The organism is Pseudoxanthomonas beigongshangi, from assembly GCF_016820515.1.
In the GTDB taxonomy this organism is placed as follows: Bacteria; Pseudomonadota; Gammaproteobacteria; order Xanthomonadales; family Xanthomonadaceae; genus Pseudoxanthomonas_A; species Pseudoxanthomonas_A beigongshangi.
The window spans coordinates 1-111,844 of sequence record NZ_JADHDV010000009.1 but is presented as its reverse complement, the minus strand read 5'-3'; the positions used below and the strand labels follow the sequence as shown (position 1 = coordinate 111,844).

The window sequence follows — 111,844 nt, the reverse complement described above, 5'->3', positions numbered from 1 at the left end:
GCATCGCGCAGGCCAGCACGTCCAGATCGGCGGCATGCCCGTCCACGTACTGGCGCGCCTGCAGGCTGCGGATGGAGCCGATGAGATCGCGCAGGCGCGCGGCCTCCTCGAATTCCAGCCGCTCGCTGGCCGCTTCCATGGCCGCGCTCAATTCACCGCTCAGTTCGTCGCTGCGGCCATCCAGGAACAGCCCTGCCTGGCGCACGGATTCGGCATAGCCGGCGGATTCCACCAGCCCCACGCAGGGCGCGCTGCACCGGCCGATCTGGTACTGCAGGCAGGGCCGCGAGCGATTGCGGAACACGCTGTCCTCGCAGTTGCGGATCTTGAACAGCTTCTGCATCAGGTTCAGTGTTTCGCGCACCGCACCGGCGCTGGGATAGGGGCCGAAGTAGCGGCCCGGCACCGCGCGAGGCCCGCGATGGAATGCGATCCGCGGCCATGTCTCCTGGGTCAGCAGGACATAGGGATAGCTCTTGTCGTCGCGCAGCAGCACGTTGTAACGCGGCGCCAGCGACTTGATCAGCTGGTTTTCCAGCAGCAGCGCCTCGGCCTCGGTGCGGGTGACGGTGACATCCATCCGCGCCACCTGCGACAGCATCGACAGGATGCGCGGGGTCTTAGGCGTGTTGCTGAAATAACTCGACACCCGCCTGCGCAGCGCGCCGGCCTTGCCGACGTAGAGCAGGCTGTCGTCGGCCGCGTACATGCGGTAGACGCCCGGTGCCAGGCTCAGGCCGGCGGCGAACGCCTTGCCATCGAAATCGGAGGACTTGCGACCGCTCATTCGTCGATCGGCACGTGGCTCAGTTCGCCGCTGGCGATGTCGTAGCGCAGCACCGCGTGGGCGTCCGTCTCGGCGATCCAGACGGTGCCCGGGGACAAGGCCAGTCCGGTGGGGCCGTGCAGCGTTCGCGGCAGCGGCACGCTGCTCAGTTCGCCGCCTCCCAGCCGCAGGCTGCGCAGGCTGCCGTTGCCGGTGTCGGCAATCCACATCTGCGGTGCGTCGGTGCTGACGGCGATGCCCTGCGGGTGCTGCAGGCGCGCGGTTTCGCGCGGCCCGTCCTCGCCGCCGAACGTCCACGGTCCCTGCCCCACCAGGGTCTGCACGACGCCGGTGCGCAGTTGCACGGAACGGATGGCGGATCCCAGCGCGTCGCAGACATACAGGGTCTGGTGGATGGCGGCGAGCGCGGCGGGCTGCGCGAACGCCGCCATCGGCCCGCTGCCGTCGCGTACTTCCAGTTGCCCGGAACCGGCGCGCGCGCCCAGTTCGCGGGTGGCCAGGTCATAGCTCCAGATGCGGTTGTCGCCGCCCATCGCGATATGGATCTGGTTGTTGCTGGCCGCCAGCGCGAGCGGCTGGTTGAGCGAGACCGCGCGCGCCTGGCCAACGACGCCTTCCACCGGCTCTCCCGCGCGTCCGTTGCCGCACAGGGTATCGACCGCGCCGGTCGCCAGATGGATGCGCCGCAGGGCGTGGTTGCCGGTATCGGCCACGTACAGGCATTCGCGCAGCGCCAGCAGGCCGTGCGGATTGCGGAACGCGGTATGGGTATGGTCGCCGTCGATCAGGTCCGCCGCCGCCAGCCCGAACTGGCGCAGCACGCGTCCACCGTGGGTGCATTCGAGAATGCGGTGATGCCCGCTGTCGGCCACGAACAGGCGATCCGGGGTGGCGGCCAGGCCGGTCGGGAACCGCAGCGGCAGGCGCGGCTCGGGATGGCTCTCGCGCGCTGCCCGCAGATCGTCGTCCGCCGGCCGTCCCAGCACTTCGCACAGCGCGGACACGGAACGATCCAGCTCGGCACCGTTGTCGGTGCCGACCAGACGGTGGCGGATCATGCCCTCGCCATCAATCAGCAGCACGGTCGGCCAGGCCTCGATGCCGAACGCCTGCCATGCCGCCCAGTTGGCGTCATGCGCGATGGGGAACCCGATGCCGTGGCGACGCAGCCGCTTGAGCGCCGTCTGCGGGTCCCGTTCGCTGTCGAAGCGCGGCACGTTGACCACCAGGGTCTGCAGGCGACCGGCATGGCGCGCCTGCAGCGCGGCCAGTTCGTTCAGGCGCTGCCCGCACCAGGCCGAGGCGGCGTTGACGAAGGCCAGCGCCACGATCCGGCCGCGCTGTTCGAGCAGCGAGCCGGAGGGCGCGTTGAGCCAGGGCAATCCCTGGGGAAGTTCGGGAGCGGGCGCGGCATTCATGATCCGCACCGATTATGCCGTAGTCCTATCCGCAGGACAGGCGCCGGACCGCCGCCCGTGCCGCCGAATCGACCAGTCGCCAGACATGATCGAAGTCGGCCGGACCGCCCGTGTACGGGTCCGGGATGCTGCCGCCGGCCTCGACCCCGGTCCATTCCAGCAGCAGCGACGCCTTGCCGGCCAGCCCCGGCGGCGCCAGCCCGCGCACGTCGCGCAGGTTCTGCCCGTCGGCGCACAGCAGCCAGTCGAAGCGCTCGAAGTCCTCCCGCCGCAACTGGCGCGCGCGCAGGCCGGCGATATCCACGCCATGCTGGCGGGCACAGGCGATGGCGCGGCGATCCGGCGGTTCGCCCGCGTGCCAGTCGCCGGTGCCGGCCGAATCCACTTCCACGCTTCCGGCCAGCGGCGAGGCGGCCAGATGATGGCGAAGTGCGCCTTCGGCCATCGGCGAACGGCAGATGTTGCCCAGGCAGACCACCAGCAGCCTCATGCGCCGCGCGCCCACTGCTGCTCGGCGCGGGCCAGATCCTCGGGCGTGTCCACGCCGGGCGGGAACGGTTCCGGGGTCAGCGCGACCGCGATGCGATGGCCGGCTTCCAGCACCCGCAACTGTTCCAGCGACTCGATCTGTTCCAGCCGTCCCGGCGGCAGCCGCGTGTAGCGGCGCAGGAAGCCGGCGCGGTAGGCGTAGATGCCGATGTGGCGCAGCCAGTGATCGCCCGCCGGCAGGGTTTCGCGATCGCGGGCGAAGGCGTCGCGGGGCCAGGGAATCGGCGCACGGCTGAAATACAGCGCGTCGCCGCCGGTAGCGCGCACCAGCTTGACGGTATTGGGATCGAACAGCGTTTCGGCCGTCTCGACAGCCGTTGCCAGCGTGGCCATCTCCGCCCCGCTGTCGACCAGCGCCTGCGCCACCGCGCGGATACCGGCGGCGGGGGCGAATGGCTCGTCGCCCTGCAGGTTGACCACCACCGCGTCGTCGGGCCAGCCGGCGATGTCGGCGCACTCGGCCAGGCGATCGCTGCCCGAGGCATGCGTGTCGCGGGTCATCGCCACCCGCACGCCGGTGCCCTGCAAGGCCGCGCGGATACGCTCGTCGTCGGTGGCAACCCAGACCTCGCCCGCACCGGCGGCCAGCGCGCGGCGGGCAACGTGCAGCACCAGCGGGTCGCCGCCGATCAGGCGCAGCGGCTTGCCCGGCAGGCGGGAGGCGGCGTAGCGGGCCGGAATGGCCACGATGAATCCGGTCGTCATGATGTCGAGGGGGTTTCCGTCCTGGCCAGGCGATCCAGCAGCGCCACCCAGAATGCTTCCGGCAGGCGCGCCGACACCGGCACACTGAAATACCAGTCCTTGGCGAAGGCCGCGCATTTCACCGCGTCCTTTTCGGTCATCAGCACCGGCAGTTCGCTTCCGAAAGCGAAATCCTCGGCGCGATAGGCGTGATGATCGTCGAATGCATGCGGGACCACACCGATACCCAGGCCGCGCAGGTTGTCGAAGAAGCGCTGCGGATGCCCGATGCCGGCCACGGCATGGACGCGCTGGCCGGCGAACGAGGCCAGCGGCCGCGGCCGGCCGCCACGCAGCGGCTGCGCCGCCTCGGTATGCAGCCGCATCGGCCATTCGCCGAACGCCGGCTCGCCGCCGTTGAGGACATGGAAGTCGCATTGCGTCGCGCGTTCGGCCGGTTCGCGCAACGGACCGGCGGGAAGCAGCCGGCCATTGCCGTAGCGGCGCTGTCCGTCGATGACTTCGATCTCGACGTCGCGTCGCAGGCGATAGTGCTGCAGGCCGTCATCGCACACCACGATGTCGCAACCGGCGGCGATCAGCGCGCGCCCCGCGGCGACGCGATCCCGATCCACCCGCACCGGCACGCCGGTGCGGCGCGCAATGAGGACCGGCTCGTCGCCGCCCTGCTCCGGCGCCGTTGCCGCCTCCACCCAGAGCGGCTGGCGATCATCGGCACGGCCATAACCCCGGCTGGCCACGCCGGGCTTGAATCCGGCCTCGCGCAGGCGCTGCACGAGGGCGATGGTGAGCGGGGTCTTGCCGGTACCGCCGACGGTGACGTTGCCGACCACGATCACCGGCACGGACAATCGGTGCCGGCGCAGCAGGCCCCAGCGGAAGAACCGCGCGCGCAATCCGATCAGCGCCGCATAGATCGACGCCAGCCCGCGGGCGTGGAGCGGGACGGGCTTGTCGTTGTACCAGTACGCGGGCGGAACGTGCCGGGACTTGTTCACTTCACTCACTCGCCGTCGCCTTCCCGGAATTGCATGCGATGCAGGTGCGCGTAGAGCCCGTCGCGGGCCAGGAGTTCGGCATGCGTGCCCTGCTCGACCAGCCGGCCCTGGTCCAGCACCAGCACCTGATCGGCGTGTTCGATGGTGGACAGGCGGTGCGCGATCACCAGCGTCGTGCGATCCGGCATCAGCTTCTGCAGGGCGTTCTGCACCAGCCGCTCGGATTCGTTGTCCAGCGCGGCCGTCGCTTCGTCCAGAATGAGGATCGGCGCATCCTTCAACATCGCCCGCGCAATCGCCAGGCGCTGGCGCTGGCCGCCGGACAGGCGTCCGCCCTTGGCGCCCACCTGGGCCTGCAGGCCTTCCGGCAACTCGCGGACGAACTCCATCGCGTTGGCGCCTTCGACGGCCCGCACCAGCGCCGGTTCCGGCACATCCTGCATTTCGCCGAAGGCGACGTTGGCGGCGACCGTGCCATCGAACAGCATCACCTGTTGGCCCACCAGCGCGATCTGGCGACGCAGATCGGCCAACGGGTAGTCCTGAACCGGATGCCCGTCGACCAGGATCTGACCGGCCTCGGGTTCGTAGAAGCGCGGAATCAGCTTGATCAGGCTGGACTTGCCGCTGCCGGATCGGCCGACGATCGCGGTGACGGTGCCGGGGCGGGCGACGAAACTGATATCGCTCAGCGCGGGTCTGACCTGGCCCGGGTAGCGCGCGGTCACCTCCCGGAACTCGATGAGGCCCTGCGCGCGATCCAGTGGGCGGGTGCCGGCATCGACCTCATCGGGCGCATCCAGCACCGAGAACAGGCGCTCGGCCGAAGCCACGCCGCGCTGGGTCATGTTCTGCACGTTGGTGAGCTGCTTGAGCGCGGGAATGATGGCGATCATCGACACCATCAGCGACACGAAGCCGCCGGCGGTCAGGCGCCCCTGCATGGCCTGGTAGCCGGCCACGACCAGCAGCAGCGACAGGCCTACCGCCCCCATCATCTGGACCAGCGCCGAGGAAACGCCACGCGTGGCCTCGACTTTCATCGCCAGGCGCAGGTTGTTGTCGGCCAGCGTGCGATAGCGCGCCATCTCGCTGGCCTGGGCGCCATAGACCTTCACTTCCTGCTGGCTGCTCAGGGTCTGATCCGCGGCCTGCAGCAGCTGCGCGCCGCTTTCCTGGATGCGATGGCTGATCTTCCGGTAACGCCGCGCGACCTTGTCCATGACCCAGGCCAGCGGGGGTCCCAGCAGCAGGATTGCCAGCGTCACCTGCCAGCTGTTGTGGAACATCACCGCCAGCATCGCCAGGATCTGGAAGGACTGCTGCAGCACCACCTTGGTGGCATCCACGGCCGCCTGCGCAATCTGGTCGCAGTCCGAGCCGAGCCGGACCAGCATCGAGGGGACCGGTTCGCTGTCAAAACGCATGCCCGGCAGGCGCAGATACTTGCCCAGCACCGCCACTCGCATGTCGCGGGCGATGCTGCGCGCGGACTTGCCCATGCTCATGTCGGTCAGGAAGCCCGCCAGGCCACGGAGCAGGAACAGACCGACGATGGCGAACGGCAACGTCAGATCCATCCGGGTATTGCGGGCGACGAATGTACCGTCCACCACCGGCTTCATCAGATAACTGAAGGCACCGCTGGCGGCCGCCTCGATCAGCATGCCCAGCAGCGCCAGCAGCAGCAGTGCCCGGTAGGGCTTGGCCAGACGAACCAGCCGACGATAGGTTTGCCAGGCGGAAGCAGGTTGCGCACTCACCGCTTCACCTCCGGCGCGGTGGCGATCTGGATCGTGCGGAAGCCGGATTGCGCCAATGCATCGTAGGCCGTCACCACGGCCTGGTGCGGAGTGCGTGCATCGGCGCGCAACAACACCGGCCGCTGGCGATCCTCGCCGGCGACCTGGGCGATGGTCTGCTTGAGGGCATCCACGTCGGTGCGCAGGACCTCGTGCTCGTCCACGAAATAGTGGCCGTCGGCGTTGACCAGCACGCTCAGGGTCTTGGCCTGGGCCGCCACCGGCTCGCCCTTCGCGCTGGGCAACTGCAATTGCAGCATCGAGCGCGAATCGAAGGTCGTGGTGATGACGAAGAAGATGATCAGCACCAGGATGACGTCGATCAACGGGACCAGGTTGATCTCCGGCTCCTCGTGGGCGCGGTCGTCACGAATCCTCATGCGCGGCTCAGGCGCCGACCGCCGCGGTGGCGGACGCTGGAACCGGCCGTGCGGCCGGCCGGGGCTGTCGCGCGTCGAGCGCGTCGAGCAGCTTCATCGCTTCCTTCTCCATTTCCACCACGTAGCCGTTGATGCGGCCACGGAAATAGCGGTGCGCCATCAGCGCCGGAATCGCCACGATCATGCCGGTGGCCGCGCACACCAGCGCCTTGCCGATGCCGCCGGCCAACTGGTTGACGTCACCGACGCCGCTGTCCTGGATGCCCAGGAACATCTGGATCATGCCGACCACCGTGCCGAGCAGGCCCAGCAGCGGCCCGGCCGAGGCGATGCTGCCCAGCGCGTTGAGGAATTTCTCCATCCGGTGCACCACATGGCGGCCGGTGTCCTCGATGCGCTCGCGGATCTGATCGCGCGGGCGATTGCGGACCTCCAGCGCGGCGGCCAGCAGTTCGCCCAGCGGCGAAGTCCGGCGCAGCGATTCGATGTGGGCCGGCTCCAGTTGCCCGCGCACCGCCCAGTTGCGGACTTCCTCGCCCAGGCCGGGAGGCATGATTTCCTTGCGCCGCAGGGTCCAGAAACGCTCCACCACGATCGCCAGCGCCAGCACCGCCAGCAGCAGCAGGGGGATCATCGGCCAACCGCCGGCCTTGACCAGTTCAAGCACGTTAAGTCCTCGGGGCTCCGGGGAGCCGTTGCATCGATGGGCGATAGGATAGCCCAGCCGCCCCTCAGCGCCGCGCCGCATCCCACAGCCTGGGCCGGGCGTGACGACGTTCACGCACCGCCAGCCCCTCTGGCGACAGCCAGACCTGTACGGCCCCGCCCTCGGCGGTGCCGACCACTTCCGCCCCGCCCTCCTGCCAGCGCGCCACCACCTGCGGTTTGGGATGGCCGAACCGGTTGCGGTGGCCGCTGGAGACCAGCAGCAAGCGCGCGCCGGTCGCGGCGACGAAAGCGGGATCCGACGAGCCCGCGCTGCCATGGTGTGGCGCGAACACCACCTCGGCGCGTACCTGCGCCGGGAATCGCCGCACCAGTTCACGTTCGATCACGTCGCCGATGTCGCCGGTCAGCAGCGCCGCGCCATGCGCGGTCTCGACACGCAACACGCAACTGGATTCGTTGCCCAGATTGGGAAAATGACGGTGCGGGTGCAGGAAGAGGAAGCGCACGCCATCCCACTCCCAGGCCTCGCCGGCCACGCAGGTACGGATGGGCGGCCCCGGGGCGGACTCCGACCGCACGGGCAGCGCCGCTTCCACCGCGGCGGTCTGGCCCGGCGGCGCCTGGGCAACGCCGGCCGGCAAGGCGCGCAGCACGCTGGCCAGGCCGCCGATGTGGTCGTTGTCGTCGTGGCTGACCACCACCCGGTCCAGCCGCGACACGCCCCAGGCGCGCAACGCCGGTACCACCGCGCGCTCGCCGGCGTCGAATCCATCGCGCATCGCCGGTCCCATGTCGTACAGCAATGCATGCTCCGAGGTCCGGACCAGCACCGACAGTCCCTGGCCGACATCGATCATCGCCAATTGGACCTCGCCGGACCGCGGCAACCCTCGGTCCGGCCACAGCAGCGGCAACCACAGCAAGGCGGCCAGCGGCTTGCCCGGTACGCCGCGCGGCAGCAGCATCCAGAACGCACCGGCCAGCGCCGCAGCCACCGCCCAGGGTGCCGCCTCCGGCAGCCACCAGAGGGAAAAACGACTGCCCGACAGCCAGTGGAAACCCGGCCAGGTCAGATCGAAACAGGCCGCCGCCCATCGCCATGGCCATGCGCCGGCACCGGGAAGCAGTGCCTCGGCCGCGGTGCCCAGCAGCGACAACGGCACCACCACCAGGCTCCACCAGGGGATGGCGATCAGGTTCGCGAAGGGGCCGGCCAGCGAGGCCTGGTCGAACAGCACCACCGTCAATGGCAGCAATCCCACCGTCGCCACCGCCTGCGCGGACAGGAATCCGCGCAGCCAATGTTGGGCGCCGGCCGCCGGCAGGCACCAGGCCAGCCAGGCGACCCCGCCGAAACTCAACCAGAACCCGGCGGCCAACGGCGACAGCGGATCGAACAGCAGCACCGCAATCAGCGCGAGCGCCAATGCGTCGGCCACCCCGGCGGGCCGGCGCCCCAGCCGGGCCGCTGCCCATACCGCCATCATCAGCACGGTACGCAGGGTCGGTAACGCGAAACCCGCCAGGACGGCATAGCCGAGCGCGGCCAGCACCGCCGCCACGCCCATCGCCTGCGGACGCGGCAGTGATCGCGCCCACGCGGGAAACAGGCGCCACAGTCCGCCGATAAGCAGTGCGATGGCGCTGGCCACCATGCCCACGTGGAAGCCCGAGATCGCGATCAGATGGGTCAGGCCGGTCGCGCGCAGGACATGCCAGTCATCCCGGGTCAACCCGCGGGTATCGCCAAGCGCCAGCGCGCGCACGAAACGCGAAGACGGCGAAGCCACCGACTGGCCGATGCGCGCGGCCATCACCTCGCGCCAGGCGTCGACGCCGGCAGCGCCGGAAAGCCGCTGCGCGCGCTCGGGTCGATGCAGGTGACCGGTTGCGCCAACCCGTTGCAGCAGCGCGTGTTTTTCGCTGTCGAATCCACCCGGGTTGCGCAGGCCGCGCGGCGCGCGCAGCTTGACGGCGAGCCGCCAGCGTTCGCCGGCGCGCAGTTTCAAGCGAGGGCCGGCCAGCCGGGTTCCGTAGTCGTCGTGCCAGGACAGCATGATCCGCCGCCCCCGCAATGCCGCCGCGGGTCCCTCGCCTTCTTCCACGGTGAACAGGAACCGGGTCCGCCTTGCCTCATGCTGGGGCAGATCGGCGACGGTCCCGGTCACGACCAACGGGCGCCGCTCCAGATCCGGCGGAATCCGCTGCGCCAGCGCCCAGCCCGCCTGCAATCCGGCCCACGCGAATCCGAGCAGCAATGCGCCCAGCCAGCGTCCCCGCCAGCGCCACAGCCATGCCATGGCGCCGGCGATGCCCGGCAGCCACAACAGCAATGCCGCCGGGAGCCTGGGCATCGCCAGGCACAGGCCGGCGCCGGCCAGCAACGCCACGGCGGTTCCCACGCCGAACAAGGCAGGCACCCCGGCGTTGAGGCGCCCACCTTGGCGTGGCAGGCACTCGCGATCCGGCGTGCGGCTTCCGCCAGGCTCGCGTGGCGGACGACCGGGTTCCGGCCGCTCCGGCGGACTTCCATTTCCTTCGACATGCACGACGGCTGGTTTCCATTCCAGGCACCCCGCAACGCTACGCGCCGTCCGTGCATGACGGAATCGGCGGAAGCCGCGCATGCATGTCAGGCAAGCCCGACACGGGTCGGCGATCCAGCGCATCGTTCGCATGCCGCGATACCGACCGCAAGGACGAAACGGCGAATCCTTTCGATTGTTTCATCGCAGGGACCGTGGCACGCCCCAAGCTATTGACGCCGTTTCCACCCCGCCGCAAGACTGCATGCTTCCGCCGGACGCGACGCGTCGAGGCATCACCGGCGATGCGAACACACGATTCCCGTTCGCGTTGCCCCGCCAGGATTTCCCACCAGGCCCACGCCATGACCTCCCACAGTCGACGCGATTTCCTCCGCCGCGCGGGCGCAGGCGCCGCCGCTTCGATGGCGCTGGCGGCCTTCCTGCCCGCCATTCGCCGCGCTCTGGCGATTCCGGCACACCACGCCAGCGGCACCATCAACGACGTCAAGCATGTGGTGATCCTGATGCAGGAAAACCGCTCGTTCGATCACTACTTCGGCACCTTGCGCGGCGCGCGCGGATTCGGCGATCGCTTCCCGATACCGCTGGCCGGAGGCCGCACGGTCTGGCAGCAGCGCTACACCCATGAGGACGCTTCGCGCATCGTGCTGCCTTATCACCTGGATGGGCGCAGCGGCAACGCGCAGCGCGTCGCCGGCACCCCGCACAGCTATCCCGACGCCCAGGCCGCGTGGGATCTGGGGCGCATGCGGGACTGGCCCACGCACAAGCAGCCGCAATCAATGGGCTACTACACCGAGGCCGAGCTTGCATTCCAGTTCGCCCTCGCCAACGCATTCACCCTGTGCGATGCCTACCACTGCGCATTCCATGGCGGCACCAACACCAACCGGCTGTTCCATTGGAGCGGCACCAACGACCCGGCCGGCGCGGCGGGCGGACCGGTGATCGACAACAGCGGCGATTCGTTCGACGCCGAAGGCGGCGACTATCGCTGGACCACCTATCCCGAACGCTTGCAGGCCGCGGGCGTCAGCTGGAAGGTGTACCAGAACCTGCCGGACAACTTCACCGACAATCCACTGGCCGGCTTCCGGGCCTATCGCGAGGCGAACCGCGCGCGCGGCAATCCGCCCAAGGCGACGGCCTTCCCGCCCTACCGGAGCGACGACGAAGCGATCAGCCCGTTGCTGAAAGGCGTTGGCAACACCCTGCCCGATGGCGGTTTCCTGCAGGCGCTGAAGGACGACATCGCCGCGGGCACGCTGCCGCAGGTGTCGTGGATCGTCGCGCCCGCGATCTATTCCGAACATCCGGATCCCTCCAGCCCCGTGCAGGGCGGCTGGTACACGCAGCAGGTCCTGGAAGCGTTGACGGCGGATCCGGACATATGGAGCCGGACGGTGCTGCTGGTGAACTTCGACGAGAACGACGGCTTCTTCGATCACGTGCCTCCGCCCGCCGCGCCGGCGTTCGAGGCCGACGGTCGCCTCGCTGGCGCGTCCTCGGTGTCCACGGCGGGCGAGTACCACACCGATGGCCGCCCCTACGGACCGGGACCACGCGTGCCGATGTACGTGGTGTCGCCGTGGAGCCGCGGCGGCTGGATCAACTCGCAGGTGTTCGATCACACCTCCGTGCTGCGCTTCCTGGAAGCGCGTTTCGGCGTGGCCGAGCCGAACATCAGCGCCTATCGTCGCGCGGTGGCCGGCGATCTCACCAGCGCCTTCAACTTCGCCAACCCGAACGCCGAAGTACCGCCGCGCCTGCCACGGCAGCGCCGGTCGGTGGCGGATGCGCTGCGCGCCGCCCAGGAAGCTTTGCCTGCACTGTTGCCACCCGCGGAAGGCCAACAGCAGCCTCCCCGGCAGGCCACCGGCAGCCGCCCATCCCGCGCCCTGCCCTACGAACTGCATGTGCACGGCGGCGTGCAGAGCGATGGCACGGTGACCCTGGAATTCATCAACAGCGGACGCGCCGGCGCGGTCTTCCACGTCTACGATCGCCTGCACCTGGAGCGCGTTCCGCGACGCTACGCGATCGAGGCCGGTCGGCAGCTCGCCGGCACCTGGGACACGCGGGCCACCGACGAGGGCCATTACGACCTGTGGGTGCTCGGACCAAACGGATTCCATCGCCAGTTCCGCGGCGACACCCACGCACGCGCGGCCCTCGAGGTGAAAGCGGCATACGAGGTGGCCACCGCGTCCCTGCTGCTGGAGGTTACCAACCACGGCGGGCATCGCGGTCCGATATCGCTCGTCGCCAACGCCTACCGCAACGAAGCTCCCCAAGCCGCCGAACTTGCGCCCGGGGAGCGCAGGCCATGGCGCTGGGCGCTCTCCCCATACGGCGGCTGGTACGATTTCAGCGTGGCGGGCACGGATGGTTTCCTGCGCCGCTTCGCCGGACGCCTGGAAACCGGGGCCGACGGGATCTCGGATCCGGCGATGGGAACTTGAGCATTCCCCCTCTTCCATTTCCAAACTCCGCAACAAGCGCCATGCAAGCCATCGTCGATTTCATCCTCGAAGTGGACAGACTCAAGGCGGTCACCCGCAAGATTCGCCTGCGCGACAGCGACCGCTACGAGAATTCCGCCGAACACAGCTGGCAGCTGGCGTTGTTGGCCAGTTCGCTGGCGCCGCATGCCCCGGCGGGCATCGACATGGACCGGGTGATCCGCATGCTGCTGGTGCATGACATCGGCGAAATCGACACCGGCGACACGATGGCCTTCGTGGAGGGAGGCTGGGAGGAACGCAAGGCCGCCGAGCTGGTGGCGGTACGGCGTATCTTCGGCTTGCTGCCGGCGTCCGAGGGTGGATCACTGCTCGCCTTGTGGCAGGAATTCGACGATGCGCAAACGCCGGAGGCGATCTTCGCCAATGCCGTCGACCGCGCCATGCCGGTTTTGCTGAACCTGGCCAACCAGGGTCAGAGCTGGCGCGAGAACGGCATCAGCCACGAGCGCGTGGTGCGGCGGGTCGGACCGCCGATCGAGGCCGGATGCCCGGCGCTGTGGCGCTATCTCGAAGTCCGGCTGGCGGAAGCGCGGGAGCGGGAGTTTTTCGGCGCCTGAGGCGGGAGCTGCGAACAGCGGAGCAAGCTCCGCTCTACGGTCAGACGTCGGCGTGGGCGAGCTGGCGCAGCTTGCCTTCGTGCAGTTCCAGCACGCGGTCGAGGCGACGGGCCAGGCGACGATCGTGAGTGACCAGGACCAGGCTGGTCTTCTGCGCGCGGTTGAGGCCGAGCATCAGATCGAACACGGTCGCGGCGGTCTTTTCGTCCAGGTTGCCGGTGGGTTCGTCACCCAGCACGCAGGCCGGCTGGTTGACCAGCGCGCGCGCCACCGCGGCGCGCTGGCGCTCGCCGCCGGACAGTTCACCGGGCTTGTGCTCGATGCGGTGGCCCAAACCGACCGCTTCCAGCAGGTCGCGCGCACGCTGGCGCGCGGCATTCGCATCGGTGCCGCCCAGCATCACCGGCATCATCACGTTCTCCAGCGCGGTGAATTCCGGCAGCAGGTGATGGAACTGGTAGACGAAACCGAGCGCGCGGTTGCGCAGCTGGCCGCGCGCCGCGTCCGACAGCGCCGACATCTTCTGTCCGGCGACGTACACCTCGCCCGCGGTCGGCGTGTCCAGCCCCCCCAGCAGGTGCAGCAACGTGCTCTTGCCGGCGCCGGACGCGCCGACGATCGCGACCGTCTCGCCGGGATGCACGGCCAGTTCCAGGCCATCGAACACCGGCGTGCGCATCTTGCCCTCGGCATAGGTCTTGCCGAGGTGGTCGGCGCGGATGACGGTGCCGTCGGCCGTCGCGGTCTTCTCACTCATAGCGCAGGGCCTCCGCCGGCTGGGTCCGGGCCGCGCGCCAGGCCGGGTACAGCGTGGCCAGGAAGCTCATTGCCAGCGCCACGCAGGCAATGGTCGTCACATCGTCGGGCCTCAGGTCGTACGGCAGGCCGGTGATGTAGTAGACGTCCGGCGGCAACAGGGTCACGTTGAACACTTTCTCGATGACGTCGAGGATGCTTTCCAGGTTCATGGTCAGGGCGATGCCGCCGATGACGCCGGCCACGGTGCCGATGATGCCGATCAGCGACCCCTGCACCATGAACACCTGCATCACCCCGCGCGGGGTCAGCCCCAGCGTGCGCAGGATGGCGATGTCGGCCTGCTTGTCGGTCACCAGCATCACCTGCGAGTTCACCAGCGAGAACGCGCCCATCAGGATGATCAGCGACAGCAGGATGCCCATCACCGTCTTTTCCATCTTCAGCGAGTGGTACAGGTTGGCGTTCTGGCTCATCCAGTCGCTGACCCGGTAGACGTGCCCCAGCCGGTAGACCAGATCGCGCGCCACGGTCATCGCCTGGTCCATGTCGTGCAGCTTCAGGCGCACGCCGGTCACGCCGTCGCCCATCCGCAGCACGCGTTGCAGATCCGCGATGTGCGCCACCGCCAGGTTGCGGTCGATGTCGTTGTGGCCCACCGCGAAGATGCCCGACACGGTGAAACGCTTGATCTTGGGCATCGCCCCCATCGGCGTGCCCTGGAAGTTGCCGGCGGTCACGACCACGCTGTCGCCCACGCCCACCCGCAACCAGGCGGCCAGTTCCTGCCCCAGCAGGATGTTGAATTCGCCGGGCTGCAGCGAGTCGAGCCGTCCCGCCTTCATCTTGTCGCCCAGTACCGACACCTTGCGCTCCTCCGAGGGCACGATGCCCTGGACCAGCGCGCCCTGCGGATCCGCGTTGCCGGACAGCATCGCCTGTACGTCCACATAGGGCGCCGCGCCGGCCACGCGTGGATCCTGCATCGCCACACGCACCGCGTGCGGCCAGTCCTGCATGTCCTCGCCGGCGCCGGCCACGGTCGCATGGGCGGTCATCTGCAGCAGGCGATCGCGGATTTCCCGCTGGAAGCCATTCATCACCGACAGCGTGGTGATGAGCACCGCCACGCCGAGCGCGATGCCGATGATGGAAGCCAGCGAGATGAAGGAGATGAAGCCGTTGCGGCGCTTGGCGCGGAGATAGCGCAGGCCGATGGCGACGGGGACGGGTTTGAACATCGGCCTATGGTGCCATCGGCCGGGGGGCGCGCGAAGCACCATCGATGCCAGCGGCCAGCCGCAGTTCACGCCGGGCCGGGGCCGGCAGGGTGTCGGGCCACCAGCCCAGGCGGTGGCGGCGTCCCCGCCGGTCCCGCCAGTGCAGGATGGCCAGCGGCCCGCGCCAGACCAGTTCGGCCTCCCGCACCGGTATCCCCTCCATGGTCACCGGGCCGCTGGCCGGGAAGACCCAGGACAGGACCGGCCTGCGCGCTTCGCGACGGGCCAGGCGGACACCCTGCAACGCGGCGCCCATCGCCAGCGGCCAGGCCGCGGCACGCGGCATTTCGCTGGCCAGCACCGCCAGGCCGGCGCCGATGCCCAGCAGGATCAGGATCGCGCACAACAGGCGCGAGGGGCGCCATTCAAGCCGGCAAGGCGCGGATGCGCTGGATGAGTGCGGCGAGTTCGCCATCGGGACATTGCTCGTAGCCCATGAACCAGCGCCAGAGCTTATCGTCCTCGCAATCGAGCAGCCGTAGGAAAACACCGCGCTCGGCCTCGGAAGATCCCGCCCAGGCGCGATCGAGGTGGCGTTCGAACAATTGATCCAGTTCGCGCATGCCGCGCCGGCAGCGCCAGCGGATGCGCTTGAGTTCCACGTCTTGGGGATTCATGCCAACCAGAGCAGCCAGGCCATGCGCGCCCAGAAAACCATCAGGACCAGCGTCGCCAGGGCGTATGCGACGAAGCGGGTCATCACGTGATTGATCGTGCATTGCACGCCGCTGTGCACCGCACGCAGGCCGACGAACGCCCACGCCATCACCAGCATGACGAGGTCGCCGATGCCGGCCTGGGCGGCGAGCAGCACGCCCGCGTAGAACAACACCGGCACCTCGAACAGGTTGCGGAAGTTGTCCGACGCGCGGGTGTCGGACAACAGACGCGCCGCGTCGGCCGATCCGGCCAGCGCCTGCGCGTCGATGCGCTTGCGCATCATCTCGCCCAGCCGCAGGTGATACAGACGGATCCAGACCAGGAACGTCAGTCCCGCCATCGCCACCGCGGGCCAGAGGATCGCAGTGGCGGACGGCGTATCCATGGCGTCAGGCGCGCCGCTCCATCATCAGCTTCTTGATTTCCGCGATGGCCAGCGCCGGATTCAGCCCCTTCGGGCAGGTCCGCGCGCAGTTCATGATGGTGTGGCAGCGGTACAGCTTGAACGGATCTTCCAGGTCGTCCAGGCGCGCACCGGTGTCCTCGTCGCGCGAATCGATGATCCAGCGGTAAGCCTGCAGCAGGATCGCCGGACCGAGGTAGCGCTCGCCGTTCCACCAGTAGCTCGGGCAGCTGGTCGAGCAGCAGGCGCACAGAATGCATTCGTAGAGGCCGTCCAGCTTCTTGCGGTCCTCCGGCGACTGCAGGCGCTCGTGATCCGGCGGCGCGGGCGTCTGGGTGCGGATCCACGGCTTGATCGAGGCGTACTGCGCGTAGAAGTGGGTCAGGTCCGGGACCAGATCCTTGACCACGTTCATGTGCGGCAGCGGGTAGATCGGCACCTCGGCCTTCTTGCAGTCGCCGATGGCGCGCGTGCAGGCCAGGGTGTTGGTGCCGTCGATGTTCATCGCGCACGAACCGCAGATGCCCTCGCGGCAGGAGCGGCGGAAGGTCAGGGTCGGATCGATCTCGTTCTTGATCTTGATCAGCGCGTCCAGGACCATCGGACCGCAGGCCGCCAGATCCACCTCGTAGGTGTCCAGGCGCGGGTTCTGCCCGTCTTCCGGATTCCAGCGATAGACCTTGAAGGTACGCGGGTTCTTCGCGCCGGGGGCGGGGAAATGCCTGCCCTTCTGGACGCGCGAGTTCTTCGGGAGTGCGAATTCGGCCATTGCTCTAGTCTCTCCCGATCAGTAAACGCGCGGCTTCGGCGGCACCACGTCGACGTCGTCGGTCAACGTGTACATGTGCACCGGGCGGAAATCGAAATTGCACTGGCCCTGCTCGTCGACGCTGACCAGGGTGTGCTTCTGCCAGTTGACGTCGTCGCGCTCGGGGAAGTCCTCGTGCGCGTGCGCGCCGCGGCTCTCGTGGCGCTGCTCGGCGGAGTTGATGGTGGCCACCGCGTTGAGCAACAGGTTGTGCAGTTCGTAGGTTTCGATCAGGTCCGAGTTCCAGACCAGCGAGCGATCGCTGACCTTCACGTCCTCGAAGGACTTGAAGATGTCGGCCATCTTCTCGCAGCCTTCCTTCAGCGTTTTGCTGGTTCGGAACACCGCCGCGTCGGCCTGCATGGTGCGCTGCATGCGGTCGCGGATGACCGCGGTCGGGGTGTCGCCGCTGGCGTTGCGCAGCTTGTCCAGGTGCGAGAGCGCCTTGTCGCAGGCGTCGCCGGCCAGCGGCTTGTGTGCTCCGCCCGGCTTGATCGTCTCGGCGCAGCGGTTCGCCACCGCGCGGCCGAACACCACCAGATCCAGCAGCGAGTTCGAACCCAGGCGGTTGGCGCCGTGCACCGACACGCAGGCCGCCTCGCCGATGGCGTACAGGCCCGGAACCACCGCATCGGGGTTGTCGCCGACCTTGCGCACCACTTCGCCGTGGTAGTTGGTCGGGATGCCGCCCATGTTGTAGTGCACCGTCGGGATGACCGGGATCGGCTGTTTGGTCACGTCCACGCCGGCGAAGATGTGCGCGCTCTCGGCGATGCCCGGCAGCTTCTCGTTGATGACTTCCGGCCCCAGGTGGGTCAGGTCGAGCAGGATGTGATCCTTGTGCTCGCCGACGCCGCGGCCTTCGCGGATTTCGATGGTCATCGAACGCGACACCACGTCGCGCGAGGCCAGATCCTTGTAGTGTGGCGCATAGCGCTCCATGAACCGCTCGCCGTTGCTGTTGCGCAGGATGCCGCCCTCGCCACGCACGCCTTCGGTGATCAGGCAGCCGGCGCCGTAGATGCCGGTCGGGTGGAACTGCACGAATTCCATGTCCTGCATCGGCAGGCCGGCGCGCATCACCAACCCGCCGCCGTCGCCGGTGCAGGTATGGGCGGAGGTGGCGCTGAAGTAGGCACGGCCGTAGCCGCCGGTGGCCAGCACCACGCCGTGGGCGCGGAACAGGTGCAGCGAACCTTCAGCCATGTCCAGGGCGAGCACGCCGCGGCAGACGCCCTCCTCATCGAAGATCAGGTCGAGCGCGAAGTACTCGATCATGAAGCGCGCGTCGTGCTTCAGCGACTGCTGGTACAGCGTGTGCAGCATCGCGTGGCCGGTGCGGTCGGCGGCGGCGCAGGTGCGCTGTGCCGGCGGACCTTCGCCGTAGCGGGTGGTCATGCCGCCGAACGGGCGCTGGTAGATCTTGCCCTCCTCGGTGCGGCTGAACGGCACGCCGTAGTGTTCCAGCTCGATGATGGCCGGAATCGCCTCGCGGCACATGTATTCGATCGCGTCCTGGTCGCCCAGCCAGTCCGACCCCTTGATGGTGTCGTAGAAGTGGTAGCGCCAGTCGTCTTCGCCCATGTTGCCGAGCGCGGCGGAAATGCCGCCCTGCGCGGCCACGGTATGCGAACGGGTCGGAAAGACCTTGGTCAGGCAGACCGTCTGCAGGCCCTTGGCGGCCAGGCCGAAGGTCGCGCGAAGGCCGGCGCCGCCGGCGCCCACCACGACCATGTCGTACTTGTGTTCGGTGATCTTGTAAGCGGACATTTCGTCAATTCCCCAGCGCGATGCGGGCCACCGCGAAAACACTGATGATGGCGCCGAGCACGGCGATGAAGCGCACCGCGGTCTGGACCACCAGGGCCAGCAGCGAGTGGTGGACGTAGTCTTCCAGCACGACCTGCAGGCCGAGCTGCGCGTGCCAGAACATGGTGATCAGGAAGCCCACCAGCAGCACCGCGTTCCACGGACGCGACACCGCCTCGGTGGCGGCCACGTAGTCCGCGCCGATCAGGTTGACCACGAACACCAGGAACCAGATGCCCAGCAGGACCAGCGCGGTGGCGGTCAGGCGCTGGTTGACGAAATGCGCGGTGCCGGTCTTGGCCGAACCCAGGCCGCGCACGCCCTTCAGCGGGGTGCGGAAGCGGCTCATGCGGCACCTCCCGACAGGACGAAGCCCCAGACCGCGGCGGTGATGACCAGGCTGCCGATCACCGACAACCAGCTGCTGCGGATGAAGGCGGGAATGCTGAAGCCAATCGCGAAATCCTGGACCACGTGGCGGATGCCGTTGCACAGGTGGTAGGCGAACGCCCAGGTCCACGCGAACAGGAACACCTGGCCATACCAGGCGCCGGCGATCGCGGTGAAGCAATTCCAGGACTCCGGTCCCAGCATCAACGCCATCAACCCGCCGGCAATCACCAGCGCGCCCAGGGCCAGGAAGATGCCGGTACCTCGATGCAGGATGGAGGTCGCCATCTGGATCTGCCATCGGTAGACCTGCAGATGGGGGGAAAGCGGACGTTGGTGTGTCGCCATTCGCTGACTCTTTCTCGGCTGGGCGGTCGCCTTGACCGCGTTGGCTCAATGCTGCGGATCAGAAATCGATGCAGCGCCCGTTTTTTTCCCAATCCCCGTAACGCGTCGGCTCGGGACCGTCGCGCCCCCCTATTTCCTTCTGCGCTGGCGCCGGTTCCGCGTGGGTGCCGGATGGAGCGGCAGGCGCGTTTTCGGACGGCAGTGTTCCGGCGTCGGCGTCAGGGATGGGAGCTGTTTCGCCTATCATAGGGGTCTCGCAGTGCACAAAATTTTAATCCCCACCCCCTTGGCTGACAACCTGCCCCCTCCGGAAACACCCGCGACAGCGCTGTCCGACCACGCGGTCCTGAGCCTGGAAGGCCCGGATGCCGTGGCTTTCGCCCATGCGCAGTTCAGCAGCGAAGTGGCCTCGCTGGCGGTGGGACAGTGGCAATGGAGCGCCTGGCTGACGCCCAAGGGGCGCGTCATTGCGCTGTTTGCCCTCGCCCGCCCCGGCGAGCAGGAACTGTTGCTGGTGCTGCCGGATTATCCCGCCGAGGTGCTGGCCGCGGCCTTGCAGCGCTATGTCTTCAGACGAAAGTTGAAGATCGCCGTGCGGCCGGATCTGGTGGTCCAGGGCGTGATGGCGTCTCCCGCGCAAGCCAGCGGTACCCTGCTCGGGAAGTCCGGTGAGGCGCTGGAACTGGATCGGACCGATGCCGGCGGCGCTCGCCACTGGCGGATTGGCGGCGGACCGGTCGCCGGTACCGCCAACGTCGCCGATTGGCGAAGGCACGATCTGCGCCACGGCCTGCCCCGCCTGCCCGAAAGCCAGCGCGAACAATGGACGCCACAACAGCTTTCGCTCGATCGATTGAACGCCTACAGCGTCAAGAAAGGTTGCTATCCGGGTCAGGAAATCGTTGCCCGCACCCATTTCCTCGGCAAGGCCAAGCGTGCGCTGGTCCTGTTTGAAAGCGATGTGCCGCCGGATCCGGGCAACGCGGTCACCGACGGCAACCGTGACATCGGCGAAATCATCTGCGCCCAGGCGGGCAATCCCGCGCTCGCGCTCGGGGTGATGCCGCTGGAACGCGAACCGGCCACGCTGGCGGCGGGTGGCGTCGCCTTGAAGGAAATCCCGCTACTGGACTGACTGCGTCCGCGCCAGCTTGATCCAGGTCAATTACGCGCGCCGGCGGATGCCTACACTGCGGAAAGTTGCTTTCCGCAAGGATGTATCTGCATGCGCCACGACGTGATCATCATCGGAGCCGGCCCGGCGGGACTGTGCCTGGCCCGCGCCCTGGCCGGGCAATCCCTGCGGGTGGCACTGCTCGAACGGCAGCCGGAATCGGCCATCGCCGAACCGGCGTTCGACGGACGCGAGATCGCCCTCACCCAGGCTTCGATCCGCCTGCTGCGCGAACTCGGCGTGTGGGAATACATTCCGCAGGACGATGTCGCCCCGCTGCGCGCGGCGCGGGTCATGGAAGGCGAATCGCCGCACTGGATGACCGTGGAAGGCGTGCTGGTCGGCAGGTCGCAACTGGGCAGCCTGGTGCCGAACCACCGCATCCGCGCCGCCGCCTGGCGGGCCGTCCAGGGCCTGCCGACGCTGGACTGGTATCCGGACGCGCGGATCGAATCGGTCCGGACCACGCCGGAGCAAGCCGAAGTGAATCTGCAGGACGGAACGCGCCTGCACGCGTCGCTCCTGATCGCCGCCGACAGCCGTTTCTCGGAAACCCGTCGCGCGCTCGGCATCGGCGCCTACCAGAACGATTTCGGCAAGAGCATGCTGGTATGCCGGATGCAGCACGAGCTTCCGCACCATGGCATCGCATGGGAATGGTTCGGCCATGGCCAGACCCTGGCCATGCTGCCGTTGCGCGAACATCTCTCCTCCGCGGTGCTGACCGTGCCCCACGCGGAAGCCCGGCGACTGCAGGATCTGCCCGCCGAGGCATTCGCCGCCAGCATGCGCGAGCGCTACGGCAATCGCCTTGGCGCGATGCAGCTGGAAAGCAGCCGCCACGTGTATCCGCTGGTCGGCGTCTATGCGCACCGTTTCGTCGGCCAGCGTTTCGCGGTGGCCGGCGACGCGGCCGTGGGCATGCACCCGGTGACCGCGCACGGATTCAACCTGGGCCTGGCCAGCGTGGAGCGGTTGTCGGAACTCGCCCGCACCGCGCGGGCGCAGGGCCGCGACCTGGGCGGCGATGCGCTGCTGGCGCGCTACCAGCGCCGCCATCGCGCCGGCAGCCTGCCGCTCTATCTGGCCACCGCCACCGTCGTGCGGGTGTTCACCGATGATCGCCCGCCGGTGCGGAAGCTGCGGGAAACCATCCTGCGCGCAGGCCAGCAGTTGCGGCCGTTCCGGCGCCTGCTGGCCGCGCAACTGGTGGACGATGCGCCACTCGACGCCCCGCTGCCGGCGCGCGTGCGCCGGGGCCTGGCGCAGCTGCTGCCGCGCCGCGCCTGATCGCTCAGCCCAGCCAGGTCTCGAAGCGATCCAGGAACATCTGCAGGCGCCTGCGGGCGCGCTCGTCGACGACATCGCCAGCCGCGTCGATCAATCCTTCCTTGAACTGGATGGCGATCTCCGGTTGCGGCAGCACCGCCACGTCCACCGCCGCCAACACGTTGCGCAGGTGCTGCTGCGAGGACACCGTGCCGTGCATGCCCGGCGACGTACCGATGATGCCGGCGCGCTTGCCGGCGAAGGTGGTGCTGCCGGCCGGACGACTGGCCACGTCGATCGCGTTCTTCAGCACGCCCGGCATCGATCGGTTGTATTCGGGAGTGACGAACAGCAGCGCGTCGGCCTGCTCGATGCCCTGCTTGAAGCGCAGGCCCGCAGCCGGAAAATCCGAGTCGTCGTCCTGGTTGTAGAGCGGCAGATCGCCGATTTCCAGGACCCGGAACGCAAACCGATCCCCGGCCAACCGCTGCACCGCGCCGGCCAGTTGGCGGTTGAAGGAATCCTTGCGCAGGCTGCCGATGATGATGGCCACGACCGGTGCTGGCATGGAGAACTCCCGTTGCGGTGAAAGGGCCACGAGCATACCAGCCCCGCGACAGGGCAATGCCCTGTCGCATCACGCGTGGCTCAGGCCAGCCGATCCGCCGCCGCCACGATGTCCTCGTCGCCCGGCAGCACCAGGAACGCGGCGCCGGCCAACGGCGTGTAGGTGTCCGTGCCGACCACGCGCTGGAACGGGCGCGCGCGATAGCCGCCCTCCGCGATCGCGGTGATGATGCCCTCGCCCACGCCGGCCGAATGGCGGCCCTCGTCGACGATCAGGATGCGCTTGGCGGTCGCGGCCTGTTCGACGATGAACGCCTCGTTGAGCGGCACCAGCCAGCGCAGGTCCACCACCCTTACCTTCCAGCCATGCTTCGCCTCGATGCTGCGTGCGGCGCGCAGGCTCATCGGTACGCCGTTGCCGTAGCTGAAGATGACCAGGTCGTCGGCGTCGGCGTCATACACGCGGCCTTCGCCCAGTACCATCGCCTGGTCCTGCGCGGGATACGGGAACAGCCACTGGCCGTCGCCGGGCTCGTACAGGTCCTTGGTCATGTACAGCGCGATCGGCTCGAGGAACGCGGTGACGCGGCCATCGACCTTGGCCAGGGCCGCCAGCGTGCGCAGCATCATCGCGGCGTCATCGCCACGCGAGGGGCAGCCGACGACCAGGCCGGGGATGTCGCGCAGCGCGGTGATCGAGTTGTCGTTGTGAAAATGCCCGCCGAAGCCGCGCTGGTAGCCCAGGCCGGCGATGCGCACCACCATCGGGTTGCGGTACTGGTTGTTGCTGAAGAACTGCAGGCTGGCCGCCTCGCCGCGAATCTGGTCGCAGGCGTTGTGGAAATAGGCCAGGTACTGGATTTCCGGCAGCGGCAGCATGCCCAGGTTGGCGTAACCCTGGGCCAGGCCGAGGATCATCGTCTCGTCCAGCAGCGTGTTGAACACGCGGCTGCCCTTGAACGCCTTGTGCAGGCCCTTGGTGACCGTGTACACGCCGCCTTTCTGCGCCACGTCCTCGCCGAACAACAGCGTCTCGGGATACTTGCAGAACAGATCGTGCAGCGCATTGTTGATCTGGATGGCGAGATGGCGCGGCGGCAGCTTCTCCGGCAGCTTTTCCTCGCTGCCGAACGCGGCCACTCGCTTGTCGTGCGGCGCGTTGCGCGCGGCTTCGGCGGCCACCTTGTCCGGGGTATACGGCGCCAGCGGCGCGATCACTTCCTCCAGCGTGGTGATCTTGGGCCGGCGATCGGCTTCCTCGGCGGCGGCGAAGCAGCGCTGGCGGATGTTCTCGTAGAACGCCAGCAACTCCTCGCGGCTCATCAGGCCGGATTCCAGCGCGATCGCCGCCGAACGCAGCAGCGGGTCGGTGGCTTCCACCGCCACCAGTTCCTCGATCGGCCGCCATTCGATTTCGAAGTCGGTACCGGCATGGCCCATGATGCGGGTGGTGCGCAGGTGCAGGAAGGTCGGACGCCGGGTGGTGCGGCAATGTTCGACCGCCGCCTGCACCTGGCCGTAACCGTTCGCCAGGTCCAGACCGTCTGCGTAGAAATAATCCAGGTCGGCGCGATCACGGAAATTGCGTCCCACCCAGCCATCCGGCGTCTTCACCGAAATGCCGATGCCGTTGTCCTCGCACACGAACAGGACCGGCGCGGGCAGCTTCTGGTAGGCCGTCCAGGCCGCCGCGTTGAACGCGGTCTGCGCGGTGGCGTGGTTGCTGGAGGCGTCGCCGAACGAGCAGATGGCGATGCTGTCTTCCGGAATCGGCGAGGCATGGCCGATGCGACGGGCCTGCTCGATGGCGATCGCCGTGCCCAGCGCCTTCGGCAGGTGCGAGGCGATCGTCGAGGTCTGCGGCAGCACCCACAACGGCTTGCTGCCCCACACCTTGTGGCGTCCGCCGGAGGCCGGATCCTCGGCGCTGGCGGCGAACGACAGCGCCGAATCCATCACCGGATCCATGCCCGGAAGCTTGCGGAAGCGTTCGGCCATGAAACCGCCGCTGCGGTAGTGCAGGAACGCCGGATCGGTGTGCCGGGTCAACCGCGCGACCATCGCATTGCCTTCGTGGCCGGAGCTGCCGATGGTGTAGAAGACCTTGTTCTGCACGCGCAGCACGCGCGCCATCAGATCCAGGTGGCGCGAAATCAGCTGGGATTCCAGCAGGTCGGCGAATCCCTGCCGATCCAGCGCGCTGCCCGGCAGGATGGCGGATGCGGTTCCACGGCCGGATTGGCCGTTCCAGACCTTCACGAACTCGGTGAAGTTCTGATCGCAGATTTCGGCGCGGTTGAGGCCCTTCATGCGGGCGGGAATGGTCTGGACGGTCATGGCACTCGTGGATGGATTCAGGAATTCGCCAGGCGCTCGGCGACATCGTCGGCGACCGGGGGCATGGGGATGAAACCCGGCGTCGCGCTCGCGCGCGACAACCAGGCGGAAACACGGGGAAACTTCGACAGCTCGAAGCCGCCATCGGCGGCGCAATGCGTATAGGCGAACAGGGCGATGTCGGCGACGCCATAGTCGTCTCCGGTGAACCAGTCCGCCTGTTGGAGATGGCGTTCCATCACCGCCAGCGCCTGCTCGCCGCGCTCGATCAGGCGTGGCAGATCGGCGCGTCGTGGTGAATCCGGCGGCGTCCAGCCACGGATGAAGCGCGCCACCGCGACATAGGGCTCATGGCTGTATTGCTCGAAGAACAGCCAGCTCAACGCCTGCGCCCGCTGCCAGGCATCGGCCGGCAGGTACGCGCTGCCCTCGGCCAGCCAGCACAGGATGGCGTTGGATTCGGTCAGGACGCGACCATCGCCGCGTTCCAGCATCGGCACCTTGCCGTTCGGATTCTTGGCCAGGTAGTCCGGCGTGCGGGTGGCGCCGTTCGGGCTGTCGACTTCGACCCAGCGGTAGTCGCGTCCCAGTTGTTCCAGCAGCAGGCGCACCTTGTGGCAGTTGCCGGACACTGAATAGCCGTGCACGGTGATCGATTCAGTGGACATGATGTTCCCGGGTGGCGAGGAATGCGGAAATGCGTCGCGCCTTGGCCAGATCCTTGTCGCGGCCGAACAGCAGCAGGATGCGTCGCTGCTCGGATGGCGTCGGCACGGGGATGGCGTGGCCGTTCACCTCCACCTGCAACTCCGAGGCCACCTGCACGGGCTGCCAGTCGTCCGCCACGCGGACTTCCAGATCGCCCATCACCTCCAGTGGCATCGGCAGATGCGCGAAGCGTGCGAAGCGGGATCGGAAACGGCCGTCATCGGCGGGACGATAGTGAGCGTCGCGATGCGCCGTCCACGCTTCTGCCAGGGCATCGGCATCCCGCGCGCTACATAGCAGATCGACGTCGTTCGGCTCCGGACCATCGACGCCCGCCAGGCGCATCGCGGCGCTGCCGATGACCCACCAGGGATCGCGGAAGCACGCGCGTGCGATCGGCACCAGGCCGGCCAGCGTGGCCATCAGGCGCGTATCGATGGAAGCGGGTGCGATCACTCGCCGCGTCCCGCGCGCCACGCGTCGCGGCTCTGGCCCCAGACATCCAGTTCGATCGACTCGAACGGCGGCGGCAGCCGGGTCTGGCGCAGCTTGCGCGACCCCAGGCGCTCGGCCAGCTTCTGCGACGGCACGTTCTCCGCGTCGATGCAGTGGATGATGTCGGTCCAGCCGAGGTTGTCGAATGCCCAGTCGATGGCCGGCCGCGCCGCTTCCAGCGCATAGCCCTTGCCCTGGGCCGCCCGCCGGAGCGACCAACCGACTTCATTGCCGGGCCAACCCTCCGGCTTCCACGGTCCCAACTGACCCAGCCATTCGCCGGTGGCGCGGTCGATGATCGCGAACATGCCGAAACCGTCGAGCCACCAGGAGCCCGGCTGCCACAGGAACCGGCGCCAGGCTTCCGGACGGGTGACCGCTCCGCCAATGAAGCGGGCCGCTTCCTCGTCGGCCTGGAGTTCGGCGAAACCGTCGAAGTCCTCGCGTCGTGGCGGCCGCAGGATCAGGCGTTCGGTTTCGAGTTTCAGTTCGTCGATGCCCCGGCTCATGCAGTCTTTCCTCCCCGTGCGAACCATTGTTCGCGTGACTGTCCCCAGATTTCGACCGGCTTGCCTTCATGCGGCGCCGGCAGTTCGCCCATGCGCAGGAAGCGCGAGCCAAGCTTGGCCGCGACCACTTTGGAATTCTGGTTGTCCGGATCGATGGTGTGGATGATTTCCTGCCAGCCCAGCCGCTCGAACGCCCAGTCGGCCGCCGCGCGCGCCGCTTCCGGCGCATAACCGTGGCCCCAGGCCTCGCGGGCGATACTCCAGCCGATCTCGGTGCCGGGCCAGCCGAGCGGGCACCAGGGCCCGACCCGCCCGACCCAACGACCGCTGGACTTCTCGATCACCGAGAACATCGCGAAGCCTTCCATCTGCCAGCAGCCGACCATCGCCGCCAGGCTGCGGTAGGCCATCGGGGGCGGTTGCACGCCGCCGATATAGCGGGTGGCCTCCTCGTCGGCCACGAACGCGGCCCACGCCTCATAGTCCTCGCGACGCTGCGGCCTCAGCCACAGGCGCTCGGTTTCCAGTCGCAGATCGAAGATGCTCAAGGTCTGCCCCTCATGTCGCGGCGGGACGGAGGACGCCAGGCCAGCGGCACGGGCCTGGTGCCCGCACCGCGTTCACCCGCCGCCCTTCGCAGCACCCGCCGCATCCGCGGCGGGCGAGTTGGTTCAGAACGCGCTGATTCCGGTCAGTTCGCGGCCGATGACCAGTTGGTGCACGGTCTCGGTGCCTTCGTAGGTGATGACCGATTCCAGGTTCAGTGCGTGGCGGATCGCGGCGTGCTCGGTGGTGATGCCGGCGCCGCCGAGCAGGTCGCGGCATTCGCGCGCGATGTCGATCGCCATGCGGCAATTGTTCCACTTGGCCAGCGATACCTGCTGCGGCTGCAGGGTGCCCGCATCCTTGAGCCGGCCGAGCTGCAGCGACAGCAGCTGCGCGAGGGTGATCCGGCGGGCCATCTCGGCCAGCTTGATCTGCGCGCTCTGGGTCGCCGCCACCGGACGGTTGAACAGGATGCGTTCCTTGGAATAGTTCAGCGCCTCGTCCAGACAGGCGATGGCCGCGCCGATCGGCCCCCAGGTGATGCCGTAGCGGGCCTGGGTGAGGCAGCCCAGCGGTCCCTTCAGTCCCTTGACGTTGGGCAGGCGGCTGGAATCGGGCACGCGCACGTTGTCGAAGAACAGCGCGCTGGTCACCGACGCGCGCAGGCTCATCTTGTGCTTGATTTCCTGGGCGGTGAAGCCCGGCGTGCCCTTCTCCAGCACGAAGCCCTGGATGCCTTCGTCGGTCTGCGCCCAGACGATCGCGATGTCGGCCAGGTTGCCGTTGGTGATCCACATCTTGGAACCGTTGATCACCCAGTCGTCGCCGTCACGGCGCGCGTTGGTCTTCATGTTGGCCGGATCCGAACCGCCATGCGGCTCGGTCAGGCCGAAGCAGCCGATCACCTTGCCGGCGGCCATGTCGGGCAGCCAGCGCTGGCGCTGCTCTTCGCTGCCGTAGGCGTAGATGGGATACATGCACAGCGACGACTGCACGCTGACGAAGCTGCGGATACCGCTGTCGCCGCGTTCCAGTTCCTGGCAGATCAGGCCGTAGCTGACCCCGTTCAGGCCGGCGCAGCCGTACTTTTCCGGCAGCGAGGAACCCAGCAGGCCCAGTTCGGCGATTTCCGGCACGAGTTCCTTCGGGAAGCGGCCCTGGTCGAACGCCTCGCCGATGATGGGACGCACGCGCTCGTCGGTGAAGCGGGCCACGGTGTCCTGCACCGCGCGCTCTTCTTCGGACAGCAGGGAACGGACATCAAACAGGTCGTACGGATTCAGGGCCATGCGGGATTCGTGCCGGTTCGGACAATCCCGCATTGTATGGGCTGCTCCGGGCGGGCGGTAAGCCTTCAGGTCGTAAAGGAAAGGCCGGCATTTCGCCGGCCTTTCGGGGGGTGTTTCGTGGAAACGTCGGGGACCGGGCTCAGCCCTTGGCGGGAGTCGCCACGGCGGCGGTCTGGGTGACCACCTTGCCATCGATCACCGGCAGCCGATCGCTGTCCGGCTTCTGGTCCAAGCGCACGGTGTTCTCCTGGCCGTCGAGGCGATAGGTCACGTCATAGCCGACCACCTTCTCGCCATTGCCCATCGGGATGCGGCTGCCCGGCTTCTTGTCCATCCGCATGGTGCCGGTGGTGCCGTCCGGGTTGCGGTACGTGACGTTGTAACCGGTCACCCGCGACGACTCGGAGCTGGCGGTTTCGGTATGGCACTGACGCTCGGTGCGCTCGACCACGCGGCCACCGACGTGGCGCTTGTCGACCTGGTTGCCGATCACGCCGCCGGCCACCGCGCCGGCCACGGTTGCGGCCTTGCGCCCGCTGCCGCCGCCGACCTGGTTGCCGAGCAGGCCGCCGATGACCGCACCGGCCACGGTGCCGCCGGTGTTGCCGTCGCGCTCGGGCAGGCGCTCCTGCACCACCACGTCCTGGCACACCTCGTGCGGGGTGCTGGTGGTGGTGGTCTCGCGCACCGGTTCGGTGCCGATCACGGTCGCGTAGAGTTTCTCGCTGGTGGTCACCGGCTTGACGTTGAGCACGTCGGCGTACTGCAGCGTGTCGGCCGGAATGACGTTGTCGGTCGCCGCCGCGTCATCGGTGGCGAGTGCCGGATCGGCCAGCGGCGCGGTCTCGGCCGTCGGCGTGCCAGCGGCCTTGTCTCCGCTCTTCATGAAAGCGGCAGTCGCCACGCCGCCCACCAGCAGCGCGCCGGCAGCGACCAGAATCATGGTGGTGTTGTTCTTCATCGCAGCCTCCATTGCGGGCCTCGCCCGAGTCACATTTCGGGCATCATTCCACCACTACGAACCTGAACCAAGCCCCGTTTCATGCAGACGAAATCGTACTTTTCGTGAACGGCGGCGCAGTCCCGCGCGACGTGCTAGCGTGTGGCCCCATCGACCCTGCGGAGACCCGCACCGTGGCCAATCCCCTTCTGTTGCCCATGCTGGAATGGGCCCGGAGACTGCGTTACCCCACCCTGTTCAAGATCACCGCGGGACTATTCGCGCTGAGCGTACTGCTGCCGCCCGGCATCGATCCGATTCCGTTCCTGGACGAACTGGTGTTCGGCCTGGGCACGCTGCTGCTGGCGAACTGGAAGCGCCGCAAGGATCCGGCGCCACCGCTGGAGCCGGGCCGGCCCTCGCGCTGACGTGCGGCTGATCGACAGCCATTGCCACCTCGACGCCGCCGAGTTCGATGCCGACCGGGACGCGGTGATCGCCCGCGCGCGCGAAGCCGGCGTCGCCCATCAGATCATCCCGGCGGTCGAGGCCGCCGGCTGGTCCGCCCTGCGCACGCTCTGCCGCGATCAACCGGATCTGCACCCGGCCTATGGCCTGCACCCGATGTACCTGGCGCGGCACCGGGAAGAGCATCTGGACGAATTGCGCGAATGGCTCGCAAACGAACGGCCGGTCGCGGTCGGTGAATGCGGCCTGGACCATTTCGTCGGGGATCTGGACCCGGGAATCCAGCGGCACTATTTCGAAGCGCAACTACGGCTGGCGCGCGAATTCGAGCTGCCGCTGATCATCCACGCGCGGCGTGCGGTGGACGAGGTCATCGCGGCGGTGCGCCGCGTCGGCGGCCTGCGCGGGGTGGTGCACAGCTTTTCCGGCAGCCCGGAGCAGGCACGCCAGTTGTGGAACGCCGGCTTCCTGATCGGCCTCGGCGGGCCGGTCACCTATGAACGCGCGCAGCGGCTGCGCGGGCTGGTCGCCGCGATGCCGCTGGAGAACCTGCTGCTGGAAACCGACGCGCCGGACCAGCCCGACGCGGCGATCCGCGGCCAGCGCAACGAGCCGGCGCGGGTGTCGTTCATCTGCCGGACCATCGCGCAATTGCGTGACGAACCCGAGGACGATATCGCCGCGGTCACGCGCGGCAATGCCGCGCGCCTGTTCGGATTGGCCGCCTGAGTCTCAGGCCGCCGGCTTCTTTTCCTTGAGCAGCAGTTCCAGTGCCTTGCCCACCATGGCGAACGCGAATGCGCCGGTAATGTGGGTCGCCGCGCCCAGGCCGACGCCGCAATCGAGCTTCAGCGCCGCGTCGGCGCCCAGTTGCGGGCGCAGGCCGCACACGCTGCCATCGGCCTGCGGATACTTGACGTTCTCCAGCGAGTACACCGCGGTCACGCCGAAGTAGCGGTCCGGATTCTTGGGAAAATTGAACTCCCCGCGCAGCTTCTTGCGCACCAGCGCCAGCAGCGCGTCGTGTTCGGTGCGGGAGAGATCGCGCAGGCGGATCTGGGTGGGATCGGTGCGCCCGCCCGCCGAACCGGACACGATGACCGGCAGCTTGCGCCGACGGCACCAGGCGATCATCTCGACCTTGGTGCGGAAACTGTCGCAGGCGTCCAGGACCAGATCAAAGCCGCGATCCAGCAGTTCTTCCAGGTTGCTGCCGGTCAGGAACGCCGGGACCACCTCGATTTCGATTTCCGGGTTGATCGCGCGGCAGCGCTCGGCCATCGCTTCGGCCTTGTTGCGCCCGTACTGCCCTTCCAGCGCGGGCAACTGGCGATTGGTGTTGGACACGCAGATGTCGTCCGCATCGATCAGGGTCAGGTGGCCGACGCCGGAACGCGCAAGCGCCTCCACCACCCAGGAGCCGACGCCGCCCAGGCCGACCACCGCCACGCGCCGTTCGGCGTAGCGGTTGACCGCGCCCTGCCCGTACAGGCGATCGATGCCGGCGAAACGATCCTTGAGGACTTTCTTCATCCGGCAATTGTAGACATGGCGCGAGGTGTGACGTGCGTCGTACCATGGCACGGACTTTTCCAAAGGAGCCCGCCGCATGGCCAGCCAGCCGACCGCCAAGTCGTCCAACGCTTCCCGCTACCTGTTCCTGTTCCTGATCGGCCTGGTGATCGGCGCGGTCGCCACAGTGATGGCGATGCGCGCGATCCAGGCGCGCCAGGATCCCTTCCCCGACAGCGTCATGCACGTGATGCAGAAGCACGCGGGCCTGCTGGGCGACAAGGTGGCGCAGAGCCGTTGCGCGGCCACGGACACGGTGCCGCACGTGCGGGCCCTGCGCACGATGGCCAACGATCTGGAACTCGCCCTGCCCGGCCTGGCCGAGGATCAGCGCTTCGTGACCCACGCCAGCGATTTCCGCGCCAAGCTCGACGCCAGCCTGGCCACGCCACCGACCGATTGCACCGCGGCCAAGGCGCTGGCCGATCAGGTCAAGGAAAGCTGCAAGGGCTGTCACCAGGACTTCCGCGGCTGAATTGCGGCTGACGCTTCACGCCCGCGATGACGGCCCGAAGCGGTGCAGTTGTCGCGGGGTTCACGCAGGTGGCGCGAGGATGCGTGCGACCGGGCCGCGCCATCGCGTCACCCGGTTCTGATCGAATGTCCAAGATCGGACCACGTGAACCAGGAGGAGCCATGAATCTTCGTATGTTTGCCATCGGTGCCGTTGCCTCGCTGGCGCTGGCCGGTTGCGCCACCAGTTCGCCCGGCTATGGCGGCGGCGGTTACAACAGCGGCGGTTATCGCCCGGCGCCTTCGAACAACTACTGTGCCGACTGCGGCATCGTCGAGCGCATCGATGTCGTGTCCTCCGGACGCTCCGCGCCCAGCGCGACCGGCGCGGTCCTGGGTGGCATCGTCGGCGCGGTCGCGGGCCGCCAGATTTCCGAGCATACCGGCGGCAGCAAGGGCAACAAGAACATCGCCACCGTCGCGGGCGCCGCGGCCGGCGCGATGGCCGGCAACGCCATCCAGAACCGCACCACCGGCGATAGCTACAACATCACCGTGCGCATGGACGATGGCCGTCGCCTGACCTTCAGCCAGCACGATCTGGGCGGCATCCGCGAGAACACCTACGTGCGGATCCAGAACGGCCGGGTGGTCCTGCGATAACGCTGTCCTGCGACGGGACGCATTCCCGCCGCGCAAAGAAAAAGCCCGACCTGAGTCGGGCTTTTTCTTCGTGTCCGGTCGTGACAACCGGCGCGAATATTGGCGAGACCTTACAGCGGCTGCACGGCGTCGGCCTGCAGGCCCTTCTGGCCCTGCACGACGGTGAAGCTGACCTTCTGGCCTTCCTTCAGGCTCTTGAAGCCCTGGGTCTGGATGGCGCGGAAATGCACAAACACGTCTTCACCGTTCTCACGGCTGATAAAGCCGAAGCCCTTGGCATCGTTGAACCATTTCACGGTTCCGGTTTCACGGTCGGACATCTACTTGCTCCTTGGAACTCTGGGTGGTGGAAACGCCTCTCGGCGGCTGGTTGCAAGGAGGAAGCGAGGTACAACGATGTAGCGGATCATGGATCTACCGCATCTAGGCCACGATTCACGGTGACCTTGGCAAACACAGCGAGCGCACACTAACCCGCAATTTGTGAAAATGCAAACCGTCCGCGGGCACCCGAAACGGCGCCCAACCTGTTGATTCGACAAGGAGAATTTCGCTTGGACCTGACCACCCTGTACTACGTCCTGGCCGTCGTGCTCATCCTGGTCGGCCTGGCCGGGGTCATCCTGCCCGCGCTGCCCGGCCTGCCGCTGGTGTTCGCGGGCATGCTGCTGGCCGCCTGGGCGGGCGATTTCCAGCAAATCGGCTGGGTCACGGTGGTCCTGCTGGGGGCGCTGACCGCGCTGTCGGTGGCGGTGGATTTCTTCGCCACGCTGGTGGGCGCCAAGCGCGTGGGCGCCAGTGGCAAGGCCCTGCTCGGCGCGGCGATCGGCACCTTCGCCGGCCTGTTCTTCGGTCCCATTGGTCTGTTCGCCGGACCATTCGTGGGTGCCCTGCTGGGCGAGCTTTGGCACAGCCGTGAAATCGGCCAGGCCACCAAGGTCGGCCTGGGCACCTGGCTGGGCATCGTCCTGGGCGTGGTACTGAAGCTGGGGCTGGCGTTCGCGATGCTCGGCCTGTTCCTGTTCGCCTGGGTGTTCTGACCCCGTCGGCCTCATCACTCCGCCATCGGGCACAATCGCCCGGCTTCTCCGTTCCCCTGACTGGTCCGATCGCATGACACCCCACCCCACCCGGCACCTGCTGCCGCCCCTGATCGCCATGACCCTGGCCACCGCCCCGGCCTTCGCCCAGGAGCCACAGCCCGCCGTGGTGACCCCCGAGGCATGCCGGGCCATCGAAACCGACGCCTCCCGCCTGGCCTGCTACGACGCCGTGTTCGGACGCCGGCCATCGGATACCCGCGCCGCCGACGCCGAGGCCACCGCCGCCCGCAGCAGCCTGGATCAACAGCAGATCCAGCAGGAATCGGAGGCGGGCGAAGCGGGCACCGAACACCGCGAACACCGCCGCCTCGGCGCCTGGTTCCGCACTGACGATCCGATGCTGCAGGAAGCCCTGGCCAACGCCGGCAAGGGCTCGCTGCTGGACAGCCGCTGGGAGCTGGCCAAGGACTCCAAGCTGGGCGTGTTCCAGTTGCGCGGCTACAAACCGCTGTACCTGATGCCGGTGTTCTGGACCAGCGACAAGAACGAGATGCCGCACTCGCCCAACCCGCGCAACACGGTGACCGAGCCGCAGCCGCTGGACAACACCGAGGCCAAGTTCCAGCTGAGCTTCAAGACCAAGTTCGCCGAGAACCTATTCGGCGACAATGGCGATCTGTGGGGCGGCTACACCCAGAGTTCGCGCTGGCAGGTCTACAACGGCGAGGAATCGCGCCCCTTCCGCGAAACCAACTACGAGCCGGAAGTGATGCTGGTGTTCCGCAACAATTACAGCCTGGGCGGCTGGAAGGGACGCATGGCCGGGGTGGGCATCAACCACCAGTCCAACGGACGCGGCGATCCGCTGTCGCGCAGCTGGAACCGGGTGATCTTCACGGTCGGCCTGGATCGCGAGAACTGGGCGCTGGTGCTGCGCCCGTGGTGGCGCGTGCCGGATGGCAACGACGATGACAATCCGGACATCGAGGATTACATCGGTCGCGGCGACGCCATGCTGACCTACAGCAAGGGCGGCCACGAGTTCACCGTGCTGGCGCGCCACTCGCTGCGCACCGGCGACAAGTCGCATGGCGCGGTGCAACTGGATTGGGGCTTTCCCATCCATCGCAGCTTCCGCGGCCACATCCAGGCTTTCCACGGTTACGGGGAAAGCCTGATCGACTACAACCACAAGGCCACCTACATCGGCCTGGGCATCTCCCTGCTGGAGTGGTACTGATGAGCGAGGTGACGATTTACCACAATCCGGCCTGCGGCACTTCGCGCAACGTGCTGGGCCTGATCCGCAACGCCGGCATCGAACCACGGGTGGTCGAGTACCTGAAGACGCCGCCGGATCGCGAGACCCTGACCGCGCTGATTGCGCGGATGGGCGTGCCGGTGCGCGAGGTCGTGCGCGCCAAGGAACCCATCCACGCCGAACTGGGACTGGACCAGCCGGGCGTGGACGACGGCACGCTGATTGAGGCGATGCTCGCCCACCCGGTCCTGATCAACCGCCCCATCGTGGTGACGCCCGACGCGGTGAAGCTGTGCCGCCCCTCGGAGACGGTGCTGGACATCCTGCCGCAACCGCAGCGCGGCGCCTTCAGCAAGGAAGACGGCGAGCCGGTGGTGGACGCGGCCGGAAACCGGCTGGCCTGACGTACACTCGGCGGGTACGGATACCCGCTTCGTCCGGAAAGGAATCGCATGCCACGCAAGCACCGCTCGTTCTTCGCCTACGCCTCCGCCCTGCTCGGCCTGCTGAGCCTGATGGCGGTGCTGTGTTTCCACTTTCCGGAAATGCTGACCAGCAAGGAATTCCGCGCGGTCTACAGCGAGCAGTTCGCCCGCCACCTGCTGCTGATCGGACTGAGCGCGGCGTTCGTGCTCGGCACGCTGGCGATCCTGCGCGATCGCAACAAGCGCATCGCCCTGGTCGGCGTGGGCAGTGCGACCCTGGCGGTGCTGCTGGGCGGCACCAACGTGCAATTCGACGCCATCGGCAAGACGCCCTACTCGCTGGGCCTGGACTGGTTCGTGATCTCGCTGTTCTTTTCGGCGCTGGTGTTCGTGCCGTTGGAACGCTACCTGGGCAAGCGCCGGATCTCGCCGCTGCGGCCGGGCTGGCGCACGGACGTGGCGTACTTCTTCATGAGCCACGTGCTGGTGCAGTTCATCCTGATCCTGGTCACCGCCTCCACTTCGACGATCGCGGGACTGGCCGCATTCCCGGCACTGAAGGACGCGATCCAGTCGCTGCCGGTGTGGGCGCAGTTCCTGCTGGCGGTATTCGTGGCCGATCTGGCCCAGGCGCTGCTGCATCGCGCCTACCACAACGTGCCATGGCTCTGGCGTTTCCACGCCGTGCACCATTCCAGCCGGGAAATGGACTGGCTGGCCGGATCGCGCATCCACTTCGTCGAGATCGTCATGACCCGCAGCGCGGTGCTGCTGCCGCTACTGGTGCTCGGCTTCTCGGCGCCGGCGGTGAACGCCTACGTGATCCTGGTTGGCCTGCAGGCGGTGCTGGCGCACGCCAACCTGGGCATCCGCTTCGGCTGGCTGGAATACCTGCTGGTGCTGCCGCGCTACCACCATTGGCACCACGCCCGGCACAAGGACTACCTGGACGTGAACTACGCCATCCACCTGCCGCTGGTGGACATGCTGATGGGCACCTTCAAGCTGCCGCCGCGCCAGGAGGACTGGCCGGAGGAGTACGGGGTGATGAAGCTGGAAACGGTCCCGCGCGGCATCGTGCGCCAGCACCTGATGCCGTTCCAGGGCGGGCGCAAGTTCGACGAATACGTCGACTGAGCGAGGCGCCCCGGTTCAGCCGGGCCGCCTCGCGCGGAACCGATCAGGTCCAGTCGGTCAGCCCTTCACGGGCATAGACTTCCTTGAACGCGGGGCGCGACTTCATGCGATCGGCGTAGGCCTTCAGCACCGGCCAGGTGTCGGACGGCTTCGGCATGTTGCGCGACCAGCGCATCAGCATGGTGGTCATGAAATCGACCACGGTGAGCTGATCGCCCACCATCCACGGACCATCGGCTTGCAGGTGATCGGCCACGCGCTGCCATGCGGCCTCGATGCGCTGGCGCGCGTGCGCGCGCACCGCCTCGGCGTTTTCCGCGCCGGCGATTTCGTCGGAGTAGAACCAGGCGCGATAGGCCGGCAACAGCGTGTTGGCCATGAACAGCATCCACTGGTAGTAGCGCGCGCGTTCCGGCGTTCCCGCCGGCGGCGCGAGATTCGCCTGCGGATGCCGATCCGCCAGATGCAGCAGGATGGCCGCCGACTCGGTGATCACCTGCCCGTCCAGATCCAGCGCCGGCACCACGCCGGCCGGATTGACCTTCAGGTATCCGGGCGCCTTCTGGTCGCGCTTGTCGAAGTCCAGCAGATGCAGCCGGTGCGGGATGTCCAGTTCGATCAGCAGCCAATGCACGACCAGGCTGGCGGTGCTGGGGGAGTAGTACAGGGTGGTGGTCATGATGCTCCTCTTGGTTCCGCCGCACCGCGATCGCGGGCACGGCCGATAAGTCCCAGATGCGTATGGGCGAAGCCCGATTCGTATTTCAGGCCATATCCCAGGGCGCGATCGAAACCGACATGCGCCAGCCAGATCAACGCGATGCCTTCGGGGGCTTCGCCAGGGTTCAGGCCACCACCACCGGAATCTTGCCGATGCGCGCCTGCCATTCCTTCGGGCCGGTGTTGTGCACCGAGGTGCCCTGCGAATCGACCGCGACGGTGACCGGCATGTCCTGCACCTCGAACTCGTAAATCGCTTCCATGCCCAGGTCGGCGAAACCGACCACGCGCGCGGCCTTGATCGCCTTGGATACCAGGTAGGCCGCGCCACCGACCGCCATCAGGTAGGCCGACTGGTGCTTCTTGATCGCCTCGATGGCGGCCGGGCCGCGCTCGGCCTTGCCGACCATGCCCAGCAGGCCGGTCTGCGCCAGCACCTGTTCGGTGAACTTGTCCATGCGGGTGGCGGTGGTGGGACCGGCCGGGCCCACCACTTCGTCGCGCACCGGATCGACCGGGCCGACGTAATAGATGAAGCGTCCCTTCAGATCCACCGGCAACGGCTCGCCCTTGTTGAGCATGTCGACCATGCGCTTGTGCGCGGCGTCGCGACCGGTCAGCAGCTTGCCATTGAGCAGCAGCACTTCGCCGGGCTTCCAGTTGGCGACGTCCTCGCGGGTCAGCGTGTCGAGATCGACCCGGCGCCCCTTGGAAGCGTCGTAGGTCAGTTCCGGCCAGTCTTCCAGCGACGGCGGATCCAGCATCACCGGGCCGCTGCCGTCGAGGGTGAAATGGGCGTGGCGGGTGGCCGCGCAGTTGGGAATCATCGCCACCGGCAGGTTGGCGGCGTGGGTCGGATAATCCTTGACCTTGATGTCCAGCACCGTGGTCAGGCCGCCCAGTCCCTGCGCGCCGATACCCAGCGCATTGACCTTCTCGTACAACTCCAGGCGCAGTTCCTCGGCGCGGTTGGAAGCGCCGCGAGCCTGCAGGTCGGTGATGTCGATCGGTTCCATCAGCGCTTCCTTGGCCAGCAGCACCGCCTTCTCGGCGGTGCCGCCGATGCCGATGCCGAGCATGCCCGGCGGGCACCAGCCCGCCCCCATGGTCGGCACGGTCTTGAGCACCCAGTCGACGATCGAGTCGGACGGGTTGAGCATGGCGAACTTCGACTTCGCCTCCGAGCCACCGCCCTTGGCGGCGACGATGACCTCGACCGTATTGCCCGGGACAACCTTGACGTTGACCACGCCCGGCGTGTTGTCCTTCGTGTTGGTGCGCTTGCCGGCCGGATCCGCCAGCACCGAGGCGCGCAGCTTGTTGTCCGGGTGGTCGTAGGCGCGGCGCACGCCTTCATGGACCATGTCCTCCACACCCATCGTGGCGTCGTCCCAGCGCACGTCCATGCCGATTTCCAGGAACACGGTGACGATGCCGGTGTCCTGGCAGATCGGGCGGTGGCCCTCGGCGCACATGCGCGAGTTGATCAGGATCTGGGCGATGGCGTCCTTGGCCGCCGGCGACTCCTCGCGCTCGTAGGCGGCGGCGAGGTTCCTGATGTAATCGACCGGGTGGTAGTAGCTGATGTACTGCAGCGCGTCGGCGATGGACTGGATGAGGTCTTCTTGCTTGATCGAGGTCATGGAGCTTGGAGCCGGGGCTGCCGGTGGGTAGCGGGCGGAGCCTGTCATTTTAGGCCAAAGTGGCGGCCCGGCCGGTTGTCACGCCGTGCCGCCCTGCCCCGTCCTGGCCCCATGAACGCCGAAACCACCTTCCAGAGCCACCGTTCCCGCCTGTTTTCGCTCGCTTATCGGTTGCTGGGCAGCCGCAGCGACGCCGAGGACGTGGTCCAGGACACCTGGCTGCGCTGGCGCCAGGCCGATACTGCCGCCATCCGGGATCCGGAGGCCTGGCTGGTGACCGCCGCCAGCCGGCTGGGCATCGACCGCCTGCGCGCCGCCAAGCTCCAGCGCGAACGCTACCCCGGCCCCTGGCTGCCTGAACCGGTCGAAATCGACGACCGTCCCGGTCCGGAACATGGCGCCGAACTGGCCGAGCAGGTCTCGCTGGCATTCCTGGCCGTGCTGGAGCGGCTGGGACCGGAGGAACGTGCAGCGTTCCTGCTGAAGGAAGCCTTCGACTACGACTACGGCCATATCGCCGAACTGATCGGCCACAGCGAGGCCAACTGCCGCCAGATGGTGCATCGCGCGCGCGAACGTCTGCAGGCCGCGCGGCCACGTTTCGATGTCGCGCCGGAACGCCACCGGCGCCTGCTGGAACGGTTCATGCACGCCGCGCGGGTGGGCAACCGGGAGGCGATCGCCGCGCTGCTGCACGAGGATGCGCGGCTGGTGTCCGACGGCGGCGGCAAGGCGACCGCGGCGATCCGCCCACTGCACGGCAACGAACGCATCGCACGCCTGTTCTGGGCCGCGTATCGGCGTCCGCAGCCCGATACCGAATGGCGCATGGGGCGGGTCAACGGCGAGCCGGCGGTGCTGCGCTACCGCGATGGCCGGCTGGTGTCGGCAATGGTGGCGATCAGCGATGGCGAACGCATCGCCGAACTGCTGACCGTCATGAATCCGGACAAGCTTCCAGCCCACGGAAGTGTCACGCCCGCGAACAGGCCACCGTCCCTGGGGTGAAGCGCGACATTCCGTCCGCGCATTCCGGAAACACCGATGTCGCTCCCCCGCGTCGATTACACCACCCTGGCCAATGAAGCCTACAAGGGCCTGTTGAAAGTCAGCCACGGCCTGCACCACGGTTCGCTGGACGCCGTCCTGCTGGATCTGGTCAAGCAGCGCGCCTCGCAGATCAATGGCTGCACCTTCTGCCTCGACATGCACGGCAAGGCCTTGCGCGAAGCCGGCGTCGAGCCGCGCAAGCTCGACACCCTCGCCGCGTGGCATGAAAGCCCGTTCTACGATCCGCGCGAACGCGCCGCGCTGGCCTGGACCGATGCCCTGACCCGGGTCGGCGAGACCCATGCGCCTAACGAGGTCTACGCCGGCCTGCTGCCGCATTTCGACGAAACCCAGATCGCCGAATTGACCTTCGTCATCGCCATCATCAACGCCTGGAACCGGATGGGTGTCGGACTGCGTTCGCCGCTTCCGGGAACCTGAACACCCGCCAGGCATTCCACGCGACGTGGCCGCGCGGCCACGTCGTTTCCCGCGGGCCGGGCCGAGCAGGCACAATGCGCCATGGCTTCCGCCCCCGTTCCCCCCACCGCCGCCGGCACCAAGCCCCGGCGCGGTGAAAAGTCCGGCCCCAGCCTGCGCGATCGCTTCAACGCGATGCGCAACCTGCCGCCTTTCCTGAAACAGATCTGGGCGACCAGCCCCGGCCTGACCCTGGCCAGTCTCGGTCTGCGCCTGATCCGCGCGCTGCTGCCGGTCGCCACGCTGTATGTGGGCAAGCTGATCATCGACGAAGCGATCCGCCTGGTCGGGCTCGGGCTGCCGCAGGCCGGACTGGTCGAGGTTTGGCGCGATGGACAGCTCGACACCTTGCTCGGCCTGCTGGCGCTGGAGTTCGGCCTGGCGATCCTGTCCGATCTGCTGGGCCGGTTCGTCAGCTATGCCGATGCGCTGTTGTCGGAACTGTTCACCAACGGCACCAGCATCCGCCTGATGGAACACGCGGCGCGGCTGGACCTGGAGGACTTCGAGGATCCGGACCTGCAGGACAAGCTGGATCGCGCGCGCCGCCAGACCATGGGGCGGATGAACCTGATGAGCCAATTGTTCGGGCAGGCGCAGGACGCGATCACGGTGATCAGTTTCGCCGCCGGCCTGCTGGTGTACGCGCCCTGGCTGATCCTGCTGCTGGTGGTGGCGCTGGTGCCCGCGTTCGTCGGCGAGGCGCATTTCAACGCGCTGGGCTATTCGCTCAACTTCCAGTGGACGCCGGAACGGCGGCAACTGGAATACATCCGCCAGACCGGCGCCAGCGTGGAAACGGCCAAGGAGGTGAAGATCTTCAACCTCCACCGCTTCCTGATCGATCGCTACCGTCAGCTGGCCGAAGGCTTCTACCGCGCCAACCGTGCGCTGGCCCGGCGTCGTGCGTTGTGGGGCACGCTGCTGGCCGGCCTGGGCACGCTGGGCTATTACGTGGCCTATGGCTACATCGCCTGGCGCACGGTGCGCGGTGATTTCAGCATCGGCGACCTGACCTTCCTGGCCGGCAGCTTCCTGCGCTTGCGCCAGTTGCTGGAAGGCCTGCTGATCGGATTCTCGCAGGTCGCCGGGCAGGCGCTGTATCTGGACGATCTGTTCTCGTTCTTCGAAATCCGCCCGGAAATCGTCTCGCCGCCCGGGGCCGCGCCGGTGCCGCGCCCGATCCGCGAGGGCTTCCGCTTCGAGAATGTCGGCTTCCGCTATCCCGGCGCCGAGCGCTGGGCGGTGCGCGGGCTGGACTTCCAGCTGCGCGCCGGCGAGGTGCTGGCGCTGGTCGGCGAGAATGGCGCCGGCAAGACCACCCTGGTCAAGTTGCTGGCGCGGCTTTACGACCCGGACGAAGGCCGCATCCTGCTGGACGGACGCGATCTGCGCGAATACGACATCGACGATCTGCGCGCCGGCATCGGCGTCATCTTTCAGGACTTCGTCCGCTACCACCTGACCGCCGGCGAGAACATCGGTGTGGGCCAGGTGGATGCGATGGGCGACGATGCGCGCATCCGCGAATCCGCGCGCCGTTCGATGGCCGACGAGGTGATCGCCTCGCTGCCGAATGGCTACGACCAGTTGATCGGCCGCCGCTTCAAGACCGGCGTGGATCTGTCCGGCGGGCAGTGGCAGAAGATCGCCATCGCCCGCGCCTACATGCGCGACGCCCAGGTGATGATCCTGGATGAACCAACCGCCGCGCTGGACGCGCGCGCGGAGTTCGAGGTCTTCCAGCGCTTCAAGGAGCTGTCCAGCGAGCGCACCGCGGTGCTGATCTCGCACCGCTTCTCCAGCGTGCGCATGGCCGACCGCATCCTCGTGCTCAATGAAGGCCGGCTCGAGGCCAGCGGCACCCACGATCAGCTCATGGCCGAAGGCGGCCGCTACGCCGAACTGTTCGAACTGCAGGCCGCCGGTTACCGTTGACCCCAACCCCCAGGGAGATTTCCGATGCCCCATCGTTCCGCCCTCGCCCTTGCCCTGTTCGCCGTCACCGCGCTGTCCGCCTGCCAGGCGCGCGATGGCGATTCCCAGCCAGCCGCCGCCGCGAAACCCGCGCCCGCGCAACCGCCGGCCGCGCGTGCCCTGTCCAGCGCACTGGGCAACATCCAGGTCAGCGTGCTCGCGCAGGGGCTGGATCATCCCTGGGGCCTGGCGCTGCTGCCGGAAGGCGGCTTCCTGGTCACCGAGCGCTCGGGGCAACTGCGCCGGGTTGGCGCCGATGGCGCGATCTCCGCGCCGCTGGCGGGCGTGCCGAAGGTGTTCGCCGAAGGCCAGGGTGGCCTGCTGGACGTCGTCCTCGCGCCGGATTTCGCCACCAGCCAGCGCATTTACCTGAGCTACGCCGAACCGGGCGACAACGGCACCGCCGGCACCGCGGTGGCCACCGCCACGCTGGGCGCCGATGCGCTGACGGAGGTGAAGGTCATCTACCGGCAGGAACCCAAGCTGGAGGGACCCAACCATTTCGGCTCGCGGCTGGCTTTCGACGGCCAGGGCCACGTGTTCATCAGCCAGGGCGAACGCAACCATCGGCCCACCTCGCAGGAACTGGGCAAGCTGCAAGGCAAGCTGGTCCGGCTGAACCTGGATGGCAGCGTGCCGCAGGACAATCCCTTCATCGGACAGGCCGATGCGCGTCCGGAGATCTGGAGCTACGGCCACCGCAACATGCAGGGCCTGGCCATCGATCCGCGCACCGGCAAGCTGTGGGAATCCGAGCATGGTCCGCGCGGCGGCGACGAGATCAACCTGCCGCAACCCGGCCGCAACTACGGCTGGCCGATCATCACCCACGGCATCAACTACTCCGGTCTGCCGATTCCGGAAGCGCAAGGCCGCGAAAAAGCCGGCTTGGAACAGCCCTATCACGTGTGGGAGAAGTCGCCGGGCCTCAGCGGCATGGCGTTCTACACCGGCCATGCCGGCTCGCCCTGGAACGACAGCCTGTTCCTCGGCTCGCTGGCCGAGCGCAACCTGATCCGCCTGAGCCTGAAGGGCGATGCGATCGTGTCGGAGGAACGCCTGCTCAACGAAATCGGCGAGCGCGTGCGCGACGTGCGCGTTGGTCCGGACGGCAGCGTCTACGTGCTGACCGACGAGAACGACGGCAAGCTGCTGCGGCTCGCGCCGCCGGAGGCCAAGCCATGATCCGTGCCGGCCTGTTGCTCGCCCTCGCCCTGCTGCCGTTCGCCGGACCCGCGCAGACACCGCGGGGGTTCGCCGATGCCAAGGCGCAGGCGGATCGCGACGAGGCCTCGCTGGATCCGGTGAAGCGCGCGGCCTTCCAGCAGGCGCAGTCGCGGCAACTGGAAACCAGCGTCGCCAACTGCGCCGATCCGCGCCACGACACCGCCGCGTTCGTGATCGTCGTCGAGGTGGACGCGCGCGGCCGCATCGTCCGCACCTGGCGCCAGGGCGACACCGCGCTGGCGGTCTGCGTGGAGAAGGAACTCAACGGGCGCTTCCTGGAGCCGCCGCCGCGCGCGCCGTTCCTGGCCGCGTTCGAACTGAGCTTCACCCCGTGAGCGTGGTCGACATCAATGCGTTGTTGCGCGCGCGGTTTTCGGCGGGCGCGCCGTTGCAGATCCCGCCGCCCTGCCTGCTGGACATGCAAGGCGAGGTGGTCGAGTACGTCGAAGGCGAATCGCTGCGCATGCGGTTTCCGGTGTTGGCGCGCTACCAGAATCCGATCGGCCACATGCAGGGCGGCTTCATCGTCGCTGCGCTCGACAACACCCTGGGTCCGTTTTCCTACCTGATCGCGCCGCCCAGCGCGACCACCTCGCTCAATACCCAGTACCTGCGCCCGGTGACGCCGGAAGTCGGCCACATCGTCTGCACGGCACGCCTCGTCGAACGCACCCGCGGCCAGCTGCACCTGGCCGGCGAGGTGCGTGATCCTGACGGCAAGGTGCTGGCGCTGTGCCAGGCGGTCTGCCAGATCCTGCCGGAGCGTCCAGCGCGCTGATGCGTTGAGTTCCCATGTGGGAGCGACGTAAGTCGCGACCGGATGGCCGGGCACGCGGAAACGCCAACGTGATTCGTCGTGACAGGTGACAGGCCTGAAAGAGTGCGCCCCGTGGACGTCCCATCGCGACTCACGTCGCTCCCACAACTGCCGATGAAGCTCAGAACAACTCGCCTTGCGGTGGCACCGGAAGGGAGTAGTCCAGGTGGCCATCCACCAGGCGCGCGGCGCGGGTCAGCGGGTGGATTTCATGTCGTCCGTCGTCGAGCAGATGGCGGACCTCCCAGCCGTCGGCGGTGAAGGCGTCAGCGATCAGGCCGCGATGGCAGTTGCGCCAGTCCGCTTCGGCGCACAGGAACGCGGTCGGCCGGCGCCCGGCGACTTCGGCCAGCGCGGCGCGGGCATCGATGAAGGCCGCCGTCTGCATGTAGTCCGCGTAGCCGCGGAAGCCCGGCTGTCGCCAGGCGGTGTTCACCGAGTCCGGGCGCGGTTCGCGGCGTCCGCCCAGCGAAGGCATCGGCCGGTAGTCGATATCCAGCTCCGACAGGCCACGCATCAGCGCGGCGCCTGCGAACTGCGGATACCGTTGCGAGGCGGCGTAGCGGCGCACATCCGCCACGACCTCGATGCTCGCAGCGGTGAGTATCGCCGCGAAGGCATGCCAGTCGCGGCTGGAATGCCCGATGGTCCAGATGCGGCGCGGCGCTTCAGGCAAGCTCGAACCGGTCCGCATCGAGCATCGCCGGGAAGCGCTCGCGGTGCGTCGCCAGCGCGTCGGCCGAGATGGTCGCGGTGGTGACGCCCTCGCCCGGCCCCAGCTCCACCTGCGGTTGGCCGAGAAAATCGATCACCGCGCTGTCGCCGGAATAATCGAGGTTGTTGCCGTCGGTGCCGGCGCGGTTGACCGCCGCGACGAAGCACAGGTTCTCGATGGCGCGCGCGCGCAGCAGCGTGCGCCAGGCATGGGCGCGCGCCGCCGGCCAGTTGGCGACGAAGATCTGCAGATCGAAATCCAGCTGCCCCGGCCGCTCCACGTCGTAGCGGTTGCGGCAGAACACCGGGAAGCGCAGGTCGTAGCAGACCTGCGGATTGATCCGCCAGCCCTTCCATTCCACGGTCAGGCGCTCGCGGCCGGCGGCGTAGCGCTTGTGCTCGTTGGCGTAACGGAACAGGTGGCGCTTGTCGTAGCTGCGCAGTTCGCCATCGGGCGTGGCCCACAGCAGGCGGTTGAACACGCCCTCGCCGGTGCGCAGCTGCACGCTGCCGGTCACCGCCGCATCGAGCTTGCGCGCCTGCGCGCGGATCCAGGCGACGGTTTCACCGTCCATGCCTTCGGCGCGGTCGATGGCATCGTTGCTGAAGCCGCTGGTAAAGGTCTCCGGCAGGATCACCAGATCCGTCTGGCCCGCCAGCGGCGCGATCAGGTCGCCGTAATACTCGCGGTTGCCGGCCGGGTCATGCCAGCGGGTGATGCCCTGGACGAGGGAAAGGTGCAGGTCCTGCATGTCGGTCTGGATCCGTCTGGTGATGGAAAACTACAGCTTCTTCAGGCGTTCGATGGCCGCGTCCAGCGTGGCCGCATTCTTGGCGAAGCACAGGCGCGCCAGGCGCTGATCCGCCGGCGCGTTCTCGTAGAACGGCGACAGCGGAATCGCGGTGACGCCATGTTCGATGGTCAGCCAGCGCACGAACTCGGTGTCCGGCAGATCGCTGACCGCCGAATAGTCCACCAGTTGGAAATATCCGCCCGGCACCGGCAGCGGCTTCAGGCGGGTTTCCAGCAGCTGCGCGCGGAAGCGATCACGCTTTTCCTGGTAGAACGCGCCCAATTGCTCGTAATGCTCCGGTTCGTCGCGGATCATCGCCGCGAACGCATGCTGGGCCGGCGCGAACGTGCAGAACACGTTGTACTGGTGGACCTTGCGGAATTCGGCGCTCAGCGCGGGCGGCGCGATCGCGTAGCCGATCTTCCAGCCGGTGCAGTGGTAGGTCTTGCCGAAGCTGGACACCACGAAGGCGCGCTCGGCCAGTTCCGGGTAGCGCAGCACCGATTCGTGCCGGCGACCGTCGAACACGATGTGCTCGTAGACCTCGTCGGAGATCAGGAAGATGCCGGTGTCGCGCAGGATCTCGGCCAGCGCCTTCATGTCCGTTTCGTCGAGCATCGCGCCGGAAGGATTGTGCGGGCTGTTGATGATCAGCAGGCGGGTGCGCGGCGTGATCGCGGCGCGGATCTTGTCCCAGTCCACCGCGAAGCTGCGCGGATCCAGCGCGACATGGATCGCGCGCGCACCGGCCAGTTCGATCGCCGGCTCGTAGCTGTCGTAGGCCGGATCCAGCACGATCACTTCCTCGCCCGGGCGCACCACCGCGTGGATGGCATTGAACAGGGCCTCGGTGGCGCCACTGGTGACGGTGATTTCGGTGTCCGGATTGACCTGGCGACCGTAGCAGCGCAGCACCTTCCCGGCGATCGCCTGGCGCAGCGGCAACACGCCGGTCATCGGTGCGTACTGGTTGTGGCCCTCGCGCATGGCGCGGTCCAGTTCGTCGACCAGCCGTTGCGGCACCGCGAAATCGGGGAAGCCCTGCCCCAGATTGACTGCCCCGTGCTCGGCGGCCAGTTGCGACATCACGGTGAAAATGGTGGTGCCCACCTTGGGCAGCTTGGTTTCGAGAGGCATCCGCCGGTCCGGTCTCACAGGGGGACTGCGGAGTGTACGCAATGAAGGTGTCCGGCGATGATGGGGCCATGAACGGATACAGCGTTCCCGATCCGGAAAAATGCCGGCTGGCGCGGGCCTGGTGCGCGGCCCGCTACGAGGTGCTGCTGGACGAGCGCGCCTGGCCGCTGCGGATCGGCAAGCCGGCGGCGGCGCTGGAGGCGCGCCTGCCGGCCCGCGACTACCTGTGGATCACGGCCTGGAACCCGCCTCTGACCACGCGCACCGACGAGGACAACCGCGCGGCCGATCGGCGCCTGCGGGCCCGCTTGGGCGAGGCCGGACATGTCCATGTGCCGGCCCGGGCCGGCGACGACCGCGGCGGCTGGCTCGAACCCGGCTGGCTGGTGCTGGATCTGGCACGCGAGGACGCCGATGCGCTCGCGCGCGCCTTTTCCCAGGGCGGCATCCTGCACTGGCGGCAAGGGCAACCGGTCCGGCTGAGGCTGATGTGGACGCGACCAGGCGATGCGCCGGATCTTCCGGCGGTGGAATGGGCCGGCTGAGCGCCAGCCGCGCAAGGAGCACCGCGTGGGGGCTCGCATACAATAGCCGGCTGATTGCCGCCCGAGACCCGCCTTCTTCGAAGGCTTCCGCCTGATGATCGATTCCGTTCCGACCCCTCCGCCGCTGCTGGCCGCCCGTGGCCTGGCTTTTTCGCGCAACGACGAACCGGTGTTCGGCCCGCTGGAATTCGCCGTCAATGCCGGCGAGGCATTGCTGGTGCAGGGCGGCAACGGCGCCGGCAAGACCACCCTGCTGCGCGTGCTGGCCGGCCTGCTGCGCGCCGACCGCGGCGACATCGAGATCGATGGCCGCCCCGCCAGCGCCATCCAGCGTTCGCGGGCGATCGCCTACCTGGGCCACCTGCCCGCGCTGAAGGCGGACCTGGACACGCTGGAGAACCTCAATTTCCTGTGCGGCCTGCACGGTCGCCGCGCCCGCCAGATGCCGGGCAACGCGCTGGCGATGGTCGGCCTGGCCGGTTACGAGGACGCGCTGGCGCGGCAACTCTCCGCCGGGCAGAAGAAGCGGCTTTCGCTGGCCCGGCTGTGGCTGTCACCGGCGCCGCTGTGGCTGCTCGACGAGCCCTACGCCAATCTAGACCTGGAGGGCATCAACCTGGTCAACCGGATGATCTCCGCCCACCTGCGCAGCGGTGGCGCCGCGCTGGTCACCACGCACGGCGCCTACGCGGCGCCGCCGGTGCAGACCCGGATGCTGATGCTGGGAGGTGCGGCATGAGCACGCCCGGCCTGTGGTCCTCCGCGTCGGCGCTGGTCGTACGCGACCTGCGCCTGATGTGGCGCCGTCGCGGCGACGCGCTGCAACCGGCGCTGTTCGCCCTGCTGGTGGTGGTGGTGTTCGCGCTCGGCCTGGGCGGCGAACCCGAAGCGCTGGGCAAGGTCGCCTCGGCGGTGATCTGGGTGGCGGTGCTGCTGGCCGGCCTGCTGTCGCTGGACACGCTGTTCCGGGGTGATGCCGAGGACGGTTCGCTGGAACAATGGATCCTCGCGCCGGTGCCGCTGGCCTGGCTGGTCGCGGTGCGCGTGCTGACCCACTGGGCGACCACCGCGCTGCCGCTGATCCTGGTGACCCCGCTGCTGGGCGAACTGCTGCACCTGCCGCGCCCGCAACTGCCGGCCCTGCTCGCCTCGCTCGCGCTGGGCACGCCGTTGCTGAGCCTGCTCGGCGCCGTGGTCGCCGCGTTGACGGTCGGCATGCGACGCTCGGGCATTCTGGTCGCGCTGCTGGCGCTGCCGCTGTACGTGCCGATCCTGGTGTTCGGCGCCGGCAGCGTCGCCGCCAGCGCGCAGGGCCTGGACGGCAGCGGCGCGCTGCTGCTGCTTGGCGCCGGTCTGGTGATGGCGCTGGTGCTGGCACCGCTGACCGCCGCCGCCGCGATCCGCATCGCCCTCAACTGATTCCTCGCCGCCCATGACGGATTTCCCCGAACCGCCGCACCATCCGTCCGACAAGTCCTCGCGCCCGCGCACCGATGTGTCCGGGCGGATCGAACTGCGCATCGAGCGATTCATCGAGGCGGCCACCGAAGTGTTCCTGGAAAAGGGCTACCGCAATGCGCGCCTGAACGACGTGGTCGCCCGTTCGGGCGGCTCGCTGTCCACGCTCTACAACGCGTTCGGCGACAAGCACGGGCTGGCGCTGGCGATCATGAAGCGCAGCATCGCCGCCTTCGGCGAGGGCCTGGAAATGCTGTACCGCTCCGACCTGCCGCCCGAGCAGGCGCTGCCGCTGGCGGCCGAGCGCATGGTCGAGGAAATCCTGTCGCCGGGCCGCATCGTCACCCACCGCATCGTGGTCGGCGAGGGCTTGTGCTTTCCGGAGTTGCGCGACTGGTTCATGGAACATGGCGTGACGCCGGCCGAGCGCCTGCTCACCCAGTACTTCGAGCGCGAGAAACTGAGCGGACGGCTCATTCTGGAGCACCCCGCCATCGTCGCGGACCGCTTCTACATGATGGTGTTCGGCGGCGTGATCCTGCGTTCGGTCAACGGCCGCATCGGCGTGGCCGACAAGCCGCGGGTCAAGGTGGAAGCCCGCGAAGCGGTGTCGATCTTCCTGGAAGGCGTCCTGCCCCGCCCACGGGCCTGATCCGGCATTCGTGGCGGAAAATCCCCTTCGCGTCCCGCCGGCCCACCGGGTCGCGCGCCGGCAAATGCTGCACCGCAACTTGATATCCATCGCGCATTCATTCAGCGTTTATCGTAATGAACGTTACAAGCCCTGCGGCTAGCCAGCCTTGGCCAGCCAGGCGCAAGGGAGAACAGGATGCGGCGCGCATTGTTGGCTCTGATGTTTGTTCTGGCGGCGGCGGCCATGCTCGGGGCCAGCTGGCTGGCGCCGGTGATGGCGCAGAGCGCCCCGGCCGGTTTTGATCCCTCGAAGCTCCCCGCCACCCATTTCGGCAGCCAGGACGGCAAGGCCCACGATTTCGCCGACGCGCCGGGCTTCGCCTTCGCCACCGTACCGGCCAACCCGTTGCAACCGACCGCCAAGCCGATCGGCGAGGCGACCTGCACCGCCTGCCACGGCAAGGAACAGGCCAACTTCGCCCACAGCGTGCATGCGCTCGGCATGCAGGCCGCGCAGCAGGCCAATCCGTCGACCCCGACCTGCGAGGCCTGCCACGGTCCGGGTTCGGCGCATGCGCAGAATCCTTCCGCCAAAGGCAGCATCATCGCCTTCACCCACGACGGCGGCACGCCGGTGTCGGCGCAGACCGGCAGTTGCCTGGGTTGCCACGCCGGCGGTCCGCGCGACAGTTGGCTGGGCTCGGTGCACCAGCGCAACGATCTGTCGTGCAGCGATTGCCACAATCCGATGGCGCGCCTGTCCGCCGAAGGACTGACCGCGCGCCAGTCGGTCAGCGAGACCTGCGCGACCTGCCACAAGGACGTCCGCCAGCAGTTCAACCGCCGCTCGCACATGCCGTTGCCGGAAGGCGAGATGACCTGCGCCGATTGCCACAATCCGCATGGCACCCTCAACGCCTCGCTGCTCAAGACCGACACCGTCAACGAGACCTGCTACCAGTGCCACGCCGAAAAGCGCGGACCGTTCCTGTTCGAACACGCGCCGGTGCGCGAGAGCTGCCTGAACTGCCACACCCCGCACGGCTCCAACCAGCACGCGCTGCTGGTGGCGCCGGTGCCGATGCTGTGCCAGCAGTGCCACTCGCACACGCGCCACCCGAACGATCTGCTGACCAGCGCGTCGCTGGGCACCGGTCCCGCGCCGGACGAGCGCCTGATGGGACGCGGCTGCCTGACCTGCCACGCGCAGATCCACGGTTCCAACCACCCGTCCGGTCCCCGTCTCCACAAGTAGCGGAGGGAGCATGATGGTCTCGACGTTCCGCACGCCCCGGTTGCCGCAAGTGGCCGCGCTGGCCATGGCGCTGTCGTTGGCCGCCACCGCGCGGGCCCAGGACAGCGGCCTGGGCACCGACCTGCATTTCGGCAACGCGCTGGACACCACCGGGATGCATGGCATCGGCTGCGATGCCGACGGCATGAGCTGGCTGCACGCCGGTTCCCGGCGCACGCCGACCGGTTTCCTGTATCCCTGCGCGCCCGCGTGGCCCGAGCTGAAACCGCACGGCGAATGGGCCTACGAAGGCAGCGTGGGTTTGGGTTACCTGCACGTGTCCGGCGACGAACGCGCGACCCAGTGGCGCCGCTTCAACGATTTCGATGATGGCGTGATGGTGGATGCGCGCTTCCGCCTGCAACGCGCCAGCGACGGCAGCTACCTGGATTTCCGTGCCAGCCGCATCAACGAGCACAACCAGTTCTATCGCGCGGTGTTCGGCCGCGCCGGCAAGTTCCGCGTACAGGCCTTCGTGCGCACCCAGCCCAACGTGACCAGTGGCAACGCGCGTTCGATCTGGAACGGCGTTGGCAGCCAGCACCTCACCCTCGCCGGTGGCCTGACGCCGGCCGCCAGCACTCCGGCGCAGGTGGCCGCGGTGGCGGGCGCGCAGCCGGAGCGCTTCCTGCGCGTGGTCCGCGACAAGCAGGGCTTGGGCATCAACTATTTCCTCAATCCACGCTGGGCGGCCTACTTCAACGCCAGCCACGAACAGCGCGAAGGCGCGCGTCCGTTCGGCGGACCGTTCTTCTTCAACTACCCGTTCCCTGCCAACGGCGGCATCTACGAGATCCCGCGCCCGATCGACGACAGCACGGTGAACGTCAACGGCGGCGTGCGTTTCACCGGCAACCTGTGGCGGATGGACGTCAGCTATACGGGTTCGTTCTTCCGCAACCGCTTCAACGGCTACGACTACCAGGTGCCATACGGTCTGTACTCGGTGGTGCCGGGCGTGACCCCGCCGCCGCGCACCAGCGGCGAATTCGCCTACGAACCGGACAACGACTATCACCAATTACGTGCGGCGTTCACCCGCAAACTGCCGTGGAACGGCGAACTGACCCTCAACACCTCGCTGGGCACGATGCGCCAGAACGAACGCCTGCTGGCGCCGATGAATTGCCAGGGCCAGTTCGGCCTGCCGATCGGACCGGGCTTCCTGTTCGACTGCGCCGACTGGAACACGCCGGACGCGCTGTCGCGCAAGACCGCCGATCTCGGCATCGACACCCAGCGCCTGGACGTGCGCGCGGTGTTCCAGCCGCGTACCACGCTGACCGTGCGCGGGCAGGCCAAGTACTATCGCGAGGACTATGACGGCACGTACCAGGCCTACAACCCGCTGACCGGCCAGTGGGGCTATGTGGCGGAGAACGGTTCGCAGGGCAGCGTGGTTCCCGGCGAAATGGGCGTGTGGGATCCGCTGCTCGCGCCCTCGGTGATCACCCGCGTGCGCAACCTGCCGCTGGACAAGGAAACCCGGGAGGTTTCCATGGGCCTGGACTGGCGCCCCACCCAGCGCAACACGCTGGGCGTGACCTACACCCACACGGCCATTGAACGCGCCCATCGCGAAGTCGCGACCACCCGTGACGACAGCCTGCGCCTGACCTGGAACAACCGCGCCCGCGAATGGCTGACCCTGCGCGCCAACTACACTTACCTGGATCGCAGCGGCAGCCGCTATTTCTACGATCCCTACGAATTCACCTTCTCCACCGACCTGCCCGGCTTCGTCGAGCCCGCCGGTGGCGTGCCCGCGCACACGGTGTCGGCGCTGCGCAAGTACGACCTCGCCAGCCGCAGCCAGCACAAGCTGGATCTGATGGCCACCTTCATCCTGCCGCGCGAGATGACCCTGTACGCATCGCTGCGCGGCGAACGCAACGACTACGACGCCGAGTTGGGCCGGCAGGACTACGACACCCGCGGCGCCAGCCTGCAATGGGAATGGCAGCCCGCCACGACCACCGTCGCCAGCGCCTGGCTGGGTTACGACCGCTCGGATCTGGGCATCGCCAACGTCAACGACGCGGCACTGACGCCGGATCCGACGCTGGGCGGCCCGACCTATCCGCAGGCCAACCGCTGGTGGCTCGACGATCGCCAGCGCAACCGTTACGCCGGCATCAACCTCAACCAGGCCATCGGCCGCGCCCAACTGGACGTGGCGTGGAACTGGACCGATTCGCGCGGCACCACCCGCTACCGCTTCGCCTCGCCCGGCGCGCTGGCCAATCCCGCGCTGGCGGCCTCGGCCGATGGCCGCTATCCGCCGATGATCTACTGGGTCAATTCGCTGTCGGTGGGGCTGAGTTTCCCGCTCGGCGCGCGCACGCGGATGCGGGTGTTCGACACCTACGAACGCGGTCGCCTGTCGGACTGGCACTACCTGGGTTTCGACGAGGCTCGGGTATTCGATCATCGCGTGTACACCGACGGCGGTCCCGGCGACTACCGGGTCAACCTGATCGGCATGAGCCTGGAGGTGTCGCTATGAAGCCGTCCACCGGCACCGGCCTGTTCACCGCCGTCGCGTTAGCGCTCGGCGTGGCGATGCTGGCGGGCACGGGCGAATCGGTCGCCCAGGATCCCGCCGCGAAGACGTCCCCGGAAAACACGCCGGCCGACACCGCGCCAGCCGAACCCGCCGCGACCGTGGTGCCCGCCGCCAAGCCGCCCGCTTACCGTGATCTGCGCCGGATCACCCGCCTGCGCGGCGACCCGGCGGCCGGCAAGGCCAAATCCGAACTGTGCGCGGCCTGCCACGGCGCCGCCGGCATCTCGATTGCGCCGAACTTTCCCAACCTGGCCGGCCAACGCGCCGAGTACCTGTACTGGGAACTGGTCGAATACCAGAGCGGCGCGATGGCGGAATCGGCGATGACGCCACTGGCCGCGAGCCTGAACGAGCAGGACATGCGCGATCTCGCCCTCTACTACGCCAGCCTGCCCGCCGGCCGCGCGCCCGCGCAGGAAGAAGCGCCGGCACCGGATACGGCCCTGCTGGAACGGGGTCGGCAGTTGTTCATGGAAGGCGACCCCGGCAAAGGACTGCCACCCTGCCAGGGCTGCCACGGCGCGGACGCCGGCGGCCATCCGCTGGCCGCGCGCGACGATCGCGATGGCCATGCGCCGTGGTCGGCGTATCCTTCGCTGCGTGGACAGAACGCGATCTACCTGCAGGTGCGCCTGAATGCCTTCCGCACGGCCCAGCTCCATCATTCGACCAACGATTTCGTGATGGGCGGCGTCGGCCAGCGACTGGACGACGACACCATCTCCGCCCTGTCGGCCTGGCTGGCCGCGCAGGGTCCCTGAACCACCCGTCCCAACCCCACGTCCCGGAGAATTTCCATGAACCACCGCTTTGCCTCCTGCCTCGCCCTGCTCGCCCTGGCCGCCTCGCCGCTGGCCGCCCGCGCCGCCACCTGCTCGGTCAACCTGGAGGGCAACGACGCGATGAAGTACAACCTGTCCAACATCGACGTCAGCAAGAGCTGCACCACCTTCACCATCAACCTGAAGCACACCGGCAAGCTGGCCAAGAACGTCATGGGCCACAACGTGGTGGTCGCCAAGACCGCCGACATCGCCGGCATCGACACCGACGGCATCAAGGCCGGGCTGGCCGCCGACTACATCAAGGCCGGCGACACCCGCGTCATCGCCCACAGCAAGGTGGTCGGCGGCGGCGAAACCACCTCGGTTCAGATTCCGGTCGCCAAGCTCGCCGGAACCGGCCCGTTCTCGTTCTTCTGCAGCTTCCCCGGCCATTCGGCGCTGATGAAGGGCACCTTGACCCTCAAGCCTTGACCGGGGTCAAGACCAGCGGGGCCCCGCGCGGTTGGCGCGGCGGCCCCAAGTCTGGGAAAATGGGGTGATTTCACAGAACAGAGCTGCGGAGCGGGCCAGGGTGGCGCGCTCCATCGACCGCGAGCGATGAAACACCGTCCATGAATCCCCTCGTCCGCTGGTTCCACCAACTCGGTTCGCCGCCCTATTTCGATCGCTTCGCCGCCCGCTGGACGCCCTGGTGCTACCTGGCGGCGCTCGTGCTGTTCGGCTTCGGCCTGTGGCAGGCGCTGTTCGTGGTGCCCGCCGACTACCAGCAGAGCGACAGCTTCCGCATCCTCTACATCCATGTGCCGTCGGCGTGGATGAGCCTGTTCGTGTTCGGACTGATGGCGTTCTATGCGGCCATCGCGCTGATCTGGCGGATCAAGCTGTGCGAAATCCTCGCCATGGCCTGCGCGCCGATCGGCGCCGCCTTCACCGTCATCACCCTGGCCACCGGTTCGATCTGGGGCAAGCCGATGTGGGGCACCTGGTGGGACTGGGATCCGCGCCTGACCACGGAACTGATCCTGCTGTTCCTGTACCTGGGCGTGATGGGCCTGTACAACGCCATCGACGATCGCCGCGCCGCCGCGCGCGCCGCCGGCCTGCTGTCGATCGTGGGCGTGGCGCTGCTGCCGATCATCCGCTACTCGGTGGTGTGGTGGAACTCGCTGCACCAGGGCCAGACCATCAGCCTGATGGGCGGCTCGCGGATGGATCCGAGCATGATGCTGCCGTTGTGGCTGATGGTGGCGGCGACCAAGTTCTGGTTCGCCGGATCGCTGCTGGCGCGCGCCCGCGCCGACAACCTGCGCCGCGAGGCCGGCAAGGACTGGGTCGCGCGGCTGGCGGGGAGCAAGCCATGAATTACCTGCATTACGTGGTCGGCGCCTACGCCGTGTTCGCCGTGGTACTGCTGTGGGACTTCATCGCCCCGCGCCTGCAGATCCGCCGCGAACTGCGTGCCGCCCGCCTGCGCGCCGCGCGCGAAGCCCGCGCCGCCGCGCCCTCGCCGATGGAGTTGAACCGATGAATCCCGTCCGCCGCCGCCGCCTGATCTGGGTGCTGCTGCTGGTACTCGCCGCCGGCGTCGCCGCCTCGCTGATCGCGCTGGCGCTGCAACGCAACGTCGCCTACCTGTACACCCCCGCCGAAGTGCTGCGCGGCGAAGCCGGCGAGCATGCGCGCTTCCGCCTGGGCGGCATGGTCGAGAAGGGTTCGTTCAAGCGCGAAACCGGATCGCTGCAGGCGCACTTCCGGGTCACCGACGGCGATGCGCAGTTGCCCGTGGTCTACGACCGCATCCTGCCGGACCTGTTCCGCGAGGGCCAGGCGGTGGTGGCGACCGGTTCGATGAAGGACGGCGTGTTCGTCGCCGAGGACGTGCTGGCCAAGCACGACGAGACCTACATGCCCAAGGAAGTGGCCGACAAGATGGGCAAGGCACACCAGAAGCACGATGTGCCGACCGCCCCCGCGGCGGGGTCGACGAATTGATCCAATCCACGCCTCGCCAAGCCACGCCGTCGGGCGTGTGCTTCCGCCATCGCGTTGCAGCTCCGGCTGCGGGCATCTCCCTCCCTTTTTCCGGATCCCGTTGAGCCATGCTGCCTGAACTCGGTCAAGTCACCCTGATCCTGGCACTGCTGGTGTCCCTGCTGCAGGCCATCCTGCCGTTGGCCGGCGCCCATCGCGGCAAGGCGGCGTGGATGGCGGTGGCGCGCCCGGCGGCCTACGGCCAGTTGTTCCTGCTGCTGGCGGCGTTCGTGGTCCTCACCGTGGCCTTCGTCACCCAGGATTTCTCGGTCAAGTACGTGGCGGAGAATTCCAATTCGCTGCTGCCGATGATGTACCGCTATTCCGCGGTATGGGGCGCGCACGAAGGCTCGCTGCTGCTGTGGGTGCTGGTGCTGGGCATCTGGACCGCCGCGGTCGCCGAGTTCTCCCGCCATCTGCCGGAAGCGGTGGTCGCCCGCGTGCTGGGCGTGATGGGCGTGGTCAGCGTCGGCTTCCTAGCCTTCCTGATCTTCACCTCCAATCCGTTCGCGCGGCTGCTGCCGGCGCCGCTGGAAGGGCGCGATCTGAATCCGCTGCTGCAGGATCCGGGCCTGATCATCCATCCGCCGATGCTCTACACCGGCTACGTCGGCTTCGTGGTGCCGTTCGCGTTCGCCATCGCCGCGCTGCTGGACGGCCACATCGATGCGCGCTGGCTGCGCTGGACCCGTCCCTGGACCAACGTGGCCTGGGCGTTCCTGACCCTGGGCATCGCGCTGGGCAGCTGGTGGGCCTATTACGAACTGGGCTGGGGCGGCTGGTGGTTCTGGGATCCGGTCGAGAACGCCAGCTTCATGCCGTGGCTGGCCGGCGCCGCGCTGCTGCATTCGCAGGCGGTCACCGAGAAGCGCGGCAGCTTCGGCGGCTGGACCCTGCTGCTGGCGATTGCCACCTTCTCGCTGTCGCTGCTGGGCACCTTCCTGGTCCGCTCGGGCGTGCTGACCAGCGTGCACGCGTTCGCCGCGGATCCTTCGCGCGGCCTGTTCATCCTGATCTTCCTCGGCGCGGTGGTCGGCGGTTCGCTGGTGCTGTACGTGCTGCGCGCACCGCGCATCACCGGCGGCGCCTTCGTCGCCAGTTCGCGTGAAACCCTGCTGCTGGCCAACAACGTGCTGTTGGCCGCAGCCTGCGGCATGGTCCTGCTGGGCACCTTGTATCCGTTGCTGGCCGACGCGCTGGAACTGGGCAAGATTTCGGTCGGCCCGCCCTACTTCGGCCTGCTGTTCGTGGTGCTGATGACGCCGCTGGTGATGCTGCTGCCGTTCGGCCCTTTGACCAAGTGGCAGAAGGATCAGCCGCGCAAGCCGCTGGCGATGCTGGTGCCATGGCTGGTGGCGGCGCTGGTGCTGGGCACCATCGCCTATTTCATGGCGCCGCAGGGACCGCTGAAGACCGCGGCCGGCGTTGCCGCCGGCGCGTGGGTGGCGCTGGGCACGCTGCGTTTCGTTTGGACCCGGCTGCGCGCCAACGGCAAGTTCACCCCGGAAATGCTCGGCATGGTGCTGGCGCACTTCGGCATCGCCGTGTTCCTGATTGGCGCGCTGCTGGTGGAAGCGCAGAACGTGCAGCGCGAACTGGCGATGAAGCCCGGCCAGACCATCGAGCTGGCCGGCTACGGCTTCCGCTTCGAGGGCGTGGAGGAAACCCGCGGCCCCAACTACCTGTCCGACCTGGGACACGTGCAGGTGCTGCGTGGCGACAAGCCGCTGGTGCGGCTGAATCCGGAAAAGCGCGCCTACGCCAGCGGCGGCCAGGTGATGACCGAGGCCGGCATCCGGCCCAGCCTGTTCGGCGATGTCTACGTGGCCCTGGGTGAACATCTTGGCGATGGCGCCTGGGCGGTACGCGTGCACATCAAGCCCTTCGTGCGCTGGATCTGGCTGGGCGCCCTGCTGATGGCGCTGGGCGCGTTCGTCACCGCCACCGATCGGCGTTTCCGCCGCAAACCCGAAGCGCTCAAACCCGAGGCCCAACCGGCATGAATACCCCTTCCGACACTCCCGGCCAGAACAAGTCGCGCGGCGCGCTGGTGTTCGCCGCGGTCATCATCGGCCTGTTCTTCGTCGGCCTGATGGGCCTGCTGGCCTACGGCGTAAAGCAATCCGGCCGCGCGGATCGCGAAGCCCTGCCCTCGCCGCTGATCGGCAAACCGGCGCCCGCCTTCGATCTGCCGCTGCTGCATGATGCGGCCACCCGCATCGACAACGCCGATCTGGCCGGCGCGCCTTACGTGATGAACGTGTGGGGCAGCTGGTGCCCGGAGTGCCGGGTCGAGCATCCGGTGCTGACCAAGTTCGCCCTGACCAAGCGCGTGCGCTTCATCGGCTACAACCTCAAGGACGAGCGTGGCGAAGCGCTGCGCTGGCTGGAGCAGTTCGGCAATCCCTACGTGCTGGTGATTGCCGACGAGGACGGCCGCGCGGCGATCGACTGGGGCATCTACGGCGCGCCGGAAACCTTCCTGGTCGACGCCAAGGGCATCGTGCGCTGGAAGCATGTCGGCGCGGTCACCGACGAGATCATCGCCAGGGAACTGATCCCGGCGCTGGAAAAGGCGGAAGTGCAACAATGAGCGTCCTGCCCCGTCAACTGCGCATGCTGACGCTGGCGCTGCTGCTCGGCATCGCCGGTCCCGCGTTGGCCCAGGCCAGCGATCCGACCCCGCTGCAATTCAACGACAACGCCGAGGAAACCCGCTTCCACCGGCTCACCGCCGAACTGCGCTGCGTGATGTGCCAGAACCAGTCGCTGGCCGACTCCAACGCGCAGATCGCCCACGATCTGCGCCGCGAGGTGCTGGACCTGATGCGGCAGGGCAAGTCGGATGCCGAGATCAAGCGGTTCCTGGTGGATCGCTATGGCGAATTCGTGCTGTACAAGCCGGAGATGTCGCCCGGCACCTGGTTGCTGTGGTTCGGGCCGGCTTTGCTGGTGATCGCCGGCGGCGTGGTGGTGCTGCGCATCGTCAGGCGCAGGAGTGGCGGTCGCGACATCGCCGAAGCCGACGACAACCAGGAGTGGTGATGACCGCTTTTTCCGCCATCGCGGCGCTGTTGACCCTGCTCGTCCTGGTGGGCGTGCTATGGCCCCTGTGGCGCTCTTCGCGCCGGCTGTTCGTGGGCGCGGTCGCGACCCTGGGCATCGGCACCCTGGCGCTGTACCGGCTGCTGGGCACGCCGGCAGCCATCGAGATACCCGCCACGATGCCGGAGGCGGCCATGCCCGCCAGCCTGGACGATGCGGTCAAGCAGCTGGAAGCCGAACTCAAGCGCAATCCCAACGAACCCGAGGGCTGGCGCCTGCTCGGCCGCTCTTACCTGAGCATGGAGCGCTACGCCGAGGCGCGCACGGCTTTCGAGACCGCGCTCAAGCTGGCTCCGGACGACGCCAACCTGCTGGTCGAGAACGCGCAGGCCCGCCTGTACGCGAGCCCGGACAAGCAGCTCGACGCGCAGGCGGTCGGCCTGTTGCAGCGCGCGTTGACCATCGAACCGCAGCACCAGCGCGCGCGCTGGTTCCTCGGCGTGTCGCAGCGCCAGCAGGGCCAGCCGGCCGAGGCCGCGCGCACCTGGGAACCGCTGCTGGCGCAGGTCGACGGCGGCACCGCCACCACCCTGCGTACCCAGATCAACCAGGCCCTCGCCGAAGCCGGGCTGGAGCCGCTGCCCGAACCCGCCGCCGCCCCGGCCATGGCCAATGGCAAGGCGCTGCTGCGGGTCAGCGTGGACATCGCGCCGGAACTGAAGGCGCGGCTGAGCGGCGGCGAGACCCTGTTCGTGTTCGCCCGCCAGGCCGGTGGGCCGCCGATGCCTGTGGCCGCCAAGCGGGTGCCGGCCACCTCGTTCCCGATCACCCTGGAACTGGGCGACGGCGACAGCCCGATGCCGACCCTCAAGCTCTCGCAGGTCGCCAAGGTCGAACTGGGCGCGCGGATCTCCCGCGCCGGCGACGTGATGGCCAAGGCCGGCGATCTGGAAGCGGTGGCGGTGCCTGCCGACGTGGGCGCCACCGATGCCTATTCGTTGCGGATCCAGCGCATCGTGGAATGAGCGGCGCCGGCCCGTGCCGGCAGCCGCAGGCTAAACTTGGGGGATGACCGAATTCATCCCGCCCGGCACGCGTTTCCATCCGCTGCCCTCGCCCTTCCCGATGAAACGCGGTGGCGCCCTGCACGGTGCGCGCATCGCCTACGAAACCTGGGGCCGGCTCAACGCCGCCGGCGACAACGCGATCCTGATCGTCACCGGCCTGTCGCCGGACGCGCACGCCGCGCGCAACGAAGGCAACGGCGAGGAAGGCTGGTGGGAGGCGATGCTCGGGCCGGGCAAGCCGATCGACACCGATCGCTGGTTCGTGATCTGCGTGAACTCGCTGGGAAGCTGCAAGGGTTCGACCGGTCCAGCCTCGATCAATCCGGCCAGCGGCGAACTCTACCGGCTGGATTTCCCGGAACTGTCGATCGAGGACGGCGCCAATGCCGCCCATGCGGTGGTGCAGGCACTGGGCATCGGGCAACTGGCCTGCATCATCGGCAATTCGATGGGTGGCATGACCGCGCTGGCCTACCTGCTGCTGCATCCCGGCAGCGTGCGCGCGCACATCAACATCTCCGGCAGCGCCCAGGCCCTGCCGTTCTCCATCGCCATCCGTTCCCTGCAACGCGAGGCGATTCGCCTGGACCCGGCATGGAACCAGGGCCACTACGACGACGAGCGCTATCCCGAATCCGGCATGCGCATGGCCCGCAAACTGGGCGTCATCACCTATCGCTCGGCGCTGGAATGGGACGGCCGCTTCGGCCGGGTACGGCTGGAATCGGACCGCCCGGACGAGGATCCGTTCGGGCTGGAATTCCAGGTGGAAAGCTATCTGGAAGGCCATGCGCGCCGGTTCGTGCGCCGTTTCGACCCCAACTGCTACCTCTACCTGAGCCGTTCGATGGATTGGTTCGACCTGGCCGAGTACGCCGGCGGCGACGTGATGCGGGGCCTGGCCCGGATCCGGGTGGAGCGGGCGCTGGCGATCGGCGCGGTGACCGACATCCTGTTCCCCCTCCAGCAGCAGGAACAGATTGCCCAGGGGCTGGCACGGGGCGGCGCGCAAGCCGACTTCGTGCCGCTGGAATCGCCGCAGGGCCATGACGCCTTCCTGGTGGATTTCGCCCGGTTCGGCCCGGCGGTCGCGGGTTTCCTGGCCGATCTCTGAGCCGCCGCCATACCGTCGCGACCGGGACCCGCCCGGACTAGAATGGCGGCACCACTATTCCCGGGTGCCTTCCATGTCCCTCGATTTTCCCGGCCACGATCGGCTGGTCGCCACGCTCGACGCCGCCGTCGCGCTGGGCGACGATCGCGCCATCACCGATGCGCTGCGCAAGTCGCTGTGCGAACTGATCCGCGACGAATCGGTCGCCCTGCCCGGCTGCGTGCTGGAGCCCATCGCCGACCACTACGCGCGGCGCGAGCTGTACACCAGCCCCGAGTACGGCTACAGCGTCATCGCCATGACCTGGGGTCCGGGCCAGGGCACCAAGATCCATGACCACTCCGGCATGTGGTGCGTGGAAGGCGTCTGGCGTGGCCGCCTGGAAATCACCCAGTACGAGCTGGCCGAACACGACGAGGAGCGCTACCGCTTCGTCGCCGCCGGCACCATCGAGGCCGGCACCGGCTCGGCCGGCAGCCTGATTCCGCCCCACGAGTACCACACCATCCGCAACCCCAGCGACGACGCCATCGCCGTGTCCCTGCACGTCTACCAGCGCACCATGGTCCGCTGCGGCATCTACACGCCGGAGGCCGACGCCAGCGGCGCGGAAGGCTGGCAGCGCCGCGGCGAGCGCCTGCTCGGCACCGACCGCGTGGTCTGACGGGCTGTCGGGGCCCGCTGGCCTCGGCTATACTCGCTCCCCTTGCCGAAGTGGCGGAATGGTAGACGCAGCGGACTCAAAATCCGCCGCCCTTAAAAGCGTGTGGGTTCGAGTCCCACCTTCGGCACCAGACCCGGAAGAGGCCCGACGAAAGTTGGGCCTTTTTTTTGTCCCCGATTTGGACCGGTCGAAAATTGATGTTGGGAAAGTGGCCAAAGGTATGCTATACCTGAATCGTCACAGTACGAGCAGAACAGATGCGCGTCATTCATGCCAAATGGCAGTTGACAAACGGGGAGCGCATTCATGTCAGACCCAACTCAATCAGCCCTTCGGGACGCCCAGCCAACCTTCCGGTACCGCCAGTGAGCAACTCGACCGATTTCCGTGGCACCGTTTCTTCCCGCTCCGTGAGTTCCAGCGCATTCATGCGCACCCGCCGCAACGTCGAACTGTGCAAACGGGGCGAGATGCGGGCCGAACGCTTCCTGGACGCCGCCACCGAGGTCTTTGCCGAAAAAGGCTACCAGCACGCCAAGCTGAGCGAGATCGTCGCCCGCGCCGGCGGCTCCCTGGCCACCCTGTACCGGATCTTCGGCGACAAGGAAGGGTTGGCCTACGCCATCCTGGAACGCCGCCTGGAGAACCATGTCGGCATCCTCAACGACATGAACTTCTCCGACCTGCCGCCGGAGCAAGCGCTGCGCGAAGTCGCCATCCGCATCGCCGATTCGATGGTCAAGGCGGAATCGCGGGTGGTCTACCGCATCGTGATTGGCGAGGGCGAGTCGTTCCCCGCCCTGCGCGACTGGTTCTTCGAGCATGCCGTGGCCGAGACCCGCGGCATCCTGACCCGTTTCTTCCAGCAGGAAATGGACAACGGCCACCTGAAGCTGGCCTCGGCCGAGGCGGCCGCCACCCAGTTCTACATGATGATGTTCGGCAACCTGATCATCCGGGTCGCCAGCGGCTATCTGGACAAGCTCGATCCCGCCTCGCTGCGCGAGCAGGCCGTGGCCAACGTCGACCTGTTCCTGCAGGGTGCGTTGCCGCGCGGATAATCCCGTGGCTGTCCCGGTGATCCAGGTGGTGCCGGCATCCCCTTCGCGATGGACCTGAAGAGCGGTTATCCCTACTGGGCCATCAAGAATGGCCTGCTGTCTCCCTTTCCCGCGCTGGCCGGCAATCTCGCCTGCGAGGTCGCGGTCATCGGAGGCGGCATCACCGGCGCGCTGATCGCCGATCACCTGCAGGCGGCCGGGCATGAGGTCGCGGTCATCGAGCAGGGCGAAATCGGCTGGGGCAGCACCGCCGCCAGCACCGCCCTGCTCCAGTACGAAATCGACACCCCTCTGCTCGATCTCGCGAATCGGGTGGGCGCGCAAGACGCCGCCCTGGCCTATCTGGCGTGCGCGCAGGCGCTGGATCAGCTGCGCGGCCTGGCCGCCGGGCTCCGCGACGTCGGGTTCGCGTGGACGGACAGCCTGTACCTGGCGACCCGGCGGCGGGAGTGCGACGGATTGGCGCAGGAAGCCGCGGCCAGGCATCGGTTGGGCCTTCGGATCGACTATCTGGGTTCGGGTGCGCTGGCCGAACGGTTCGGGATATCGCGGCCCGGCGCACTGCTGAGCCATCAGGCCGCCCGTGTGGATCCCTACCGCATGGCCCATCGCCTGCTCCAGCGCCTGCAGGCACGCGGCGCCAGCGTCCACGGGCACACTCCGATCGTCGAGCTCCAGCCGCAGGCACGCTCGGTCCGGGTGCGGACCGGGCATGGCGACTGGGTGCGTGCCCGCCACGCCATCCTCGCCACCGGCTATGCGGCTCAGCAGTGGCTGCGCGAGCGCGTGGCGCGCAACCACAGCAGCTACGCCTTCGTCAGCGATCCGATCACGCCCGAAGCCCTTGGCTTTCTCGAACGCACCGTGCTGTGGGAAACCGCCCGTCCCTACCTGTACCTGCGCACGACGCCGGATCACCGGCTCATCGTCGGCGGCGAGGATGATCGCATCGACATCCCGGCGCGCCGGGATGCACGGGTGATGAAGAAGGCGCGCGCGCTCAGCCGCAAGCTGGGCAAACTGCTGCCGCATCTCCAATGCGCGCCCGCTTTCGCCTGGGCGGGCACCTTCGCCGAAACCGAGGACGGCCTGCCGTTTTTCGGCCCGCATCCGCAGTACGGCCCGCGCGTGCATTTCGCGATGGCCTACGGCGGAAACGGCATTACCTACAGCCGGATTGGCGCCGACCTGCTGCTGGCCGCCATCGAACGGCGTCGGCATCCGCTGGCGGAGTTGTTCTCCTTTGCTCGCCTCGCGCGATCCTGATCCGATTTCATCCGGCGACGACGCCACCGCGCGTAGGTTCGAACCTCCCATCCCGGAGCATTCCAATGCCACGTGGAGAGAAGAGCGCCTACAGCGATCGGCAGAAGCGCAAGGCCGAGCACATCGAGGAAAGCGAGCGCGAGCAGGGTCGTTCCGAAGAGGACGCCGAGCGTATCGCCTGGGCCACGGTCAACAAGCAGGAAGGCGGAGGCGCGAAAAAGAAGAGCGCCCGCAAGACCACCAGGAAGGTCGCAAAGAAAACCACGCGGAAGGCGCCTCGCAAGGCCGCGAAGAAAGCCACAAAGAAGTCGGCGAAGAAGGCCACGAAGAAGGCTGCGAAGAAGACCGCACGCAAGGCGGCCGGGAAAACCACGAAAAAAGCGGCCAAGAAAGCACCTCGCAAGGGCACCAGGAAAGCGGCCCGGAAGGTGGCAAAGAAGGCGGCAAGGAAGTCCACCCGCAAGACGGCGAAGAAAACGGCAAGCAAATCCGCGCGGAAAAGTCCCCGCAAGGCCGCGAAGAAAACCACCCGCCATTCGAATGGACGTACCCGCGGGGATTGAATGCTTCCGCCCCGGGAACGGCAAGGAGCGTCCGTTCGCCGCATCGCGATACCGGCCCCTTCGCATTCCCGCAGGAAGCCGCGACCACCCAAACCGGCGTGGGGAACTATCGCTTCGGGGCTTCTCCGCCCGGCCACCAGCCGCGACCGGTCAGCGCGTAGCGGTCGGCGGCGCGTTCGAACGGATTGCGCACGCTGACCCCGCCGCACAGCAGGTAGATTGGCAGGAACAGTGGCCCCAGCACCATGTACTGGAACACGTGCGCGCGTTCGTGGTCGCCCAGCCTGATCGGCGGATGTTCGCGATGGCCGGCGCGCTGCTCGTAGGTGATGCAGGCGGAATCGAGGCTGTCGCCCGTATGCAGGATGGTGTTGCCGAAAGTGATCGCGCCACCCGGCCCCCAGGGCCAGTGGTGGAACACCAGCGCGCAGTCACGCCGGCTCCAGCGCGCGCGCGCGCCGAACGCCAGTCCCAGGCTCCCCGCCAGCAGGCCGACCAGCGTGTTCGGCAAGGCCCAGAGCATGCCCAGCCCGCGCAACGCGGGCAGCCAGACGGGCGTTCGCGCCCGCTCGTTCAATCCGCCTCGTTGGGCATCAGCAGCCACAGGATGAGATAGACCAGGATGCCGGGGAACGCGGCCGAGGCGATCGAGACAATCACGAACACGGCGCGCAGCAGCGTGGCATTCCAGCCGAACCGGTGCGCGATGCCGCCCATCACGCCGGCGAGCATGCGGTCGTTCAGGGACCGGGCCAATGGCTTGGACGCGGTGTTCATGGTGATCGGCTCCCCACAGTCGTCGCGGCCAGTCTAGCGCTCAGCGCGGCGGCGCACCTGAACCACGCAGCGCCTTCAACCGTGCCAGGAACCAGGCGCCCGCGTCGACCTCGGGCTGGCCGGGACACCGCACCCGGTAGGCGCGTCCGCTCATGCTGCTCTTGCTGGCGGCGCGCTCGATGAACTGTTCGGCGGTGTCGACCAGATCCCGCTTCAGCAGGTACTCGTACTTGCGCTGCAGGTGCGCGCGCGCGTCGGCCCGTCCATACCACTTGCCGTTGCGCTGGAACTCGCACGCGGAGTTGGACAGTCCATCCATCAACTGGGTGATCTCGCGCCGGGCCTGCTCGCCAGGCGCCGCCGACACGGTCATTGCCTGCGAGGCCAGGCCGATGCCGCACACGAATGAAAGAAGAATGCCCTTGCGCATGTTGATGTCCCGCACTCAGTCCAGGCCGCGCAGCCTAAGCGACCGTCGGTTAACCGGCCGCAACCGCGGGCGGCATGCGGCCGCCAGCGGCCCCCGCCTCGTACTTACGTGCGCTGCGCCAGCCACTGGTGGATCGCGCCGGGCACCTCGCGCTGCGCGCGGCTGGAGACGTAGATGCCGATGTGGCCACCCTTGAAACTCAGTTCCGTATAGTCCTCGGTGCCGACCAGATCCCGCAGCGCGCGCGACGCGTTCGGCGGCACCAGGTGATCCTGTTCGGCGTAGATGTTCAGCACCGGCATGTCGACGTCGCCCAGATGAACTTCCTCGCCATCGATATCGATGCCGCCATTGACGAAGCCGTTGCCCTGGTAGAACTGCTTGATGAACTGGCGGAACGCCTCGCCGGCCAGATCCGGTGAATCGAAGATCCACTTCTCCATCCGCAGGAAATCCTCCAGGCCCTTGCGATCGTCCAGTACGTCGACCAGGCCGACGTACTTCTGCAGGTTCAACCGGAACGGCTTCAGCATCAGGTAGCAGGCATTCATCATGTCGGCCGGCACGTTGCCGATCGCATCGACGAACAGATCCACGTCCATCTCGCGGGTCCAGTGCGAGAGCATGTTGTCCGGGGTGTGGAAATCCACCGGCGTCACCATGGTGATCAGGTTGCGCACCCGCTCCGGATGCAACGCCGAATAGCACAGCGAGAACGCGCCGCCCTGGCAGATGCCCAGCACGTTGATTGCCGGGAGGCCGTGCTGCCGGCACAGGTGCTCCACCGCGCCGTCAATGAAGCGGTTGATGTAGTCGCCCAGGGTCAGGAAGCGGTCCGAACGATCCGGATAGCCCCAATCCAGCACGTAGACGTCTTCGCCCAGCGCCAGCAATCCCTTCACCAGCGAGCGATCCTCCTGGAGATCGACCATGTAGGGACGGTTGACCAGCGCGTAGACGATCAGCAGCGGCACTTTCGCGGTGGGCGCCTTGGGACCGACGAACCGGTACAGCACCGCGCGGCCGTCACGCCAGATTTCCTGACGCGGGGTGGCGCCGTAGTCGACATCCTCCACCTGCGGCAGGGTCTTCAACCCGGCGGCGAGCTTCTGCTGCGCCTGCAACGTTTCCTGCGCGAGTTCGTCGACGCTGATGTTCAGGGGACCGTTCACTTGCGTCCTCCCTGCCCGCGCTTGCCCTTGCCGCGTCCGGCGGTGGCGCCGCCGTCATGGGCGTTGCGCGCCACCCAGTCCTTCATCGACACCACTTCGCCGTCACCGCCACGCGCGGAACGGACCGGAGCCTTCTCCGCCGACTTTGCCGCCTTTGCGGTGCCGGACGGCTTCGCCGGTTTCGCTGGCTTCACCGCCTTGGCCGGCTTCGTGCCGGCGGCGGTGCGGGAGATCTTCGCGCCCGTCGCGGTTGCCGCCCGCGGGACGCTGGCAGGTTTCGCATCGCCACGCGGTTTCGCCGGACGCGTCGCGCGCGCGGCCGGGGCATCCTGTCCTCGGCGTCCTTCACCGCCGGCACGCGATGCCTGCCGGCGCGCGGGCTGCGCGGCGTCGCGCGGATCCAGCACGTCGTCCCGGCGGCTCATCCGGCGCAATTGGCGTTCGAGTTCGGCGATCTTGCGGTGCGCCGAATCCACCTCGGTGCGGCCGGGCATGCCCAGGGCCACGCAGATCTGCTCGATTTCCGTCTGCACGCCCAGGCGCAGGCGCATCTGGGTGTTGGTGAGGTGGCCATAGACGTGGCGGAATTCCGGTGACAGCGCCACTTCCGCATAGGCCTGTTCGGCGGCGTCGATCCACAGGTCGAACAATGCACGCGCGCTGGTGATCTGCTGGCCGGGCTCGGCACGCGCATCGAGCAGCGATTCGAACCGTTCGAACGCCAGCCCCGCGACCTTCAGCATCACCCGCTCGTATTCGCCGAGGGCCTGCTGGTAGTCCTGCTGGGCCTGCGCCAGCGCCTGCCAGCGCTCCTGGTGTTCACGCGCGGGTCCGAACGCGGGCAGATGCAGCCAGCGCTCGTTCTCGCGGCGCAGGTTGTCCATGTACGGCGAAACCTGCCGGTACCAGTGTTCGAACCCGCCCGCCCCGCCGCCCTGCAGGCCACGGAAGAAATCCATCCATGGCCCCTGCCCGGCATCCATGCCCAACGCCTGCTTCCAGGCCGCGGTCACGTCGCCGGCACCGGCGTTCTGGCCCGCGAACCGCGCGGCCACCTGCTGCATGAGCCCGTACCAGTCGCCGCTCTGCTGGCGGAACCGGTGCAAGGCATCCTCGGCCGGACCTCGGCCGCCGGGCATCAGCCGGCTCCACCAGTCCAGCGCCTGCGTCCAGGCGGGCGCCGGTGCCGGCGCGGCCGCGCCGGAAGCCTGTCGCAGGGCGTCGCCCCACAGATTCCAGAACTGGCGGGCCATCGCTTCGAAGTCGCCCGCGCCCGGTGGTGCATGCTCGGCCATAAATCCTCCTGTGCCCCGATTCTAGCCGCGCGCGGCGACGCGCGGGTGACGGTCAGGGCTTGGGGATGCGCAGGGTCTTGCTGATCATCAGCGTGCCGGACACGGCATACAGCAGCACCAGCGGATGCAGCAGCCACGGCCCCAACCGCCAGCCGCCGAGCCACAGCGCCTCGCCGATGTGGCCCAGATAGGCCGCCACCGCCAGCACCATCACCAGCACCAGGCTGGTCGGAATCGGCGTGCCTTCGAAGTACTTCACCTTGTCGTCGTCACCCGCCAGCGACTCGGCGGTGACGTTGTAGCGCGCCAGCCGGCTGACGCCGCAGGCGACGAAATACGACAGCACCAGCCAGTCCCAGCCGCCCTGCATGCCGCAGGCGTAAGCGAGCGCGGCCGGGGCGACGCCGAAGGAAATCACGTCGGCCAGCGAATCCAGTTCGCGCCCCAGCACCGACGCCTGCTTGCGCCAGCGCGCCACCCGGCCGTCCAGGGCATCGAAAATGAAAGCCAGGGGAATCAGCGCCATGCCGATCATCAGATCGCGGATCACCCCGTCCTGGAGGAAGCGCATCGCCGCGAAGATCGCACCGGTGCCGCAGAACGCGTTGCCCAGCGTGAACCAGTCCGCAAGCTGGAAATCGCGAAGCATCGAAAAATGGCGGGACACGGAAACACCCGGAAATGGCCAGCCGACAGGTTAGCCCAATCGCGCTGGAGACGGTGTCCTGGCCATCGTCGCGCCCCGCCGGAACCGGGCGGAATCGCGGACGCCCGATGTCAGGGCGACGACGGCAGCGCCAATTGCGCGGCGTCGAGCCGGCCGGCACCGCGGCCACGGGCCTCGATGACCCGGTCCATGGGTGCGCCCGCCCGCCCGTCCAACCGCGCCGACACCTGGTCCAGCGCGGCATACACGTGCGGCAGCAGCGGCGCATAGCGGGCCGCATACGCCGGCAGTGCCAGGAACCCGTCGAAATGCTGTGCGTTGCGGACCTGCCAGTACGCCACCTCGCGGCCGGCCGCCTTCGCCTGCGCCATGTAGGGCGCGCTGCTGAAGGCTGGCGGTACCAGGCCGTCGTCGCTGCCGTGCACCACGATCACCGGCAGCCCCGCGCGCGGCGGCGCCGCGCGCAGTTCGGCGATACCGCGCTGCACGCGCCGTGCCGCCTCGTCCTGGCCGTCGTTGAGCGCGCGCAGGCATTGCAGGCCCGGCAGGGTGAAATCGGGCGCGGCCAGGCGGGTGTCGACGATGCCTACGCCGGCACCCGGTGGAATCCCGCTGCCGTCGGACCACCACGCCGCGCGCTCGCTGGCGGTGGTGGCGCGCGCGCTGAAATCGGGATTCAGCGCCGCGAAGGAGAATCCGCAGGGATGCGCGCCGACGCCATGGCGCCCATAGGCGGAGGCGTAGGTGACCGCGATTGCGCGCCATAGATCGAAACCCACGCTCAGCGCGCCGGCGGTCAGTGCGGAGTCGGTCCAGCCGTGTTCGCGCAGCTTCGCGTGGGCCGAGCGCGCCTGCGCGGCCACGTCGGCGCCTTCGATCAGGCCGGCCGCCTTCAGCGAGGCGCAGCGCGTCTGCCACAGCGGTTCGGCGTGCGCGCGCAGCGGCGGTTGCGGCAGGCTGTCGGCCGGCAGCGCGAGCAATGCGCACGGCATCAGCAGCGCCGCTTCGGTGGTGTAGTCGTACAGCGAACGTGCGCCGGGACCGTCCGTGTGGATGTTGGGCTCGCCGGCCACCACCGCGTCCAGCCAGTCGCCGTCCAGTTCGGCGGCACGCAGCACCGCACCGCCGCCATTGGAGATGCCGACCGCGATCACCCGGGTGTTGTCGAAACGGAACGGCGCGGCCTGCGGAAACGCGCGATCCAGCGCGGCCAGGGCGAAGTCCGCGGCCTGCTTCACATGCCGCCCCCAATCGGCCTCGGGATTGTCCTGCGAATGGGCGTGCTTGACCGCCACGCCCGCGGCGCCGACCGGGGCATCGTGGACGAACGCCAGCGGTTCGCCCAGCGCGCCGCCGCTGCCGTCCTCGCGCATGCCGCTCTGCGTGTCCAGATCGAAATAGTCGGTACCGGCGCCCTTGTCGGTGTAGGCGACTGCGCAGCCCTTCGGCAGGCCCCAGGCGCCGGCCACCGCGATGGCGCCGTAGACGCCGCGCGAACCCGACGAGGCGGTGACCACCACGCAGCGCCGCTTCAGATCGAAACCGTCGGGCACCTGCACCAGTACGCGATGCGGCTGCTTCGCGCCGGGCAGTGTCGCCAACGCGCTGTACTCGCGTCCGGGCACCGCGGCGGTGCTGCCGTAGACCTCGCCGTAACCGCCGGTGGCGGACAGATCGGCGATGCCGCGCCAGTTGTTCCAGAGTGCGCGCCGGCGCAGTTCCGCCGGGGTCGGGCGGGCGGCATCGGCGAAGGCCGGCGGGGTCATCGCCTGCAGGCCGGCCAGGCCCAGGCCGGCGGTCAGCAGATCGTCGCTGCCGCGGTGCTCGGTGACGCGCTGCGGTTCGATCACGGTCTCGTGGGTCATGGTTCGGGTCGGGGAACTGCCGCAGGCGGCCAGCGCCATGGTCAGGGCGGCGGCCAGAGCGATACGCGCCATCGGGAGAATTCCAGGTCCGGGTGATACGACCAAACTAGTCGTCGCGGCGCGGCCCGTCATCGTACTTTGGTACCACGGGGACCGCCGCCATCGGCTGCTAACCTAGCACTTTCAGGAGGTTCCCCCATGCAGACCCTTTCAATCCTCGTCACCGGCGCGGCCAGCGGCATCGGCGCCGGCGTCGCCAGCCGGCTGGCCGAAGCCGGCCACCACCTCATCATCAGCGATCTGGACCCGGCCGCCGCCGAGACCGTCGCCGCCGGCATCCGCGCCGCCGGCGGTTCGGCCGAGTCGGTGGCGCTGGACGTGACCTCCGACGACAGCGTCGCCGCCGCGCTGGCCGCGATCTCCCGGCCAGTCGATGTGCTGGTCAACAACGCGGGCCTGCAGCATGTCTCGCCGCTGGAGGAATTTCCGCTGGGCAAATGGGATTTCCTGATCCAGGTGATGCTGGTCGGCGTGGCGCGGCTGACCCGCGCGGTCCTGCCGGGCATGCGCCAGCGCGGATTCGGCCGCATCGTCAACATCGGCAGCATCCACGCGCTGGTCGCCAGCCCGTACAAGAGCGCCTACGTCGCCGCCAAGCACGGCCTGGTCGGCTTCTCCAAGGTGATCGCGCTGGAAACCGCCGACACCGACATCACCATCAACACGGTCTGCCCCAGCTACGTGAAGACCCCGCTGGTGGACAAGCAGATCGCCGACCAGGCGCGCACGCGCGGCATTCCGGAAGCCGAAGTGGTCAGCCAGATCATGCTCAAGCCCATGCCCAAGGGCGTGTTCATCGAAATGGACGAACTGGCCGGCATCACCGCCTTCCTGTGCTCCCCCGCCGCCCGCAACATGACCGGCCAGACCCTGGTCGTGGACGGCGGCTGGACGGTGCAGTGAGAACCGGGATTCGGGAGTCGGGATTGAGGAATCGAAAGAGCGAAGAACTCCGTTCGCCTTGTTTCCGCGCTCGTGGCCAAACGCCTCTACGATTCCCGATTCTCCATTCCCGAATCCCGGCCTCAACCCCATGCCTACCCTGCTGATCGCCGACGACCATCCGCTGTTCCGGGCCGCGCTGCGCGGCGCGGCGGCCGATGCCGTGGCGCGGATGTCGGTGCTGGAGGCCGAATCGCTGGACGGCGTGCTGGCGGCGCTGGACGCGCACGACGACGTGGATCTGGTGTTGCTGGATCTGCACATGCCCGGCAACCACGGGCTGGCCGGGCTGGCGGCGATCCGCGCGCAGTTTCCCGCGGTCGCGGTGATCGTGGTGTCGGCCAACGATGACCCACGGGTGGTCCGGCGCGCGCTGGACCACGGCGCCGCCGGCTACCTGCCCAAGAGCGCGGGGCTGGAGGAACTGCGCGATGCCATCCGCAGCGTGCTTGCCTGCGAGCAATGGCTGCCGCCTGCGCTGCGCGCCACCGTCGCACGCGCGCAGTCCTCGCGCCACGATGCCGAACTGGCCGCGCGCCTGGCCAGCCTGTCGCCGCAGCAGTTCCGGGTGCTGACGCTGGTGGCCGAAGGCCTGTTGAACAAGCAGATCGCCGATCGCCTGGACGTGCAGGAGCGGACGGTCAAGGCGCACCTGTCGGCGATCTTCGATCGCCTGGGCGTGCGCAACCGCACCCAGGCCAGCGTGATCCTGCGTGAACTGGAACTCAGCGACCCCGCCCGCCAGCTCGAGGCGTGAGACGATGATGGCGTGCCAGCCCTGGATGCACGCATGAATGCCGCTTCCGCACCACGCGCCGCCACGATCGACGATGCCACCGAGATTGCCCGCCTGTCGGGGCAGCTGGGCTATCCCGTCGCTGCATCCGCGATGATGGAACGGTTGCGGTGCTTGCTGCCGCGCCAGGATCACTTTATCCGGGTGGTTGCTGACGGGCCTGGCCTGCTTGGCTGGATCGTCGCCGAACGGCGCCTGTCGCTGGAGGCCGGCGACGCCTTCGAAATCACGGGGCTGGTGGTGGATCGTGATGCCCATCGTGGCGGCGTCGGCTCGGCACTGGTCGCCGTGGTCGCGGACTGGGTCCGCCAGCAGGGCGGAGCGCGACTGGTCGTGCGCTCCAACGTGGTCCGCGCGGAATCGCATCCGTTCTACGAGCGCCAGGGGTTCATCCGCATCAAGAGCCAGCACGTCTATCGACGGGATCTCCAGGCACCGTAGGCTTTGGGGCCGGGATTGGGGATTGGGGATTGGGATTGCGTCGCCGGAGTCGGGATTCGGTTCAGTCGGAGATCCCTTCTTCCACGTTGGTAGCAACACCTGCCTCGGCATTCCCGTGAACGCTGGAATCCATTGGGTGCGACCCGGTGTCACGCCCCGGTCCCGGCCTGGTCATTTTTTCGCCATCCATCTTGACAGGTCCATGGCGCAAGGGCCGCGCGGGCTTATCCACATGTTTGTCCGCGAACCATCCACATGCGCTGTGGAAAACCTGAAACATTCGTTTCACGGACGTGAAACGCAATGGTCATTTTTTCGCCAACCTGCTTGACAGCCTTGCCGCGCAAGGCCGGCCGGCGCTTATCCACATGTTTCTCCGGAATCGGTCCACACCGGATGTGGACAACCTCGCCGCATCTTTCCGCGTAATGCGGATGACGCGCCGGCGCGTGGTCAGATGCGCGAGTACTGCCAGGACACCATGCGGCCCTCGCGATACGGCATCACCCCGTGGAACCCGCGCGGATCCGCATCGAACACCAGCGGCAGGAAATGGCGGTCGCCGTCCCACAGCGGCAGATCCAGGATCCGCTCCACCGGAACCCATTCCAGCGCGCCTTCCGGATTGCGCTCGTGCGGCGTCCCCGAATACGCGGTGATCAGGAACACGAAGCCCAGCCAGTCCTCGCCCTGCTTGCCGAAGCCCGGCCAGCTGATGGTGCCGCGCAGCGCCAGCTCATCGCATTCGATGCCGGCCTCCTCGCGGATCTCGCGGCGCATGCCGGCGACCACGTCCTCGTCCGGCTCGATCTTGCCGCCCAGACCGTTGTACTTGCCCAGATGCTGATCGTCGAGCCGCGCATTGCGATGGATGAGCAATACCTGCGAGCGATCCGGCGACAGGACATAACCGAGCGTGGCGACGATGGGGGTATACGGCATGGCGGGAGGTGGGTCGGAAAACCGCCATTCTAGCCGCGCGCGCCGTCCCGCTCCCGGTCAAGCGGAGAAACAAGGCTCACGACACGCCGGCCACGCTGCCCGCACGCGCCGCCAGCAGGCGGTCCAGCACCGACTTCAGCGCCAGCGGGCGCACCGGTTTCGCCAGCAGCGGCAGATCCGCTTCGCGCACCGCGCGGCGGACGGCGTCGGTCTGGTCGGCGGACAGGATCAGGCAGGGACTCGCCTCGAAGCGCGCCGACAAGCGCCGCCATAGCGCCACGCCGGTGTCGCCTGCGTCCAGGTGGAAGTCGAACAGCCACGCATCAGCCGGCGCACGCGCCAGTTGCGCCTCCGCAGCCGAACCATCGGCGGCACAGGCGACCTCGCAGCCCCATCCCAGCAGGGTCTGGCGGAGCGCGTCGAGCGCGGCCGGATCATTGTCCACCGCCAGCACGCGCAGGCCGGCCAGACGGGCGCGCGACGCGCCCGTCGAAACCTGCACCGTGGCCGGCGTCGCGACCATGGGCAGATCGACGGTGAATGCGGACCCGCGTCCCGGCCGACTGCGCAAGCCCAGCGGCGCTTCCAGCAGGCCGGCAATGCGATCGGCGATGGACAGGCCCAGCCCGAGTCCCTGCCCGACCGCTTCCTCGCCACGCCGGAACTCGTCGAAGATCAACCGCCGCTCCGGCTCGCGGATGCCGGGGCCGGTATCGAGCACCTCGATCCGCAAGCGTCCGCGCGCGCCGCGGCGCACGCCCAGCAGCACACCGCCCTGGGCGGTATAGCGGATGGCGTTGGCAAGGAAATTCTGCAGGATCCGCCGCAGCAACTGCGGATCGCTGTGCACCCAGAGGCGCGTTGGCCGGTAACGGAAACGCAGGCCGTGTTCGGCGGCCAGCACGCCGAATTCAGACGCCAGCGGTTCCAGTACCTCGGACAACGGAAAATCGCGCGGCTCCGGCACCAGGCCGCCGGCTTCCAGCCGCGACATGTCGAGCAGGCCGGTCAGCAGATCGGTGGTGGAATCCAGTGCGCCGCGGATCTGCCGCGCCGACTGGCGCGCGCCGTCGTCGGGCAACTGCTGCGCGAGCGCGTCGGTGAACAGGTGGGCGGCATGCAGCGGTTGCAGCAGGTCGTGGCCGATCGCGGTGAGGAATCGGCTCTTGGCGTCGTTGGCGTGCTCGGCTTCGCGCTTGGCGGTTTCCAGCAACGCGGTGCGCTCGGCCACGCGCTGTTCCAGCGTCTCGTTGGCGCGTTTGAGATCGCGCTCGGCGTGGCGCGAGGCGGTGACGTCGGTGTAGGTGGCGACGAAGCCGCCGCCGGGCATCGGATTGCCTCGAATCTCGACGATGCTGCCATCGGGGAACACGCGCTCGGTCAGGTGCGGCGTGCCGGCGCGCATGAACGCGATGCGCCGCTGCAGCGCGCGTTCGTCCTGGCCTCGGTGCGGCATGCGTTGCAACGCCCAGCGGGTCAGGTCGGCGATCGGCCGGCCGACCTGCAGCAGCTCTTGCGGGAATCCGAACATCTGCTCGTAGCGGCGGTTCCACGCCACCAGCCGCTGCTCGCGATCGACCACGCTGATGCCCTGGCTCATGTTGTGCAACGCGGCCTCCAGCACCTGCTGGTTGAAGCGCAGATCCTGCGAGGCCTCGCCGACGATGGCCGCGACGGTATCCAGATCCCGGCTCTCGCGCCGCGCCGCGTCCAGCAGCAGGCGCGCCGACGCAGAACCCAGCACCGCCGACAGTTCGCGTTCCAGCCGCGCCTCCATCGCCGCCGGCACCGGTCCGTTGCGTGGCGCGCCCGCCAGCAGTTCCTCCACCCGCTCGCGCGGGAGGAAACGCCGCCCGGCTTCGCCCAGGGTCTGCCGATCCAGGTTGCGCTGCCGCTGGTGCGGCGCCTCCCGACGCCACGCCATCGCCAGCAGGGTGGCGACCGTGCCGACGAACAGGCTCACGCCCACCGCGCGTCCCAGCGGACTCCAGCCGGTCAGGCCGAACATGCCTTGCGGCGACAGCCAGGCTTGCCCGAACGGCCCTTCCCGCAGCCACTCGGGTGCGCTGCCGGACGCCAACAGCAGGGTCGGCAGCAACAGCACCCAGGCCCAGGCCAGGAAACCGGCGACCACGCCGGCGATCGCCGCGCGCGGCGGCGTCTGCGGGCGCCACACCGCGAACGCCAGCACCGGCGCCAGCGTGGCCAGCGCCGAGAACGACACCGCGCCGACGTCGGCCAGTGCGTCGCTGCCGGTTACCAGCCGGCTGTAGGCCCACGACAGCAGCATGATCACGGCGATGCCGGTGCGGCGCAGGGCGAGCAGTGCACCGCGCTGGTCGCCACCGTCGCGGCGCGACCAGGCGCCGCGCAACAGGCCGGGCGCGAACCAGTGGTTGCCGATCATCAGGCTGAGGGTCAGCGTGCTGACGACCACCATGCCGGTGGCCGCGCTCAGTCCACCGAGGAAGGCGAACAGCGCCAGTCCCTCGTGGCCCTGCGAGAACGGCAGCGCCAGCGCGTACATGTCCGACGGCACCGCGCCGCCCAGCAGCGCCATTCCGGCCCGGGCCAGCGGCAGTCCGGGCAGCGCGATCAGCACCAGGTACAGCGGGAACAGCCAGCGCGCGGTCCACACATGTCGCTCGTCGCGGCATTCGACCACCGCGACGTGGAACTGGTGCGGCAGGATGAACATCGCCAGCGCGCCCAGCAGCACGAATGGCGCGAACCCGCCGGACGGCTGCGGCGGCAGCGGCGCAGGCGGCAGCTCCGGCCATTCGCGCAGGCCGAACCAGACGAAGGCGCCGAGCGCCAGCATCGCCGCCAGCTTGAAGATCGACTCGAACGCCATCGCCAGCACCAGCCCGCGATTGTGCTCGGCCGCGCTGGCCCGGCGGGTGCCGAACAGCATCGCGAACAGCGCCATCGCCAGCGCCACGTACAGACCGCTGTCGCGCCAGAACGGCAACGCCTGGCCCGCCTCGCCGGCCTCCAGGGTGAGCGTGGCGAAACTCATCGCCACCGCCTTCAATTGCAGCGCGATGTAGGGAATCAGGCCCAGCGCGGCGACCAGGGTGACCGTGCCCGCCAGCCAGGCGTCGCGGCCCAGCCGGGTGGCGATCAGATCCGCCAGCGAGGTCGCGTTGGTCTCGCGCGCCAGCCGCACCAGCCGCATCAGGAACGCGACCGCCAGCGCATAGAACAGGATGGCGCCGAGGAAGGTCGGCGGCAGCGGCCAGCCATAACGGGCGGCCTGGGTGACGGTGCCGTAGAAGGTCCACGAGGTGCAGTGCACCGCCAGCGACAGCGCGTAGACATGTTGCCAGTGGCGGGCGAATACGGCCGGACGCCGCTCGCCGTACAGCGCGGTGCCGAACATCAGCGCCAGCCAGGCCAGTCCGGCCAGCGCGACCACCCACAGGCTCAGCATGTGACGACCCGGGCGGTCGGCGGTCCGTCGATGGCTCCGCCGCGATGCGCGCCGGCATCGAAGCCGATCCCGGAAAACACTCGACGCGGCGGAGTACATGCTGGCATCGGCGGAGCATAACGCAGCGGCGGCAGGCTTCCGCCTGCCGCCGCCGTTTTCCCATCGTTTGCCGCCATCGACCTCAGAAGTCGTAGCGCGCGGTCAGCGTGTACTGGCGCGGCGGACCATAGAAGCCGGTCAGCACGCCGTAGGCGCCGATGTTGTAGCCGGTGGTGCGGTATTCCTTGTCCGCCAGGTTGCTGCCCTGCAGCGAGAACGACCAGGCGTCGTTGACCTTCCAGATCACGCCCGCGTTGAGCAGGCCGTAGCCGTCCTGCCTGATCAACGGGCTCAGATCGGTGGTCGGCCACACCTCGCTCTGGTAGGCATAGCCCACCCGCGCGGACAGATTGCCGCCATTGGCCAGATCAGTGCGGTATTCCACGTTCAGCGCACCGGAGAATTCCGGGGCGTTGGTGAACTTCTGCTGGTCGGCGACGTTGACGCCGCGATCCATGTACTCGTCGTACTTGGCGTCCAGCCAGGCGAGGTTGCCGCTGATCAGCCAGTTGACCGTCGGCAGCCACTGGTACTCCACTTCCAGGCCCTGCACCGTGCCCTTGCCGGCGTTGGTGAAGTCGCCGAAAAAGCTCTGCGCGCCGTTCGGCAACGTGTACGAGGTGAACACCGACAGCTGGATGTCCTCGTACTTGTTGTAGAAGTAGGCCAGGTTGAGGAACATGCGCTGATCCAGCAACGACATCTTGCTGCCGATCTCGAAGCTGTCGACCTTCTCGTCGTCGAACGGCTCGCCCGAACGCGGCACCGCGGTGGTGTTGGCGCGGATGTTGTAGCCGCCGGACTTGAATCCGCGCGAGGCCAGGCCGTAGATCATGACGTCGGGCGTGATCTGGTAATCCAGCGAGACCTTGGGCGAGAAGTTCTTGAAATTGACCGTCTTGTCGAAGTTCGCCGCCGTGCCCCATGCCGTGCCGTAGTCCAGCCCGGTGTAGAAGCGATTCAGCGCGATCGCGTGCTTGTCCTCGTCGGTGTAGCGCGCGCCCACGTCCAGCTTGAGCCTGTCGGTCAGGTCGAACGTCCAGTCCGCGTACACCGCGATGCTCTGGGTATTGACCACGCCCTGGGTATCGCCGAACAGCGGGTTGGTCAGCGCGTTCGGCAGGGCCGGGTTCCAGAAGTGGTTGAGCACCTGGCCGCCGGCGTCGCCGTCGAAAGCATAGATGCCCATCACGCCGCGCGCGCGGCCGCCGCCGTCGTAATTGGCCTGTACTTCGTGGCTGACCTGGCTGTCGTTGTAAAACGCGCGCACGTCCACCAGCGTCAGCGGCGTGGTATCGAAGTCGATGTTGGTCTCGGTGTCGGACTCGCGCTTGGCCACGACGTACTTCAGCGCCCAGTCCTCGTTGACCCGCCAGTTGAAGGTGGCCGAGGCGCCCTTCATGGTGGTGTCGTTGACGTTGCGCATCGCGCTGCGGATGTCGTAGCGATCCGAAGTCGGCGGATACGCCGGTGCCAGCGGATTGGCCGCCAGCATCTTGGCGCCGCGCACGCCCGACTGGTCGTCCATCCAGTCGAACGCGAACTGCACGTCGAAGTTGTCGCCGGCATAGGCGCCCAGTTGCAGGCGCGCGGCATTGATTTCCTTGTCGCTGACATCCTGGCGGGTATAGGTGTTCTCGCCGAAACCGTCGCGGTTCATGCTGGCCACCGCCACCCGTCCGCGCAGCCCGCTGTCGGCCCCGCCGAGGGAGCCGCCGATGGCGGCCTTGGCGTCGAGCTGGTTGTAGTTGCCGACGGTGATCGAGGCGAAGCCCTGGGTCTCGGTCGGCAGGCCGCGCGAGACGTACTTGATGGCGCCGCCGATGGTGTTCTTGCCGTACAGGGTGCCCTGCGGACCGCGCAGCACCTCAATGCGCTCGACATCGAACACGTCCAGCAGGGCGCCCTGCGGACGGGCGATGTAGACGTCGTCCAGGTAGATGCCCACGCCCGGATCCACGCCCCACAGGGGATCGGCCTGGCCGATGCCGCGGATGTAGGCGGTGACCGTGCTGGTCGAACCGCGCGCCGCGTAGATGGTCAGGTTGGGCACCTGCGCGTCCAGATCGCCGATGTCGCGGACATTCATCTTGTCCAGGCTCTCGGAAGTGAACGCGGTGACCGCCACCGGCACGTCCTGCAGGGTTTCCTCGCGCTTGCGCGCGGTCACCGTGACCGAATCCAGGGTGGTCGCCCGGCTGGCCGCCTGGCCGCTGCCTGTCCCCGTGTCCTGCGCGAACGCGCAGGGTGCCGACGCCAGCAACACGGTGCCGATCGCCAGGCTCAAATGCTTCCGCTTCATGGATATCCCCTCCTCCCGGGAATGCGTGCGGCGGACGGTTGTCGCCGATGCTGGAGAAGGCTAGAGGCGGACCGGACGGACCGGCATCGTACCTTCGTACAGTGGGCCGCCGCCGGGGCGCTGTCGATACTCCCGCCATCTGTCCGGCCATTGGCGGCCGACCCATCGAACACCGGCGCCGAGGAGCCACGGATGTCTTTCCTGATTGTATTGGCCGCGCTGTGCTTCCTGATGTTCGTGGCCTACCGCGGCTACAGCGTGATCCTGTTCGCGCCGATCGCGGCATTGGGCGCGGTCCTGCTGACCGATCCCTCGCTGGTGGCGCCGATGTTCACCGGCCTGTTCATGGACAAGATGGTCGGCTTCCTCAAGCTGTATTTCCCGGTGTTCCTGCTGGGCGCGGTGTTCGGCAAGCTGATCGAGATCTCCGGCTTCTCCAAGTCGATCGTCGCCGGCACCATCCGGCTGGTCGGCCGGCAGCGGGCGATGCTGTCGATCGTGCTGGTGTGCGCGCTGCTGACCTATGGCGGGGTGTCGCTGTTCGTGGTGGTGTTCGCGGTGTATCCGTTCGCCGCCGAGATGTTCCGCCAGAGCGACATCCCCAAGCGGCTGGTGCCGGGCACCATCGCGCTGGGCGCGTTCACCTTCACCATGGACGCGCTGCCGGGCACGCCGCAGATCCAGAACATCATCCCCACCTCGTTCTTCGGCACCACCGCCTGGGCGGCGCCGGTACTGGGTACGCTGGGCGCGGTGTTCATCCTCATCCTGGGCATGGGCTACCTGGAATGGCGCCGCCGGGTGGCGCAACGCGCTGGCGAAGGCTACGGCGGCGATCTGCGCAACGAACCCGAACCCTTCCGTGGCGATCGCCTGGCGCATCCGCTGATCGCGGTGCTTCCGCTGCTGCTGGTGGGCGTGGCCAATTTCCTGTTCTCGCGCTGGATTCCGGGCTGGTACGGCGAGAGCCAATCGTTCGTGCCGGCGGTGATCGGCAATCCCGCGCCGGTGGTGCAGGAAGTCTCCAAGGTCGCGGCGATCTGGGCCGTGCAGGGCGCGTTGCTGGTCGGCATCGCCAGCGTGCTGCTGTTCGCCTGGAGGCCGGTGTTCACCGGCTTCGCCGAGGGCACCAAGAGCGCCATCGGCGGCGCGCTGCTGGCATCGATGAACACCGCCTCCGAGTACGGCTTCGGCGCGGTCATCGCCGCCCTGCCCGGCTTCCTGGTGGTGGCCAACGCGCTGCAGGCGATTCCCAATCCGCTGGTCAACGAGGCGATCTCGGTGACCGCGCTGGCCGGCATCACCGGCTCGGCCTCCGGTGGCATGAGCATCGCGCTGGCAGCGATGGCCGACAGCTTCATCGCCAACGCCAACGCGGCGGGCATCCCGATGGACGTGCTGCACCGGGTGGCATCGATGGCCTCCGGCGGCATGGACACGCTGCCGCACAACGGCGCGGTCATCACCCTGCTGGCGGTCACCGGCCTGAGCCACCGCCAGTCCTACAAGGACATCTTCGCCATCACCCTGATCAAGACGATGGCGGTGTTCTTCATCATTGCCCTGTTCTACCTGACCGGCTGGATCTGAATCCGGGCGTCACCACGCGGCTGGGCATCGTCGCTTCCTCCCGGTCGACGGACGATTTCCGGGACGCCTGCCGCTGGCCGCGCTTGCGCGGAATGGAAACGAACGAAGGACCGGCGCGCGCCCGCCGTCCCGATGCCACCCGCTCCGCGCAACGGACGCATCGGCCTGTGCGCGCGGTCGCAGTCGTGTTCGCCCCGCTTGCCGAATACTGGCGACGATTCCGGGGAAACCAGCCACCACGATGACACGCCGAGCCTTCACGGTCCGTCCGACCGCGTTCCGTACCCGTACCCCACTGGCATTGCGGCGAGGCCGCGGGTCGCCCCCCGCGGAACCGGCGAGCTCCGCACCATCCGCCGAATCGCAGCGGGCCGCCGTGCGCGAACGCCATCGGCGCCTGTACGGCCTGCGCGGCGGTGAACGCGGTACGCTCGCCGGCGCTCCGGAGCGCGAATCCGCGACGGGTGGCCAGGTCGCCCAGGACATGAGCGAACCGCGCCTGCTGACCCTGCCGGCGCCGCCGTTCGCGGTGAGGATGCTGAACCGGCTCAGCTATGGCGCCACCGCGACCACCGTGGCCGAGTTCAACGCACTGGGCGACAACGATCGCCAGCGTCTGGCCAACTACGTCGACTGGCAACTGGACTGGGAGGCCATCGACGATGGCGCGGTGGAGAACCGGCTCGCCGCCGCGGGCTACACCACCCTGGGCAAGTCGCTGGCGCAGCTGTGGGCGGATCATGTGGCCGCCGATCCCGACTATGCCATCCGCATGCGGCCGGCCAACGAGGTGCAGCGCGCGGCCTTCGTGCGCGCGGTGCATTCGCGTCGCCAGCTGCGTGAACTGGTGGTCAACTTCTGGCACGACCATTTCAACGTGCTGGTCACCGAATTCAGCGCCGGCCCGCTGTTCCCGCATTACACCCGCGACGTGATCCGCGCGCATGCCAAGGGCAATTTCCGTGCCCTGCTGGAAGCCGTCGCCACCAGCACCTCGATGCTGTACTTCCTGGACAACATCAACAACTCGCGCTCCGGTCCCAACGAGAACTGGGCACGCGAACTGCTGGAACTGCACACGCTGGGCGCCGAGAACTACCTGGGTTTCACCGATCCTTTCGAGGTGCCGCCCTGCCCGGAGGATCCGTCCTATCCGATCGGCTACACGGACATCGACGTGTACGAAACCGCCGCGGCCTTCACCGGCTGGTCGGCGAAGAATGGGCACTGGGAGTTTCCCGCCGAGAACGACGGCACCTTCGTCTACCGGCAGTCCTGGCACGACGCCGGGCCGAAGTTCCTGCTGGGGCGGATGCTGTACCCGGAGCAGCCGGCGATGAAGGACGGGCGCGACGTGCTGGATCGCCTGGCCAGCCATCCGCGGGTGGCGAAGTTCATCTGCCGCAAGCTGATCCGGCGCTTCGTCACCGACACGCCGCGACAGGCGCTGGTCGACAGCGCCGCCGCGCTGTTCCGGGCCAACTGGCAACGCCCGGATCAGATCGAAATCGTGCTGCGCCACATCCTCAACTCCGATGACTTCATCAACGGCTGGGGCTGGAAGAATCGCCGCCCGTTCGAGGCCACCGTGGCGGCGATGCGCGCCCTGGGCCACGACTGGACCTTGCGGCTCGATCACGAGAAGAGCGACGAATTCATGTGGCGGATGGGGTTCACCGGCCACCTGCCCTACAACTGGGCCGCACCCAACGGCTATCCGGACACCGGTCTGGCCTGGTCCGGCGCCAACTCGCTGGCGATGACCTGGAAGCTGCTCAACTGGCTGACCGAGACCAGCGACGGTGGAGTGCCACTGAGTCCGATCCTGGCCGCCACGCGCGCCGGCGTGCCGGCGGCGCAATGGACCGCCAATACGTTGGTGACGTTCTGGTGCAACCGCCTGCTGGGTTACCAGCCCGAGGCGGCGCGCCGACAGACGCTGGTCGGCTTCATGGCGCAGAACGGTGATCCGGCCAGCTACGTGATCACCGACACCGATGCCTGGGCGGTGAACGATCTGAAGCGCCACTACAACCATCAGCGCCTGCGCAGCCTGGTCTCGCTGATCCTGATGTCCCCCGAATTCATGGCCCGCTGAGGTGACCGCATGAGCCGATTCACCCTGACCCGCCGTGAATTCGTGAAGGGCTGCTGCGGCGCCGCCGTGGTTGGCGCCGCCGGTTCGATCCTGGCGTTCTCCGAGGACGCCAGCGCGGCCACCAACGCCTACGACACCGTGGTGCACCTGTTCCTGCGCGGCGGCATGGACGGCCTGAACCTGGTCGTGCCGATCAGCGGCGACGACCGCACGTTCTACGAACAGGCGCGGCCGGACCTGTCGATTCCGATCAGCGGCACCTACGCCGCGTTGCCGCTGACCCTGGCCGGCGGCGCCGCCACCGGCTTCGGCCTGCATCCTTCCGCAACCGGCCTGCGCGATCTCTGGAACAGCGGCCACCTGGGCATCGTGCACGCCGCCGGCATGGCCACCTCGGTCACCCGCAGCCATTTCGATGCGCAGTTGTCGATCGATCTCGGCACGCCGGGCAAGTTCGGCACCGGCAGCGGTTGGATGACGCGCGCCTGGGACAGCCGTCCCGCCGGCACGCCGGCGGCGGCCCTGCCCGCGCTGGGCATCGGCACCACCCAGCCGGCCGGACTGCTCGCCTCCACCGCCGCGCTGACCCTGGGCAGTGCGTCGGACTTCCGGCTCAATGCGGGCGCCTACGCCTGGCAGGAACGCCGCCCCGATTCGCCGACCGGTTTTCGCGGCGTCAACGAGACCCTGGCCGATTTGTGGAGCGGTCGCACCGGCCTGCAGCTGAGCGGCCAGCGCGCCGACGCGTCGCTGCGCCTGATCGCCCAGCAGAGCTATGGCTCCCTGCCGGCTGGCTGGCCGACCGGCAACTTCGCGCAACAGCTGTGGACCATCGCCCAGTCAATCCGCTTCAACCTCGGCCTGCGCTACGCCACCCTCGACCTGGGCGGCTGGGATACCCACGAGGGCCAGGGCACCGCCGGCAGTGGCTACCACTACTACCAGAACAAGATCGCCGAACTCTCCTCGGCGTTGCAGGCGTTCTTCAACGAACTCGACGCCGGTGGCGAGATGGCGCGGGTCACGGTGGTCGTGCAGTCCGAGTTCGGCCGCCGGGTGCGCGCGAACGCCAATGGCGGCACCGATCACGGCTACGGCAATCCATTGCTGGTGCTCGGTGGACCGGTCAACGGCCGCCGCTTCTACGGCAGTTGGCCGGGACTCAATCCGGAAACCCTGTCACCCACCTTTGGCGACGTGCCGGTGACCACCGACTATCGGCGGGTGATATCCGAAATCCTGATCCGGCGGATGGGCAACGCCAATCTGTCGCAGGTATTCCCCGGCTACGGCGGCTACGCGCCGCTGGGCATCGTCCAGGGCAGCGACCTGGCGGTCAGCGCGATGGCGATGCAGGCGGCCCCGCGCCCGGCGCCCCTGGCGGACACCCTCGCCGTCGCCGCCGACAACGTATCCGTACCCACGCCGGATTGGCAGCGGCGTGGCCGGGTCGACCGTTTCCTCACCCGCCGCGAACGCTGACGCCCACCCGCATCGGATCAGCAGCGCGGCCGTCCCCTCGTTTGCATCACGCCATTGGCGATGACGGACATCGGCCCGTCATCGCCGCGCTTGGGCGTTCGCGACCTGTCCGGCGCTCAGGCCTTGGCCGCGTGCCAGGCCTTGAGCAGCTCGGTTTCCTTGTCGCGGCTGATGCCCGCGCGCAGTTTGGCCTGGCGCTCGGCCGGTTGGCTGCGGAACCAGGCCATCAGGTCGGTGATGGTGTTGGTCAGCGGGCGATAGGTCAGGCCGGCGGCCACCGCGCGCGCGTTGCTGACCGCGCCATAGCCGGCATACGGGCCGCTCTTGGCGGACACCCAGATCGGAAGTTCCTCGACCTTCTGCGCTTCCAGGAATTCCGGCGTCACGTGGGTGTAGGTGGGATTGCCACCGGTCGCCGACTGGCAGGCCTGCAGCATCGCGTCCATCGGCAGCAATTCCTTCGGGCCGACCGCGTTGAACACGCCATAGGTGCGCGCCTCGGCCAGCCGGATCATCCATTCGCCCAAATCGCGGCCATCGATGACCTGCACCGGATCCTTGCCATCGCCGGGGACCAGCACCTCGCCGCCCTGGGCGACGCGATGCGGCCAATAGGTGAAGCGGTCGGTCTCGTCGCGCGGGCCGACGATGTAGCCCGGGCGCACGATGGTCACCCGTTCGCCGAACTGCTTGTGCGCCTCGGCTTCGCTGAGCGCCTTGAGCGGGCCGTACAGGCCCTCGATATCGGCGCGCAGCGATTCCTGGGTCTCGGCCATCGCATCCTTGCCCTTGTACTGCGCCAGCGCGTCGGTTTCGCTGATGCCGGGCTTGCTGCCGTCGGCGTACACCGAGATCGTCGAGATGAAGAGATAGTGGCCGACATTGCCCTTCAGCACCTTGCCGGCGTCACGGACCCAGAACGGCAGGCTGGTCGGGTTGTCGATGCAGACATCCCATTTGCGACCTTCCAGCGCCTTCAGGTCGCCGGTATTGCGGTCGCCGTGCAGTTGTTCCACCTCGCCCGGCCATTCCGGCGAGGGGCGCTTGCCGCGATTGAACAGGGTGACCTTGTGGCCGCGCTCCAGCGCGTAGGCGACCTGGAACGGACCGGTGAAACCGGTGCCGCCGAGAATGAGGATGTTCAGCGGCTTGGCGGCCTTGCCGACCTTGCCGGATTGTTGGCCGGCGGCGGCCCAGGCCAGCGAAGGCATCGCGGCGGTGGCGGCGGCAAGCGCACTGAGTTTGAGCAGATCACGGCGGCTGGTCATGGATGGCTCCGGGGTGGTGGTATGGCCGGGGGAAGCCGCACTAATACCATCCGCCGCCGCCGCCGCGCCTATGGCGAAAGTCGGGGCTGGTTTGCCGCACCGCGCCATCACCGCCCGATCGGGGGTGCCGTGGCCGGGACCGGCCGGGCCACGGGCGAATCCCGCGCAAACAAAAAGCGGGCCGAAGCCCGCTTTCTGCTGTCCGTGAAAGGAAGGGACCGGTTTACTCGGCCGGCACGCCTTCGCCTTCCTCGACGGCCTTGATCGACAGGCGGATGCGGCCCTGCTTGTCGACTTCCAGCACCTTGACCTTGACCACGTCGCCTTCCTTCAGCTTGTCGCTGACCTTCTCCACGCGCTCGCTGGAGATCTGCGAGACGTGCACCAGGCCGTCCTTGCCCGGCAGGATGGTGACGAACGCACCGAAATCCATGATCTTGGCGACCTTGCCTTCGTAGATCCGGCCCGGCTCGACGTCCGAGGTGATCTGCTCGATGCGGGCCTTGGCGGCCTGGGCGGCGGCGGCATTGACCGAGGCGATGACGATGGTGCCGTCGTCCTGGATATCGATCTGGGTGCCGGTTTCCTTGGTGATGCCCTGGATGGTGGCACCGCCCTTGCCGATCACTTCGCGGATCTTGTCCGGATGGATCTTGATGGTCAGCAGGCGCGGGGCGTAGTCGCTCAGCTCGGCGCGCGGGCTGGTGATGGCCGAGGCCATCTCGCCAAGGATGTGCAGACGACCGGCCTTGGCCTGCTGCAGCGCCTGCTTCATGATCTCTTCGGTGATGCCCTCGATCTTGATGTCCATCTGCAGCGCGGACACGCCGTCGGCGGTACCGGCCACCTTGAAGTCCATGTCGCCCAGGTGATCTTCGTCACCCAGGATGTCCGACAGCACGACGAAGTTGTCGCCTTCCTTCACCAGGCCCATCGCGATGCCCGCGACCGGTGCCTTCACCGGCACGCCGGCATCCATCAGCGCCAGCGAGCTGCCGCAGACCGAGGCCATCGACGAGGAACCGTTGGATTCGGTGATTTCCGACACCACGCGGATGGTGTACGGGAACTCTTCCAGGGTCGGCATCACCGCCAGCACGCCGCGCTTGGCCAGGCGACCATGGCCGATTTCACGGCGCTTGGGCGCGCCGAAACGGCCGCACTCGCCCACCGAGAACGGAGGGAAGTTGTAGTGGAACAGGAAGTTTTCCTTGTACTCGCCGCTGACCGCGTCGATCACCTGGCCGTCGCGGGCGGTGCCGAGGGTGGCGACCACGATCGCCTGGGTCTCGCCACGGGTGAACAGCGAGGAGCCGTGGGTGCGCGGCAGCACGCTCACCTTGGAGCTGATCGGGCGGACGGTGTCCAGCGCGCGGCCGTCGATGCGGACCTTGGTGGCCAGCACGGAGTCGCGCATGGTGCGGTATTCCAGCTCGCCGAATTCCTTCGACAGCTCGGCGCCGCTCCAGCCTTCGGCCTCGGCGCGACCGGCCAGGCGCTCCACCACGTCCTTCTTGATCGCGGCGATGGCGTCGCGGCGCTGCAGCTTGTCACGCACCTGGAACGCATCGGCCAACTGGTTGCCGATGGCTTCCTTCAGCGCCGAGATCAGGGCGGTGTTCTTGGCCGGGGCAGTCCATTCGGACGGCTTGGTGCCGGCTTCGACGGTCAGCTCGTTGATCGCGTTGATGACCTTCTGCATCTCGCGATGGCCGAACATCACCGCGCCCAGCATCACGTCCTCGGACAGGATGGCGGCTTCGGATTCGACCATCAGCACCGCGTTGGCGGTACCGGCGACGACCAGCTCCAGCTGCGATTCCTTCAGCTCGCTGGTGGTCGGGTTGAGGATGTACTCGCCGTTCTTGTAGCCGACCTTGGCGGCGCCAATCGGGCCCATGAACGGGGTGCCGGCCAGGGCCAGCGCGGCGGAGGCGCCGATCAGCGCCGGGATGTCACCATCCACTTCCGGGTTCAGCGACATCACCGTGGCGATGATCTGGACCTCGTTCTTGTAATCCTCCGGGAACAGCGGACGGATCGGACGATCGATGAGGCGCGAGATCAACGTTTCCTTCTCGGTCGCACGGCCTTCGCGCTTGAAGAAGCCACCCGGGATGCGGCCGCCGGCGTAGAACTTTTCCTGGTAGTCGACCGTCAGCGGGAAGAAGTCCTGGCCTTCGCGGGCCGACTTGGCGGCGACGGCGGAGACCAGCAGTACGGTGTCGTCCATCTTCACGATGACGGCGCCGCTGGCCTGGCGGGCGATTTCGCCGGTTTCCAGGGTGACGGTGTGCTTGCCGTACTGGAAGGTTTTGGTGATTTTTGCCACGTGGTTTCCTTGAATATTGCCTGTTCGGATTCTGGGCCGCCCGCGGCCCTTGCCGCCGGCGGTTGGCCGGAGTGCCCGGCCGGTGTTCTGGGAGAAAAGCGACGTGCCCTATCGGCACTCAACCGGATTTCCTTCCCTCAAATGCAAACCGCGGCGCATTTCTGCGCCGCGGCGGGGTATTGCATCAACGACGCAGGCCGAGCTTTTCGATCAGGCTCTTGTAGCGCTCGTTGTCTTTCTTCTTCAGATAGTCGAGCAGGCTGCGGCGGCGGTTGACCAGCTGCAGCAGGCCGCGACGGCTGTGGTGATCCTTCTTGTGGACCTTGAAGTGGCCGCTGAGCTGCTCGATGCGGGCGGTCAGCAGGGCGACCTGCACTTCCGGCGAACCGGTGTCGGCAGCGCCGCGCTTGTTTTCTTCAATGATCTTCTGGGTATCGATGGACATGTGGTTTCTCTGGAGATGCGAAGCCTGCAGGAACGCCGGGAGATACCGGAGTAGACCGGTGCACCGCGTGGCTCGCCGTGAACGAAAGGAAATGCCGGACAAAACCGGCGGCGTAGTGTAGCCGCCGAGGCCTTTTGAAACAAGGTTTTAATGTTTGGGCCGCGCCGCCGACGGAGCATTGCGGACCGCCCAGCTGAACAGACGCTGGGGGACCAGCAGCCCCTCGCCGTCGACGCTGCCCAGGCCCAGCACACGTCCCTCGGGCCCGTGCACGGCCACCATTTCCGCCGGTTCACCCTGCCCGCGCAGGCGCTGGCCCATGCCGAAACGGCGCGCGCCGTCGGCGTCCAGGTCGCGCCGGGGGAATCCGGCCAGGCCGGCCTCGACCGGTAGCAGGGCGCCCAGCAGCGCCGCCTCCCCCGTCCCGGCCAGCGCATCCAGCGCCTCCAGGGTGTACATGCGCGGGGCCAGGAACGGCTCGACCCATAGCCGGCGCAGCTCGGCGACGTGGGCGCCGCAGCCCAGCGCCTCGCCCAGGTCGCGCACCAGGCTGCGCACATAGGTGCCGGAACCGCACTCGACCCGCAGCCGGATCCGGTCGCCTTCGGCGGCCAGCACCTCGATGGCGTGGACCTCGACCTCGCGCTCGGGCGCCTCGATGGCTTCGCCCCGGCGGGCCTTGGCGTACAACGGCTCGCCGCCCTGCTTGAGCGCCGAGTAGATGGGCGCGCGCTGGCGGATCGACCCGCGCAGCGGTGCCAGGGCGGTCTCCAGATCGGCGGGGGCCAGCGTCGGCACCGGCCGTTCGCGCAGGACCGCGCCGTCGGCGTCGTCAGTGTCGGTGGTCACGCCCAGCACCGCGGTGGTCTCGTAGGCCTTGCGCGAGCCCAGCAGCAGGCCGGCGATCTTGGTGGCCTCGCCGAAACACAGCGGCAGCAGTCCGGTGGCGAGCGGGTCCAGGCTGCCGGTGTGCCCGCCCTTCTCCGCGCGGAACAGGCGCCGCGCGGCCTGCAGGGCGGCGTTGGAGCTGAGGCCCTGCGGCTTGTCCAGCAGCAGCAGCCCATCCAGCGGACGGAAGCGAATCTTCGGGGGCATCCCTCTCCGGGTTCCTTTCAGAGTCATCGGGCACGGCCGGCGTCTGCATGGCGGCCGCGACGGCACGATGGTCGGCGGGGCCAGGCCCCCCAGTATCAACGAAAAATGGCGCCGGCGCGGTGCGCGCCGGGACCGGCCATCAGCCCTGCTCGCCGCCGGAACCGTGTTCCGGCAGGTCGCGCAGCAGCTGGTCGATGCGCTCGCCGCGATCCACCGAATCGTCGTAGTGGAAATGCAGTTCCGGCACGTGGCGCAGCTTGACCCGGCGGGCCAGCTCCATGCGCAGCTCGCGCGCCAGTTCACGCAACCCCTTGATCGCATCCGCCGAACGCTCCGGCAGCAACGCCGTCACGTAGACCTGCGCGTGCGCCATGTCGCGGGTGACCTCGACATCGGACACGCTCACCGACGGCAGCCCGTACTCGCGGACGGCCTCGTGCACCAGCGTGCCCAGCTCGCGGCGGAGCTGTGCGGAGATGCGGTCGGTACGGTGGAAGGATTTGCTGGGCATTGAGACGGGATCGGGGATTCGGGATTGGGGATTCGCAGGAGCAATTGGGGCGGATCGGGGAATCCGGGGAATGGTTTGACGAATCTCCAATCCCGAATCCCCAATCCCGGCGGACGCTTACAGCGTCCGCGCCACCTCGATGCGCTCGAAGCACTCGATCTGGTCGCCCGGCTTGATGTCGTTGTACGCCTTCACGCCGATGCCGCATTCGGTGCCGTTGCGGACTTCGTCCACGTTTTCCTTGAAGCGGCGCAGCGATTCCAGTTCGCCTTCGAAGATGACGGTGCTGTCGCGCAGCACGCGGATCGGCTTGTTGCGCTTGACCACGCCCTCCACGACCATGCAGCCGGCGACCGCGCCGAACTTGGAGCTGCGGAACACGTCGCGGACCTCGGCGGTGCCGATGATCTCTTCGCGGATTTCCTTGCCCAGCAGGCCCGAAGCCACCTGCTTCACCTGGTCGATCACGTCATAGATGATCGAGAAGTAGCGCAGGTCGACGCCGTTGGCCTCGATGATGCGGCGTGCGGACGCGTCGGCACGCACGTTGAAGCCGATGACCGTCGCCTTGGCGGTGACCGCGGCGTTGGCGTCGGATTCGGTGATGCCACCGACGCCGGCGGTGATCACGTTGATGCGGATCAGCTCGTTGGACAGGCCGACCAGCGACTGCTTCAGCGCTTCCACCGAACCCTGCACGTCGGCCTTGATCACCAGGTTCAGCACCTGCTGGCCTTCGCCCTGGCCCATCTGCGCCAGGATGTCCTCCATGCGGTTGCCGGCCTGCTTGACCAGGCGCGATTCGCGGCGCTTGGCGTCGCGCTGCTGCGCCACGTCCTTGGCCAGGCGCTCGTCCTCGACCACCACGAAATCGTCGCCGGCGTCGGGCACGCCCGACAGGCCCAGCACCTGCACCGGAATCGACGGGCCGGCCGAGGCCGGCTGGCCGCCGGTCTCGTCGAACAGCGCGCGCACGCGGCCGTATTGGATGCCGCACACCAGGTAATCGCCCTTCTTCAGGGTGCCCTGCTGCACCAGCACCGTCGCGACCGGGCCGCGGCCCTTGTCCAGCGAGGATTCGATGACCACGCCGCTGGCGCGGCCGTCCTGCACGGCCTTCAGTTCGAGCACTTCGGCCTGCAGCGAAATCGCGTCCAGCAATTCGTCGATGCCCTGGCCGGTCTTGGCGGAAATCTCGACCATCTGGGTGTCGCCGCCGAAATCCTCGGCGACCACTTCCTCGGCCAGCAGTTCGTTCTTGACCCGCATCGGATCGGCGTCGGACTTGTCGATCTTGTTGACCGCGACGATCAGCGGCACCTTGGCCGCCTTGGCGTGCTGGATGGCTTCCTTGGTCTGCGGCATGACGCCGTCGTCGGCCGCCACCACCAGTACCACGATGTCGGTCAGCTTGGCGCCGCGGGCACGCATCGCGGTGAACGCGGCGTGGCCGGGGGTATCCAGGAAGCTGATGACGCCCTTCGGCGTTTCCACGTGGTATGCACCGATGTGCTGGGTGATGCCGCCGGCTTCGCCGGTGGCGACCTTGGTGCGGCGGATGTAGTCCAGCAGCGAGGTCTTGCCGTGGTCGACGTGGCCCATGATGGTGACCACCGGCGGACGCGAGACCTTGTCGCCCTGGTGCTCCTCGGTGTGGGCCAGCAGTTCGCTCTCGGCGTCGTTGCTCTCGGCGCGGATTGCCTTGTGGCCCAGTTCCTCGGTCACCAGCGCGGCGGTGTCGTGATCGATGGTCTGGGTGATGGTCGCCATCACGCCCATCTTGAACATCGCCTTCACCACGTCGCCGCCCTTCAGGGCCAGTTTCTGCGCCAGGTCGGCCACGGTGATGGTTTCACCGATGGCGACCTCGCGCACGACCGGCGCGGTCGGGCGCTCGAAGCCATGCGCGCCGCCGCCACCGCCACGGCTCTGTTCCATCTGCCGGCGCGGCTTGGGTTTGCCGCGCGAGGTGGTGCGGCGTGCGCGCTCGGCGGCGGACAGGTGCAGCTGGCCGGCGAAGCGGCTGGCCGCGTCGTCGTCCTCGATGCCGCTGACCATCGCGTGCGAGCCGCGGGTCTTGTGCTTGTTCGCCGCCGCGGCGGCGCCGTTGCGGTCGTCGACGCGCGGCGGATCCTTGCGCACCACCTGCTTGGGCACGTGGTGTCCACCGGCACGCGCGGGACGCTCCTCGCCGGAAGCTTCGCCGGCATTGGCGGCGTTGGCTTCGGCCTCGGCGCGCGCGACGGCTTCGGCGGCCGCGCGGGCGGCTTCCTCTTCCTTGCGCTTGCGCTCGAGTTCCTCGGCACGGCGACGATCGTCCTCGGCCAGGCGTTGCTGTTCCTGCAGGTTGCGCTGCTTGGATTCCTCCAGCTTGCGCAGGATCTCGGCGCGCTCGGGATTGGTCTCCGTCTGCGAGGTGGTCGCGACGACGGGCGCGTCGGCCTCGTTCGGCTTCACGTAGGTGCGCTTCTGGCGCACTTCCACGTTCACCGTGGTCTTGCTGCGGCCGGCGGCGACGGTCACTTCCTGCACCTTGCGGCGATTCAGGGTGATCTTCTTCGGCGCGGCGGTCTCGTCCGCCGGCTTCTCGGTCTTGCCGTGGGTACGGCGCAGGAAGCCGAGCAGCTTCATCTTCTCGGTGCTGGTCACGACCTGGTCGGGACCGCTGAACTTCATGCCGGCCTCGGCCAGCTGTTCCAGCAGTTTCTCGACCGGCGTATTGACCAGTTCAGCCAGCTTGCGGATGGTGGTTTGCTGCGACATTCGGATCCTAGTTTCTTTGTAGCGCCCCTCTGCCGTCAGCGAAGGAGCGCCCCATTTCAAGGTTGGGGATTCTAAGCCCTGCGGGTGCCAGGGCGGTGCTCATCGGTGGATCATTCGCCGCGCTCCAGGCGGGCGATCTCCTCGGCTCGGGCGGCCAGGATCAGCGCCGCGGCGCGTCCCTCGTCCATCCCTTCGATGCCAAATTCCACCACTTCGTCGGCGGCCAGGTCCGACAGGTCCTCGCTGGTACGGACGCCATGCGCGGCCAGCGCGTAGGCGGTTTCCTCGTCCATGCCTTCCAGTGCCAGCAGGTCGTCGGCGGGCTGGTTCTCCTCCAGGCCCTCCTCCTCGGCCAGGGCCTCGTTCAGCAGGGCGTCGCGGGCGCGGGCCCGCAGTTCCTCGACGATGTCCTCGTCGAAGCCTTCCACGGCCAGCAGCTCGCCGACCGGCACGTAGGCGATTTCCTCGACCGTGCTGAAGCCCTCGCTGACCAGGATGGCGGCGATTTCCTCGTCCACCTCCAGCTTGTCCATGAACAGCTGGCGGGCCACGGCCTGCTCGGCCTCGGACTTGGCGGCGACCTGGTCCTGGGTCATGACGTTGAGCTGCCAGCCGGTCAGGCGGCTGGCCAGGCGCACGTTCTGGCCGCCCTTGCCGATGGCCTGGGCCAGCCGGTCCTCGGCCACCGCCAGGTCCATCGAGTGCTTTTCCTCGTCGACGATGATCGACTGCACCTCGGCCGGCGCCATCGCGTTGATGACGAAGGTGGCCGGGTTGTCGTTCCACAGCACGATGTCCACGCGCTCGCCGTTGAGCTCGTTCGACACCGCCTGCACGCGCGAACCGCGCATGCCGATGCAGGCGCCGATGGGATCGGTGCGGCTGTCGTGCGCCAGCACCGCGATCTTGGCGCGGTCGCCCGGATCACGCGCGCAGGCCTTGATCTCGACCAGGCCCTGGCCCACTTCCGGCACTTCCAGCTTGAACAGCTCGATCATGAATTCCGGCGCGGCGCGGCTGATGAACAGCTGCGGGCCGCGGGGCTCGGAACGCACGTCGTACAGGTAACCGCGCACGCGGTCGCCGGCGCGCAGCACGTCGCGCGGGATGCCCTTGTCCTTCGGGATGAAGGCTTCGGCGTTGCCGCCCAGGTCCACGTAGATGTTGCCGCGCTCGGCGCGCTTGACCACGCCGGTGACCAGTTCGCCGACGCGGTCCTTCCACGCATCCACCACCTGCTGGCGCTCGGCTTCGCGCACGCGCTGCACGATCACCTGCTTGGCGGCCTGCGCGGCGATGCGCCCGAAGTCCGGGTTCTCGATCTGTTCCTCGATCCAGTCGCCGACCTCGACGCCCTCGGCTTCGTCCACGGCGTCCATCAGGCGGAGCTGGCGATCCGGCGATTCCATCACCACGTCGTCGGCCACCACTTCCCAGCGGCGGAAGGTTTCGTAGCTGCCGTCCTTGTGATCAATCGAAACGCGCACCGACACGTCCTGATCCAGGTAGCGCTTCTTGGCGGCGGACGCCAGCGCGGCTTCGATGGCATCGAAGATCACCTCGCGCGGCACGCCTTTCTCGTTGGCGACCGCATCCACCACCAGCAAAAGTTCCTTACTCATCAGTTCACTCCGCACGCGGCTTGCGAGCCGCCGGCTTGTTGGGTTGTTGCTTGGATTCCTGCTTCGCCGCGCCCTTCTTGCCGGCTGCGGCTCCGCCAGCGGTACCGGCCTTGCGGCCGCCACCCTTGGGTTTTTCGGGGGCCAGGCCCAGGGCCGCCCAATCGGGGACCAGCCTGGCCTTGTCAATATTATCGAACGCCACGGACAACGCCGCGCCGTCGACGGTGAAAACGATCTGCCCGTCCTCGACCCGGGTGATTTCCCCCTGCAGGCGGCGACGCCCGTCCTGGGGCAGCTTCAGCACCACCTTGGCGCTCTCGCCCTGGTGGCGCGCGAACTGCGCCAGGGTGAACAGGGGCCGGTCGACGCCCGGGGAAGACACTTCCAGGGTGTAGTTGCCGGAAATCGGGTCCTCGACGTCCAGTTGCGCCGATACCTCGCGGCTGACCGCCTCGCAGTCGTCGATGTTGACGAAGCGGCTGTCGCGCTCGGCTTCCTGCACGTCGATGTACAGCCGCACGGTGGCGCCGCCGGGCGCGGGCAGATACTCGATGCCCAGCAGCTCGAGCCCGAGCGCCTGCACGGTGGGGGCCAGGAGTTCCGAGATTTGAGTGGCCTTGTCGCTCACGGAATGACCTTTTTGCCAGGTAAAGTCTGGTTGCAGAAAACGACAAGGGGCCCGGTGGGCCCCTTGTCCGATAACGCTGGATTTCGGTGTGAAAGCGGAAGCATGCGCTTTCACGAGCCCGAGCTTCGGACGTGGAAGTCTTGATGACTTCCGCGACCGCAAAGCTTGGTAGCGGGGGCAGGATTTGAACCTGCGACCTTCGGGTTATGAGCCCGACGAGCTGCCAGACTGCTCCACCCCGCAGCAGAAGCGGAATTATGAAGGCTTCCGTGGATTCTTGCAAGCCTTCCCATCAACAAAAACTATCCGTCGCCCGAAAAACATCGGCCGACGGAGGTGAAACGGTTCAGCCGGCGAACGCCTGCTGGCACCACGCCATGATCGGGTTCCAGAAGATGCCCAGCACCAGCAGCGCCAGCGCGTTCACCCCGAACACCACCGGCACCACCCGGTCCTGACGCGCCGGCTGGCGCTCGCCCACCGGCTCGTCGAAGTACATGACCTTGATGACGCGCAGGTAGTAGAACGCGCCGATCACCGCGCAGACCACGCCCAGGATCGCCAGCCAGGTGAAACCGCCCTTCAACGCGGCGCCCAGCACCACCAGCTTGGCCCAGAAGCCGAGGAACGGCGGCACGCCGGCCAGCGAGGCCATCACGCACAGCACCAGTCCGGCCTGCCAGGGGTTGCGGGCGTTCAGGCCCTTGAAGTCGTCGATCTTGTCGGCCTCGAAACCCTGCCGCGACAGCACCACGATGGCGCCGAACGCCGCCGCGGACATGAGCGCGTAGCTGATCGCGTAGAACAGCGCCGCCGAGTAGCCGGTCGCGCCGCCGCCGGCGAAGCCGACCAGCAGGAAGCCCACGTGCGAGACGGTGGAGTACGCCAGCATGCGCTTGAGGTTGGTCTGGGCGATGGCGATCAGGTTGCCGATCACCAGCGATGCCGCGGCCAGGCCGGCCAGCAGCCACTGCCACTGTTCGTTGACCGGACCGACGCCGCTTTCCAGCAGGCGGTAGGCCATGCCGAACGCGGCCAGCTTGGGACCGGAGCTGATGAACAGCGTGATCGGGGTCGGCGCGCCCTGGTAGACGTCCGGCAGCCACATGTGGAACGGCGCCGCGCCCAGCTTGAAGGCCACGCCGGCGACCATGAACACCACGCCGGTCAGCAGCAGGGTGCGATCGGTGGCACCCGCGATGGCGGCATGGATGCCGTCCAGGTGGAGCGTGCCGGTGGCGCCGTAGACCAGCGACATGCCGTACAGCAGCAGGCCCGAGGCCAGCGAACCCAGCACGATGTACTTCATCGCCGCTTCCGCCGACAGGCCGTCCTCGCGATTCAGCGCGACCAGCGCGTACGAGCACAGCGCCAGCAGCTCCAGGCCCAGGTAGACCATCACCAGGCTGCCGGCCGACACCATCATCATCATGCCGGCGGTCGCCAGCATCACCAGCACCGGCACTTCGCCCGGATACAGCTTGCGCTCGCGCAGGTACGGCCAGGCGTAGACCAGCGACAGTCCGCTGACCAGCAGGATCGCCAGCTTGGTGACATTGGCCATCACGTCGCGGACGAACATGCCGTTGAACACGGCCCCGCTGCCACCGACGTCGCCGAGGATCATGAAGAACGAGACCGCCAGCGTGGCCAGGGCCAGCAGGTGGGTGATCACCCGCTGGCGGTCACTCAGGAACAGGTCCAGCATCAGCAACGCGAAGGCGCCTGCGATCAGCACGACTTCCGGCAGCAGCGGCAGCAGGTCGGCGGCGGTGGGGAGCATCGACGTGGTCATCATTCTTCCTTACAGCTTGCTGTTGGCGAGCTGCATCGCCAGGTTCGCAATCGACGGTTCCATCAGGTCAACCAGCGGCTTGGGATACACGCCCAGCACCAGCACGCCGATGGCGAACACGCCCAGCACCAGCGCCTCGCGGCCGTTGATGTCCTTGAGCTCGGCCACGTGCGAATTGGCCACTTCGCCGTACATCACCCGCTTGATCAGCCACAGCGTGTAGGCGGCGCCGATGATCAGGGTCAGCGCGGCGAGCAGCGCGATCAGCGGATGCTTCTGGAAGCTGGCCACGATCACCATGAACTCGCCGACGAAACCGCTGGTGCCCGGCAGGCCCGAGTTGGCCATGCCGAACAGCACGAAGAACACCGCGAACCAGGGCATCACGTTGGCGACGCCGCCGTAGTCCTTGATCATGCGGGTATGCATGCGGTCGTACAGCACGCCGACGCAGGAGAACATCGCGCCGGAGACGAAGCCGTGCGAAATCATCTGCACCATCGCGCCCTGCAGGCCCAGGCGGGCGCCGTCCAGGTTGCCGTAGTCGCGGACCAGGCCGAAGGCGATGAAGATGCCCAGGGTGACGAAGCCCATGTGCGAGACCGACGAATACGCGATCAGCTTCTTCATGTCGTCCTGCACCAGCGCCACCAGGCCGACGTAGACCACGCCGATCAGCGACAGCAGGATCACCAGCCAGGCCCACTCGAAGCCGGCATCCGGCACGATCGGCAGGGTGAAGCGCAGGAAGCCGTAGCCGCCGATCTTCAGCATGATCGCCGCCAGGATCACCGAACCGGCGGTCGGCGCCTCCACGTGCGCGTCCGGCAACCAGGTATGGACCGGGAACATCGGCACCTTGACCGCGAAGGCGATCAGGAAGGCGAAGAACAGCCAGGTCTGCTCCTTGGCGTTCAGCGGCAGCGTGTACAGGTCCGCCAGCTGGAAGCTGCCGCCCTTCAGGTACAGGTAGATCAGGCCGATCAGCATGAACACCGACCCGAGGAAGGTGTACAGGAAGAACTTGATCGAGGCGTAGATGCGGCGCGGGCCGCCCCACACGCCGATGATCAGGAACATCGGGATCAGCATGCCTTCGAAGAAGACATAGAACAGGATGGCGTCCAGCGCGCAGAACACGCCGATCATCAGGCCTTCCAGGAACAGGAACGCCGCCACGTACTGGCTGACCCGCTTCTCCACCGACGACCACGCGCCGATCAGCGCCAGCACGGTGGTCAGCGTGGTCAGCACGATCAGCGCGACCGAGATGCCGTCGACGCCCAGCGCGTACCAGATGTTGAACGCCGGCACCCACGCGCGCTTCTCGGCGAACTGCATGCCGGGATTGGCGAAGTCGAAGCCGGTCAGCAGCGGCAGGCTCGCCAGGAAAGTCAGCAGCGCCACGCCCAATGCCACCCAGCGGGCGGCACTGGCGCGACGGTTGCCCAGGGCGAGGACCAGCGCGCCGCCGAGAATCGGCAGCCAGATCAGAATGCTAAGCAAAGGCCAGTTCGACACGAGTGGTATCCGTTAGTTCAGCGCCAGGGCGGTCATTGCCAGAACCGGATGAGCACGGCCAGCAGTGCAATCAGGCCGAGGATCATCGCGAAGGCGTAGTGGTAGAGGAAACCCGACTGGGTACGGCGCAACAGGTTGGCGGCCAGGTCCACGACGCGGGCGCTGCCGTTGACGGCCACGCCATCGATCAGATGGGTGTCGATCGCACGCGAAGCCTTGCCGAGCTTGATGCCGCCGCCGGCCAGGCCGCCGATCCACAGATGGTCGGCCCAGTACTTCTTGTCCAGGATGTTGGCCAGGAACGCGCCGATCGGGCTGTTGCGCATCCGCTCCGGCACGCTCGGCGGCGCCACGATGTACAGCAGGGTCGCCAGGACGAAGCCGGCCAGGGTCAGCCAGAACGGCGCGGCCTTGATGCCATGCAGGGCGAACTCCCACGGACCGTGGAAGGTTTCCTTCAGCTGGCCCACGGTGTCCGCGGCCGGGTTGATGAAATCGATCGCGCCCAGGAAGAACGGCAACTGCTCGTGGTGGCCGCTCCAGTCGGTGCCGAACAGCATCGGACCGATGGTGAAGTAACCGACCAGGATCGACGGGATCGCCAGCAGGATCAGAGGAACCGTCACCACCCACGGGGATTCGTGCGGCTCGTGCGCGCCGTGGTGGCCGTGATCGTCGCCATGATGATCGTCGTGATGCGCATCGGCGTGGTGATCGTCATGGCCGTGATCGGCATGGGCCTCGCGGAAGCGCTCCTTGCCGTGGAAGGTCAGGTACAGCAGGCGGAAGCTGTAGAAGCTGGTGACGAATACGCCCAGCAGCACCGCCCAGTAGCCGTAGTTGGCGACCCATTCGCTGGGGCCGCTGATGCCCTGCGCCATCGTGCCCAGTTCGGCCACCTTGTGCGCGAACTCGCCGGCCTGCTCCTGGTGGTGCTTGGCCGCCTCGATGATGGTGTCCTTGGAATAGAAGCCGGACAGGAACGGCGTGCCCACCAGCGCCAGGGTACCGATCAGGCTGGTGATCCAGGTGATCGGCATGTACTTGCGCAGGCCGCCCATCTTGCGCATGTCCTGCTCGTGGTGCATGCCGATGATGACCGAGCCGGCCGCCAGGAACAGCAGCGCCTTGAAGAAGGCGTGGGTCATCAGGTGGAACACCGCCGCCGAATAGGCCGACACGCCCAGCGCCACGGTCATGTAGCCGAGCTGCGACAGGGTGGAGTAAGCGACCACGCGCTTGATGTCGTTCTGCACGATGCCGATCAGGCCGGTGAAGAACGCGGTGGTGGCGCCGATGAACAGCACGAAGTCCAGCGCGGTCTGCGACAGTTCGAACAGCGGCGACATGCGGGCGACCATGAAGATGCCGGCGGTCACCATCGTCGCCGCGTGGATCAGCGCCGAGATCGGGGTCGGGCCTTCCATCGAATCCGGCAGCCAGACATGCAGCGGCACCTGCGCCGACTTGCCCATCGCGCCAATGAACAGGCAGATGCAGATCAGGGTGGCCATCGACCAGATCACCGGCTGGTCCAGCACCTGCCATGTCTGGCCGAACATCGTGATGGCGCCGGACCATACCGGAATCGCCTTGCCCGCCAGCATCGGCGCGTTGGCGAACACGGTGGCGTAGTCCAGGGTGCCGAACATGAACAGAACCGCGGCGATGCCCAGCAGGAAGCCGAAGTCGCCCACGCGGTTGACCAGGAACGCCTTGAGGTTGGCGAAGATCGCAGACGGGCGCTTGAACCAGAAGCCGATCAGCAGGTACGACACCAGGCCCACCGCTTCCCAGCCGAAGAACAGCTGCAGGAAGTTGTTGCTCATCACCAGCATCAGCATGCTGAAGGTGAACAGCGAGATGTAGCTGAAGAAGCGCTGGTAGCCCGGATCCTCGGCCATGTAGCCGATGGTGTAGATGTGCACCAGCAGCGAGACGAAGGTGACCACGACCATCATCATCGCGGTCAGCTTGTCGATCATGAAACCGACATGCGCGCTGTAGTTGCCCACCTCGAAGAAGGTGTAGACGTTCTGGTTGAACGGCGAAGCGCCCTGCCCGACCAGCTGGTACAGCACCCAGCCCGACAGCGCGCAGCTGACGGCCACGCCCAGGATGGTGACGACGTGCGAGCCGGCACGGCCGACCTGGCGGCCGAATAGCCCGGCGATGATGCTGCCCAGCAGCGGCGCCAGCACGATGGCCAGCAGCACGTTCTTGGAAATAGCGACTTCCAGACCTGTCATGGGTGCATCAGCCTTTGAGCGTGTCGACTTCGGCGACGTTGATCGTGCGCCGGGTGCGGAACAGGGTGACCAGGATCGCCAGGCCGATGGCGGCCTCGGCGGCGGCCACGGTCAGGATGAAGAACACGAAGATCTGGCCGGCGGCGTCGCCCAGTTCGCGGGAGAAGGCGACGAAGTTGATGTTCACCGACAGCAGCATCAGCTCGATGGACATCAGCAGCACGATGACGTTCTTGCGGTTGAGGAAGATGCCGGCCAGGCTGATGCAGAACAGCACCGCGCCCAGCGCCAACAGATGACCCAGGGTAATCATGCCTTGCCCTCCCCTTCGGCGGCTTCATCGGCGGATGCGCGGACCGGCTTCTCGGCCGCCATCTTGACCATGCGGATGCGATCGCCGGCCTTGACCCGCGACTGCTCGGACGGATCCTGGTGCTTGGCGCCCGCGCGACGGCGCAGGGTCAGCATCACCGCGGCGACCACGGCCACGGTCAGGATCACCGCGGCGAATTCGAACGGCAGCAGGAATTCGGTGAACAGGCTGCGCGCCAGCCAGGCGGTGTTGGACACGTCGGCCGCGGCGGCGGCGGCGTTGTCCGGGAACGCGGCGGCGGTGCGCGCCTTGACCCCGATCAGGGTCAGCATCTGCACCAGCATGGCGACCGCGACCACCACGCCGACCGGAAGGAACTTCACCCAGCCCTCGCGCATCTTGGCGACGTCGATGTCCAGCATCATCACCACGAACAGGAACAGCACCATCACCGCGCCCACGTAGACGAGGATCAGCGCCACGCCGAGGAACTCGGCCCCGACCAGCAGCCAGATGCAGGCCACCGAGAAGAAGGTCAGGATGAGGCACAGCACGGCGTGCACCGGGTTGCGCACGCTGATCACCGCGCCGGCGGCGACCGCCGCCATGGCGGCGAAGATCCAGAAAGCGATATTTACCCAATCCATCTCTTGGACCTCAGCGGAATGCGGCGTCGGCGGCGCGACGCTCGGCGATTTCGGCTTCCAGCCGATCGCCCAGCGCCAGCAACTGCGGCTTGGTGACGATGTTCTGGCCGCGCTTGTCGAAGTGGTACTCCAGCACGTGCGTCTCCACGATCGAGTCCACCGGGCAGCTTTCCTCGCAGAAGCCGCAGAAGATGCACTTGAACAGGTCGATGTCGTAGCGGGTGGTGCGGCGGGTGCCGTCCTCGCGCGGGGCCGAGTCGATGGTGATGGCCAGCGCCGGGCAGACCGCCTCGCACAGCTTGCAGGCGATGCAGCGCTCTTCCCCGTTGGGATAGCGGCGCAGCGCGTGCAGGCCGCGGAAGCGCGGCGACTGCGGGAACTTCTCCATCGGATACATCACGGTGTACTTGGGCTTGAACGCGTATTTCAGCGTCAGCCACAGTCCGCCCAGCAACTCGAGCAGCATCAGGCTCTTGAAGTAATGGATGACCTTGTTCATTGCGTCAGACACCCTTCTCGAACGCGCCAAAGAACACCATCACCGCCGTCACCGCGATCCACGCGATGGTCAGCGGAATGAACACCTTCCAGCCCAGCCGCATGATCTGGTCGTAGCGGTAGCGCGGGAAGCTCGCGCGGAACCAGATGTAGGCGCTGGCGAAGAACAGCACCTTCAGCAGCAGCCACGGCCAGCCGCCGGTCCAGATCCAGTTGACCCAGGGCGACACGTCCGCGGTGATCCAGCCCTGCAGCGGGCTGAGCCAGCCGCCCAGGAAGAACAGCGCCACCAGGAAACTGACCAGGATCATGTTGGCGTATTCGGCCAGGAAGAACAGCGCGAACGCCGCGCCCGAATACTCGACCATGTGGCCGGCGACGATTTCCGATTCGCCTTCCACCACGTCGAACGGCGAGCGGTTGGTTTCGGCGACGCCGGACACCCAGTACACGATGAACAGCGGGAACAGCGGCAACCAGAACCATTCGAAGAAGCCATTGTTGCCGGCCTGCGCCATCACGATGTCGCTCAGGTTCAGGCTGCCGGCGGCGATCAGCACGCCGACCAGGGCGAAGCCCATCGCGATTTCGTAGCTGACCACCTGCGCGGCCGAGCGCATCGCGCCCAGGAACGCGTACTTCGAGTTGGACGCCCAGCCGGCGATGATGATGCCGTACACGCCCAGCGAGGTCATCGCCAGCAGGTACAGCAGGCCCGCGTTGGCGTTGGACAGCACCAGCTTGGCGTCGAACGGCACCACCGCCCAGGCGGCGAACGCCGGCGCCAGCGTGATCAGCGGGGCGATGATGTACATAGCCTTCTGCGCGCTGCTGGGCTGGATGATTTCCTTGAACAGCAGTTTGAACACGTCGGCGAAGGCCTGGAAGATGCCCATGCCCACGTACATCGGTCCGTGGCGGACGTGCATCCAGCCGATCAGCTTGCGTTCCCAGACCACGTAGAAGGCCACCGCGATGATCACCGGCACGGCGATCACCAGGATCTTCAGCACGATCCACAACGCGACACCGATGTCGCCCAGCGCGAAGAACCACTCGCGGAGCGGTCCGACGGCATTGATCAACAGCTCGTTCATGCGCTCACCACCGTGACACGTCCGGCGCCCAGCGGCGCGGTCGCGCCGTAGCCGCTCTCAATCCACGCGCTGCCCTTGGCCACGCGGGCATCCACCACCACCGGCAGGGTCGCGGTGCCGTTGGCCGAACCGATCTTGGCCATCGCGCCTTCGGCCACGCCGCTCGACTGCGCGTCGGCGGGATTCAGCACGATGCGCGCGCCCGTGTTGAGCGGATGCGCCTGCAATGCCTCGGCCCGCCGGACCGTGCCGTCGGTGCGGTAAATCCCCGCGGTGACCGCCAGTTCCAGGCCCTCGCCCGCCGCGGCGGACGCCGCCGAACGCGCGATGGTCACCGGCGCGTTGCCGGCGATGGCGGCGCGCACGCCGGCCAGATCGGTGAATTCGAACGACGGCAACTGCAGCTCGCCGCCCAGCGCGCGCAGCACGCGCCAACCCTCGCGGGCCTCGCCCGGCAGCTTGCCGGCGGCCTGGGTACGCTGGTCGGTGCCGTCCAGGTTGGTCAGGGTGGCTTCGATTTCCGGCAGCGCGCCAATCGGCAGGATCACGTCGGCGACGTCGCGGGTGGACTTGCAGGCGAAGTGGCTGAACGCCACCACCTTGGCCGACGACAGCGCGCGCGCGGCGGCCGGCGTATCGGCGAAGTCCAGGCCCGGCTCGATACCATAGATGACGTAGGCCTTGCGCGGCTCGGCGAACATGCCGGCCACGTCGCGGCGCGACGGCAGCACGCCGTGGCGGGCCAGACCCACCGCGTTGGCGCCCTGCGGGATGCGGCACAACGAGGCGCCGGTGGCGGCGGCGAATTCGCCGGCGGCCTGGCGCAGCGCCGAAGCCTGCGGATGGTTCTCGGCGATGCCGCCGACAATCAGCACGGCATGGTTGCCGGCCTTGGCGGCCTCGCGCAGGGCGGCTTCGTTGAGCGCGCCGGCCAGCTGCGACGGCGGCACGATGTGCTTGCCGGCGATGCCGAACGCGAAGTCGAAGTCGACCGGGTTGACCACGTGCACCCTGGCGCCCTTGCGCTGGGCCTTGCGGATGCGCTGGTGCAGCAGCGGCAACTCGTGGCGGATGTTGGTGCCGAACAGCACGATGACGTCGGCCTTTTCGATATCCGCCATCGGCAGCGCGAACGGTTCGGCCACGGCGCCATCGGAGAAGTCGCGGTTGTTGATGCGGTGATCGACGTTGCCGCTGCCGAGGCCGGCGGCCAGCTTCGCGAGCAATCCACCCTCCTCGTTCGAGGTCGCCGGATGCACCAGCACGCCCAGTTCGTCGCCGGCGTTGCCGCGCAGGATCTCGGCGGCGGCGGCCAGGCCCTCGGACCAGGACACTTCGCGCCACTCACCATTGACCTTCTGCAACGGCTTGACCGCGCGGTCGTCGCTGTACAGGCCCTGGTGCGAATAGCGATCACGATCCGACAGCCAGCATTCGTTGACCGCCTCGTTCTCGCGCGGCACGGTGCGCAGCACCTGGCCTCGGCGAGAATGCACGAACAGGCTGGAACCCATCGCGTCGTGGTAACCGACGGATTCGCGCGCAATCAATTCCCACGGACGGGCGCGGAACTGGAACACCTTGTTGGTCAGCGCGCCCACCGGGCAGACGTCGATGACGTTGCCGGAGATTTCGGTGGTCAGCGGCTTGCCGTCATAAGTGCCGATCTGCAGGTTCTCGCCGCGGTACATGCCGCCCAGTTCGTAGGTACCGGCGACATCCGCGGTGAAGCGCACGCAACGCGTGCACTGGATGCAGCGGGTCATCTCGGTGGCGACCAGCGGGCCGATGTCCTCGTCGGGCACCACGCGCTTGCGCTCCTGGAAGCGGCTCACGGAGCGGCCGTAGCCCAGCGACAGATCCTGCAGTTCGCACTCGCCACCCTGATCGCAGATCGGGCAGTCGAGCGGATGGTTGATCAGCAGGAACTCCATCACGTTGCGCTGCGACTTCAGCGCCTTCTCGCTGCGGGTCTGGATCTTCATGCCGTCCATGACCGGCGTGGCGCAGGCCGGCGCCGGCTTGGGCATCTTCTCGACGTCGACCAGGCACATGCGGCAGTTGGCCGCGATCGGCAACTTCTCGTGGTAGCAGAAGCGCGGAATCGGAATCCCGGCCTTGTCCGCGGCCTGGATGATCATCGAACCCTTCGGCGCGGCCATCTCGACACCGTCGATGAAGACGGTGACGTGGTCGGGCGGGAGGTTCGGGTTGACGGGCTGCGCACTCATGCGGCCACCTTGCCTTCAATGACCGTGCCGGCGCGCTGGTCGTCGACCAGGAAACGCTTGTTGACGATCGCGTACTCGAATTCGTGCCAGAAGTGGCGCAGGAAACCCTGCACCGGCCACGCCGCGGCTTCGCCGAAGGCGCAGATGGTATGGCCCTCGATCTGGCCGGCGGCGGCCTTCAGCATGTGCAGGTCGTCCAGGGTCGCCTTCTGTTCGGCGATGCGGGTCAGCATGCGGTACATCCAGCCGGTGCCTTCGCGGCACGGCGTGCACTGGCCGCAGCTTTCCTTGAAGTAGAAACGCGCGATGCGCTGGCAGGCGCGCACCATGCAGGCGGTCTCGTCCATCACCACGACCGCGCCCGAACCCAGGCCGGAACCCGCCTTCTGGATGCTGTCGTAGTCCATGGTCAGGCCCATCATGGTCTCGCCCGGCAGTACCGGCATCGAGGAACCACCCGGAATCACCGCCTTGATCTTGTGGCCGTTGCGGATGCCGCCGGCCATTTCCAGCAGTTCGGCGAACGGCGTGCCCAGGCGGATCTCGTAGTTGCCAGGACGCGCGACATGGCCGGAGACCGAGAAGATCTTCGGACCGCCGTTGTTGGGCTTGCCCAGGTTGAGGAACCACTCCGCGCCGTTGCGGATGATTGCCGGCACCGAGGCGTAGGTCTCGGTGTTGTTGATGGTGGTCGGCTTGCCGTACAGGCCGAAGTTGGCCGGGAACGGCGGCTTGAAGCGCGGCTGGCCCTTCTTGCCTTCCAGCGACTCCATCAGCGCGGTCTCTTCGCCGCAGATGTAGGCACCCGCGCCCAGCGCGTTGAAGATGTCGATGTCGATGCCGGAGCCCAGGATGTTCTTGCCCAGCCAGCCGTGCTTGTAGGCTTCGGCGGTGGCCTCTTCCAGGTGCTCGAACGGCTCGTGGTGGAACTCGCCGCGCAGGTAGTTGTAGCCCACGGTGGAACCGGTGGCGTAGCAGGCGATCGCCATGCCCTCGATGACCGCGTGCGGATTGAAGCGCAGGATGTCGCGATCCTTGGCGGTGCCCGGCTCCGATTCGTCGGAGTTGCAGAGGATGTACTTCTGCATGTCGCCCTTGGGCATGAAGCTCCACTTCAGGCCGGTCGGGAAGCCCGCGCCGCCGCGGCCGCGCAGGCCGGACTGCTTGACCATCTCGACCACGTCGGCCGGCGGGATCTTCTCTTCGAGGATCTTGCGCAGCGCGCTGTAGCCGCCGGTCTTCAGGTAGTTCTCGTACGACCACGGCTTGTCGAAATGCAGCGTGGTGTAGACGACCTGGTGCTCCTTCGGCGCCGGGCCCACCGGGCCGTAACCTTCGGATGTGTGCGGATGATGTGCCATGCGCTTACTCCAGCCCGTCCAGCAATTCGTCGACCTTGGCCGGCGTCAGCTTCTCGTGGTAATGGCCGTTGATCACGACCACCGGCGCGCCGCAGCAGGCGGCGACGCATTCTTCTTCCCGCTTCAGGAACACCCGGCCATCGGCGGTGGATTCGCCCAGCTTGCAGCCGAGCTTCTTCTCGGCGTGCTTGACCAGATCCTCGGCGCCGTTGAGCCAGCAGCTGATGTTGGTGCAGAAGGCGACGTTGTTGCGGCCCACCTTCTCGGTCTCGAACATCGAGTAGAAGCTGGCGACCTCGTAGGCCCACACCGGCGGGATGTCCAGGTACTTGGCGACCGCTGCGATCAGCTCGTCGCTCAGCCAGCCGCCGTTCTGCTCCTGCGCGGCGTGCAGACCCTGCAGCACCGCCGAGCGCTTGCGGTCGGGCGGGAACTTGGTCAGCCAATGATCGATATGCGCGCGCGTCTTGTCGCTCAGCGCCACCAGGGGATCGACGTTCTGCGTCGCCTCGAAATTGCCTGTGGCCCTCATCGGTCCACCTCACCGAAAACCAGATCGTAAGTACCAATCATGGCGACCACGTCCGGCAGCATGTGGCCGCGGACGATGGCATCCATGGAAGAAAGATGGGCGAAGCCCGGCGCGCGCAGCTTCACCCGGAACGGCTTGTTGGCGCCGTCGGACACCAGGTAGCAGCCGAATTCGCCCTTGGGCGCTTCCACCGCCGAGTAGGTCTCGCCGGCCGGCACGCAGTAGCCTTCGCTGAACAGCTTGAAGTGATGGATCAGCGCTTCCATGTCGTCCTTCATCTCCTCGCGCGAGGGAGGGGCGACCTTGAAGTTCTTGACCATCACCGGGCCGGGATTGGCCTTCAGCCAATTCACGCACTGGGCGATGATGCGGTTGGATTCGCGCATCTCGGCCACGCGGACCAGGTAACGGTCGTAGCAGTCGCCTTCCACGCCCAGCGGGATGTCGAAATCCACCGCGTCGTACTTGGCGTACGGCTGCTTCTTGCGCAGATCCCAGGCGATGCCCGAACCGCGCAGCATCACGCCGGTCATGCCCCAGGCGCGGGCCTGTTCCGGGCTGATCACGCCGATCCCGACGGTGCGCTGCTTCCAGATGCGGTTGTCGGTGAGCAGGGTTTCGTACTCGTCGACGCGCTTGGGGAACTCGCGGGTGAAGTCTTCCAGGAAGTCCAGCATCGACCCGTCGCGCGCGTTGTTCAGGCGCTTCAGCGCCTGGCCCTTGCGCCAGGGCGATTCCTTATACTTCGGCATCCGGTCTGGCAGGTCGCGGTAGACACCGCCCGGGCGGTAGTAGGTCGCGTGCATGCGCGCGCCGCTGACCGCCTCGTAGCAGTCCATCAGCTCCTCGCGCTCGCGGAAGGCGTACAGCATCACCGCCATCGCACCCAGGTCGAGCGCGTTGGATCCGATCCACATCAGATGGTTCAGGATGCGGGTGATCTCGTCGAACATCGTGCGGATGTACTGCGCGCGTTCCGGCGCCTCGATCCCCATCAGGATTTCGATGGCGCGCACGTAGGCGTGCTCGTTGCACATCATCGACACGTAGTCCAGGCGATCCATGTAACCGATCGACTGGTTGAACGGCTTGGACTCGGCCAGCTTCTCGGTGCCACGATGCAGCAGGCCGACGTGCGGGTCGGCGCGCATGATGGTTTCGCCGTCCATTTCCAGGATCAGGCGGAGAACACCGTGCGCCGCGGGATGCTGCGGGCCGAAGTTCATCGTGTAGTTGCGGATCTCCTGCTTGGACTCTTCAGGATTGCTCGCAAACGCGGTGGGGGACTGTTGCGTACTCATCACTTGCTGCCCTCGCCCGCGGCGGCTTCGCCGATCGCGGTCTGGTAGCGCGCGTCGTCGCGGATCACGCGCGGCACGCCGACGCGCGGCTCGACCGAGGTGACCGGCTCGTAGACCACGCGCTTTTTCTCTTCGTCGTAGCGCACTTCGACGTTGCCGATCAGCGGGAAGTCCTTGCGGAACGGATGGCCGACGAAACCGTAGTCGGTCAGGATGCGGCGCAGATCCGGATGGCCTTCGAACACGATGCCGTACAGGTCGAACGCCTCGCGCTCGAACCAGTTGGCGCCCGGCCACAGGTCGGTGACCGAGGCCACCACCGGCAGATCATCGTTCGGCGCGAAGCAGCGCACGCGCAGGCGCTGGTTGTGCTGGTACGACAGCAGGTGCAGGACCACCGCGAAGCGGCGCTCGGGACCGGCGCCGCGCGGTCGCTGTTCCCAGTCGAAGCGGCCCGGGCCAAAGCCCTCGACGCCACGGCTGAACCCTTCGGACGACACGTCCGAGGTATCCCACTCTGCGCTGCCGTAGCCCAGATAGTCGACGCCGCAGACGTCGACCGCCTGCTCGAATCCGAACTCGTCGCGCAGGGCGCGGCAGACCTCATGCCAGGACGCGGACGGCACCTCGAGGGTGACCTCTTCGCGGGTTCCGGCAACCGTGATCACCGCATCGGCGAAGCGCGCGCGCAACCGGTCGGTGAAATTTGCAGCTTGCTCGGCCATGGGGCGTAGCGTGCTCTCGAAAAGGAAAACGGGTGGAACGGGAAGCAGGCCGGCGCGCTCAGCGCGCGATGGTCTGCGTGCGCCAGATCTTCTTCTGCAACTGCAGGATGCCGTAGACCAGCGCTTCGGCGGTCGGCGGGCAGCCCGGCACGTACACGTCGACGGGCACGATGCGGTCGCAGCCGCGCACCACCGAATACGAGTAGTGGTAGTAGCCACCGCCATTGGCGCAGCTGCCCATCGAGATCACCCACTTGGGGTCGGGCATCTGGTCGTAGACCTTGCGCAGCGCCGGGGCCATCTTGTTGACCAGGGTGCCGGCGACGATCATCACGTCCGACTGGCGCGGCGACGGGCGGAACACCACGCCGTAGCGGTCCAGGTCCAGGCGCGAGGCGCCGGCGTGCATCATCTCGACCGCGCAGCAGGCCAGGCCGAAGGTCATCGGCCACATCGAGCCGGTGCGCGCCCAGTTCATCAGCGCGTCGACGCTGGTGGTCACGTAGCCCTTTTCCAGCAGCGGGTTGTCACCTTCCGGCCGCAGGATGTCGTCCACCCGCCCTTCCGGGATCGGGTTGGTCATCAGGCGATCGAGGGTCTGGATCACTCCCATTCGAGCGCTCCCTTCTTCCAAACGTAAATGAAGCCGAGGAACAGCATGCCGACGAACAGGCCCATGGTGACCAGTGCGCGGGCGCCGAGCTCCTGGAAGACCAGGGTCCACGGGACGATAAAAATGATTTCCAGGTCGAAGACGATGAACTGGATGGCAATCAGGTAATAGCGCACGTCGAACTTCATGCGCGCGTCTTCGAAGGCCTCGAAGCCGCATTCGTACGGCGACAGCTTCTGGGCGTCGGGGCGCCGGGGGCCGAGGAAGCGTCCCGCCAGGATCAGCGCGATGCCGATGCCGGTGGCGACGATCAGGAACAACAGGGTCGGCAGATAGTTGGCCAGCACTCGCGTTTCTCTTCTTGTCCTACCTGCCCCGCTCCCGGCCTGCACGCCGGAGCGTGTCGCCTTGGTGGGGCACTGCATTCCGCTGTGGGACCGCGTGGTACGCGCGGTTTGCGCGGGTGCGCAAGGAGCAGCGGTCGAGGTGACTCGGGCCCGGCCGCGGCATCCACCGTGTCCCGCCGCAGGCGGCGGTGACCGATCCGATCCTGGCCCTTCCGCAGTTCGTACCTGGCCTGGAATGGATCGGCGGAATTGTACCGGTTAGTGAACTGACTAGTAAACGTTTACGAAGCTGTACGCGGCGCTTTTCATGGACAAAAGAAAAGCCCGCTTGCGCGGGCTTCGCTTTCCATTGCCGCGGCCGGCCGGCGTGTCGCCGGTTCGCCGCTTCGATTGGTGCCCAAGAGGGGACTCGAACCCCTACAGCTTTCGCCGCTACCACCTCAAGGTAGTGCGTCTACCAATTCCGCCACCTGGGCATTGAAACTCTGCAACCGGTCACCGATTGCGGGCCGGTATTGTAGCCCGGTTCAACCGCCCTGTGACGGTGCTTCCACCGGCGGCAGGGCCTGCTGCGGCTGGCTGCCGGTTTCCGGTGCCTGCGCCGGCGCGGCCGGCACGGTGGTCGGGGCCGGCTGCGGCTGGGTCGCGGGCGCCGCGGG

General features: G+C 67.7%; 111 protein-coding genes and 3 tRNA genes (1 of these 114 cut by a window edge). 45 read left to right on the top strand and 69 right to left on the bottom strand.

Translation table 11 applies throughout. The features are described 5' to 3' along the window. The 9 genes from uvrC to IQ458_RS08825 form a co-directional block, all read right to left on the bottom strand. Positions 1–787, bottom strand: partial view of an excinuclease ABC subunit UvrC gene (gene uvrC, locus IQ458_RS08865; protein WP_183642065.1) — the start only. 1,061 nt of this gene lie to the left of the window's left edge; only the first 787 of its 1,848 coding nucleotides appear in the window; the start codon lies at positions 785–787; its stop codon lies off the left edge, out of view. Beyond that, positions 784–2,205, bottom strand: coding sequence for a redoxin domain-containing protein (locus tag IQ458_RS08860; protein ID WP_203322559.1), 1,422 nt, complete (start codon positions 2,203–2,205; stop codon positions 784–786). The genes uvrC and IQ458_RS08860 overlap by 4 nt, the downstream gene beginning before the upstream one ends. Positions 2,206–2,230: 25 nt before the next feature. Continuing rightward, positions 2,231–2,695, bottom strand: a complete 465-nt coding sequence (locus IQ458_RS08855; RefSeq protein ID WP_183642070.1) for a low molecular weight protein-tyrosine-phosphatase — start codon at positions 2,693–2,695, stop codon at positions 2,231–2,233. After that, a complete protein-coding gene (gene kdsB / locus IQ458_RS08850; RefSeq protein ID WP_183642073.1) occupies positions 2,692–3,459 on the bottom strand; it encodes a 3-deoxy-manno-octulosonate cytidylyltransferase in 768 nt (255 codons plus the stop codon). The genes IQ458_RS08855 and kdsB overlap by 4 nt, the downstream gene beginning before the upstream one ends. Then, on the bottom strand, positions 3,456–4,457 hold the full coding sequence (lpxK, locus tag IQ458_RS08845; RefSeq protein WP_203322558.1) for a tetraacyldisaccharide 4'-kinase: 1,002 nt from the start codon (positions 4,455–4,457) through the stop codon (positions 3,456–3,458). Before lpxK ends, kdsB begins: the two co-directional genes overlap by 4 nt. Positions 4,458–4,462: 5 nt before the next feature. Next, complete coding sequence (gene msbA, locus IQ458_RS08840) at positions 4,463–6,220, bottom strand: lipid A export permease/ATP-binding protein MsbA (protein ID WP_203322557.1); 1,758 nt, start codon at positions 6,218–6,220, stop codon at positions 4,463–4,465. Further along, positions 6,217–6,639 (bottom strand): ExbD/TolR family protein, encoded by a 423-nt coding sequence (locus IQ458_RS08835; protein ID WP_183642082.1) that lies wholly within the window; start codon positions 6,637–6,639, stop codon positions 6,217–6,219. The genes msbA and IQ458_RS08835 overlap by 4 nt, the downstream gene beginning before the upstream one ends. A gap of 7 nt (positions 6,640–6,646) precedes the next feature. Beyond that, positions 6,647–7,306, bottom strand: coding sequence for a MotA/TolQ/ExbB proton channel family protein (locus tag IQ458_RS08830; protein WP_183642085.1), 660 nt, complete (start codon positions 7,304–7,306; stop codon positions 6,647–6,649). Positions 7,307–7,370: 64 nt separating this feature from the next. Then, the gene (locus tag IQ458_RS08825; RefSeq protein WP_425504661.1) at positions 7,371–9,728 is read right to left on the bottom strand and encodes a DNA internalization-related competence protein ComEC/Rec2; all 2,358 of its coding nucleotides are present in this window, start codon (positions 9,726–9,728) and stop codon (positions 7,371–7,373) included. A 470-nt stretch (positions 9,729–10,198) separates the two neighbouring features. Between IQ458_RS08825 and IQ458_RS08820 the strand changes: the two genes are divergently transcribed. Both IQ458_RS08820 and IQ458_RS08815 read left to right on the top strand, forming a co-directional pair. Beyond that, positions 10,199–12,319 (top strand): phosphocholine-specific phospholipase C, encoded by a 2,121-nt coding sequence (locus IQ458_RS08820; protein WP_203322556.1) that lies wholly within the window; start codon positions 10,199–10,201, stop codon positions 12,317–12,319. A 41-nt stretch (positions 12,320–12,360) separates the two neighbouring features. Continuing rightward, positions 12,361–12,939, top strand: a complete 579-nt coding sequence (locus IQ458_RS08815) for an HD domain-containing protein (protein ID WP_203322555.1) — start codon at positions 12,361–12,363, stop codon at positions 12,937–12,939. A gap of 40 nt (positions 12,940–12,979) precedes the next feature. Here IQ458_RS08815 and lolD read toward each other — a convergent pair whose 3' ends face one another. The 10 genes from lolD to IQ458_RS08765 are packed head-to-tail and all read right to left on the bottom strand — an operon-like array spanning position 12,980 to position 19,640. Beyond that, positions 12,980–13,696, bottom strand: coding sequence for a lipoprotein-releasing ABC transporter ATP-binding protein LolD (lolD, locus tag IQ458_RS08810; protein ID WP_183642094.1), 717 nt, complete (start codon positions 13,694–13,696; stop codon positions 12,980–12,982). Continuing rightward, entirely contained in the window at positions 13,689–14,936 is a 1,248-nt protein-coding gene (locus IQ458_RS08805; protein WP_141453177.1) for a lipoprotein-releasing ABC transporter permease subunit, read from the bottom strand. The genes lolD and IQ458_RS08805 overlap by 8 nt, the downstream gene beginning before the upstream one ends. 4 nt (positions 14,937–14,940) lie before the next feature. Further along, positions 14,941–15,321 (bottom strand): hypothetical protein, encoded by a 381-nt coding sequence (locus tag IQ458_RS08800; protein WP_328805139.1) that lies wholly within the window; start codon positions 15,319–15,321, stop codon positions 14,941–14,943. A gap of 19 nt (positions 15,322–15,340) precedes the next feature. Then, the gene (locus IQ458_RS08795; protein WP_141453179.1) at positions 15,341–15,592 is read right to left on the bottom strand and encodes an FAD assembly factor SdhE; all 252 of its coding nucleotides are present in this window, start codon (positions 15,590–15,592) and stop codon (positions 15,341–15,343) included. Then, the gene (locus IQ458_RS08790; protein WP_203322553.1) at positions 15,589–16,020 is read right to left on the bottom strand and encodes an MAPEG family protein; all 432 of its coding nucleotides are present in this window, start codon (positions 16,018–16,020) and stop codon (positions 15,589–15,591) included. Before IQ458_RS08790 ends, IQ458_RS08795 begins: the two co-directional genes overlap by 4 nt. Before the next feature lie 4 nt (positions 16,021–16,024). Beyond that, positions 16,025–16,807: a succinate dehydrogenase iron-sulfur subunit gene (locus IQ458_RS08785; RefSeq protein WP_203322552.1), complete on the bottom strand. Its 783-nt coding sequence runs from the start codon at positions 16,805–16,807 to the stop codon at positions 16,025–16,027. An 18-nt stretch (positions 16,808–16,825) separates the two neighbouring features. Continuing rightward, positions 16,826–18,616 carry a succinate dehydrogenase flavoprotein subunit gene (gene sdhA, locus IQ458_RS08780; protein WP_183642106.1) on the bottom strand — a complete coding sequence of 597 codons (1,791 nt, stop codon included), beginning with the start codon at positions 18,614–18,616 and terminating at the stop codon, positions 16,826–16,828. 4 nt (positions 18,617–18,620) lie between these two features. Further along, positions 18,621–19,004 carry a succinate dehydrogenase, hydrophobic membrane anchor protein gene (gene sdhD, locus IQ458_RS08775; RefSeq protein WP_183642109.1) on the bottom strand — a complete coding sequence of 128 codons (384 nt, stop codon included), beginning with the start codon at positions 19,002–19,004 and terminating at the stop codon, positions 18,621–18,623. Further along, positions 19,001–19,393, bottom strand: a complete 393-nt coding sequence (sdhC, locus tag IQ458_RS08770; RefSeq protein ID WP_183642112.1) for a succinate dehydrogenase, cytochrome b556 subunit — start codon at positions 19,391–19,393, stop codon at positions 19,001–19,003. Before sdhC ends, sdhD begins: the two co-directional genes overlap by 4 nt. Positions 19,394–19,451: 58 nt before the next feature. Next, positions 19,452–19,640, bottom strand: coding sequence for a DUF1674 domain-containing protein (locus tag IQ458_RS08765; RefSeq protein WP_141453185.1), 189 nt, complete (start codon positions 19,638–19,640; stop codon positions 19,452–19,454). Positions 19,641–19,679: 39 nt separating this feature from the next. Between IQ458_RS08765 and ygfZ the strand changes: the two genes are divergently transcribed. Both ygfZ and ubiM read left to right on the top strand, forming a co-directional pair. After that, complete coding sequence (gene ygfZ / locus IQ458_RS08760) at positions 19,680–20,528, top strand: CAF17-like 4Fe-4S cluster assembly/insertion protein YgfZ (protein ID WP_203322551.1); 849 nt, start codon at positions 19,680–19,682, stop codon at positions 20,526–20,528. Between the two features lie 90 nt (positions 20,529–20,618). Next, positions 20,619–21,857, top strand: coding sequence for a 5-demethoxyubiquinol-8 5-hydroxylase UbiM (gene ubiM / locus IQ458_RS08755; RefSeq protein WP_203322550.1), 1,239 nt, complete (start codon positions 20,619–20,621; stop codon positions 21,855–21,857). Positions 21,858–21,861: 4 nt separating this feature from the next. Here ubiM and IQ458_RS08750 read toward each other — a convergent pair whose 3' ends face one another. The 8 genes from IQ458_RS08750 to IQ458_RS08715 form a co-directional block, all read right to left on the bottom strand. Further along, on the bottom strand, positions 21,862–22,404 hold the full coding sequence (locus IQ458_RS08750; RefSeq protein ID WP_192197658.1) for an NADPH-dependent FMN reductase: 543 nt from the start codon (positions 22,402–22,404) through the stop codon (positions 21,862–21,864). 80 nt (positions 22,405–22,484) lie between these two features. Continuing rightward, positions 22,485–24,740 (bottom strand): thiamine pyrophosphate-dependent enzyme, encoded by a 2,256-nt coding sequence (locus tag IQ458_RS08745; RefSeq protein WP_183642125.1) that lies wholly within the window; start codon positions 24,738–24,740, stop codon positions 22,485–22,487. 17 nt (positions 24,741–24,757) lie between these two features. After that, positions 24,758–25,408: a glutathione S-transferase family protein gene (locus IQ458_RS08740; protein WP_183642128.1), complete on the bottom strand. Its 651-nt coding sequence runs from the start codon at positions 25,406–25,408 to the stop codon at positions 24,758–24,760. Then, entirely contained in the window at positions 25,398–25,904 is a 507-nt protein-coding gene (locus tag IQ458_RS08735; protein ID WP_203322549.1) for a nucleotidyltransferase family protein, read from the bottom strand. The genes IQ458_RS08740 and IQ458_RS08735 overlap by 11 nt, the downstream gene beginning before the upstream one ends. Continuing rightward, positions 25,901–26,452 carry a GNAT family N-acetyltransferase gene (locus IQ458_RS08730; RefSeq protein ID WP_183642134.1) on the bottom strand — a complete coding sequence of 184 codons (552 nt, stop codon included), beginning with the start codon at positions 26,450–26,452 and terminating at the stop codon, positions 25,901–25,903. Before IQ458_RS08730 ends, IQ458_RS08735 begins: the two co-directional genes overlap by 4 nt. Next, on the bottom strand, positions 26,449–27,000 hold the full coding sequence (locus IQ458_RS08725; RefSeq protein WP_203322548.1) for a GNAT family N-acetyltransferase: 552 nt from the start codon (positions 26,998–27,000) through the stop codon (positions 26,449–26,451). The genes IQ458_RS08730 and IQ458_RS08725 overlap by 4 nt, the downstream gene beginning before the upstream one ends. 123 nt (positions 27,001–27,123) lie before the next feature. Continuing rightward, positions 27,124–28,287, bottom strand: a complete 1,164-nt coding sequence (locus tag IQ458_RS08720; protein ID WP_183642140.1) for an acyl-CoA dehydrogenase family protein — start codon at positions 28,285–28,287, stop codon at positions 27,124–27,126. Between the two features lie 139 nt (positions 28,288–28,426). Further along, positions 28,427–29,248, bottom strand: a complete 822-nt coding sequence (locus IQ458_RS08715) for a glycine zipper 2TM domain-containing protein (protein ID WP_183642143.1) — start codon at positions 29,246–29,248, stop codon at positions 28,427–28,429. 173 nt (positions 29,249–29,421) lie between these two features. Between IQ458_RS08715 and IQ458_RS08710 the strand changes: the two genes are divergently transcribed. Both IQ458_RS08710 and IQ458_RS08705 read left to right on the top strand, forming a co-directional pair. Further along, positions 29,422–29,655 (top strand): DUF6116 family protein, encoded by a 234-nt coding sequence (locus tag IQ458_RS08710; protein ID WP_203322547.1) that lies wholly within the window; start codon positions 29,422–29,424, stop codon positions 29,653–29,655. Position 29,656: 1 nt separating this feature from the next. After that, the gene (locus IQ458_RS08705; RefSeq protein ID WP_203322546.1) at positions 29,657–30,424 is read left to right on the top strand and encodes a TatD family hydrolase; all 768 of its coding nucleotides are present in this window, start codon (positions 29,657–29,659) and stop codon (positions 30,422–30,424) included. A 3-nt stretch (positions 30,425–30,427) separates the two neighbouring features. Here the strand turns inward: IQ458_RS08705 and IQ458_RS08700 are convergent, their stop codons facing one another. Next, complete coding sequence (locus tag IQ458_RS08700) at positions 30,428–31,228, bottom strand: tRNA threonylcarbamoyladenosine dehydratase (RefSeq protein WP_203322545.1); 801 nt, start codon at positions 31,226–31,228, stop codon at positions 30,428–30,430. Between the two features lie 76 nt (positions 31,229–31,304). Between IQ458_RS08700 and IQ458_RS08695 the strand changes: the two genes are divergently transcribed. Together IQ458_RS08695 and IQ458_RS08690 are read left to right on the top strand one after the other, a co-directional pair. Beyond that, on the top strand, positions 31,305–31,742 hold the full coding sequence (locus tag IQ458_RS08695) for a cytochrome c (RefSeq protein WP_141453198.1): 438 nt from the start codon (positions 31,305–31,307) through the stop codon (positions 31,740–31,742). Between the two features lie 161 nt (positions 31,743–31,903). Continuing rightward, complete coding sequence (locus IQ458_RS08690) at positions 31,904–32,383, top strand: glycine zipper 2TM domain-containing protein (protein ID WP_183642153.1); 480 nt, start codon at positions 31,904–31,906, stop codon at positions 32,381–32,383. Positions 32,384–32,493: 110 nt separating this feature from the next. Here the strand turns inward: IQ458_RS08690 and IQ458_RS08685 are convergent, their stop codons facing one another. Further along, on the bottom strand, positions 32,494–32,703 hold the full coding sequence (locus IQ458_RS08685; RefSeq protein ID WP_141453200.1) for a cold-shock protein: 210 nt from the start codon (positions 32,701–32,703) through the stop codon (positions 32,494–32,496). 234 nt (positions 32,704–32,937) lie between these two features. Between IQ458_RS08685 and IQ458_RS08680 the strand changes: the two genes are divergently transcribed. The 4 genes from IQ458_RS08680 to IQ458_RS08665 all read left to right on the top strand — a co-directional run bounded on the left by IQ458_RS08680 (position 32,938) and on the right by IQ458_RS08665 (position 36,249). After that, complete coding sequence (locus IQ458_RS08680) at positions 32,938–33,423, top strand: DUF456 domain-containing protein (protein WP_203322544.1); 486 nt, start codon at positions 32,938–32,940, stop codon at positions 33,421–33,423. A gap of 73 nt (positions 33,424–33,496) precedes the next feature. Then, positions 33,497–34,666: a phospholipase A gene (locus IQ458_RS08675; protein WP_203322543.1), complete on the top strand. Its 1,170-nt coding sequence runs from the start codon at positions 33,497–33,499 to the stop codon at positions 34,664–34,666. Next, positions 34,666–35,091 carry an arsenate reductase (glutaredoxin) gene (gene arsC, locus IQ458_RS08670; protein WP_203322542.1) on the top strand — a complete coding sequence of 142 codons (426 nt, stop codon included), beginning with the start codon at positions 34,666–34,668 and terminating at the stop codon, positions 35,089–35,091. Before IQ458_RS08675 ends, arsC begins: the two co-directional genes overlap by 1 nt. A gap of 48 nt (positions 35,092–35,139) precedes the next feature. Continuing rightward, positions 35,140–36,249 (top strand): sterol desaturase family protein, encoded by a 1,110-nt coding sequence (locus IQ458_RS08665; protein WP_203322541.1) that lies wholly within the window; start codon positions 35,140–35,142, stop codon positions 36,247–36,249. 43 nt (positions 36,250–36,292) lie between these two features. On the opposite strand, the gene IQ458_RS08660 is transcribed toward IQ458_RS08665, so the two are convergent. Genes IQ458_RS08660 through IQ458_RS08650 form a run of 3 tightly spaced genes read right to left on the bottom strand, consistent with a single transcriptional unit; the run spans position 36,293 to position 38,612 of the window. Next, the gene (locus IQ458_RS08660) at positions 36,293–36,928 is read right to left on the bottom strand and encodes a glutathione S-transferase family protein (RefSeq protein ID WP_203322540.1); all 636 of its coding nucleotides are present in this window, start codon (positions 36,926–36,928) and stop codon (positions 36,293–36,295) included. Further along, entirely contained in the window at positions 36,925–37,137 is a 213-nt protein-coding gene (locus IQ458_RS08655) for a DUF4260 family protein (RefSeq protein WP_235996698.1), read from the bottom strand. The genes IQ458_RS08660 and IQ458_RS08655 overlap by 4 nt, the downstream gene beginning before the upstream one ends. Further along, positions 37,095–38,612, bottom strand: a complete 1,518-nt coding sequence (locus tag IQ458_RS08650) for a fumarate hydratase (RefSeq protein WP_203322539.1) — start codon at positions 38,610–38,612, stop codon at positions 37,095–37,097. The genes IQ458_RS08655 and IQ458_RS08650 overlap by 43 nt, the downstream gene beginning before the upstream one ends. Before the next feature lie 111 nt (positions 38,613–38,723). On the opposite strand from IQ458_RS08650, the gene IQ458_RS08645 reads away from it, so the two are divergent. The 6 genes from IQ458_RS08645 (at position 38,724) to IQ458_RS19875 (ending at position 44,124) form a co-directional block, all read left to right on the top strand. After that, a complete protein-coding gene (locus tag IQ458_RS08645; protein WP_203322538.1) occupies positions 38,724–39,620 on the top strand; it encodes an RNA polymerase sigma-70 factor in 897 nt (298 codons plus the stop codon). Positions 39,621–39,656: 36 nt separating this feature from the next. Next, positions 39,657–40,103 (top strand): carboxymuconolactone decarboxylase family protein, encoded by a 447-nt coding sequence (locus IQ458_RS08640; RefSeq protein ID WP_203322537.1) that lies wholly within the window; start codon positions 39,657–39,659, stop codon positions 40,101–40,103. A gap of 81 nt (positions 40,104–40,184) precedes the next feature. Beyond that, positions 40,185–42,080 carry an ABC transporter ATP-binding protein gene (locus IQ458_RS08635; RefSeq protein ID WP_203322536.1) on the top strand — a complete coding sequence of 632 codons (1,896 nt, stop codon included), beginning with the start codon at positions 40,185–40,187 and terminating at the stop codon, positions 42,078–42,080. A gap of 24 nt (positions 42,081–42,104) precedes the next feature. Next, entirely contained in the window at positions 42,105–43,304 is a 1,200-nt protein-coding gene (locus IQ458_RS08630; protein ID WP_203322535.1) for a PQQ-dependent sugar dehydrogenase, read from the top strand. After that, positions 43,301–43,681: a hypothetical protein gene (locus IQ458_RS08625; protein ID WP_203322534.1), complete on the top strand. Its 381-nt coding sequence runs from the start codon at positions 43,301–43,303 to the stop codon at positions 43,679–43,681. Before IQ458_RS08630 ends, IQ458_RS08625 begins: the two co-directional genes overlap by 4 nt. Beyond that, complete coding sequence (locus IQ458_RS19875; RefSeq protein ID WP_183642189.1) at positions 43,678–44,124, top strand: PaaI family thioesterase; 447 nt, start codon at positions 43,678–43,680, stop codon at positions 44,122–44,124. Before IQ458_RS08625 ends, IQ458_RS19875 begins: the two co-directional genes overlap by 4 nt. 160 nt (positions 44,125–44,284) lie before the next feature. Here the strand turns inward: IQ458_RS19875 and IQ458_RS08615 are convergent, their stop codons facing one another. From IQ458_RS08615 to IQ458_RS08605, 3 genes are read right to left on the bottom strand one after another with little or no spacing between them, the layout of a single operon-like run. After that, positions 44,285–44,839: a DUF488 domain-containing protein gene (locus IQ458_RS08615; protein ID WP_203322533.1), complete on the bottom strand. Its 555-nt coding sequence runs from the start codon at positions 44,837–44,839 to the stop codon at positions 44,285–44,287. Beyond that, on the bottom strand, positions 44,832–45,629 hold the full coding sequence (locus IQ458_RS08610; protein ID WP_203322532.1) for an amidohydrolase: 798 nt from the start codon (positions 45,627–45,629) through the stop codon (positions 44,832–44,834). The genes IQ458_RS08615 and IQ458_RS08610 overlap by 8 nt, the downstream gene beginning before the upstream one ends. A gap of 30 nt (positions 45,630–45,659) precedes the next feature. Beyond that, positions 45,660–46,808 carry a pyridoxal phosphate-dependent aminotransferase gene (locus tag IQ458_RS08605; RefSeq protein WP_203322531.1) on the bottom strand — a complete coding sequence of 383 codons (1,149 nt, stop codon included), beginning with the start codon at positions 46,806–46,808 and terminating at the stop codon, positions 45,660–45,662. Positions 46,809–46,876: 68 nt separating this feature from the next. Between IQ458_RS08605 and IQ458_RS08600 the strand changes: the two genes are divergently transcribed. From IQ458_RS08600 to IQ458_RS08500, 21 genes are all read left to right on the top strand, one after another. Then, positions 46,877–47,353, top strand: a complete 477-nt coding sequence (locus IQ458_RS08600; RefSeq protein ID WP_203322530.1) for a DUF3293 domain-containing protein — start codon at positions 46,877–46,879, stop codon at positions 47,351–47,353. 94 nt (positions 47,354–47,447) lie between these two features. Next, positions 47,448–48,092, top strand: coding sequence for a heme ABC exporter ATP-binding protein CcmA (gene ccmA, locus IQ458_RS08595; protein ID WP_203322529.1), 645 nt, complete (start codon positions 47,448–47,450; stop codon positions 48,090–48,092). Continuing rightward, on the top strand, positions 48,089–48,772 hold the full coding sequence (gene ccmB, locus IQ458_RS08590; RefSeq protein ID WP_183642207.1) for a heme exporter protein CcmB: 684 nt from the start codon (positions 48,089–48,091) through the stop codon (positions 48,770–48,772). The genes ccmA and ccmB overlap by 4 nt, the downstream gene beginning before the upstream one ends. A gap of 13 nt (positions 48,773–48,785) precedes the next feature. Beyond that, on the top strand, positions 48,786–49,463 hold the full coding sequence (locus IQ458_RS08585) for a TetR/AcrR family transcriptional regulator (RefSeq protein ID WP_183642210.1): 678 nt from the start codon (positions 48,786–48,788) through the stop codon (positions 49,461–49,463). Positions 49,464–49,688: 225 nt separating this feature from the next. Beyond that, positions 49,689–50,699, top strand: coding sequence for a DmsE family decaheme c-type cytochrome (locus tag IQ458_RS08580; RefSeq protein WP_235996697.1), 1,011 nt, complete (start codon positions 49,689–49,691; stop codon positions 50,697–50,699). 13 nt (positions 50,700–50,712) lie between these two features. Then, complete coding sequence (locus tag IQ458_RS08575) at positions 50,713–53,244, top strand: MtrB/PioB family outer membrane beta-barrel protein (RefSeq protein ID WP_203322528.1); 2,532 nt, start codon at positions 50,713–50,715, stop codon at positions 53,242–53,244. Further along, the gene (locus IQ458_RS08570) at positions 53,241–54,065 is read left to right on the top strand and encodes a c-type cytochrome (RefSeq protein WP_203322527.1); all 825 of its coding nucleotides are present in this window, start codon (positions 53,241–53,243) and stop codon (positions 54,063–54,065) included. Before IQ458_RS08575 ends, IQ458_RS08570 begins: the two co-directional genes overlap by 4 nt. 36 nt (positions 54,066–54,101) lie before the next feature. Continuing rightward, positions 54,102–54,560, top strand: coding sequence for an azurin (gene azu / locus IQ458_RS08565; RefSeq protein ID WP_183642222.1), 459 nt, complete (start codon positions 54,102–54,104; stop codon positions 54,558–54,560). 140 nt (positions 54,561–54,700) lie between these two features. After that, positions 54,701–55,450 carry a heme ABC transporter permease CcmC gene (gene ccmC, locus IQ458_RS08560; protein WP_183642238.1) on the top strand — a complete coding sequence of 250 codons (750 nt, stop codon included), beginning with the start codon at positions 54,701–54,703 and terminating at the stop codon, positions 55,448–55,450. Continuing rightward, the gene (gene ccmD / locus IQ458_RS08555) at positions 55,447–55,617 is read left to right on the top strand and encodes a heme exporter protein CcmD (RefSeq protein WP_183642241.1); all 171 of its coding nucleotides are present in this window, start codon (positions 55,447–55,449) and stop codon (positions 55,615–55,617) included. Before ccmC ends, ccmD begins: the two co-directional genes overlap by 4 nt. Then, the gene (gene ccmE / locus IQ458_RS08550) at positions 55,614–56,081 is read left to right on the top strand and encodes a cytochrome c maturation protein CcmE (protein WP_183642244.1); all 468 of its coding nucleotides are present in this window, start codon (positions 55,614–55,616) and stop codon (positions 56,079–56,081) included. The genes ccmD and ccmE overlap by 4 nt, the downstream gene beginning before the upstream one ends. Positions 56,082–56,188: 107 nt before the next feature. Continuing rightward, entirely contained in the window at positions 56,189–58,123 is a 1,935-nt protein-coding gene (locus IQ458_RS08545; protein ID WP_203322526.1) for a heme lyase CcmF/NrfE family subunit, read from the top strand. Next, positions 58,120–58,713 carry a DsbE family thiol:disulfide interchange protein gene (locus IQ458_RS08540; RefSeq protein WP_203322525.1) on the top strand — a complete coding sequence of 198 codons (594 nt, stop codon included), beginning with the start codon at positions 58,120–58,122 and terminating at the stop codon, positions 58,711–58,713. Before IQ458_RS08545 ends, IQ458_RS08540 begins: the two co-directional genes overlap by 4 nt. Next, positions 58,710–59,165: a cytochrome c-type biogenesis protein gene (locus tag IQ458_RS08535; RefSeq protein ID WP_203322524.1), complete on the top strand. Its 456-nt coding sequence runs from the start codon at positions 58,710–58,712 to the stop codon at positions 59,163–59,165. The genes IQ458_RS08540 and IQ458_RS08535 overlap by 4 nt, the downstream gene beginning before the upstream one ends. Continuing rightward, positions 59,165–60,190, top strand: a complete 1,026-nt coding sequence (locus tag IQ458_RS08530; protein ID WP_203322523.1) for a tetratricopeptide repeat protein — start codon at positions 59,165–59,167, stop codon at positions 60,188–60,190. Before IQ458_RS08535 ends, IQ458_RS08530 begins: the two co-directional genes overlap by 1 nt. Positions 60,191–60,233: 43 nt before the next feature. After that, positions 60,234–61,346, top strand: a complete 1,113-nt coding sequence (gene metX, locus IQ458_RS08525) for a homoserine O-acetyltransferase MetX (protein ID WP_203322522.1) — start codon at positions 60,234–60,236, stop codon at positions 61,344–61,346. A gap of 73 nt (positions 61,347–61,419) precedes the next feature. Continuing rightward, the gene (locus tag IQ458_RS08520) at positions 61,420–62,010 is read left to right on the top strand and encodes a cysteine dioxygenase family protein (RefSeq protein WP_203322521.1); all 591 of its coding nucleotides are present in this window, start codon (positions 61,420–61,422) and stop codon (positions 62,008–62,010) included. Between the two features lie 44 nt (positions 62,011–62,054). After that, positions 62,055–62,140 (top strand) — tRNA-Leu (locus tag IQ458_RS08515). Positions 62,141–62,438: 298 nt separating this feature from the next. Beyond that, the gene (locus IQ458_RS08510) at positions 62,439–63,071 is read left to right on the top strand and encodes a TetR/AcrR family transcriptional regulator (protein ID WP_183642265.1); all 633 of its coding nucleotides are present in this window, start codon (positions 62,439–62,441) and stop codon (positions 63,069–63,071) included. A gap of 48 nt (positions 63,072–63,119) precedes the next feature. After that, the gene (locus tag IQ458_RS08505; RefSeq protein ID WP_203322520.1) at positions 63,120–64,337 is read left to right on the top strand and encodes an NAD(P)/FAD-dependent oxidoreductase; all 1,218 of its coding nucleotides are present in this window, start codon (positions 63,120–63,122) and stop codon (positions 64,335–64,337) included. Between the two features lie 65 nt (positions 64,338–64,402). Then, entirely contained in the window at positions 64,403–64,900 is a 498-nt protein-coding gene (locus IQ458_RS08500) for a HupB (protein WP_203322519.1), read from the top strand. A gap of 106 nt (positions 64,901–65,006) precedes the next feature. Here the strand turns inward: IQ458_RS08500 and IQ458_RS08495 are convergent, their stop codons facing one another. The 7 genes from IQ458_RS08495 to IQ458_RS08465 form a co-directional block, all read right to left on the bottom strand. Beyond that, positions 65,007–65,423 (bottom strand): hypothetical protein, encoded by a 417-nt coding sequence (locus IQ458_RS08495; protein ID WP_203322595.1) that lies wholly within the window; start codon positions 65,421–65,423, stop codon positions 65,007–65,009. Positions 65,424–65,473: 50 nt separating this feature from the next. After that, on the bottom strand, positions 65,474–65,677 hold the full coding sequence (locus tag IQ458_RS08490; RefSeq protein ID WP_141453235.1) for a PspC domain-containing protein: 204 nt from the start codon (positions 65,675–65,677) through the stop codon (positions 65,474–65,476). A gap of 40 nt (positions 65,678–65,717) precedes the next feature. Next, positions 65,718–66,107, bottom strand: a complete 390-nt coding sequence (locus tag IQ458_RS08485; RefSeq protein WP_425504660.1) for a YfeK family protein — start codon at positions 66,105–66,107, stop codon at positions 65,718–65,720. Between the two features lie 104 nt (positions 66,108–66,211). Then, positions 66,212–67,279 carry a class III poly(R)-hydroxyalkanoic acid synthase subunit PhaC gene (locus tag IQ458_RS08480; RefSeq protein ID WP_183642277.1) on the bottom strand — a complete coding sequence of 356 codons (1,068 nt, stop codon included), beginning with the start codon at positions 67,277–67,279 and terminating at the stop codon, positions 66,212–66,214. Continuing rightward, positions 67,276–68,574 carry a class III poly(R)-hydroxyalkanoic acid synthase subunit PhaE gene (gene phaE, locus IQ458_RS08475; protein WP_203322518.1) on the bottom strand — a complete coding sequence of 433 codons (1,299 nt, stop codon included), beginning with the start codon at positions 68,572–68,574 and terminating at the stop codon, positions 67,276–67,278. Before phaE ends, IQ458_RS08480 begins: the two co-directional genes overlap by 4 nt. Positions 68,575–68,626: 52 nt before the next feature. After that, positions 68,627–69,223, bottom strand: coding sequence for a CDP-alcohol phosphatidyltransferase family protein (locus IQ458_RS08470; RefSeq protein ID WP_183644706.1), 597 nt, complete (start codon positions 69,221–69,223; stop codon positions 68,627–68,629). A gap of 128 nt (positions 69,224–69,351) precedes the next feature. Beyond that, complete coding sequence (locus IQ458_RS08465) at positions 69,352–71,178, bottom strand: 3-hydroxybutyrate oligomer hydrolase family protein (protein ID WP_235996695.1); 1,827 nt, start codon at positions 71,176–71,178, stop codon at positions 69,352–69,354. 126 nt (positions 71,179–71,304) lie between these two features. On the opposite strand from IQ458_RS08465, the gene IQ458_RS08460 reads away from it, so the two are divergent. The 3 genes from IQ458_RS08460 (at position 71,305) to IQ458_RS08450 (ending at position 73,345) form a co-directional block, all read left to right on the top strand. Next, the gene (locus IQ458_RS08460; RefSeq protein WP_192197630.1) at positions 71,305–72,069 is read left to right on the top strand and encodes a 3-hydroxybutyrate dehydrogenase; all 765 of its coding nucleotides are present in this window, start codon (positions 71,305–71,307) and stop codon (positions 72,067–72,069) included. 130 nt (positions 72,070–72,199) lie between these two features. Then, positions 72,200–72,865 carry a response regulator transcription factor gene (locus IQ458_RS08455; protein ID WP_183642286.1) on the top strand — a complete coding sequence of 222 codons (666 nt, stop codon included), beginning with the start codon at positions 72,200–72,202 and terminating at the stop codon, positions 72,863–72,865. Positions 72,866–72,898: 33 nt separating this feature from the next. Next, complete coding sequence (locus tag IQ458_RS08450; RefSeq protein ID WP_203322517.1) at positions 72,899–73,345, top strand: GNAT family N-acetyltransferase; 447 nt, start codon at positions 72,899–72,901, stop codon at positions 73,343–73,345. A gap of 453 nt (positions 73,346–73,798) precedes the next feature. On the opposite strand, the gene IQ458_RS08445 is transcribed toward IQ458_RS08450, so the two are convergent. From IQ458_RS08445 to IQ458_RS08435, 3 genes are all read right to left on the bottom strand, one after another. Next, positions 73,799–74,287 carry an NUDIX hydrolase gene (locus tag IQ458_RS08445; RefSeq protein ID WP_203322516.1) on the bottom strand — a complete coding sequence of 163 codons (489 nt, stop codon included), beginning with the start codon at positions 74,285–74,287 and terminating at the stop codon, positions 73,799–73,801. Positions 74,288–74,363: 76 nt separating this feature from the next. Then, positions 74,364–77,720 carry a hybrid sensor histidine kinase/response regulator gene (locus IQ458_RS08440; RefSeq protein WP_203322515.1) on the bottom strand — a complete coding sequence of 1,119 codons (3,357 nt, stop codon included), beginning with the start codon at positions 77,718–77,720 and terminating at the stop codon, positions 74,364–74,366. A gap of 181 nt (positions 77,721–77,901) precedes the next feature. Continuing rightward, a complete protein-coding gene (locus IQ458_RS08435; RefSeq protein ID WP_203322514.1) occupies positions 77,902–80,121 on the bottom strand; it encodes a TonB-dependent receptor in 2,220 nt (739 codons plus the stop codon). Between the two features lie 192 nt (positions 80,122–80,313). Here IQ458_RS08435 and IQ458_RS08430 point away from each other — a divergent pair, with 192 nt between their 5' ends. From IQ458_RS08430 to IQ458_RS08420, 3 genes are all read left to right on the top strand, one after another. Continuing rightward, positions 80,314–81,711 carry a GntP family permease gene (locus tag IQ458_RS08430; protein WP_183642299.1) on the top strand — a complete coding sequence of 466 codons (1,398 nt, stop codon included), beginning with the start codon at positions 80,314–80,316 and terminating at the stop codon, positions 81,709–81,711. Between the two features lie 376 nt (positions 81,712–82,087). Further along, a complete protein-coding gene (locus tag IQ458_RS08425) occupies positions 82,088–83,809 on the top strand; it encodes a DUF1800 domain-containing protein (protein WP_203322513.1) in 1,722 nt (573 codons plus the stop codon). A 9-nt stretch (positions 83,810–83,818) separates the two neighbouring features. Then, positions 83,819–85,291 (top strand): DUF1501 domain-containing protein, encoded by a 1,473-nt coding sequence (locus tag IQ458_RS08420; RefSeq protein ID WP_203322592.1) that lies wholly within the window; start codon positions 83,819–83,821, stop codon positions 85,289–85,291. Positions 85,292–85,407: 116 nt separating this feature from the next. Here the strand turns inward: IQ458_RS08420 and IQ458_RS08415 are convergent, their stop codons facing one another. The 24 genes from IQ458_RS08415 to IQ458_RS08300 all read right to left on the bottom strand — a co-directional run bounded on the left by IQ458_RS08415 (position 85,408) and on the right by IQ458_RS08300 (position 111,661). Continuing rightward, positions 85,408–86,559: an NAD-dependent epimerase/dehydratase family protein gene (locus tag IQ458_RS08415; RefSeq protein WP_192197626.1), complete on the bottom strand. Its 1,152-nt coding sequence runs from the start codon at positions 86,557–86,559 to the stop codon at positions 85,408–85,410. Positions 86,560–86,782: 223 nt separating this feature from the next. After that, positions 86,783–88,891, bottom strand: a complete 2,109-nt coding sequence (gene pnp, locus IQ458_RS08410) for a polyribonucleotide nucleotidyltransferase (protein ID WP_183642313.1) — start codon at positions 88,889–88,891, stop codon at positions 86,783–86,785. 184 nt (positions 88,892–89,075) lie between these two features. Further along, positions 89,076–89,336 (bottom strand): 30S ribosomal protein S15, encoded by a 261-nt coding sequence (rpsO, locus tag IQ458_RS08405; RefSeq protein ID WP_183642316.1) that lies wholly within the window; start codon positions 89,334–89,336, stop codon positions 89,076–89,078. A 147-nt stretch (positions 89,337–89,483) separates the two neighbouring features. Continuing rightward, on the bottom strand, positions 89,484–90,431 hold the full coding sequence (truB, locus tag IQ458_RS08400) for a tRNA pseudouridine(55) synthase TruB (protein WP_203322512.1): 948 nt from the start codon (positions 90,429–90,431) through the stop codon (positions 89,484–89,486). 139 nt (positions 90,432–90,570) lie between these two features. Continuing rightward, the gene (gene rbfA, locus IQ458_RS08395; protein WP_203322511.1) at positions 90,571–90,942 is read right to left on the bottom strand and encodes a 30S ribosome-binding factor RbfA; all 372 of its coding nucleotides are present in this window, start codon (positions 90,940–90,942) and stop codon (positions 90,571–90,573) included. Between the two features lie 117 nt (positions 90,943–91,059). Then, complete coding sequence (infB, locus tag IQ458_RS08390; protein WP_183642325.1) at positions 91,060–93,705, bottom strand: translation initiation factor IF-2; 2,646 nt, start codon at positions 93,703–93,705, stop codon at positions 91,060–91,062. Between the two features lie 110 nt (positions 93,706–93,815). Next, the gene (gene nusA, locus IQ458_RS08385; RefSeq protein ID WP_183642328.1) at positions 93,816–95,327 is read right to left on the bottom strand and encodes a transcription termination factor NusA; all 1,512 of its coding nucleotides are present in this window, start codon (positions 95,325–95,327) and stop codon (positions 93,816–93,818) included. 4 nt (positions 95,328–95,331) lie between these two features. After that, positions 95,332–95,955: a ribosome maturation factor RimP gene (gene rimP / locus IQ458_RS08380; RefSeq protein ID WP_192197623.1), complete on the bottom strand. Its 624-nt coding sequence runs from the start codon at positions 95,953–95,955 to the stop codon at positions 95,332–95,334. 166 nt (positions 95,956–96,121) lie between these two features. After that, a tRNA-Met gene (locus tag IQ458_RS08375) sits at positions 96,122–96,198 on the bottom strand. Positions 96,199–96,301: 103 nt separating this feature from the next. Next, on the bottom strand, positions 96,302–97,753 hold the full coding sequence (gene nuoN / locus IQ458_RS08370) for an NADH-quinone oxidoreductase subunit NuoN (RefSeq protein ID WP_183642334.1): 1,452 nt from the start codon (positions 97,751–97,753) through the stop codon (positions 96,302–96,304). Positions 97,754–97,759: 6 nt separating this feature from the next. Continuing rightward, on the bottom strand, positions 97,760–99,271 hold the full coding sequence (locus IQ458_RS08365) for an NADH-quinone oxidoreductase subunit M (RefSeq protein ID WP_183642337.1): 1,512 nt from the start codon (positions 99,269–99,271) through the stop codon (positions 97,760–97,762). Positions 99,272–99,303: 32 nt separating this feature from the next. After that, the gene (gene nuoL / locus IQ458_RS08360; RefSeq protein WP_425504659.1) at positions 99,304–101,520 is read right to left on the bottom strand and encodes an NADH-quinone oxidoreductase subunit L; all 2,217 of its coding nucleotides are present in this window, start codon (positions 101,518–101,520) and stop codon (positions 99,304–99,306) included. Positions 101,521–101,527: 7 nt separating this feature from the next. After that, positions 101,528–101,833 (bottom strand): NADH-quinone oxidoreductase subunit NuoK, encoded by a 306-nt coding sequence (gene nuoK, locus IQ458_RS08355; RefSeq protein WP_141453291.1) that lies wholly within the window; start codon positions 101,831–101,833, stop codon positions 101,528–101,530. Further along, the gene (locus tag IQ458_RS08350) at positions 101,830–102,480 is read right to left on the bottom strand and encodes an NADH-quinone oxidoreductase subunit J (protein WP_183642340.1); all 651 of its coding nucleotides are present in this window, start codon (positions 102,478–102,480) and stop codon (positions 101,830–101,832) included. The genes nuoK and IQ458_RS08350 overlap by 4 nt, the downstream gene beginning before the upstream one ends. A gap of 10 nt (positions 102,481–102,490) precedes the next feature. Continuing rightward, complete coding sequence (nuoI, locus tag IQ458_RS08345) at positions 102,491–102,979, bottom strand: NADH-quinone oxidoreductase subunit NuoI (RefSeq protein ID WP_183642343.1); 489 nt, start codon at positions 102,977–102,979, stop codon at positions 102,491–102,493. 4 nt (positions 102,980–102,983) lie between these two features. Further along, on the bottom strand, positions 102,984–104,075 hold the full coding sequence (gene nuoH / locus IQ458_RS08340; protein WP_203322510.1) for an NADH-quinone oxidoreductase subunit NuoH: 1,092 nt from the start codon (positions 104,073–104,075) through the stop codon (positions 102,984–102,986). Further along, positions 104,072–106,306 (bottom strand): NADH-quinone oxidoreductase subunit NuoG, encoded by a 2,235-nt coding sequence (gene nuoG, locus IQ458_RS08335; protein ID WP_203322509.1) that lies wholly within the window; start codon positions 106,304–106,306, stop codon positions 104,072–104,074. The genes nuoH and nuoG overlap by 4 nt, the downstream gene beginning before the upstream one ends. Beyond that, positions 106,303–107,667 carry an NADH-quinone oxidoreductase subunit NuoF gene (nuoF, locus tag IQ458_RS08330; RefSeq protein WP_141453296.1) on the bottom strand — a complete coding sequence of 455 codons (1,365 nt, stop codon included), beginning with the start codon at positions 107,665–107,667 and terminating at the stop codon, positions 106,303–106,305. Before nuoF ends, nuoG begins: the two co-directional genes overlap by 4 nt. 4 nt (positions 107,668–107,671) lie before the next feature. Next, entirely contained in the window at positions 107,672–108,199 is a 528-nt protein-coding gene (gene nuoE, locus IQ458_RS08325; protein ID WP_183642352.1) for an NADH-quinone oxidoreductase subunit NuoE, read from the bottom strand. Next, entirely contained in the window at positions 108,196–109,500 is a 1,305-nt protein-coding gene (locus tag IQ458_RS08320; protein ID WP_235996694.1) for an NADH-quinone oxidoreductase subunit D, read from the bottom strand. The genes nuoE and IQ458_RS08320 overlap by 4 nt, the downstream gene beginning before the upstream one ends. After that, complete coding sequence (locus tag IQ458_RS08315; RefSeq protein WP_141453299.1) at positions 109,500–110,225, bottom strand: NADH-quinone oxidoreductase subunit C; 726 nt, start codon at positions 110,223–110,225, stop codon at positions 109,500–109,502. Before IQ458_RS08315 ends, IQ458_RS08320 begins: the two co-directional genes overlap by 1 nt. A gap of 58 nt (positions 110,226–110,283) precedes the next feature. Continuing rightward, positions 110,284–110,838 (bottom strand): NuoB/complex I 20 kDa subunit family protein, encoded by a 555-nt coding sequence (locus IQ458_RS08310; protein WP_141453300.1) that lies wholly within the window; start codon positions 110,836–110,838, stop codon positions 110,284–110,286. Further along, on the bottom strand, positions 110,829–111,185 hold the full coding sequence (locus tag IQ458_RS08305) for an NADH-quinone oxidoreductase subunit A (protein WP_183642358.1): 357 nt from the start codon (positions 111,183–111,185) through the stop codon (positions 110,829–110,831). Before IQ458_RS08305 ends, IQ458_RS08310 begins: the two co-directional genes overlap by 10 nt. Positions 111,186–111,576: 391 nt before the next feature. Then, positions 111,577–111,661 (bottom strand) — tRNA-Leu (locus tag IQ458_RS08300). Between the last annotated feature and the right edge of the window lie 183 nt (positions 111,662–111,844).

What these genes read in the sequence shown, in the direction of transcription:
- IQ458_RS08860 (WP_203322559.1), bottom strand. Translation starts at nt 2,205, where the DNA reads ATGAATGCCGCGCCCGCTCCCGAACTTCCCCAGGGATTGCCCTGGCTC.
- IQ458_RS08855 (WP_183642070.1), bottom strand. Translation starts at nt 2,695, where the DNA reads ATGAGGCTGCTGGTGGTCTGCCTGGGCAACATCTGCCGTTCGCCGATG.
- kdsB (WP_183642073.1), bottom strand. Translation starts at nt 3,459, where the DNA reads ATGACGACCGGATTCATCGTGGCCATTCCGGCCCGCTACGCCGCCTCC.
- IQ458_RS08835 (WP_183642082.1), bottom strand. Translation starts at nt 6,639, where the DNA reads ATGAGGATTCGTGACGACCGCGCCCACGAGGAGCCGGAGATCAACCTG.
- IQ458_RS08820 (WP_203322556.1), top strand. Translation starts at nt 10,199, where the DNA reads ATGACCTCCCACAGTCGACGCGATTTCCTCCGCCGCGCGGGCGCAGGC.
- IQ458_RS08815 (WP_203322555.1), top strand. Translation starts at nt 12,361, where the DNA reads ATGCAAGCCATCGTCGATTTCATCCTCGAAGTGGACAGACTCAAGGCG.
- lolD (WP_183642094.1), bottom strand. Translation starts at nt 13,696, where the DNA reads ATGAGTGAGAAGACCGCGACGGCCGACGGCACCGTCATCCGCGCCGAC.
- IQ458_RS08805 (WP_141453177.1), bottom strand. Translation starts at nt 14,936, where the DNA reads ATGTTCAAACCCGTCCCCGTCGCCATCGGCCTGCGCTATCTCCGCGCC.
- IQ458_RS08795 (WP_141453179.1), bottom strand. Translation starts at nt 15,592, where the DNA reads ATGAATCCCCAAGACGTGGAACTCAAGCGCATCCGCTGGCGCTGCCGG.
- IQ458_RS08790 (WP_203322553.1), bottom strand. Translation starts at nt 16,020, where the DNA reads ATGGATACGCCGTCCGCCACTGCGATCCTCTGGCCCGCGGTGGCGATG.
- IQ458_RS08785 (WP_203322552.1), bottom strand. Translation starts at nt 16,807, where the DNA reads ATGGCCGAATTCGCACTCCCGAAGAACTCGCGCGTCCAGAAGGGCAGG.
- sdhA (WP_183642106.1), bottom strand. Translation starts at nt 18,616, where the DNA reads ATGTCCGCTTACAAGATCACCGAACACAAGTACGACATGGTCGTGGTG.
- sdhD (WP_183642109.1), bottom strand. Translation starts at nt 19,004, where the DNA reads ATGAGCCGCTTCCGCACCCCGCTGAAGGGCGTGCGCGGCCTGGGTTCG.
- sdhC (WP_183642112.1), bottom strand. Translation starts at nt 19,393, where the DNA reads ATGGCGACACACCAACGTCCGCTTTCCCCCCATCTGCAGGTCTACCGA.
- IQ458_RS08765 (WP_141453185.1), bottom strand. Translation starts at nt 19,640, where the DNA reads ATGATAGGCGAAACAGCTCCCATCCCTGACGCCGACGCCGGAACACTG.
- ubiM (WP_203322550.1), top strand. Translation starts at nt 20,619, where the DNA reads ATGCGCCACGACGTGATCATCATCGGAGCCGGCCCGGCGGGACTGTGC.
- IQ458_RS08750 (WP_192197658.1), bottom strand. Translation starts at nt 22,404, where the DNA reads ATGCCAGCACCGGTCGTGGCCATCATCATCGGCAGCCTGCGCAAGGAT.
- IQ458_RS08745 (WP_183642125.1), bottom strand. Translation starts at nt 24,740, where the DNA reads ATGACCGTCCAGACCATTCCCGCCCGCATGAAGGGCCTCAACCGCGCC.
- IQ458_RS08740 (WP_183642128.1), bottom strand. Translation starts at nt 25,408, where the DNA reads ATGTCCACTGAATCGATCACCGTGCACGGCTATTCAGTGTCCGGCAAC.
- IQ458_RS08730 (WP_183642134.1), bottom strand. Translation starts at nt 26,452, where the DNA reads ATGAGCCGGGGCATCGACGAACTGAAACTCGAAACCGAACGCCTGATC.
- IQ458_RS08720 (WP_183642140.1), bottom strand. Translation starts at nt 28,287, where the DNA reads ATGGCCCTGAATCCGTACGACCTGTTTGATGTCCGTTCCCTGCTGTCC.
- IQ458_RS08715 (WP_183642143.1), bottom strand. Translation starts at nt 29,248, where the DNA reads ATGAAGAACAACACCACCATGATTCTGGTCGCTGCCGGCGCGCTGCTG.
- IQ458_RS08700 (WP_203322545.1), bottom strand. Translation starts at nt 31,228, where the DNA reads ATGAAGAAAGTCCTCAAGGATCGTTTCGCCGGCATCGATCGCCTGTAC.
- IQ458_RS08695 (WP_141453198.1), top strand. Translation starts at nt 31,305, where the DNA reads ATGGCCAGCCAGCCGACCGCCAAGTCGTCCAACGCTTCCCGCTACCTG.
- IQ458_RS08690 (WP_183642153.1), top strand. Translation starts at nt 31,904, where the DNA reads ATGAATCTTCGTATGTTTGCCATCGGTGCCGTTGCCTCGCTGGCGCTG.
- IQ458_RS08685 (WP_141453200.1), bottom strand. Translation starts at nt 32,703, where the DNA reads ATGTCCGACCGTGAAACCGGAACCGTGAAATGGTTCAACGATGCCAAG.
- IQ458_RS08675 (WP_203322543.1), top strand. Translation starts at nt 33,497, where the DNA reads ATGACACCCCACCCCACCCGGCACCTGCTGCCGCCCCTGATCGCCATG.
- arsC (WP_203322542.1), top strand. Translation starts at nt 34,666, where the DNA reads ATGAGCGAGGTGACGATTTACCACAATCCGGCCTGCGGCACTTCGCGC.
- IQ458_RS08665 (WP_203322541.1), top strand. Translation starts at nt 35,140, where the DNA reads ATGCCACGCAAGCACCGCTCGTTCTTCGCCTACGCCTCCGCCCTGCTC.
- IQ458_RS08660 (WP_203322540.1), bottom strand. Translation starts at nt 36,928, where the DNA reads ATGACCACCACCCTGTACTACTCCCCCAGCACCGCCAGCCTGGTCGTG.
- IQ458_RS08655 (WP_235996698.1), bottom strand. Translation starts at nt 37,137, where the DNA reads ATGGCAGGCGCGCATCGGCAAGATTCCGGTGGTGGTGGCCTGAACCCT.
- IQ458_RS08650 (WP_203322539.1), bottom strand. Translation starts at nt 38,612, where the DNA reads ATGACCTCGATCAAGCAAGAAGACCTCATCCAGTCCATCGCCGACGCG.
- IQ458_RS08645 (WP_203322538.1), top strand. Translation starts at nt 38,724, where the DNA reads ATGAACGCCGAAACCACCTTCCAGAGCCACCGTTCCCGCCTGTTTTCG.
- IQ458_RS08640 (WP_203322537.1), top strand. Translation starts at nt 39,657, where the DNA reads ATGTCGCTCCCCCGCGTCGATTACACCACCCTGGCCAATGAAGCCTAC.
- IQ458_RS08635 (WP_203322536.1), top strand. Translation starts at nt 40,185, where the DNA reads ATGGCTTCCGCCCCCGTTCCCCCCACCGCCGCCGGCACCAAGCCCCGG.
- IQ458_RS08630 (WP_203322535.1), top strand. Translation starts at nt 42,105, where the DNA reads ATGCCCCATCGTTCCGCCCTCGCCCTTGCCCTGTTCGCCGTCACCGCG.
- IQ458_RS08625 (WP_203322534.1), top strand. Translation starts at nt 43,301, where the DNA reads ATGATCCGTGCCGGCCTGTTGCTCGCCCTCGCCCTGCTGCCGTTCGCC.
- IQ458_RS08610 (WP_203322532.1), bottom strand. Translation starts at nt 45,629, where the DNA reads ATGCAGGACCTGCACCTTTCCCTCGTCCAGGGCATCACCCGCTGGCAT.
- IQ458_RS08605 (WP_203322531.1), bottom strand. Translation starts at nt 46,808, where the DNA reads ATGCCTCTCGAAACCAAGCTGCCCAAGGTGGGCACCACCATTTTCACC.
- IQ458_RS08600 (WP_203322530.1), top strand. Translation starts at nt 46,877, where the DNA reads ATGAACGGATACAGCGTTCCCGATCCGGAAAAATGCCGGCTGGCGCGG.
- ccmA (WP_203322529.1), top strand. Translation starts at nt 47,448, where the DNA reads ATGATCGATTCCGTTCCGACCCCTCCGCCGCTGCTGGCCGCCCGTGGC.
- ccmB (WP_183642207.1), top strand. Translation starts at nt 48,089, where the DNA reads ATGAGCACGCCCGGCCTGTGGTCCTCCGCGTCGGCGCTGGTCGTACGC.
- IQ458_RS08585 (WP_183642210.1), top strand. Translation starts at nt 48,786, where the DNA reads ATGACGGATTTCCCCGAACCGCCGCACCATCCGTCCGACAAGTCCTCG.
- IQ458_RS08580 (WP_235996697.1), top strand. Translation starts at nt 49,689, where the DNA reads ATGCTCGGGGCCAGCTGGCTGGCGCCGGTGATGGCGCAGAGCGCCCCG.
- IQ458_RS08575 (WP_203322528.1), top strand. Translation starts at nt 50,713, where the DNA reads ATGGTCTCGACGTTCCGCACGCCCCGGTTGCCGCAAGTGGCCGCGCTG.
- IQ458_RS08570 (WP_203322527.1), top strand. Translation starts at nt 53,241, where the DNA reads ATGAAGCCGTCCACCGGCACCGGCCTGTTCACCGCCGTCGCGTTAGCG.
- azu (WP_183642222.1), top strand. Translation starts at nt 54,102, where the DNA reads ATGAACCACCGCTTTGCCTCCTGCCTCGCCCTGCTCGCCCTGGCCGCC.
- ccmC (WP_183642238.1), top strand. Translation starts at nt 54,701, where the DNA reads ATGAATCCCCTCGTCCGCTGGTTCCACCAACTCGGTTCGCCGCCCTAT.
- ccmD (WP_183642241.1), top strand. Translation starts at nt 55,447, where the DNA reads ATGAATTACCTGCATTACGTGGTCGGCGCCTACGCCGTGTTCGCCGTG.
- ccmE (WP_183642244.1), top strand. Translation starts at nt 55,614, where the DNA reads ATGAATCCCGTCCGCCGCCGCCGCCTGATCTGGGTGCTGCTGCTGGTA.
- IQ458_RS08545 (WP_203322526.1), top strand. Translation starts at nt 56,189, where the DNA reads ATGCTGCCTGAACTCGGTCAAGTCACCCTGATCCTGGCACTGCTGGTG.
- IQ458_RS08540 (WP_203322525.1), top strand. Translation starts at nt 58,120, where the DNA reads ATGAATACCCCTTCCGACACTCCCGGCCAGAACAAGTCGCGCGGCGCG.
- IQ458_RS08535 (WP_203322524.1), top strand. Translation starts at nt 58,710, where the DNA reads ATGAGCGTCCTGCCCCGTCAACTGCGCATGCTGACGCTGGCGCTGCTG.
- IQ458_RS08530 (WP_203322523.1), top strand. Translation starts at nt 59,165, where the DNA reads ATGACCGCTTTTTCCGCCATCGCGGCGCTGTTGACCCTGCTCGTCCTG.
- metX (WP_203322522.1), top strand. Translation starts at nt 60,234, where the DNA reads ATGACCGAATTCATCCCGCCCGGCACGCGTTTCCATCCGCTGCCCTCG.
- IQ458_RS08520 (WP_203322521.1), top strand. Translation starts at nt 61,420, where the DNA reads ATGTCCCTCGATTTTCCCGGCCACGATCGGCTGGTCGCCACGCTCGAC.
- IQ458_RS08510 (WP_183642265.1), top strand. Translation starts at nt 62,439, where the DNA reads ATGCGCACCCGCCGCAACGTCGAACTGTGCAAACGGGGCGAGATGCGG.
- IQ458_RS08505 (WP_203322520.1), top strand. Translation starts at nt 63,120, where the DNA reads ATGGACCTGAAGAGCGGTTATCCCTACTGGGCCATCAAGAATGGCCTG.
- IQ458_RS08500 (WP_203322519.1), top strand. Translation starts at nt 64,403, where the DNA reads ATGCCACGTGGAGAGAAGAGCGCCTACAGCGATCGGCAGAAGCGCAAG.
- IQ458_RS08495 (WP_203322595.1), bottom strand. Translation starts at nt 65,423, where the DNA reads ATGCTCTGGGCCTTGCCGAACACGCTGGTCGGCCTGCTGGCGGGGAGC.
- IQ458_RS08490 (WP_141453235.1), bottom strand. Translation starts at nt 65,677, where the DNA reads ATGAACACCGCGTCCAAGCCATTGGCCCGGTCCCTGAACGACCGCATG.
- IQ458_RS08485 (WP_425504660.1), bottom strand. Translation starts at nt 66,107, where the DNA reads ATGCGCAAGGGCATTCTTCTTTCATTCGTGTGCGGCATCGGCCTGGCC.
- phaE (WP_203322518.1), bottom strand. Translation starts at nt 68,574, where the DNA reads ATGGCCGAGCATGCACCACCGGGCGCGGGCGACTTCGAAGCGATGGCC.
- IQ458_RS08470 (WP_183644706.1), bottom strand. Translation starts at nt 69,223, where the DNA reads ATGCTTCGCGATTTCCAGCTTGCGGACTGGTTCACGCTGGGCAACGCG.
- IQ458_RS08465 (WP_235996695.1), bottom strand. Translation starts at nt 71,178, where the DNA reads ATGGCGCGTATCGCTCTGGCCGCCGCCCTGACCATGGCGCTGGCCGCC.
- IQ458_RS08460 (WP_192197630.1), top strand. Translation starts at nt 71,305, where the DNA reads ATGCAGACCCTTTCAATCCTCGTCACCGGCGCGGCCAGCGGCATCGGC.
- IQ458_RS08455 (WP_183642286.1), top strand. Translation starts at nt 72,200, where the DNA reads ATGCCTACCCTGCTGATCGCCGACGACCATCCGCTGTTCCGGGCCGCG.
- IQ458_RS08450 (WP_203322517.1), top strand. Translation starts at nt 72,899, where the DNA reads ATGAATGCCGCTTCCGCACCACGCGCCGCCACGATCGACGATGCCACC.
- IQ458_RS08445 (WP_203322516.1), bottom strand. Translation starts at nt 74,287, where the DNA reads ATGCCGTATACCCCCATCGTCGCCACGCTCGGTTATGTCCTGTCGCCG.
- IQ458_RS08440 (WP_203322515.1), bottom strand. Translation starts at nt 77,720, where the DNA reads ATGCTGAGCCTGTGGGTGGTCGCGCTGGCCGGACTGGCCTGGCTGGCG.
- IQ458_RS08435 (WP_203322514.1), bottom strand. Translation starts at nt 80,121, where the DNA reads ATGAAGCGGAAGCATTTGAGCCTGGCGATCGGCACCGTGTTGCTGGCG.
- IQ458_RS08430 (WP_183642299.1), top strand. Translation starts at nt 80,314, where the DNA reads ATGTCTTTCCTGATTGTATTGGCCGCGCTGTGCTTCCTGATGTTCGTG.
- IQ458_RS08420 (WP_203322592.1), top strand. Translation starts at nt 83,819, where the DNA reads ATGAGCCGATTCACCCTGACCCGCCGTGAATTCGTGAAGGGCTGCTGC.
- IQ458_RS08415 (WP_192197626.1), bottom strand. Translation starts at nt 86,559, where the DNA reads ATGACCAGCCGCCGTGATCTGCTCAAACTCAGTGCGCTTGCCGCCGCC.
- rpsO (WP_183642316.1), bottom strand. Translation starts at nt 89,336, where the DNA reads ATGTCCATCGATACCCAGAAGATCATTGAAGAAAACAAGCGCGGCGCT.
- truB (WP_203322512.1), bottom strand. Translation starts at nt 90,431, where the DNA reads ATGCCCCCGAAGATTCGCTTCCGTCCGCTGGATGGGCTGCTGCTGCTG.
- rbfA (WP_203322511.1), bottom strand. Translation starts at nt 90,942, where the DNA reads ATGCCCAGCAAATCCTTCCACCGTACCGACCGCATCTCCGCACAGCTC.
- infB (WP_183642325.1), bottom strand. Translation starts at nt 93,705, where the DNA reads ATGTCGCAGCAAACCACCATCCGCAAGCTGGCTGAACTGGTCAATACG.
- nusA (WP_183642328.1), bottom strand. Translation starts at nt 95,327, where the DNA reads ATGAGTAAGGAACTTTTGCTGGTGGTGGATGCGGTCGCCAACGAGAAA.
- nuoN (WP_183642334.1), bottom strand. Translation starts at nt 97,753, where the DNA reads ATGATGACCACGTCGATGCTCCCCACCGCCGCCGACCTGCTGCCGCTG.
- nuoL (WP_425504659.1), bottom strand. Translation starts at nt 101,520, where the DNA reads ATGACAGGTCTGGAAGTCGCTATTTCCAAGAACGTGCTGCTGGCCATC.
- nuoK (WP_141453291.1), bottom strand. Translation starts at nt 101,833, where the DNA reads ATGATTACCCTGGGTCATCTGTTGGCGCTGGGCGCGGTGCTGTTCTGC.
- IQ458_RS08350 (WP_183642340.1), bottom strand. Translation starts at nt 102,480, where the DNA reads ATGGATTGGGTAAATATCGCTTTCTGGATCTTCGCCGCCATGGCGGCG.
- nuoI (WP_183642343.1), bottom strand. Translation starts at nt 102,979, where the DNA reads ATGAACAAGGTCATCCATTACTTCAAGAGCCTGATGCTGCTCGAGTTG.
- nuoH (WP_203322510.1), bottom strand. Translation starts at nt 104,075, where the DNA reads ATGAACGAGCTGTTGATCAATGCCGTCGGACCGCTCCGCGAGTGGTTC.
- nuoG (WP_203322509.1), bottom strand. Translation starts at nt 106,306, where the DNA reads ATGAGTGCGCAGCCCGTCAACCCGAACCTCCCGCCCGACCACGTCACC.
- nuoF (WP_141453296.1), bottom strand. Translation starts at nt 107,667, where the DNA reads ATGGCACATCATCCGCACACATCCGAAGGTTACGGCCCGGTGGGCCCG.
- nuoE (WP_183642352.1), bottom strand. Translation starts at nt 108,199, where the DNA reads ATGAGGGCCACAGGCAATTTCGAGGCGACGCAGAACGTCGATCCCCTG.
- IQ458_RS08320 (WP_235996694.1), bottom strand. Translation starts at nt 109,500, where the DNA reads ATGAGTACGCAACAGTCCCCCACCGCGTTTGCGAGCAATCCTGAAGAG.
- IQ458_RS08315 (WP_141453299.1), bottom strand. Translation starts at nt 110,225, where the DNA reads ATGGCCGAGCAAGCTGCAAATTTCACCGACCGGTTGCGCGCGCGCTTC.
- IQ458_RS08310 (WP_141453300.1), bottom strand. Translation starts at nt 110,838, where the DNA reads ATGGGAGTGATCCAGACCCTCGATCGCCTGATGACCAACCCGATCCCG.